Origin of the sequence: Mesorhizobium sp. B2-4-13 (genome assembly GCF_006658535.1) — a bacterium.
Classification (GTDB): Bacteria; Pseudomonadota; Alphaproteobacteria; order Rhizobiales; family Rhizobiaceae; genus Mesorhizobium; species Mesorhizobium australicum.
Genome location: NZ_VFVB01000001.1, coordinates 1 through 111,116 on the forward strand (window position 1 = coordinate 1; position 111,116 = coordinate 111,116).

Genomic DNA, 111,116 nt, shown 5'->3' on the forward strand with positions numbered 1-111,116 from the left:
ATGCCAGATATCTCCACGACAGACATCGTCCTGAAGACCGAGAACCTGACCAAGCGCTATGGCGGCGTGCATGCGCTTGAAGGCGCCAATTTCGAGCTGCGCAAGGGCGAGCATGTCGCCATCATGGGTGACAACGGCGCCGGCAAGTCGACCTTCGTGCGCCAGATCACCGCCGTCGAGCAGCGGACCAGCGGCCAAGTCTGGTTCGATGGCAAGGAAGTGAATTTCGCCGGTCCGATCGAGGCCCGCGAGGCAGGCATCGAGACGGTGTTCCAGAACCTGGCGCTGGCCGACGACCTCGACGTGCCGTCGAACCTGTTCCTCGGCCGTGAAAAGGTGCTGTTCAATCTCGGGCCATTTTCGATCCTCGACCGCAAATACATGCGCAAGGCAACCGAGGCGGCGCTGGTCCGCACCGCGGTCAAGATCCCCAACCTCTCCAACACTATCCGCCATATGTCGGGCGGCCAGCGGCAGTGCGTGGCGATCGCCAGGACGGCGACCTTTGCCTCCAAGCTGATCATCATGGACGAGCCCACGGCGGCCCTCGGCGTGCAGGAGACGGCGCAGGTCGAAAACATCATCCGCACGCTGAAGGACAATGGCGAGCCGCTGATCCTGATCAGCCACAACATGCGCCAGGTGTTCGACCTTTGCGACCGCATCGTGGTGTTCCGGCGCGGCCGCATCGTCGCCAATCTGCGCAAGGAAAATACCGACGGCCAGGACATCGTATCCTATATCACCGGCGCCAAGACCGGCGAGGCGGAACTCGCGGCCTAAGGGCCGGGCTCGGAGGCGATGGTCATCGCCTTCCCGTCGATTTGTCTTGACCGTAAAATCATTCAGCGCCCATGACCGGCGCCCCGCTTCGAACCATCCCCAGAGGAAAATATCCATGACTGTTCGCTTCGCCCTCCTTGGTGCCGGCCGCATCGGCAAGGTCCACGCCCGCGCCGTGGGTTCCAACCCCCAGGCAAAACTGGTCGCCGTGGCCGATGCCTTCGAGAAGGCGGCGAGCGAATTGGCTGTTGCCTATGGCGCCGAGGTGCGCAGCATCGACGAAATCGAGAAGTCCAAGGACATCGACGCGGTCGTCATCTGCACGCCGACCGACACCCATGCCGATTTGATCGAGCGCTTCGCCAAAGCCGGCAAGGCGATCTTCTGCGAGAAGCCGATCGACCTCGACGTCAAGCGGGTCGAGCAGTGCCTGGCCGTTGTCGACAAGGCCAAGGCGACGCTGATGGTTGGCTTCAATAGGCGTTTCGACCCGCATTTCGCCGCCGTGCGCAAGGCGATCGACGATGGCGCCATCGGCACGGTGGAGATGGTCACCATCACCTCGCGCGACCCCGGCGCTCCGCCGCTCGATTATATCAAGCGCTCGGGTGGCATTTTCCGCGACATGACCATCCATGATTTCGACATGGCGCGCTTCCTGCTCGGCGAGGAGCCTGTCGCGGTCAGCGCGCACGCCTCGGTGCTGGTCGACAAGAAAATCGGCGAAGCCGGCGATTTCGACTCGGTCAGCGTCATCCTCGAAACGGCTTCGGGCAAGCAGGCAGTCATCTCCAATTCGCGCCGCGCCACCTATGGCTACGACCAGCGCATCGAGGTGCACGGCTCGAAGGGCATGGTGGCGGCCGAGAACCAGCGGCCGGTGTCGATCGAGCTCGCCAACGAGAAGGGCTATACGCGCCCGCCGCTGCACGACTTCTTCATGACCCGCTACCTCGACGCTTATGCCCTCGAGATCGCCGCCTTCATCGCGGCGGCGACATCAGGCAAGAAGGCGGCGCCGAGCGGCGCTGATGGCCTCGTGGCGCTGAAGCTGGCCGATGCGGCGCTGAAGTCGGCGACCACGGGCAAGACCATTCGTCTCGACAAGTAAGAACCGGACCCAACGCACAGGAGCAGAGCGATGAGCGCATCCGCCGATCGCAATTCGAATACACGCGCCATCGTCACCGGCGGTGCGCAAGGCATGGGATTCGCGGTCGCCGAAGCGCTGGCCGACGAAGGCTGCCGGGCGCTGGCGCTCATCGGCCGCTCGCAGGAGAAGGGCGACAAGGCTGTTGCTCATTTCAGGAAATCAGGCGTCGACGCCATCTTCATCAGCGCCGATGTCTCCAAGGTTGCCGACTGCAAGCGCGCGGTCGCCACCGCGCTCTCGCATTTCGGTACGATCAACGCCCTGGTCAACGCCGCCGCCACCTCGGCGCGCGGCTCGCTGGTCGAGACCTCAGAAGAGCTGTTCGACCAGATCTTCGACACCAATGTGCGCGGCCCGTTTTTTCTGATGCAGGGCGTGGTGGCGCATCTCTTGGAGAAAAAGGCGCCCGGATCGATCGTCAACGTGCTGTCGATGTCGGCGCATACCGGGCAGTCCTTCCTGACGCCCTATTCGACCAGCAAGGGCGCGCTGATGACGCTGACCAAGAACGTCGCCAACGCTTATCGCTTCAACCGCATCCGCTGCAACGCCGTGCTGCCCGGCTGGATGGACACCGAGGGCGAGGACATCGTGCAGAAGAAATGGCACGATGCGCCCGACGACTGGCTGGCGAAGGCCGAAGCCGCGCAGCCGATGGGCCAGTTGGTCAAGCCGGACCAGCTCGCACGGCTGATCAGCTACATGGTCAGCCCGCAATCGGGCGTCATGACCGGATCGCTGGTCGACTACGATCAGAGTGTCGCCGGGTCGTCGCCGGAGTAGGTTCATGCGAGCGATCTGCGTGGCGCACCTTGAATCTATCCTATGTCTGTCTTTTTGAAATCCTGACCGGTGTAGAGCAAAGCCAAATTATATGCCTTGCAACAGGCGTAGGAAAAGCAATCGCCCATATTGAGCTGCGCCGGCGAATCGACACCCTTGCCGTAACTGCGTGCGGCTTCGATGGCGAGCCGCCCGACTTCGGCCGAAATGAGGACCTCGCCGATTCCCAAATCCTGCACGAAACGGTCCACGGCCGCATTCGCCTTTGCGACTGCCGCCGGTTGGATGGGTGAAGGCAGGGGGGTCTTTGAACGCGCCAAGGCCATTGCGGTCTCGAAACGAACGATCGCCGAAATGAAGAAAGGCCCGCCATGGGCGTCCATCCGGGCGGCGAGTTCTCCTGCCGTGGGCTCCGGACGCAACAGAGCGACGACCGCCGAAGCGTCAATGAACAAGCTCATAGCCCCTCTGAAAGCTCGTCCGAATAGGCTCTCATATCGAAGTCAGGATTATCCGCTCCGATTTCGCCAGCCATTCTGACTGCCTCCGCCAAGCGTTCCGATACAGTTTGGACACTGCGGGCGCGCTCAATTTCATGCGTCAGGGCCCGGCGAACCGCCTCGGCTTTGCTCGGCGCCTTTGTGAGGCGCTGCACCTCAAGTACCAGCCGGTCGACTTCCCGGTCCTTCACATAAAGCGGCATTGGAGCATATCCTCTTTAGAATATCCAACATATACCTTCTTACATATTCAAACAAGACGCCAATCAGGTGCGTGACATTCAACGCGAGTTCAGCTATAGCCCACGCATGATCAACCTGACCGCCACGTATTGGTACTTTAGGAGCTCGCTGGCGGCGGGAGGATTGCGCTCGATCTGAAGATTGCAGCAACAAGATCCGAACAGCCGCCAGACCTGGCGGCTTTTTTGTTTCAGCCGGCAGGTTCCCAAACAGGAGCAGAAAGCCGTGTTGACCACCACAGACGACCTCCGGGTCAAGGAACTGAGACTGCTGAGCACGCCGGACGAGGTGATGCGCGAGATACCGCGCTCACTCACGGCGACACGCACCGTTGCCGCCTCGCGCAACGCCATTCACTCCATCCTCACCGGGGCCGACGATCGGCTTGTTGTCATCGTGGGCCCTTGTTCCATCCACGATCCGGTCGCGGCCGTTGATTATGCCAGCCGTCTGGCGGCGCTGCGCGAGGTCCTGGCCGACCGGCTCGAGATCGTCATGCGCGTCTATTTCGAGAAGCCGCGCACCACGGTCGGCTGGAAAGGCCTGATCAACGATCCCGACCTCGACGGCAGCTTCAACATCGACAAGGGGCTGCGGATGGCACGCAACGTGCTTTCCGCCGTCAACAATCTCGGCCTGCCGGCGGCGACCGAATTCCTCGACATGACGACGCCGCAATACATTGCCGACCTCGTCGCCTGGGGCGCCATTGGCGCGCGCACGACCGAGAGCCAGATCCATCGCGAGCTGGCCTCGGGTCTCTCCTGCCCGGTCGGCTTCAAGAACGGCACCGACGGCAATCTCAGGATCGCCGGCGAGGCGGTGAAGTCGGCCGCCCAGCCGCATCATTTCATGGCGGTGACCAAAGGCGGACGCAGCGCCATCGCGGCGACCACCGGCAATGAGGATTGCCATGTCATCCTGCGTGGTGGCGTTCAGCCCAACTACGACGCGGCAAGCGTCGAGGCCGCCTCCGTCGAACTCGTCCGCATCGGTATCGCCCCCCGTCTGATGATCGACGTCAGCCATGCCAACTCAGCCAAGAAGCCGGAGAACCAGCCCAAGGTCGCGGCCGATGTCGCGGGCCAAGTGGCGGCTGGCGACGAGCGCATCATCGGCGTCATGATCGAGAGCAATCTCGTCGCCGGCCGGCAGGATGTCGTGCCCGGCAAGCCACTGGTCTACGGCCAGAGCATCACCGATGGCTGCATCGACTGGGCGACCACGGAGACGGTGCTGCACGGGCTCGCGGGCGCCGTGGAATGGCGCCGGTCGGCGCGCCGCAACTTGCTGGACAGCCGGCAAGGCGCCGCCTGATCTGGGGGAGCATAAGGGCGGCGCTTCCAGTTTCAGTCCAGGACCATGCCGCTCCTAGGCCCCGCAGCGCTCACCTCCTTGCATGTCACCGATCCGCGTGTTACATACTGAACCAAATGGTTCAGTATTCTCCTGCCCGCCTGGATGCCTCGTTCGCCGCGCTTTCGGACGCCACCCGACGCGGCGTTCTGGAGCAGCTCGGCCGTGCGGATGCTTCGATCACGGACTTGGCCCAGAAATTCCATATGACCCTCACGGGCATGAAGAAGCATGTCGGCGTTCTGGAGCAGGCAGGCCTCGTCACGACGCGGAAGGTCGGGCGCGTGCGGACCTGCAAGCTCGGCCTGCGCCGCCTGGAGGAGGAGACGGCATGGATCGAGAGATACCGCCAGCTCTGGGCCGCACGCTTCGACGAGCTGGACAAGGTTGTCGAGGAAATGAAACGGAAGGAGGAAGCCGATGGACGAAACAAGAGCGAATGAGCCCACCCCCATGCAGAACCGCACGACGGTGGAACGGAAGTCCGACCGCGAGCTGGTCGTCACGCGAAGCTTCGACGCGCCGGCCCGCATCGTGTTCGAGGCCTGGACAAAGCCCGAGCTGTTCAAGCAGTGGTGGACGCCGAAATCGATGGGCATGTTCCTGCGTTCCTGCGAGATGGATGTTCGTGTGGGAGGCGGGTACCGCTTGGTGTTCGGGCATGATGACTCGCACCCCGCCGAGTTCTTCGGCAGGTATCTCGAAGTGACACCGCCCTCGCGCCTCGTCTGGACCAATGACGAAGGTGGTGACGGTGGACCCGTGACCACAGTGACCTTCGAGGAAAAAGGCGGCAAGACGCTGCTGGTCATGCACGAGGTCTATCCCTCGAAGGAGGCCCTCGACGCCGCCGGTACCGGGGCGGCGGATGCGATGGCCGAGACGTTCGGGCAGTTGGACGAGCTTCTCGCCACGCTGCGGCACGGCGCCGCCTGATCCGGCAGGCGCCAGAAGGCGGCGGTTCGGTTCAGCCCGAGACTACGCCGCCCTCAGCCCTTCCCATGCGGTGAACACGGAGACCGCGAAGAGCAGCAGCCCGGCCGCCCGGCCGGCAAGGATGGTCACCCGTGGATTGGCGATCAGAAGCTTGCGGCTGCGGCCGGCCGATATTGCGAGCCCGCCATAGACCGCGGCCTGCGTCAGCATGGTCAGCAGGCCCATGATCGTCGCCTGCATCCAGATCGGGCCGTAGTCCGGTTTCAGGAACTGCGGATAGACGGCGAGCACGAAGAGGTAGGCCTTCGGGTTGATCAGGCAGGTCACCAAGCCCTGGCGAAACGCCTTCCATGCCGAGCGGCTGCCGGCGGGGCTCTCGTTGCCGACGGTGATGGAGCTGCGCATCAGCGTGATGCCGATGAAGGCCATGTAGGCGGCGCCCGCTAACAGCAGCGGCTTGAACAGGATCGGCAAGAAATGCATCAGCAGGCCGACGCCGATAGCGCCGTTCAGCGTGTGCACCATGCCGCCGACCATGATGCCGCCGGTCGCGGCAAGACCCCTGTCGCGGCCGCCGGTCAACGCATTGGCAAGCACGAACAGCATGTCCATGCCTGGAACGGCGATGATGCCGAACAGGAGGATAAAGAACAGCCAGAGATTTTCAGCATAGCCCATGTCAGTTGCCTGTTGTCCCGCTCGGCCAGCCTCGGCGGAACCTGTTGATTTTCAAATCGATAGGCAGTCCTATAGGCAGGCCCAACTGACGATGGTGTGTCAGTTGTGATCGGTACCAGGTCAGAAAAATGCGCAAGGCCTCGCGCCTGTTCGAGATCATCCAGATCCTGCGGCTGGCGCGGCAGCCGGTGACGGCGGCAATGATCGCCGGGCAACTGGAAGTGACGATCCGCTCGATCTATCGCGACATCGCGGCGCTGCAGGCGATGCGCGTGCCGATCGAGGGCGGGCGTGGCATCGGCTACATCCTGCGCCCCGGCTTCGACTTGCCGCCGCTGATGTTTTCGATCGAGGAAATGGAGGCGATCGTCCTGTCGCTGGCGCTGCTGGAGCGCACGGGCGACGACGAGCTCAAGCAGGCGGCCAAGCGCGTCGGCGCCAAGATCGCCGGCGCGGTGCCGCCGCCCTTGCGCCAGACGCTCGACGCCAATGCGCTGCACGCCTGGGGCTTCGCCGCGCCCTCCGCAGGTGCGATCGACCTGGCGCTGGTGCGCCGCGCCATACGCGACGAGGAGAAGCTCGAGCTCTCCTACCGCGACGAGCTCGGCCGCGCTTCCGAGCGCCTCATCCGCCCGATCGCTCTGATCTATTACGCCGAGACCGCCAACATCGTCGCCTGGTGCGAGCTGCGCCAGGCGATCCGCAATTTCCGCAGCGACCGCATCGAGGATTGCCAGCCGACCGGCCTAGGCTTCAAGGGCGAAGGCGATCGTTTGCGGCAGGTCTGGGTCAATGGGTGGGAAGTCGATGCAGCGGCCGCCGGCTAAAGCGACCAGCGCAGCGAATCCTACCTTACATCCACCCAGCGCTTCTCCTCGAAGGAGCGCGCCATGGCGTGCACGGTGCGCTCGATCTCCAGTCCTTCGGCGAACTCGATGAGCCGGGCCGGCTTGCCGGCAAGCCGTGTCAGCAATTCATGGCATTCGATGATCTTGAGGTCGTTGAAGCCGAGGCTGTGGCCGGGCGCCGGCACGAAGAGGTCATAGGGTCTGTGCTGCGGCGCCACCAGAATGGTGCGGTAGCCCTGTTCGGTGGGTCGGTCGGACGTCAGGTAGAGCTGGAATTCGTTCATCCGCTCCTGGTCGAACAGGATCGATCCCTTGGACCCGAAGATCTGGATGGCGATGCGGCCCTTGCGGCCCCAGGCCGAGCGGTTGACCTGCAGCGTGCCGGCAATGCCGTTCTCCAGATGCATGAGCACGCTGGCAATGTCGTGGGTCTCCACCGCGCGCCGGCCGCCTGAAGCCAGCTTGCGGTCGGCATAGGGCTTGGCCATGTCGCAGATGACGCTGCCGACGCGGCCGAACAGCGCCGAGACCAGCGACAGCGGATGCACGGCGAAATCGTCGAGCGCGCCATAGCCGGAAGTCGCCTCGTGCTTCCAGAAGAACAGCGCCTCGGGATCGGCCATGAAATCCTCGTCCATTTCGATGCGCAGATGGTTGACCTCGCCGATGATCTTCTCGTCGAGCAGCGCGCCGATGTGACGGATGGCCGGGCTCTGGATGTAGTTGTAGCCAAGCGCGGCGACCTTGCCTGATTTCTCCGCCGCGGCCGCCATCGCCTCGGCTTCGGCAAAGCTCGGCGCCATCGGTTTTTCGCACCACAGATGCTTGCCGGCTTCGAGGACAGCGATGGCCATTTCCGGATGGAACTGGTTCGGCGTTGTCAGCGACACGATATCGACCTCCGGGTCGTTGACGACGGCGCGCCAGTCGCCGGTGGCCTTGGCGAAGCCGAACTCGCCTGCCTTGCGCATGGCGAGCTCCTCATTGACCTCGCCCAGATGGACGAGCCGTGGCTTGGCCGCATCGGGGAAGACGGCCCCGACGGCGCTCCACGCGATGGCGTGGCATTTGCCCATGAAACCCGTGCCGATAAGACCGACGCCAACCATCTTTCGTTCCTCCGCTGCCATAGCTGAGTGGATGAATTAGGCCATTTTTTCCAGGAATGGAATGTCTGCCTCATTTTTTATGGCGTTCTTGCGCAGGCTCGCTATGATGGGGCAGAGAGGGTGTCCAGACAGGCTTGGGCAGAGGGACGATGGACGAACAGGTACCTCGCGACTTCGAGACGCTGCGTGCCACGATTCTGGACCGGCGCGAGAGCCTGCCCAAGCGCATCGCCCAGATCGCCGCCTACGCGCTCGACAATCCCGACGACATCGCCTTTGGTACCGCCGCCAGCATCGCCGCTTCGGCCGGCGTGCAGCCCTCGACCCTGATCCGTTTTGCCCAGCAACTCGGCTTCGACGGTTTTACCAGCCTGCAGCAGGTGTTCCGCGAGCGGCTGCGCGAGCGCAACTCTTCCTATGACGAGCGGCTGCAGGCGCTGCGCGCCAAGGCCGAGGGCGGTGCCGGCCACCGGGCGATCTTCGACGGCTTCATCGCCGCCGCCAGCACCTCCCTCAACGACATTTCCCGCACGCTGGACGATGCGCATCTGGAAGACGCGATTTCGCTGCTGGCGAAGGCGCAGACCATCTATGTCTTGGCCAAGCGACGCTCCTATCCAGTGGCTTCCTACATCGCCTATGCGCTCGGCAAGCTGAAGATCCGCAACCAGCTGATCGAATCGGCCGCCGGCCTGAATGCCGAGATGGTCGGCTTCGCCACACCGGCGGACGCCGTCATCGCCATCAGCTTCTCGCCCTACGCGCCGGCCACGATCGAGGAGGCGCGCGCCATTTCCGAGCAGGGCGTGCCGATCGTCGCCATCACCGACAGCTCGTTCTCGCCGCTCGCCCAGTTCGCCAGGGTCTGGTTCGAGGTTGCCGAGGCGGATTTCGCCGGCTTCCGCTCGCTGTCGGCGACAATGGCGCTGGCCATGGCGCTGACCGTCGGCGTCGGCGAGAAGCGGCGCGACGCGAGCCGTAAGCGCAAGGCTTGATCAGGCGTCCCATCAAGGCAATTTTGCCTAGGGAATGCTCATTCCATATTGACTATGGATTGGAATTATTATTTCATATTGCCGGCGCCACGCAGCCGCTCGCGCGTGTTACCCAAAACAATGTTGTCCATGACGACAAGACCGACGGGAGGTTCCAATGAGCGAAGCCGTGGACGCAAGACAGGCGCCGCTCGATGTCATCACCATCGGCCGCGCGTCCGTCGACCTCTATGGCCAGCAGATCGGCTCGCGGCTGGAGGACATCACCTCCTTCGCCAAGTCTGTCGGCGGCTGCCCGGCCAATATTTCGGTCGGTACGGCAAGGCTCGGGCTGCGCTCGGCTCTGCTGACGCGCGTCGGCGACGAGCAGATGGGCCGCTTCATCCGCGAGCAGCTGAAACGCGAAGGCGTCAACACCGACGGTCTGAAGACCGACAAGGAGCGGTTGACCGCTCTGGTTCTGCTTTCGGTCGAGAGCGAAGGCGTTTCGCCGATGATTTTCTACCGATCCGACTGTGCCGACATGGCGCTGGCCGAAGAGGACATCGATGAGGCGTTTATTGCCTCGGCCCGTTCGATCGTCGTCACCGGCACGCATTTTTCCCGCCCCAATAGCGATGCCGCCCAGCGCAAGGCGATCCGCATCATGAAGGCCAGGGGTGGCAAGGTCGTGTTCGATATCGACTATCGCCCGAATTTGTGGGGCCTTGCCGGCCACGCCGAAGGCTTTGAGCGCTATGTCAAGTCCGACCGCGTCTCGGCCCAGTTGAAGACGGTGCTGCCCGATTGCGACCTCATCGTCGGCACCGAGGAAGAGATCATGATCGCGTCCGGCGCCGACGACTGCCTGAGCGCGCTGAAGACGATCCGCTCCCTGTCCTCGGCCACCATCGTCCTGAAGCGCGGCGCCATGGGCTGCATCGTCTATGACGGACCGATCAGCGACGATCTCGAGGACGGCGTCGTCGGCAAGGGTTTCCCGATCGAGATCTACAATGTGCTCGGCGCCGGTGACGCCTTCATGTCCGGTCTGCTGCGCGGCTGGCTCGGTGGCGAAAGCCTTGCCACGGCGGCGACCTGGGCCAATGCCTGCGGCGCCTTCGCCGTGTCGCGGCTGCTCTGCGCGCCGGAATATCCGACCTTCGAGGAGCTGCGGTTCTTCCTCGAGAACGGCAGCAAGCATCGCGCGCTGCGCAAGGACGAGGCGATCAACCATATCCATTGGGCGACGACACGCCGGCGCGACATCCCCTCGCTGATGGCGCTCGCCTGCGACCACCGTGTGCAGCTCGAGGATGTGGCGGCCAAGACCGGGGCCGATCCGGCGCGCATCCGCGATTTCAAGGTGCTGGCGGTCAAGGCAGCGGCCAAGGTCGCGGCCGGCCGCGACGGCTATGGCATGCTGATCGACGAGAAACATGGCCGCGAGGCGATGTTCGAATTCGCTCGCCACCCCTTTGCCTGGCTCGGACGCCCGGTGGAACTGCCGGGCTCGCGGCCGCTGCGCTTCGAATTCTTGCAGGACATCGGCTCGCAGCTTACCGAATGGCCTGTCGACCACTGCATCAAGTGCCTGTGCTTCTATCATCCCGACGATCCGTCGGAACTGAGGGAAGAACAGCAGCAGAAGCTGCGCGCGCTGTTCGAGGCCGCGCGCAAGGTTGGCCGCGAACTTCTCATCGAGATCATCGCCGGCAAGCACGGCAAGCTCGACGACACGACGATCCCGCGCGCGCTGGAGGAACTCTATGCGCTCGGCATCAAGCCGGACTGGTGGAAGCTCGAACCGCAGGCGTCGAGCGGCGCCTGGGCCAAGATCGAGGCGGTGATCCTGAAGCACGATCCCTGGTGCCGGGGCATTGTGCTGCTTGGCCTGGAGGCGCCGCAGGACGAGTTGGAGGCCGCTTTTGCCGCCACGGCCAACGCGCCCATCGTCAAGGGCTTTGCCGTCGGGCGCACCATCTTCGTCCACGCAGCCGAACAATGGCTGGCCGGCAGGATGTCGGACGACGAGGCTGTCGCCGACATGGCGTCGCGCTTCGAACAGTTGACCGAAGCGTGGCTTGCCGCGCGCGGCCGCAAGGCGGCATAACAAGGCGCAACGGCGTAGGGACTGCGGAGGAAAACACCATGAGCAAGACAATCCGCCTGACGATGGCGCAGGCGCTGACCCGCTTCCTGTCCCGCCAGATGACCGAGATCGACGGGAGAAAAATGCCGATCTTCGGCGGCGTCTGGGCGATCTTCGGCCATGGCAATGTCGCCGGCATCGGCGAGGCGCTCTACCAGGTGCGCGACGAGTTGCCGACCTTCCGCGCCCACAACGAGCAGGCGATGGCGCATGCGGCGATCGCCTATGGCAAGGCCAATTTCCGCCGCCGTTTCATGGCCGCGACCTCTTCGATCGGCCCTGGCGCGATGAACATGGTGACGGCGGCGGCCCTCGCCCACGTAAACAGGTTGCCCGTCCTGTTTTTGCCGGGCGACGTCTTTGCCAACCGCATTCCCGATCCCGTGCTGCAGCAGGCCGAGGATTTTTCCGACGGCACGGCGACGGTCAACGACTGCTTCCGCCCGGTGTCGCGCTATTTCGACCGCATCACCCGGCCGGAGCAGATCATCCCGGCGCTGAGCCGCGCCATGCAGGTGCTGACCGATCCGGCCGAATGCGGCCCGGTGACTTTGTCGCTTTGCCAGGACGTGCAGGCCGAGGCCTATGACTATCCCGAGAGCTTCTTTGCCGAGCGGCTGTGGCGCCAGCGCCGGCCGCGTCCGGACCGTGACGAACTGGCGGCGGCCGTGGCGGCGCTCAAGGGAGCCAGGAAGCCGCTGATCATCGCCGGCGGCGGCGTGCTCTACTCCCAGGCTTCCGACGAACTGGCCAAGTTCGCCCAAGCCGCCGGCATTCCGGTCTGCGAAACGCAAGGCGGCAAGTCCTCGCTGCCGGACGATCACCAACTCAACATGGCAGCGGTCGGTGTTACCGGCACTTCGGCCGCCAACCGGCTGGCGGAAGAGGCCGACGTCGTGCTCGCCATCGGCACGCGGCTGCAGGATTTCACCACCGGCTCGTGGGCGCTGTTCAAGAATTCCGGCAAGACCATCATCGGGCTCAACGTGCAGCCCTTCGATGCCGGCAAGCACCGGGCGCTGCCGCTGGTCGCGGATGCCTGGGAAGGGCTGGCCGAGTTGGCAACCGCGCTGCAAGGCTGGAAGGCGCCCGCCGCCTGGACCGACAATGCGGCCGCCGGCAAGAAGGCCTGGCAGGCCGACGTGGCCAAGGTGACGGCATCGACCAACACTGCTTTCCCCTCGGATGCGCAGGTGATCGGCGCCGTGCAGCGCGCCATGGGCTCAGGCGTGACGCTGCTGCATGCGGCAGGCGGACTTCCCGGCGAACTGCACAAGCTCTGGCAGGCCGGTGCGCCGGGCTCCTACCACGCCGAATATGGCTTCTCGACCATGGGTTACGAGATCGCCGGCGGGCTCGGCACCAAGATGGCCAAGCCCGACGAGGAGGTCGTCGTCATGATCGGCGACGGCTCCTACTTGATGCTCAACTCCGAGATCGCCACCTCGGTGATGCTCGGCCTGAAGCTGACCGTGGTGCTGCTCGATAATAGGGGTTTTGGCTGCATCAACCGGCTGCAGATGGCGACCGGCGGCGCCAACTTCAACAATCTCTTGCAGGACTCGCGCCATGAAATCCTGCCTGACATCGACTTTGCCGCGCATGCGGCGAGCATGGGCGCGATATCAGAGAAAGTGCCGTCGGTTGCCGAGCTGGAAAACGCGCTGCAAAAAGCCAAGAAGAACGACCGCACCACCGTGCTGGTCATCGACACCGATCCGCTGGTTTCGACCGATGCCGGTGGCCATTGGTGGGACGTGGCGGTGCCCGAGGTTTCGGCGCGGCCTCAAGTGAACGCCGCGCGCAAGGCCTATGACGAGAAGCGGCGGATGCAGAGCGTCGGCGATTGACGCCAGCTCCCTTCTCCCCCTCACGATACGGGGAGAAGGTGCCGGCAGGCGGATGAGGGGCGGCGCTAGCGCCAAAAAATTGAACTGTCTAATCCCGGAGTGACGACTTGAAAGCCAAATTGGGCATGTCCCCCATCGCGTGGTGGAACGACGATCTTGCCGAACTGAGCGATGACGTGTCGCTGGAGGAATGTCTGCGCCAGTCGCGCTCTGCCGGCTTCACCGGCATGGAGATGGGCCGGCGCTTTCCCAACGACCCCGCCATCATGCTGCCGATCCTGAAGGCCGCCGACGTGACGCTGTGCGGCGGCTGGTTCTCGGGCACGCTGGTCGATGAGGAGATGGCTGCCAACAAGGACCGCGTCCAGCCGATGATCGACCTGTTCAAAGCGGTCGACGCGCCCTGCATCGTCTATGGAGAGGTCGGCCGCTCGATCCAGGGCGACCGTTCCAAGCCGCTCGCCACCAAGCCGAAGCTTACTGGCGACGAAATGAAGGCCTACGCGCGGCGCCTGACCGAATTCGGCGAATGGTGCGCCGAGCAAGGCATGCCGCTGTCCTATCACCATCACATGGCGGCTGTGGTCGAGACCGAGCCGGAGCTCGATGCCTTCATGCGCCATTCCGGCGAAGGCATCCCACTGCTGCTCGATGCCGGACACCTCGCCTTTGCCGGCGGCGACGTGCTGCGCGCCATCGACAACCACCACAAGCGCATCAGCCACGTCCATGTGAAGGACGTGCGCATGGGCGTGATCGAGAAGCTCGACCGTACGAGGCAGTCCTTCCTCGATGCCGTGGCGCTCGGCGCCTTCACCGTGCCGGGCGACGGTTCCCTCGATTTCGGCGCCATCGTGCAGCGCTTCGCCGACCACGGCTATGAAGGCTGGTTCGTGGTCGAGGCCGAGCAGGACCCGAAGAAGAACCCGCCGCTGAAGATGGCGCAGGTTGGCCACAAGGAGCTGATGCGGGTGATGACATCAGCCGGCTACACGGTGGAGACGCAAGGGTTTCCGAATGCCTGATCGGGTTCTCGCCAGGCCGGGCTTGCTGTAGGCTGGCCAGATGAAAGATTCCGAGCACCCCTTCTTCCGGCCATTGTGGCGGCGTGTCGCCGTCGTCGCGGTCTGCCTCATCTGGTCGGTCATCGAGTTCGCCACCGGCACGCCGTTCTGGGGCGTCATCGCGCTCGGCTTTGCCGGCTACGGCGCCTGGCAATTTTTTTATCTTTATAAGCCGGCCGACGAGACGAAGCCTCCGGCCGATCCGAAGGAATAGGCGGTCCATGGCGCGAGCAGTTTTGTGGATTGGATACTGCGAGCGTAACGGATCGCACACGTCGGCGATTGGCCGAAACGCCCCTCGCTTCGTCATCCTGGGGCGGAGCAAGGAGCTTCGCTCCTGCTCCGCCCCAGGATGACGAAGTTGGAAGGCTAGGATAGGAGAGACAAAATGTCGAAACTGCTCGTCAAAGCCGACAAGGGCCATGGCCGCGTCGCCCATGTGACGCCGAAAAGCGCCGGCTGGACCTATGTCGGTTTCGACCTGCATCGGCTGAAGCCGGGCGAAAGCGCCTCGGGAAAGACGGAAGACCGCGAAGTCTGCCTGGTGTTCGTGACCGGCAAGGGTACCGCGAAAGCCGGCGGCAAGGATCTCGGCCTGCTCGGCGAGCGCATGTCGCCCTTCGATGGCAAGCCGTGGTCGGTCTACGTGCCGCAGGGATCGGACTGGTCGGTGACGGCCGATACCGAGCTGGAACTTGGCGTCTGCTCGGCGCCCGGTCTTGGCGGTGGCCTGCCGGTCCGGGTGATCGGACCGGACGATCTCGGCCAGGAGGTGCGCGGCAAGGGCACCAATACGCGTTACGTCACCAACATCCTGCCGGAAGGCCAGCCGGCCGACTCGTTGCTGGTCGTCGAGGTCATCACGCCCGGCGGTCACACGTCGAGCTACCCGCCGCACAAGCACGACCAGGACAATCTGCCTGCCGAATCCTATCTCGAGGAAACCTACTACCATCGCCTCAACCCGCCGCAGGGCTTTGCCTTCCAGCGCGTCTACACCGATGCCGACAAAAGCGGACATCGCGCGCTGGACGAAGCCATGGCGATCGAGGACGGCGATGTGGTGCTGGTGCCCAAGGGCTATCACCCCTGTGCCGCCTGCCACGGCTATGACCTCTATTATCTCAATGTGATGGCCGGACCGAAGCGGACCTGGAAATTCCACAATGCGCCCGAGCACGAATGGTTGATGAAGGCCTGACCGTCTCGCGTTTCCGGCCGAACTTATTGGTCCAGCTGGGAAAAATCGTCGGCTAAGGACCCTAGGGGTCGATTTGCCTTCTAAAACCCGTCAAAGCTTCGTCAATCCGTCATGGAAATCACCTATGGCAACGGTTCTGACGAGGACTTCCCATGCGTTATGCCATTTATTTCACCCCCCGGCAGGACGAGCCGCTGGCGCGCATCGCCGCCGACTGGCTAGGCCGCGATCCCTTCGGTGCCGCGACCAGGCCGGTTGAGGCCGTTGCCGATCTGTCGGCAGCGGAAGTGGCCTTCCACACGGCCTCGGCACGCCGCTATGGCTTTCACGCGACGCTGAAGGCGCCCTTCCATCTGGCTGCCACGGAGACCGAGACCTCGCTGCGCGCGGCGCTGGATCATTTTGCCGAGGTTACGCCTGTCGTCACGATCCCGCGCCTTATCGTCAGCCAGATCGACAGCTTCTTCGCGCTGGTGCCGGAAGGGCCGCTGCCGCCGCTCAACCGCTTCGCCGACAATGTGGTACGCGATTTCGACCGGTTTCGCGCACCGCTGTCAGAGGCCGAGATCGAGCGGCGCAGCCCGGATTCGCTGAAGCCGGCCGAGTTTCGCAATCTCTGCCAATGGGGCTATCCCTATGTCTTCGAGACCTTCCGCTTCCACATGACCCTGTCCGGCCGGGCCGGCCCACAGGAAAGCCCTCGCCTGCGCGCCGCCATCGACAGCCTTTTCGCCGATGTGTTGCGCCAGCCCGTGCTGGTGGATGCGCTGACATTGTTCGTCGAACCCGAACCCGGCGCGCCATTCATGGTGCTTTCCCAGCACGCGCTCGGACGCCGCCCGGCCCGGAAAATCGCCTGAACGAAACCCGACTGCAAGAACCAAGGACTACCCGCAATGACCGCCGAAACTGTTCTTTCCAACGCCCGCATCGTTCTTGCCGACGAGATCGTCGAAGGCTCACTGGTGCTGCGCGACGGCTTGATCGCCGGCATCGATGCCGGTGCTGCCCGGATCGGCGAGGACATGGGCGGCGACTTCATCATTCCAGGGCTGGTCGAACTCCACACCGACCATCTCGAGGGCCATTATGCGCCGCGGCCGAAAGTGCGCTGGAACCCGATCGCCGCGGTGCTCGCCCATGACGCGCAGGTGGCGACCGCCGGCATCACGACCGTGCTAGATGCCTTGCGCGTCGGCATGGACGAGGACGCCGACCTGACATTGGACGACATTCGCAAGCTGGCCGATGCGATCGAGGACAGCGTCGCGCGGGATCGTCTGCGGGCCGATCACTTCCTGCATCTTCGCTGCGAGGTTTCAGCGCCGGATTGCCTCGACGCATTCGCCAATTTCGACGGTGACGAACGGGTCAAGCTGGCGTCGCTGATGGATCACGCGCCCGGCCAGCGCCAGTTCGTCAACCTTGAAACCTACGCCTACTACTACCAGCGCAAGCTGAAACTCTCGGATCGCGACTTCCAGAAATTCTGCGAGAAGCGGATGGGCGAATCGGAACGCAATTCAGGGCCGAACCGCGTCTTCATCGCCGCCGCCTGCCGGGAGCGCGGCATCGTGCTCGCCAGCCATGACGACGCGACGTCGGCTCATGTCGACGAGGCGGTCGAGCAGGGCGTTCGGGTCGCCGAGTTCCCGACCACCGAGGAAGCGGCGCGGGCCTCGAAGGCCGCCGGGCTCGGCGTGCTGATGGGCGCGCCCAATGTCATGCGCGGCGCCTCGCATTCGGGCAATGTCTCGGCTCGCACCTTGGCCAGCGATGGCCTGCTCGACATTCTTTCGTCCGACTACATTCCCTTCAGCCTGATCCAGTCGGCCTTCTTCCTCGGCGACATGGTGGAAGGCATTTCGCTGCCGCAGGCCGTCGCCATGGTTTCGAAGAACCCGGCGCAGGCCGTCGGCCTCGACGACCGCGGCGTCATCGAGCAGGGCCGTCGCGCCGATCTGGTGCGCGTGCGCGTCGACGATCATGTTCCGGTCGTACGCACCGTCTGGCGGCAGGGGCGCCGGGTGGCATGATGGTGTCGGCTTCGATCGAGCGCGAACTGTCTGCCGAAACCTTTCCGATCCGTCACGGCGTCTTTGTCGCTGTCGTGGGCCCCAGCGGTGCCGGCAAGGACACGGTGATCGGCTATGCCAAGGCGCTCTTTGCCGACGAGACGCAGCTGGAGTTCGTGCGCCGCGTCATCACCAGGCCGAGCGATGCGGCGAGCGAGGACCACGATACGCTGGCCGACGCCGCCTTCGCCGAGGCCGATGCCGACGGCGCTTTCGCCGTCTCCTGGGAAGCGCATGGCCTGCGCTATGGCCTGCCGGCCGATGTCGACTGGTCTGTTTCCAATGGACACGTCGCCGTCGCCAACGTGTCGCGCGCGGTCATTCCCATCTTGCGCGAGCGCTATGCCAATCTGGCCGTCGTCGAGATCACCGCTTCGCCCGAGGTGCTGGCCGAGCGGCTGGCGATGCGCGGCCGCGAGTCGCGCGGCGAGGTGCTGGCAAGGCTGGCGCGCAGCGCCAATATGAGCTTGTCCGGCCCTGGTGTCACGTCGATCGACAACAGCGGTCCGCGCGAAGTGGCCGGCGAGCGTTTCGCCGAAGTGCTGCGCAAGGCCATGGCGTTTTCCGACATGTCGGGCCTGATCTGATCCGGACTTGTTTCACCCGCCTGCTTGCGCTGCCGCTGGAAACGCCCCAGGCTGCTGGCCGCATGGGGTGATTCTGGATTACGCTCCGGGGATTCGCCCCAGGAATCAGGGTCGAGCCAGACAGGAAGCTTCATGCAGACACTGACACCCGTCCTCTCGACAATCGCGGCGGCATTTCTCGCCTCGCTGGTCGAGGTCGTCGAAGCTTTCACCATCGTGCTCGCGGTGGGGGTGACGCGCAGCTGGCGCCCGGCATTGACCGGCGCCGCGCTGGCGCTGGCGGTGCTGGCGGCCCTGGTGCTGGCCTTCGGCCCGCTGCTGGCGCTGGTCCCGATCACCACGCTGCAGTTCGTCGTCGGGGTGCTGCTCATCCTGTTTGGCATGCGCTGGCTGCGAAAAGCCATCCTGCGCAGCGTCGGCGTCATTGCCCTGCATGACGAGGAAGCGGCCTTCGCCAAGGAAACCGCGGCCCTGCACCGGCAGGCCGCCGACCGGCGCGCCGACTACCTCGCCGGGCTGGCCTCGTTCAAGGCGGTGCTGCTCGAGGGTGTCGAGGTGGTGTTCATCGTCATTGCCGTCGGCGCAGCGCATGGGCAGACATTTTACGCCAGCACGGGTGCGCTGGCGGCTTTCATCCTGGTGATGCTTGTCGGCCTGGCCGTCCACCGGCCGCTGGCGCGCGTGCCCGAGAATGCGCTCAAATTCGTGGTCGGGCTGATGCTGACCAGCTTTGGCATCTTCTGGACCGGCGAAGGCATCGGCGCCCATTGGCCGGGCGCCGATCTTGCCTTGCTCGCCATCTTCGCCATCGTCGCGCTGGCGTCCTTCGCCATGGTGCGCTGGCTGCGCGGCATCCTTCCAACGGCAGCCGGAGGGCTCGCCCGATGAACGTCCTTCGTCTCGTTGCCAGGGAGGTCTTCGGCATGTTCGTCGATGACGGCAATCTGGCGCTGCTGTCGCTGGTCCTGGTGGCCGCCGTTACCGCGGCGGTGAAGTTGCTCGCGCTGCCGCCGCTGCTTGGCGGTGGGCTGTTGCTGGTCGGCTGCCTTGCCATCCTGTTGCAAAGCGTTCGCCGCGCCGCACGCCAGAGCGGCAGGTAATTTCAGCCAAGGCCGCACGGCGGATCACCAGAGGGTGGCCGCGAAAGGCACGCCACCCCGTCAGCGCCCAGCACCGGTAAGCTATTTCTGCCGGGACTGACCTATTCCGCGGCGGCGCCGACCGCGCCCTTGCGGGCGGCATCGACCATCCGCCGGCGCGCCCGGAACACACCCCATTGCTGGTCGACCAGCACGCCGATGAGGATGACGCCACCCATCACCGCGAAGTTGAGGGAGGAGGGAATGCCGAGCAGGTTGACGAGGTTCTGCAGTTCCTGCAGCAGCACCGTGCCGAGGATGACGCCGATCAGCGAGCCCTCGCCGCCGCGCAGAGAGAAGCCGCCGAGCACCGCGGCCGCAATGGCGTAGAGCTCGTAGAACTGGCCGTGGCTGGCCGGCGAGATCGAGCGCGTGTACATGGCGAAATAGATCGCCGACAGGGCGGTGAGCACGCCGCAGATGACGTAAGCCGCCATGACGACGCGGCCGGTGCGAATGCCGGAATATTTTGCCGCTTCCTCGTTCTTGCCGATGGCGTAGAGATAGCGCCCGAACACCGAGCGGTGCAGCACCACCCACATGACGATGGCGATGACGATCAGCGCGAAGAAGGAGTTCGGCACGCCCCAGGAGCGGCCGGCGGTCAGGAATTCGAGATCGGGAAAATTCTGCCCGAAGGCGAAACCGGCGGTGCCGTCGGCGGTGTAGAAGCGCGCGACGCCGCGATAGATCAAAAGCCCGCACAAGGTGACGACGAAGGGCTGCAGCTTGAGCCGCGTGATCAGCCAGCCATGCGCCAGGCCGATGATGGCGCCGAGCACCAGGATGAGCACGAAGGCAACAGGCCATCCCATGCCGCGCACGGCGATGAAGTCGATGAACAGCGTGCCCAGCAACGCGACAACGGAGCCGACGGACAGTTCGATGCCGCCGGTGATGATGACGAACGCCTGGCCGATGGAGAGGATGCCGAACAGGCCGATCAGGTTCGAGGTGTTGGCGAGGTTGATCGGCAAGAGGAAGCGCGGATTGATGATGGCGACGATCGCCCCGACCACCAGGATCAGGATCAGCAGGCCGAGATCTTTCTTTGTCATCGTCGTCTCCGCTTACGGCCTGTTCGCCGGTTTGCCCACCGCGAGCAAAAGCACGTTTTCCTGGCTGAACTGATCCTTGTCGAGAATGCCCGAGATCTGGCCCTCATGCATGACGGCGATGCGATCGGAGACGCCGATCACCTCTTCCATGTCGGAAGAGATCATCAGCACGGCGACGCCGGCGTCGGCCAATGCCCGCATCAGCCCGTAGATCTCGGCCTTGGCGCCGATATCGATGCCGCGCGTCGGCTCGTCGAGGATCATCACCTTCGGGTTCATGGCCAGCCATTTGCCGAGCACGACCTTCTGCTGGTTGCCGCCCGACAGCGTGCCGGTGCGCGTCTGCACCGAGGGCGCCTTGATGCCGAGGTTTTTCTTCTGCTTCTCGGCGGTGGCGGTCTCGGCGCTTGCGGAGACCAGCGAGCGCCTGGCATGCGCCGGCAGATTGGGGAGTGAAATATTCTGCGCGATCGATAGGTCGAGCAGGATGCCGGTCAGCTTGCGGTCTTCCGGCACAAGGAAGATGCCTTGCGCGACTGCGTCCGCCGCGCTGGCCAGCGTTAACGGCTTGCCGTTGAGCTCCAGCGTGCCGCCAAGGCTGGCTTCGATGCCGAAGAACACCCGCGCCAGTTCGGTTCGGCCGGAGCCGACAAGGCCGGCAAGGCCGAGGATTTCGCCGCGCCTGACGTCGAGATCGACCGGCCGGCTGGGATAGGTGGGGGTGCGGACGGCCTTGGCCGCAAGCGCAACGGCGCCGGGGGCACGCGCCGCCTCGGAGGCTTTCTCGCGCTCCTTCAGCATGCGGCCGATCATCAGCTTGACCATCTGGTCGTGATTGATGTCGCGCTTGCCGAGCGTCCCGGCCAGCATGCCGTCGCGCAGCACCACGACGCGGTCGGCGACGCGCTCGATCTCGTGCAGGCGGTGCGAGATGAAGATGACGCTGATGCCGTCGGCCTTCAGTGCCTTGATGACGTCGAGCAGCTTGTCGGTCTCGGCCAGCGGCAGGCTCGATGTCGGCTCGTCGAGGATCACCAGCCTCGCCTTGATCGACAGCGCCTTGGCGATCTCGACCATCTGCTGCTGCGCCAGCGACAGATCCGCGACCTGCGTGTCGGCGGAGAAGTTGGCGCCGACGCGCTTCAGCAGCGGCGCCACCATGTCGCGCAGTTTCGCGCGGTCGACCAGTCTCAGCGGTCCGGCGCGCAGCGGCTCGCGGCCGAAGAAGATGTTGGCGGCGACGTCGAGGTTTTCGAAGAGGTTGAGTTCCTGGTGGACGAAGGCGATGCCCGAACCCAGACTCCCCTCCACGCTCAGGCCTTTGTGGGCGGCGCCGTCGACCGTGATGGCACCGCTATCGGGCGTGGTGACGCCGCCGAGGATCTTCATCAGCGTCGATTTGCCGGCGCCATTCTCGCCGACCAGGCCGATGACCTCGCCCGGCCTGACCTCCATGGAAAACCCGTCGAGCGCCACGACGCCCGGATAGGTCTTGCGCACGTTCTCGAGGCTGAGAAACGGGGTGGTCGCCGCGATGGATGTGTCGGAATAATTCATCATGCCTGACAGCAGCCGGTGGGCCGAAATGCCCATTCTGCAGACTGACGACCCCGGCAGGGTTCGTCAATGCGAACAGCCGGCTCAAGCGAAGTTGAGCCGGCTGAACTGCTTCTGGTCTTAGTTTCCAGCCATCGCCTTGAGATTGGCGGCGTAAGCGTCGACGTCATCTTTGCCGATGATCTTGGTCGGGATGATGATCAAATTGCCGGCCGGGATGCCCGACTTGTCACCCTTGAGATAGGCGGCCATCAGCTTCATGCCCTGATAGGCCCATTCGAAGGGCTGCTGCACGACGGTGGCGGCAATGGTGCCTTCCTTGACGCCGCCCAGCGTGATCGAATCGTCGTCGAAGCCGACGACGGTGATCGAGCCAAGCTTGCCGGCATCGCGCAGCGCTTCATAGATGCGTGGCGTGTTGTAGGAGTAGAAGCCGACCATGCAGGTGACGTCGGGGCTGGCGACCAGCGCGTCCTCGACATTCTTCTTGGCACGAGCCTGGTCAATGTCGTCGCCGCGTACGTCGACGAGTTCGATCTTGGTGCCGGCGAGGCCGTCCTTCATGCCCTGGATGCGCTCCTTGGCATTGTCGGCGCCGAGCAAACCGACGAAGCCCAGGCACTTGCCGCCGTCCGGCATCGCCTTCTTGGCGATTTCGGCCGCCTGCTTGCCGGCGTCGACATTGGACGAGCCGATATAGGCGACACGCTTGGTCTGCGGGGCGTCGCTATCGGTGGTGAACAGCGCCGTTTGCGAAGCGATCTTGTTCAGGCCATCCGTCGAGGTCTTGGGATCGACGGCCGAGACCATGATGCCCTTGACGCCGGCGGTCACCAGGTCGTCCATCAGCCGCTGCTGGATGGCGACCGAGGATTGTTCGGGATATTTGAGTTCGAGCGTGTAGTCGGGCAGTTCGCCCTGCGCCTTCTTGACGCCGGCTTCGGCCGCTTTCCAGAAGTCGGAAGCGCCGTTGACGACGAAGGCCAGCGTCGGCTTGTCGTCGGCGCGCGCGATTGCCGTCGCCGTCAGGCCGACAGCCAGGGCCGCGGCGGCCACGGATGCATTGCGTATCAAGGATTTCATGTTCAACCTCCCGTTTTGGTCAGTCGTAGGGCTGACCGGACTTGCTCACTGGATTGTCTTGCACACTAAATTTGTCTTGCTCACCTGAATTGCCGTCTGCGGCGTGGACGCCCTCCTCCTCAAGGGGTTCCCGGCAGTGAAAGAATGGCGTCGTTACCAGCCACGGCCACGGACTTTAGAGACTCATTCCTCGTTCGTAAATAGTCCGATTTGTCTGACATATCACATATCTGAGACATGGTTTGCGGAAGTCATATCCGCCCCCCATCGGGCCATTCACAGACACTTCCATCGCAGCCGGACCAATGGGGGCCGGAGGCGATGGATTGACGGTATAGCGCATCATTGTATTAGTAAACACTATTAGCAAACGACCGTTCCGGTGGCGCTCTGGTGTCACGGCCGAATCGGTTTGCCGACGCGGGGATGGCTGATCCCACGCAGTCCGGGGGCTTTGCGACCTCTGGCTTTTGCGGGGGCTCGAGCCTGTATGGCGGGAATGGCCTAAGGATGATAATAGTTATTAGTTCGGTCGATGCGCATGTGAATCGGAAGCGTCGCCTCATCTTGTCGGCCCGGCGGGCTACAGCTAGACAGGCTGGGAATTTGGGGGCGGCATGAGCGAGACGACGGACCAGGCCATCAGGAAGCGCCGCAAGGCGGCGGCAAAGCCCAAGGGCCGCGTCACCATGACCGACATCGCACGCGCCGCCGGCTGCTCGCAGGCGACGGTTTCCTTCGTGCTCAACAATTCACCTGGCATTCGCCTGTCCCGGCAGACTCGGGAGCGGGTGATCGAGGCGGCGCGCGCGCTTGGCTACAGCGCCCCCGCCTTCTCCGCGCTGAAGCCCGTTGCGGCTTTCGAGGGGGCTTTTGATGGCCCCGCCTTCGACGGACTCGACGGCGTGATCGGCTTCGCCGTCGACCAGCTCGCCACCAGCCCGGAAGCCGTGGTCGCCATCGAGGGCGCGCGCCAGGCCTCGTGGAATGCTGGCAACGTGCTTCTGGTGGCGCAGACCATGGGAGACGCCGTGATGGAGTCGCGCGCCATTTCGGCGCTGACCAGGCGCGGCATTTCGGCATTGATCTACATGACCATCTTCACCCGCGAAATCACGGCGCCCGACTTCCTCTACGGCCTCGACATTCCGGTCATTCTGCTCAACTGCTACACGGCGGACTATGCATTCCCCGCCGTGGTGCCCTCCGAAATCGCCGGCGGCCAGAGCTCGGCGCGACACCTGATCAGCCACGGCCACCGCCGCATCGCCACCATCACGGGCGAACCCTGGATGCAGGCAGCACAGGACCGGCTGAAAGGCTACCGCCGCGCGCTCGCCACCGCCGACATCCCCTTCGACCCCGAACTGGTGGTCGAGGGCGACTGGTCGGCCAGCGCCGGCTACGCCGCGACAGTGAAGCTCTTGGCCCTGAAGGACCGCCCGACCGCCATCTTCTGCCAGAACGACCGCACCGCGATCGGCTGCTACGAAGCCCTGAAGGAAGCCGGCCTGCACATTCCCGCCGACATCTCGGTCGTTGGCTATGACGACGAGGAAATCGCCCGGCATTTGTTCCCGCCGCTGACGACGTCGATCCTTCCGCACATGGCCATGGGCCAATGGGCGATCGAGCAGCTGGAAGCGCCTGCGATAGTGGGGCGGGGGCGATATCCAATCACCAAGCTGGAATGCCCGCTGGTGGAGCGCGAGAGCGTGGCGGCATTCAAGGGTGTCGCATAAAGAGCCGGACTTTTCCTCCCGCACTCGGAGGCAGGCGTCCGCCGTGCGCTCCCCTGCCTTGGCTTCATCCTGATAGAGGTCTAGCCTGCGCCCGCAGCCAAGGGAGGCGCATATGACGTCGAGTTTCACCGTTCATGACGCGTCCGGCTATGAGCAACTCATGGGCCGCTGGAGCCGAAAGCTCGCGCCCAGCTTCATCGGTTTCGCCGGGTTCGCCCCTGGCGAAAAGATCCTCGACGTCGGCTGCGGCACCGGCAGCCTGACGTTCGAACTGGCGAAATCCGCCGACCTCGCGGCGATCGCGGCCATCGACTTTTCGCCTGTTTTCGTCGAGGCCGCAAAGCGACGCAACACCGATCCGCGCATCGAGATATCGCAGGCCGACGCCACCGCCTTGCCGTTCGCCGACCATGCGTTCGACCGCGCGCTGGCGCTGCTGGTGCTTCACTTCGTGCCGGAAGCCGGCAAGGCGGTTGCCGAAATGCGCCGGGTGACGCGGCCGGGCGGCGTGGTCGCGGCCGTGGTGTGGGACCATCTCGGCGGCATGGCGGGCATGCGCATGATGATCGACACGGTCGCCGCGCTCAGCGAGAGCGGGCGCCAGCTGCGCGGCCGCTATTGCTTCCAGCCGATGATGCAGCCCGGCGAAATGAAGCGGACCTTCATCGAGCAGGGGCTGGCCGACGTGACCGAAACCGAGCTGATGATCCGTATGGATTACCAGGACTTCGCCGATTACTGGACGCCGATTTCAGCCGGCGAGGGCTCGCTCGGCAAATACGTGACAACGCTGCAGGCAGCCGAGCGCGAGCGCACCGAGGCTGCCGTCCGCGATGCCTATCAGGCCGGGCGACCGGACGGCCCGAGGTCGTTCGCCAATGTCGCCTGGGCGTGCAGGGGCGTGGCGCCCTGACCGCCCAGGCGGCGAAGCGCCTTTGAACCGCGATCAGGCCTGCCGAGCAACCAGATCGGCATAGCGCTGCAGGTAAAGCGGCCAGCCCTGATCGCCGGCGACGCTGTCGCGCACACCTTCCCAGCCCTGGCCATGGCGCTCCAGGTTGCGGTGCTCGATCTCGACGCGGGTACGCCCAGCCGTTTCGGCGGTGAACCGCACTTCCCACTCGCTGGTCTTGGCCGGATCGGTCTCGATGCGCCATTGCGGGCTGATGTCCCAGCTCAGGAGCACGCGGTTGGGGGGCTCATAGGCCAGCACGCGCGCCCAGCGGCACTCGCTGCCGTCGACGCCGCGGTCATAGACGTGGCCGCCGACGCGAGGCTCGAACACCGTCTCGGCGATCTGGGCTGCAAGCAGGTTATGCTCGGGCGGTTTGAAACTGCCGAAATCCTCGGTGAAGACCTTGAAGGCGCGCTCGATCGGCGCCTCGACGACGACGGATTGTTTCACGGAGGCGATGGGGATCTGGGTGTTCATGGTCACTCCTCTGGTGGGGTCTCGACGGCCAGCTTGTAGGCCGCGAGCGTCTTGCTCCAGAACCGGTCGAGCCAGGCGCGCATCTGGCCCAGCCCGTGCGGATCGATGTGGTAGACGTTGCTGGCGCCCTTCGGCTCCGCGCGCACCAGCCGCGAGTCGCGAAGCACCTTGAGATGCTGCGACACCGCGGACTGCGACACGCTGACCTGCCGCGTGACCTCCGCCACCGAGCGCGGACGCTCCGCGATCAGCTCGAAAATCTGCCTTCGGGTCGGATCGCCCAGGGCGGCAAGCTGTGCGCTATCAACAGTCATGACTTATGATTAGTGCAGGCTGATGATTGAGTCAAGTGACGGTGCCAGCGGCCAGGTGGCGGCGGGGAAATTTCTAACGAGATAGAGGTTACACTTCATTACGGTGGAAGGAGTTGCGCCAAGGTGGAAATCCGCCAAGGCATGAGACTGGCCGCGCCGTCTATCCCTTGCGTTCTTCAAGGCTGTTGCCGCCATCGACCACCAGCAAGGCGCCGTTGATATAGCTGGCGCTCTCGGAAGCCAGGAACACGACCGCCGCCGCGACCTCGTCGGGCCGGCCGGCGCGGCCCGGCGGCGCATGCAGGGCCGCCATCCGCTCCGCCTCGCTCGACGCGCCGGTTTCGATCCAGCCGGGCGCGACGGCATTGGCGGTGACCCCGTGGCGCGCCGCTTCCAGCGCCAATGTCCGGGTCAGGCCGACCATGCCGGCCTTCGCCGCGGAATAGGCGGCGGTGCCCTGGTAGGAGACCAGCGGCCCGGTCACCGACGCGACGTTGACGATGCGCCCATACCCCGTTTCGACCATCGCCGGCAGAAACGCCCTGGTGACGAGAAACGCGGTCTTCAGGCTGGTCTCGATGCCCCGGTCCCACTCGGCCTCGCTCATCGCCAGGAACGTCTTGTCCACGGACGGCGACGCCAGCGATCCCATGCCGGCATTGTTGACCAGGATAGCGACAGCGCCGACCTCGGCCCGCAGCCGCTCCACCTCCGTCGCGATGGTAAGATCGGCGACTGCAGCCGTGGCATCGACGCCATCGCCGCGAAGCTCGCCAGCGCGCTCCAGCACCCGCGCGCTGGCGCCGGTCAGGAAAACCGCATGCCCGGCCCGGCCAAACTGCCGCGCAATGGCAAAGCCGATGCCGTCAGCCGCGCCGGCGCCGGTGATCAGGACACGCCTGGTGGTGGTTGTGGCCAAGTCTGGCTCCAAGAGGTGGGGCGCTGACGCGCTATGACACGCGGTGGGCGGCTATGAAGGCGTCAATAGGCCCAAACATCCTCGGCTGTTCAGCTTTGATTTTCTCATCGCTCCATTCCCACCAGCGGATAGCGAGCAAACTCGCTATCTGGTCGTCGGCAAACCTGTTTCGGATGAACCTGGCGGGATTGCCCGCGACGATCGCGTAGGGCGCCACGTCCTTCGTGACTATCGAGCCGGCACCGACAACAGCTCCGCCTCCAATCGTGATGCCGGGCATGATAATTGCGCGAAATCCGATCCATACGTCGTTGCCGATGTCTGTCGGTCCGCCGACCGACAAATGACCGTTCGCGTCTTCTCGCGTGGAAAACTCGAATGGGGAGGTCGACACAAGGTTCGTGGGGTGATTTGCGCGGCAAAAAAACATGACCTCGGGCGCGACAGAACAGAATGCTCCTATCCTCAGAGGTGAGGTCTCATCACAGCAAAAAACACTGCTGGGACGCACGCCATATGTGCTTCGTCCAACCGATACATGCTGCGGAAGCACAACCTCTGGCCGCCTAAGGCCGAGTTTTATTCTAAGTTTCCTCGCAAAGCCCATTGAAAATCCAACATTAGTCGACTGGATTTGGATTGGCCCTGTCTATCGACCTGGTTCGGCTTTCGCAACGCCTTCAGCAGAGGTCCGCGACGACGGCATCGCCGCGGCCGCAGCGATGGCCTGCTTCCTGTTCAGATGCATTCAGGAACAAGGAACACATCCCCTTGCCAGTCAAACGGCCTCGGACACTTCTCATGGTCCTCCACGTTCCCCAAAGCATATTCGAGATGAATTAGCCGAAACTAATCTCCGTCCCTTGCGCTCTTGCCGTCTCGTCTACGTGGGCAGGGTGGCGCTTGGCAGGATTCAGAAAATTCCAGTGTCGGCGGTGTCTCGGCGCCGGGAAGGTATTCGACTGCGGAAAATGGTTGGCCTCGAACGGCACTTGTTGCCCGCATGGGGCTCACCGACCGGGCTGCAAAGGTTCTACTGTCAGATGCCCGGCATGTCGCGGCAGCGGTCTGCAGGGCCCGGAACTTACACCTCCAACAGATCGGTAGGACTGCGGCGAGGGAAGGGCGGCAGCCTGATTCATAGTTCACCATTAACATAAGTGATTTCCCCAAAGCAGCCTTCGGTCTTCCCTTAGCGGCGGGCAGAGCGGGGGCGCATCGGGGAGCGCAAAATGATAGCATTCGTTGGCCGAGCCGGAGGAAGTTTCGAAGCCGCAATGATCGTAGTCATGGTCTTGGCTGCAGTCGGAATAATCCTAATCATCACGACAGAGATTTTCTGAGGCGGTCGGTCAGCGGGCTCGTCTCTCCTCTCGGCAATCGAGCAGCTTCGCTTGGCGCAGCTTTTCTTCGCCCTTCAGGAACTTCACACGCCCGACGAGGCGGGCCTTGAGACATTCGGCTTGTCATTCTTGAGGCCCTTCGGGGCTTGACCGCCAGGCCGAAACGTCGTGCTTCATTCTACGTGCCGGAGCAACTCTCGGCCGAGGCGCTTGCCCACCACCCATGGCGCATATCCCGCCCTCTTCGGCCGCCGGAACTAAAAGCGACATGGGAGATTTCCGGAGACAAGACCGGAGCAACCATCATGCTGATCGGAGACTTCGACACCCAAACTGTGAAGCACAGCGCGTTGTACCGAGACGCCAAGCTCGCAATGCTCACGCACCAGGTGCTCTATCGTATGGAGCTTACAGGAACCGCGGCTGGCGGAGTCGAGCACGCGCTGGCGGAGTTTGCTCAAGCCACCCAGGCCGCCTTCGATGCTTCAAGCGGCTCGCTCGCAGCTTTCCTTCATTTGGAACCCAATCAGACCTTGGGAATGTAAACAGCACCTGGCTTGTCGGCGGGCCGGTATAACAGCTCCGGCTTTCTGGATCGCGTGGTGCTCCTTAAGCACTGCTTGTGGAAACTTGTCTTGGGACAAGCGAGCCTCACCCCGTCTGCCATCACCAACTCGGCTGACAGCCAGAAGGCGCTGCCAATACATTGCAGAAGTACAAGCAGCGAAGGGAAGTCGGCTGCGTTTGCCCGAACTCGGCTTCGTCAGACTGTTCCCAACCGGGACAGAGGAACGCCCGCCACCTTTCGGCAGCGGGCTCCTGCGATAGCGGTGCCGTCAGCCGGACGTGCTTGGCCGAATGATGATAGCGGAAGGTCCCGGACCTGCCGTGACCTTGGATAGCCGCTGGCATTTAATGAGAACGGGAGGTTCGTATGTCTTCTTCATCCTTGCTCCTTGGTGCAGACCTGACTTGCCAGTCGCTGTGGGCCCGCCTCACTGGCGGCGAAGCGGGCCCGGCCAGGTCTTGCGAGACCTGACCAGCAGCGAGGGAAGCTGCCGTCATTCGAACCAGCCGAGGAACAGCAGGTTCCCGAATGTTGCATAAAAAGGGCGCCGCCGGAGCCAGCGCCAGGTCACATGGAAAGGGCAATCGGAGTAAGTGGCCGGCTCCCGAACCTTGGCATCAAACAGGTCGAGGATCATATCTGGCTGGCCAGCTTCATGGACTATGATTGGGATATTTCGATGATGAGACATGCAGGCTCGACCACTTCGAGGCCAAAAGTGTTACCCATGTCTCCGGTATAAACCGTAACCTATGTGTCCGGAACGGACCCGGCTTGAGATGGCGCACCCGACAGGATTCGAACCTGTGACCTCTGCCTTCGGAGGGCAGCGCTCTATCCAGCTGAGCTACGGGTGCTTTCAGGGCGAAGAGCCCGGAAAACGAACCAGCCGGCAAACCGGCAAGTCACGGCTTCTTAGCGGAAGCGGGCGCGGGCTTCAACGGGCAATTGGCGGCGTTGCGAACTTGGCTTGATGCGTCTGGGCCTCGCGTACGGCATCCTGCTCTTCGCAGGCTCAGGGCGTTCGAAGCTCGAAAGGCCAAGCAGTTGGCTTTTCGTCCGCTACACGGACCACTCCTCACCCCTTCACTGCTCTACCGGGCTCTTCACCGGCCGCCGCCCGCGCACCGCCCGCTTTGCCTTCTTGGCGCTCGCCAGCTCATGCATGGCATCGAGCTGCATCTGCTGCATCTCGGCCAGCCGCGTCCATTGCCGCGAGATGAGGTAGTCGAGCTTTTCGTGCAGGTGGCGGACTTCCAGTTCGGCCTTGAGGTTGACGCGGTAGTCGTTGAAGGAGCGCAGCCGATCCTTGGCCTCCGTCCGTCTCTGGCTCATCATGATGATCGGCGCCTGGACGGCGGCGATGCAGGAGAGCAGCAGGTTGAGCAGGATGAAGGGGTAGGGGTCGAAGGCGCCCGCCATGCCCGCGATCAGGTTGATGCCGATCCACACCAGGAGCACACTGGCGAACGAGATCAGGAACCACCAGCTGCCGCCGAAGGCGGCCATGTTGTCGGAAACGCGGTCGGCGAAGGAGCGGTGCTCCTCGAATTCTTCTTCGCTGTTCTCCGAGATCGTGTCCTGCCGGGCGATCGATTCCACCACCTGGCGGTCGAGCTCGGAGAATTCGCCGTGCTCCTGCTGTAAGAGCTCCTCCATGTAGCGCATGCGGTAGCGGCCGAGCTCCTCGCGGCTGATGCGCGCGCCCTTGGGCAGGTCGGGGTGGTCCGAATGAATGCGGTCGGCGAGGCTCGGGCGCAGCGTGTCGATGCGCACAAGGTCGCGCTTGCGGAATTTGCGGCCCGAGATCGCCGACGGCTTTTTCTTCGGCTTCAGCCGCGATGCGCCGGGGCCTGACGGTTCGGAGTCCGGCACTTCGGGCGTGTCGAAATGCTCGTCGGAAACCTCGTGCAAATCCTCTTGCGTGGTCGGCGCCTCGAAATACTCGCCGCCGCTGTCGTTCTCATTGTCGGCCGACTTCTGCTCGGATGCCTTGGGAACGGTGCTCATGATGGGCTCCTGCGCTGTAAGTTAGGATACGCTGAGGCGACGGCGCTTATCCACTGTCGGATTTCGCAGCCTATGCCACGTCTTCCGCACGATTGCGTGACAGTCGCAAGATGGTAGCCGGCTGTGAGGTTTTTACAGTGACCAAGGCACGACTTGGGTCGGCGTCCGCCCAAGGGCGGACCGTGTCTTCACCGTTCATCGGACAAAAAGCCAGGCAAGTGGCTTTTTGTCCGCTGCGCGGATCACGCCTCACTTCACTGCTGTTCGGCGAACATCAGCCTGGTCTTGGTGTCGGCCATGGTGGGCGACAGGCTGCGCTGGATCAGCGCTTCGACATGGTCGTTGCGCTGGCGGGCACTGTCGGCGCCCATCACCACCACGATCAGCTGGCGGCCGTCGGCATCGTAGGAGGTGACGATGTTGAAGCCGGAAGCCCTGATATAGCCTGTCTTGATGCCGTTCACGCCGCGCACGCGGCCGAGCATGTCATTATGGCCGCGCACCAGCCGGCCGCGAAACATGAAGTCGCTTTCGGAGAAATAATGGAAGTGCTGCGGGAAGCGCCGCTGCAGCGACATGCCGAGCACCGCCATGTCGTGGGCGGTCGTCATCTGGCCGTCGTCGGGCAGGCCCGATGCGTTGCGGAAGGTGGTGCTGCTCATGCCGAGCTGGCGCGCCTTGGATGTCATCATGGCGGCGAACTGGTCTTCAGAGCCGCCGAGATATTCGCCCACCGCCACCGCCACGTCATTGGCCGATTTGACGACGATGGCGCGGATGGCGGAATCGACATCGATCGTCTCCCCACGCCGGAAACGCATCTTGGTCGGCGGCTGCGAGGCGGCGTGGTCGGATACCGGGATTTGCGTTTCCTTGGTGACGCGGCCGGTCTCCATCGCCTCGAACAGAAGATAGAGCGTCATCATCTTGGTCAGCGAGGCCGGATAGCGCTGCGCCGTCGAATTGACCTCGAACAGCTGCTTGCCGCTCTTTCCGTCGACGACGATGGCCGCGTATTTCTGCGGCGGCGCCGGCACGGCCAGAACGCTGTCGGGCGGAGCCGTGGTCGAGCAGCCGGCGATCAGGGCTGCCAGGGCCAGGACAGCCAGGATTTTCTGGAAGAGCGGAAAGAGACGCGGCAAGGACAAGGGCTGGACTGTTCTGGCGATGCTGTTGCTGAGATAAGGCGAAGCTAACGTAACGCGGCGGGTGCGTCCATTTGGTTAATGCCGGTTAGCCCCGGGAATGTCGAGTGCCGGCGCGACCTGTTTCCCCACCCGCCAAAGCGGGGAAGAGGAACCAGGCCTTGCCACCGCCCCGAAATCGCCCGTTTCCTGTCTTTCCTTGCCAAAGCAGCGTTTCCCGTGGGAAGGAGCGTGGCATCTGGCGGCAGGGGGGCTCGCAAAATGGCTGACATTGGGGCTGGCGCCGCGCCGTCATTGATCAGGGCGTCGCTCAGCCGCACCGGCAAATGGGCCGGCAGCATCGCCTTCATCGGCGGCGCCGTTTCCGACATCCTCAACCCGCTGGCGCCGTTCGCCGCCTATATCGCGCTGGCTGCCTCGATCGCGGCCGTCGTGATCGCCATTGCCATCGTGCTCAGGCTCGTGCTGGCGGCCAAGGCACTGCCGGCGCTGGTGTTCGCCACCAGTGCGGCGGCGGTTGCCGGCGGCGTCTACGCCGTGCAGAAGGAGACCAATTCGCAGAACGGCATCATCGCCAGCCTGGTGCCGGCGATCGCGCAACTGCAGCAGTCGATGGGCATCGTCGCCGAAAAGGTGGCCAGGATCGAGCAGACGGTCACGCAAACCCAGAAGACCGTCGAAGAGGTCAAGAAATCGACCGACACGGTTGCCCAGAAAACCGATCAGATCGCCTCCGCCCAGCAGCAGCAAGCGGCCCAAGGCGCCGCGACGCAAAGGACCGTCGAAGCGGTCAAGCAAACCACCGAGACACTCGTGGGCGGCCAGCAGCAGCAAGTGGCCCAGGCCGAAAAGCTTCAGGCGACGACTGAGCAGATCGCCGCCTCGATCGACACGATAGCCAAGGGGTTTGCCACCTTGGCCGCGCAAGGCGGCGCCATCGCCGAGCCGAAGCGGCCGGACGAGTTCTACCACAATGCCCGCGTCTACGAGCTCTCGGGCGACATGCTCAACGCGCGGCGCTCCTACCTCGCCTTTGCCGGCTTCGATGTCGACGCCATCGACCCCTATACGCGCTTTGCCACACTTCTGCGGGTCCAGGATGGCAAGGCCGGCGCCCGCGAGGTGTTCGGCCAGCTCGCGGAGAAAGCCAAGGCGCCATCGATCAAGCTCGTCCACCTGCTGCAGTTCGACGATACGCAGCGGCTCGACAAGCTCAACGCCTTCATCGCCGCCAATCCGGACTATGCGCCGGCCTATTTCCTGTTGGCGCAGGAGTTCTCGGAGGATCGGCTCGGCAGCCAGACGCTGGCCGATAAGCGCAGCGAAGCCCAGGCGCTGACCAAGTTCGTCTCTTACGAGAAGGATGGCGGACTGCTGGGATATTTCGTCGACCAGACCCAGCTTGCCGACTGGCTGGACCGCGGCCGCGGCCGGCTGGCGGCCCTTGGCGACGTGCTCGACCCCGCCCGCTTCGCGCCGTCGCTGACGCCGATGCGTTCCAACCAGGGCTGGTCGATGACCATTTCGCTGCCCGAGCCGGCGACCGCGATATCCTGGCGTCTGGGCGGCAGCGGTCCCTTCACCGACACCGGCCTGCTGGCGCTCAACGACCAGCGAACCGGCAAGCCGATGCCCAATCCGAGCTTCGAATTGCCCGACAGCACGGCGCAGACCACGATCGCGATCAAATACCTCGACATCAGGGGGCGCGAGGCCGGCCCGTTTGACATAAGCTTCGACCCGGATGCCGCCCTGCAACAGGGCAACAAGCAGATCCTCGACCAGTTCTGGACCTCTTGGATCGCCTTCGACGCCAGCGGCAATCATGGATTGGTCTATTTCACGCAGATGCTGTCCTACCGCTGCGCCATCAAGGAAGTGCATTACAGCCTGAATGGTGCCGCGCTCGACAAGACCCTTCCCATGCCGCCCTGCAATGCCAGGGACCCCTACGCCATCCCCGATGATTTCCAGCCCTATTTCAAGGTCGCCGAAAGCGTGACCTCGATCTCGGTGCAGGTGACCTATACCGACGGGACGAAATCGCCGGTGCGGGACTACAAGCGGCAATAGGGCTGGCATTTTCCGACGAAGCGAGCGCAAAACCGATGCAAAATACGCGCCCGCGCGCTTGCGCGGTGCGCCGAACGGGTTCTTCTTGGCACCCGTCGGATTCGGGTGAGAGAGCCATGGATACAGTCACGATCAACGCCAAGGGCATTTCGGTTTCGCTCGACCTCACGGTCGGCCACATCGCCGACATGATCATCGAGAGCGGCGCGCGCCGGTTGAAGCCGCTGCACCGCGCACCCTGGGTCGACGCGGGCGAGACGCTGCCTCCAGACCTGCCGCGAGGCACCGTCAGGCTCTCCGGCGACTTTCTGTGCGCGCCGTTTTCGCGCAGCGATGTCGAGCAGGCGCCGCTGCATGGCTGGCCGGCCAACAGCGCCTGGGATGTGGTCGACAGCGGCGCCACGGATGGTGGCTGGCGCGCGGTCTTCCGGCTGCGCCACAAGGTGATGGGCGCCAGCGTCGACAAGATTTTCACGCTGCTCGACAACCATCCTTTTCTCTACCAGGAACATGTGTTTTCCGGCGGGTCCGGCGCGATCTCGGTCGCCCATCACCCGATGACGGCAATGAAAGGCGGCGGCAGGCTGGCTTTCTCGCCGAAGCGGTTTGCCGCCACGCCAGCCGACCCGCTGGAGCCGGACCCCGTGCGCGGCCGCTTCATGCTGGCCTACCCCGGTCGGTCGTCGGACCTCGGGCATTTCCCTGCTGCCGGCGGCGGCACGCTCGATCTGGCGGATTACCGCATGGATGACCGGCGCGAGGATTTCCTCACCCTGGTCGAGGCCGACCATGGCGGGCCGGGCTGGACCGCGCTGGCGCGCCAGGCCGAGGACGATTTGGTGCTGGTGCTGAAGAACCCGGCCGAACTGCCTGTTACCATGCTCTGGTTCAGCAATGGCGGGCGCGACTACGCGCCGTGGAGCGGCCGCCATCTCGGCGTGCTCGGCATCGAGGATGGGCGCACCGCGGTCGGCCACGCCGCCTCGCTTGGCGACAACTGGCTGAAGCGCGAGGGCGTGGCGACCGCGTTCGCGCTCGGCCAGGATCGCGGCGTCTCGTTCCGCCATGTCATCGGTGCGTTGCCCCTGTCGGGTGGCGAGCCTCCGCGCGCGATCACCACGGCGGGTGGCCGCCTGCGGTTGGCTGGCGCCGCGGTATCGGAGGTCCCGTTCGATAGCGAATTTCTGCGTATCGGCCAGCCAGCGGCATGCTGAAGACAAAGCCGTAACGGACTAATCGCAGTCGCCACTGCTGACTCCACAACCGGTCGCTCTAAATCGTGCAAATCGCGGTTTGAAATTTCAAGCGACCGCCGACAAGATGCGTCCAAATCCGCGGAAGGAGCCGAAAAATGTCCGAAATCGCCCACCTCGCCGCCACCATCTTCAAGCGCGCCGGCAAGGCAAATCGCTTCATCGTCGCCATTGCCGGGCCGCCGGGTGCCGGCAAGTCGACACTGTCGGCAAGCCTGCATGACCTTTTGCCGGGAGGCGCGGTGGAGGTCGTGCCCATGGACGGCTTCCACTATGACGACATCGTGCTCGAGCGGCGCGGTCTGCGGGCGCGAAAGGGCGCGCCCGACACGTTCGACTTTGGCGGCTTCGAGACGCTTTTGAAGCGCATCCGCGCCGGCGAGGCCGAGATTGCCATTCCGGTGTTCGACCGCGGCATGGAATTGTCGCGCGCCGCCGCGGCGATTGTCGGCGCCGAGACCAAGTTCATCCTGGTGGAAGGCAATTACCTGCTGCTCGACGAGGAGCCGTGGTTGCGCCTGGCGCCGCTGTTCGATTTCTCGATCTTCGTCGACGTGCCGCGCAACGAGCTCGAACGCCGCCTGATGGAACGCTGGCACGAGCATGGACGTTCCGAGGCGGATGCGCGCGCCTGGATCGCCTCCAACGACATGCCCAACATCGAACGCGTGCTTGCGCGGCGCCGGGCGGCCGACCTGGTCTTTGGTCAACCCGGTTAATTTTCAGTATTTTTCGGCGGGAACCTTAAGACTTACAACGCGTTATCCCGATCAGGCAATCATGCCAGAAGAGGGATTCCGTCCGATGGCAGCAAACACAAAAAAGCCCGCCAGGGGCAAGTCAGCACAACCGAGAGTGCCGCGGTCGACGGCCGGGGCTGGCCCGGCGATCGCCCAGCGCTCCAAGGATGCGAAGGCCTTCGGCAAGGCGGCGCCGAAAAAAGTCGTGCCAGGGTCGAAAGCGACCGTGCCGAAAGCGGCCGCCAAGCCCGCCCAGGCGAAGAAGCCGGCCCCAGCCGGCGGCTCGAAAGCAGGCGGCGGCTCGAAGGTTCGCACCGCGGCCAATGTCGCCGCTGGCGCGGTCGTGGCCACGGCGCGTGGCGTGGCATCCCTTGCCGCCTCCGTGGTCGGCAGGGGCGGACCCAAGGCGAAAGCAAAGTAGGCCGCTCTTCCCGTGGGCTGACGGGTTCAGCCTCGCGCCGGAATGGTCAGGCCTTTCTGCACCGCCGGCCGCGCCAGGCCTCGCTCCAGCCAGGCTGCCAGATTGGCGAAATCGTCGAAGCCGACCAGATCGCGGGCTTCGTAGAAGCCGATCAGGTTGCGCACCCAGCCGAGCAGCGAGATGTCGGCGATGGTGTAGTCATTGTCCATGATCCACTTGCGGCCCTTCAGCCTGACGTCGAGAACGCCGAGCAGGCGGCGCGATTCGTCGCGGTAGCGCTCCAGCGGCCGCTTGTCGGCGATCTCGCGGCCGGCGAATTTGTGGAAGAACCCGACCTGGCCGAACATCGGCCCAATCGCCGCCATCTGGAAGAAGACCCACTGGATCGTCTCGTAGCGCCGCGCCGCGTCGACAGGCATGAGCAGGCCGGTCTTTTCCGCCAGGTAGAGCAGGATCGCACCGGATTCGAACAGGCCGATCGGCGCACCGTCCGGTCCGTCGGGATCGATGATCGCCGGGATCTTGCCGTTGGGATTGAGCGACAGGAATTCCGGGGTCCAGCTCTCGTTCTTGCCGATGTTGATCAGGTGCGGCTCATAGGGCAGGCCGATTTCCTCCAGCGCGATCGAGATCTTCACGCCGTTCGGCGTCGTTGCCGAGTAGAGCTGGATCTGGTCCGGATGCTTGGCCGGCCAGCGGCTTGCGATCGGAAAGGCGGACAGGTCGGCCATCGGGAACTCCTGAGCGGGGGGATGCGCACCAAGCGGTGCGATATTGGCGGGTCGGCCAAGAATTAGGGCTGCGGCGAGGCCGGATCAATATGGCGGCGCCGCTTTCACCACGCACGGACAGTCACCCAATTCGGACCGCGCGAACGGTGGTGACCGCGCGGCCAGGTGGTGACCGCCCGGCCGGTGGTAACCGCCCGGGGTCAGATTGCCTTGAAGGCCAGCACGGCATTGGTGCCGCCAAAGGCAAAGCCATTGCTGATGGCGGCGCGCACCTTGCGCTCGCGCGCGACATTCGGCGTGACGTCGAGATCGCAGTCGGGATCGGCCTCGCGGTAATTCGCCGTTGGCGGCACAACGCCTTCGCGGATCGCCATGACGCAGGCGATCATCTCCAGCCCGCCCGAGGCGCCGAGGCAATGCGCGTGCATCGACTTGGTCGAGGAAACGGATAGCGCGCGCGCATGGTCGCCGAAGACGCGCTTGATGGCGAGGGTTTCGATCTGGTCGTTGGCCTTGGTGCCGGTGCCGTGTGCGTTTAGGTAGTCGATATCCTCTGGATTGAGCCCGGCATCCGCCAGGCAGAAGCGCATCGCCGCTTCCGGCCCCTCGACGGTCGGCGCGACGATATCGGAGGCATCGGCTGAAAGGCCGGCGCCGGCGATTTCAGCCAAAATGGTGGCGCCGCGTGCCATCGCATGGTCGTAGCTTTCCAGAACCGCCATGCCGGCGCCTTCGCCCAGCACCAGCCCCTGGCGGTCGGCCGAGAACGGCCTGCATGTGTCGGGCGAGAGCACACGCAGCGCCTCCCAGCCCTTCAGCACGCCCCACACCAGCGGCGCATCGGTGCCGCCGGCCACCATCACGTCGGCGCGGCCGAGCCTGATCTGGTCGACCGCCGATGCGATGGCATGATTGGCCGACGAACAGGCCGAAGTGACGCCGAACACCGGTCCGCGCAAGCCCAAATGCATGCTGACCTGACCGGCGGCGGCGCCGGGCATCACTCTCGGAACGGTGAAGATGCCGGCGCGATTCTTGCCCTCGATCAGGATGGCGCGATAATTCTCCTCGACGGTCTCGAAGCCGCAGACGCCAACACCGACAATGGTTCCCATCCGATAGGTGTTGTCCGCATGCGGGATCAATCCGGACTGCCGCATGGCTTCTTTCGCCGCGAGCACCGCCAGCAGGCTGAAGCGATCCATCGACACCAGTTGCTTACGCTCGATGCCGTGATCCGGCAGGGCTTTGATCTCGCAGCCGGTCTTGACCTTCAGGTCGTGCAGGAAGGGATTGTCGATCGGGCCAATCGCCGACCGACCGGCCCGCATCTCGGCCCAGATTGCCTGCGCATCGGTGCCCAAACCGCACAGTCCACCGATGCCGGTAATGACGACGCGCTTCAGCATTCGGTCAGGCTTTTTTCGCGATCAGCGCACGAACGGCCTCGACCATGTCGCCGACGTTCTTCAGATTGCTCCAGGCATCGACCGTGTTCATCTCGATCTCGATGCCATATTGCTCCTCGAGGTCGAAGATGATCTCGGTCAGCTCCAGCGAATGGATGCCGAGCGCCGTCAATTCGGTTGTGGTGGTGATTTCCTCACCGCCCGGCTCGGCATGGGCCTTGATCTTCTCGATGATGTCCGCTGCCAGCTGGTCAGCCATTCGGTTTCTTCCCCACTGTGTCGTTTCCGACGCCAACTGAACGGCGCCTTCTTGTCCTCGATATCAGGCCGCGATCTTCGCCTTATCCCTCCGCCAAGCGTCGCCTGACCGTACCAAGGTGGTTCCCTCTATAGAAACGGAAACGCCATCAAGCAACAAGCTATATGTCGACAAAAGCGCCACAGTGCTTAACCTGACGGCGTGGATACGATCGAAAATACCAAGTTTTCAGGTCAGCTGGCCCAGCGCGCGGCGGGCAAGGCGCGGCTAGGTTGCGCCAGCATTGACGGCCGCACGCGGCTGCGGCGCCTCTATCAGGACGGCTCCGCCAAGATAAGGCTGCCGTATGTTTCGGCCGGCCCGCTGGAGGCCGTCCTGATCAACACCGCCGGCGGGCTGACCGGCGGCGACCGCCTCGGCTGGGATGTCGATGTCGGCCCGCATGCCAGCGCGGGGATAACGACCCAGGCCTGCGAAAAAGTCTATCGCGCCGCATCGGACCATGCCGAAGTCCGGGTCAGGCTGACCGTCGGAGAGAACGGCAGCATCGCCTGGCTGCCGCAGGAAACCATCGTCTTCGATCGCGCCGCGTTTGTCCGTACGTTGGACGTCGAGCTTGCCGCGGGGGCCGAGGCGCTGGTGCTGGAAGCGGCCGTCTTCGGCCGCCTGGCCATGGGCGAACGTGCCACACAGGGCACTTTTCGCGACCGCTGGCGTATCCGCAGGGAAGGAACCCTCATCCACGCCGAGGATTTCCGCATCGGACCTGATATCGCCGACATCATGGCCCGTCCGGCGATAGCAAATGGCGCGATCGCCGTGGCTACGCTGCTGCTGGTGTCGCCGCGCGCGGAAGCCCTGCTCGACCAGGCCAGGGAGATCATTGGCGACCGGGGTGGCGCCAGCGTCTGGACCGTGAAGACATCTGGCAAGCTTCTTGCGAGGCTTTACGCCGAGGACGGCTACCAGCTGCGCCAGCGGCTGGTCCCGCTCGTCGGATTGCTCAACGGAAAAGCGGGGCTGCCCAAATTATGGTCACTGTGACTGTGCCCGCATCATTTCAGGAAGACGCATGAACCTGACGCCAAGGGAAAAGGACAAGCTGCTGATCGCCATGGCGGCGATCGTGGCGCGCAAGCGGCTGGAGCGCGGCGTCAAGCTCAATCATCCGGAAGCGATCGCGCTGATCACCGATTTCGTCGTCGAGGGCGCCCGCGATGGTCGCCCGGTGGCCGAGTTGATGGAGGCCGGCGCCCATGTCGTCAGCCGCGCTCAGGTGATGGAAGGCATCGCCGAGATGATCCATGACGTACAGGTGGAAGCGACCTTTCCCGACGGCACCAAGCTGGTGACCGTGCACGAACCGATCCGGTGAGGAGACAGACATGCTTGAACTGCGCCCGAACTGTGAATGCTGTGACAAGGATCTGCCGCCGGAAGCGACGGATGCGCGGATCTGCACCTTCGAGTGCACCTTCTGCACCGGCTGCGTCGAAAACGTGCTTGGCGGCGTCTGCCCGAACTGCGGCGGCAATTTTACGGCCCGGCCGATCCGCCCCGCCGCGATGCTGAAGAAATATCCGGCTTCGACCAAACGCGTGCTCAAGGCCGAGGGCTGCGGCCCCCGCAAGGCCGCGTGACACCGCAAAACGAAAGGCAAGTAAAATGATCCCTGTCAAACGCCTGTGCCTCTCGGCGATCCTGCTCGTGGCCGCGGCGATGCCTGCCTACGCCCATGTCGGTATCGGCACGACCTCCTCCGCCATGGCCGGCTTCACGCATCCGCTGTCGGGCCTCGACCACATGACGGTGATGCTCGCCGTCGGTCTGTGGGCAGCCCTCAAGGGCGGCAAGGCGATCTGGGTCTGGCCGGCGGCGTTCGTCGGTGTCATGCTGGGTGGCGCGGCCCTGGGCATGGCCCATGTGCCGCTGCCCTTCGTCGAGCCGGGTATACTGGCCTCCGTCGTGGCGCTCGGCCTGCTGGTGGCGCTGGCGGTCGATCTGCCTGTTTCGGCCGGTGTCGCCATCATCGGCCTGTTCGCGCTGTTGCACGGCCATGCCCATGGCACGGACGTGCCGGAAAATGCCGGCGGCCTCGAATATATGGCCGGTTTTGCCGTCGCCACCGTGCTGCTCCATGCGATCGGCATCGCCGTCGGGCTTGGCCTCGGCATGAGGTCCCGCGGCGTGGCCCGCGTCATGGGCGCCGCCTGCGCGGCGATCGGCATCGGCCTCGCCTTCGGCGTCGTGTGAGGACCCATGATCCCAGGCGAAATCATCCCCGTTCAAGGCGACATCGAGCTCAACAAGGGTCTGCCGACCGTCATCCTGAAAGTGGCCAACAGTGGGGACCGACCGGTCCAGGTCGGCAGCCACTATCATTTCTACGAAACCAATGAGGCGCTGAAATTCGATCGTGAACGGGCGCGCGGCATGCGCCTCGACATCGCCGCCGGCACCGCAACGCGCTTCGAGCCGGGGCAGGAACGGGACGTCACGCTGGTGCCGCTTGGCGGCAAGCGTGAAATCCATGGCTTCCAGCAGAAGGTGATGGGCAAGCTGTGAGGGCTTCTTATGCGTGGCCGGCAAGGCCAGCGCGCGCAAGCGCTGCGTGGGGCTCAGCCCGAGGGCTTGGCGGCCGCATAGATGACGATCTTTCCCGGATCGTCGAACTCCACGGCGAGAACGTCCTGTGCAAGGACGCGCCGCGAATCGAGGGCATTGAAAAGCAGGGCGTTGGCCTCGATCTCCTTGCGCAGCTCAGTGACATCGTCCTGATGCTGCCGAACCTTGTTCTCGATGGCTGGCGGCGGGCCGCCTTCGCTGCGCGCCGCGTCGGTGAGGAACACGATATCGACCTTGTCGAGCTTGGACGTCTTGCGCACCGTGCTGATGTTTTCGCGCGTGCGGTCGATCGCCGAACTGACTTTTCCGATTTCAGCGGTCGTCTTGGCCTCTTCCTGGTTAACTTGCGATCCGACGATGCGGTCGACGGTCTCGGGACTTTCCAGGCCCTGCGCGTTGAGCGCCGCCCGCGGGACACTCGCCGCCAGAAACGCAGCCGCGGCAATGACATGCAACCATCGCGCATGGCATCGGGGATCGGGCAGGGTGGTGAGGGTCATCGTTCGCTTTCGCAGTTTGCTTCAAGGCCTTTGAAACGAAACGTCCCCAGCCCTGTCACGGTTCCCTCTCCGGTTCGGTGGGCGGACCGGATACCGGCCCGCCGCGCCGGTTCGTCAGCTGGCTTTCTTGGTGATCAGGGTCAGCGCGCCGTTCGGCTCCATGCTGGCCGCGACCACCTGGGCCGACGTCATGCCCTTGGCCTGGAGGGCGGATTTCACCTTGGGGGTGGCATCGATCGAACTGCGCAATTTCTGCAGGCCGGCATCGCCACGCTGGGCAATGACCTGGTTGACCTGCGTCTGGGTGTCCTTCGGCAACTCGCTGATGTCGATCACGTTGACGCTCTGGATCGCCGGCGCGGCCTGCTGACCGCCGGGCGCGGCTGGAGCCGGCGTAGTCGGGGCGGGCTGTTGCGCGGGCTGCTGCTGGGCGCTGGCGGCACCCGCCAGCATCAGGCTGGCGGCGGCTGCAAGAATTATCGCTTTGCGCATGGATTTTCCTTCCATCGATTTGGCAAACGGTCGTTTTGGGGTGACCCTTCCACCTCAACCGCCAAATGGGTCCGGAAGGTGTCGCCCAGCGGGTCATTGCGTGACCATTGGAGGGCGGCAATGTGCAGCCCGGCTTCACCAACACCGCATTTCGGGAGCAACCGCTGATGGCCAGACTAACGCGTGCCGCCTACGCCCAGATGTATGGCCCGACGGTCGGCGACAAGGTGCGGCTTGCCGACACCGAACTCTTCATCGAGGTCGAGAAGGATTTCACCATCCATGGCGAGGAGGTGAAATTCGGCGGCGGCAAGGTCATTCGCGACGGCATGGGTCAGAGCCAGGTTTCCCGTGCCCAAGGTGCGGTCGACACCGTCATCACCAATGCGCTGGTGATCGATGCCAGCGCCGGCATTTTCAAGGCCGATATAGGTTTAAGGGATGGCCGCATCGCGGCCATCGGCAAGGCCGGCAATCCGGACACGCAGGACGGCGTCACCATCATCATCGGCCCCGGCACGGAAATCATCGCCGGCGAGGGCAAGATCCTGACCCCGGGCGGCTTCGACGCGCATATCCACTTCATCTGCCCGCAGCAGATCGAGGAAGCGCTTATGTCGGGCATCACCACCATGCTCGGCGGCGGGACCGGTCCGGCGCATGGCACGCTGGCAACGACCTGCACACCGGGGCCGTGGCACATGGCACGCATGATCCAGTCCTTCGACGCCTTCCCGATGAATATCGGCCTGTCGGGCAAGGGCAATGCCTCGCTGCCGGCCGCGCTCGAGGAGATGGTGCTGGGCGGCGCCTGCTCGCTCAAGCTGCACGAGGACTGGGGCACGACGCCGGCGGCGATCGACTGCTGCCTGTCGGTGGCCGACGATTACGATGTCCAGGTGATGATCCACACCGACACGCTCAACGAGAGCGGCTTTGTCGAGAACACGGTGGCGGCGATCAAGGGCCGCACCATCCATGCCTTCCACACCGAGGGCGCCGGTGGCGGCCATGCGCCTGATATCATCAAGGTCTGCGGCCTGCCCAACGTCATCCCGTCCTCGACAAACCCGACGCGGCCCTACACAGTCAACACGCTCGCCGAGCATCTCGACATGCTGATGGTCTGCCACCACCTGTCGCCGTCGATCCCCGAGGACATCGCCTTTGCCGAAAGCCGCATCCGCAAGGAGACCATCGCGGCCGAGGACATCCTGCACGACATCGGCGCCTTCTCGATCATCTCGTCGGACAGCCAGGCCATGGGCCGGGTCGGCGAGGTGGCGATCCGCACCTGGCAGACGGCCGACAAGATGAAGCGTCAGCGCGGGTCATTGCCTCAGGAGACGGGCGACAACGACAATTTCCGCGTCCGCCGCTACATCGCCAAATACACCATCAATCCGGCCATCGCGCACGGCCTGTCGAAGGACATCGGCTCGATCGCGGTCGGCAAACGCGCCGATCTGGTGCTGTGGAACCCGGCCTTCTTCGGCGTCAAGCCGGACATGGTGCTGATCGGCGGCATGATCGCGGCCGCCCCGATGGGCGACCCCAACGCCTCGATCCCGACGCCGCAGCCGATGCACTACCGGCCGATGTTCGGCGCCTATGGCAAAGCCCGGACCAATTCGTCGGTGACCTTCGTTTCGAAGGCCGCGCTCGAGTCCGGTTTGCACGGCCGGCTCGGCGTCGACAAGCAGTTCGTCGCCGTCGAAAACACGCGCGGCGGCATCGGCAAGCACTCGATGGTGCTCAACGACGCCACGCCGCATATCGAGGTCGATCCGGAAACCTACGAAGTTCGCGCCGATGGCGAACTCTTGACCTGCGAGCCAGCGACCGTGCTGCCGATGGCGCAAAGGTACTTTCTGTTTTGAGACGTTCCGCTGAAATTCATGAATGGGCAATGAACTGCCATGAAAGCGCATGCGCTTCGTCAACTGCGGCAGCGGAATGTTGCGCCGAAGGGTTCGGATAAGGGTCTACCTTTTCCGTCTGGCTTGGAAATTACGTGCTTTGAGAGCAATATCACTTAAATGAACAAGATTTATCGAAAACAGCAATTGACGCCCTATGAGGCCGATTATGCTCAGTGGTGCGCCGAGCAAGGCGCGCTGTTGCGCGAAGGTCGCCTCTCAGACCTCGATCGCGATAACCTGGCGGAGGAGATCGAGAGCTTGGGGCGGAGCGACAAAAGAGAAATTGCGAGTAGACTTGGCACCTTGCTCCTGCATTTGCTCGAATGGGAATTTCAGGCCGAAAGGCGCAAAGCTGGATGGTTGCTGACCATCCGCGAGCAGCGATTTCAGATCGAAGATCTGCTCGATGAAAGCCCTAGCTTGAAAGCCTATCCGGGACGGCGGCTCGGACGAGAATTCAAAATAGCGAGATTGAAGGCGGCGGACGAGACCGGCCTGAGGGAGGGCAATTTCCCCGCGGACTGTCCGTATTCGATCAGGGAAATTCTCGACCATGACTATTTTCCCGGCACGCCGTGGTCATCGGATCAGCTTATTCGCGAATAGCACCACGTGGTCCGCTAGAGCTTTTTCATAGCATCGAGAGCATTATTAGCTATCTATGGACCAGCAAATAGCCTCCGCCCACGACATTTTCCCGCATATTCGCATCGTCATGGGCATGGTGATCGGGCTTGGCGTCGCGCGCCTGCTGTCGGGGGTGGCGCGCATTGTCCAGCATCCCGGCCAATACCGGCTCTACACGGTGCATCTGGCCTGGGTCGCCTCGGTGCTGTTGATGCTGGTGCATTTCTGGTGGTGGGAGTTCGGCCTCTACACCATCGAAACATGGACCTTCGGCAAGTACCTGTTCATCATTTTCTACGCGATCACCCTGTTCCTGCTCTGCGCGCTGCTGTTTCCGGATTCGATGCTGGACTACACCAGCTACGAGGATTTCTTCTATTCGCGCCGCGCCTGGTTCTTCGGCCTGCTGGCGGCGACCTACCTGCTCGACGTGGTCGACACTTTGCTGAAGGGGCCTGAGCATTTCGCCCGCTTCGGCAGCGAGTATCTGTTCCGCACGCCGGTCTTCGTCGTGCTGTGCGTCGTCGCGATCCTGGTGCGCGACCGCCGGTTCCACATCGCCTTCGTCGCGGCGGCGCTGATCTACCAGATATCGTTCATCCTGCGGCTCTTCGACACGATCGTATGACGGCCGCGGATGCACTAGGCTGCTCGGGAAAGGCAGGGTTCAACGATGTACAAGGCCGTCGGATCGCGCGGATCCCGGGTCAGTCGCGTCCTCTGGATGCTGGAGGAACTCGGCCAGCCCTATGAGTTCGTCGAGGTCAAGCTGCGCTCGCCCGAAGCCTATGCGCTCAATCCGTCGGGCAAGGTGCCGATCCTCATAGACGGTGAATTGACGGTGACGGATTCGGCGGCGATCTGCGTCTATCTCGCCGACAAGCACGCCGATAAAGGTATGGGCGCCAATCCCGGTCTCGCTGGCCGCGCCGAAATGGATTCCTGGATGCATTTTGCCCAGAGCGAGTTCGAGGCGCCGCTGTGGAGCAAATTGCGCCACCGTTTCCTCCTGCCCAGGGAAGTGCGGGTCGATGTCGGTCCTGCCGCGGCCTTTGACTTCGCCACGGAGGTCAAGGCGCTGGAGCGCCGGCTCGGCGACAAGCCGTTCGCGCTCGGCGACCGGTTTTCCGCCGTCGACGTGCTGCTCGGCGACATGGGCGGCTGGGCGCGTGCCGGCCGTTTCCCGATCGACTCCGAGCGCGTCAATAGCTATTTCGATCGCGTTCTGGCGCGGCCAGCCCGGACCCGGGCGCAAGCCAATGCACCGGTCCGAAAATCGGAATCGATTTTTGGAAAGCACGATGCATAGATTCAAACATGTTAGAGCATCCTTTGCGCGTCCAAGGGGACGCGCGGCGCTCTGATGGAGGTTCCATGAAATGAAGCTCAACCTCAACACCGACTTCACCAAATTCCCGCGCGCCGTCTCCGTATTGCCCGCCGGCGCGGCCGCGACCACCGCGCCGTCCGGCCGTGCCGTTCTCGCCCATGACGAGCGGCATCTGCGCCGTCGCGCCATCGAACTTGCCGACGGCGGCAAGGTGCTGGTCGACCTGCCCGAGCCTGTTGCCCTGAACGATGGCGACCGCCTGGTGCTGGAGGATGGCGGCCATGTCGAGATCATCGCGGCGCCCGAAGAGGTCTATGACATCCGCGCCCGCGACGCCGTGCATCTCGCCGAACTCGCTTGGCATATCGGCAACCGCCATCTCGCCGCCGGCATCGAGGCGCACCGTATTCTCATCCTGCGCGACCACGTCATCAAGGCGATGCTGGAAGGGCTCGGCGCCACGGTGCGCGACGTCTCCGAGCCGTTCAAGCCGGTGCGCGGCGCCTATTCCGGCGGGTATGATCGCGGCCATGCGCATGCCCACAGCCATAGCGAAGCGCATGCGCACAGCCACGCGCATTCGCACGATCACCACCATGATCATGACTGACCAGCCGTCCGGCATCGCCCTGCTGCGGCTGATGGCATGGCTGTCGCCGGCCTTTCCGGTCGGCGGCTTTGCCTACAGCCATGGCCTCGAGCACGCGGTGCATGATGGGCTGGTGACCGATGCCGGCGGCCTTGCCGGCTGGCTGGAGACGCTGGTCGAGATGGGCTCGGGCTGGAACGATGCCGTGCTGTTCGCCGAAAGCTGGCGCCGCGCCCGTGAAGGTGGCGATCTGGCCGAGGTTGTCGCACTGGCCGAGGCACTGGCCGGCTCGCGCGAACGCCACGCCGAGACCATGCTGCAAGGCGCGGCCTTCCTCAAAGCAGCCGCCGCCTGGCCCACTGCCGTGCTGGAGCGCTTGCCGGCGCAATGCGCCTATTGCGTGGCCGTCGGAGCCGTGGCCGGCGGCAATGGCATTGCGCTGCACGACGCGCTGTCCGCCTTCCTGCAAGCCTTCTTCTCCAACCTCGTCCAGGCCGCGATCCGGCTCGGCATGATCGGCCAGAACGAGGCGACGACGCTGCTCGCGGGTTTCGAGCCGCTGGCGCTCTCGACCGCTGCTCGCGCGTCCCGCTCGACACTGGACGATCTCGGCGGCTGCGCCTTCGTCTCCGACGTCATGGCCATGAAGCACGAAACCCAGTATTCGCGATTGTTCCGCTCATGATCCTCCTCACCTTCGTCCTCTCCTGCGTCCTGCTGCTGATCACGGCACTGCATGTCTACTGGGGCATAGGCGGCGTCTGGCCGGGCAGGGACGCGGCGTCCTGCGCCCACGCTGTCGTCGGCTTTCGCGACGTCGACGAAATGCCGACGCCGTTCGCCAGTTTCGCCGTTGCCGCCTGCCTCGGCCTGGCAACGCTGTGGCCGCTGGCGCTCATCGGCTTCTTTGCCTCGCCCTTCCCGAGGGAAGGCCCTCGCTGCCACGTCGATGTTGATCGGGCTGGTGTTCCTTGGGCGCGGCATCGCCGGCTTCACGCCCTGGTGGCGCCGGCTGGCGCCGCAACAGCCTTTCGCGCGGCTCGATGTCCGCTACTATTCGCCGCTCTGCCTGTTGATCGGGCTCGGCTTCGCAGTCCTTGCCATCACGGAGTTTCCGACATGACACAACCCAACGGCCCCCTTCGTATCGGCATTGGCGGCCCCGTCGGTTCCGGCAAGACGACGCTCACCGAAAAACTCTGCAAGGCGCTGCGCGACGAGTTCTCCATCGCCGTCGTCACCAACGACATCTACACAAGGGAAGATGCCATGATGCTGGCCCGGCTGCAGGCGCTGCCGGAGGAGCGCATCGTCGGCGTCGAGACCGGCGGCTGCCCGCACACCGCCATCCGTGAGGATGCCTCGATCAATCTGCAGGCGATCGCCGAGCTCAACCGCAAATTTCCCGACCTCGACATCATCTTCATCGAATCCGGTGGCGACAACCTTGCCGCCACCTTCTCGCCGGACCTTGCGGATCTCACGCTGTACGTCATCTCGGTCTGCCAGGGCGAAGAAATCCCGCGCAAAGGCGGCCCGGCGATCACGCGGTCCGATTTCCTGGTCATCAACAAAAGCGATCTTGCGCCCTATGTGAACGTCAATCTCGACGTCATGGAGAGCGACGCCGGCCGCATGCGCGGCAAGCGGCCGTTCGGCTTCACCGATCTTTCGCGCGGCAAGGGCCTGCGGGAGGTAATCGATTTCATCATCGAGCACGGCGGACTGCGAACCGTTGGCGCCGCAAGCACCGCGGCATAACTGGCCTTCTGCACCAAGCGAAAGCGGTTGCGGGCACCAGCGGCGCGCGGCATTCTGGGCCAAACCGGAGGATATTTTCGATGAGCATCGCCCGCCTGCAGAAGGAAACGCTCACCAACCTGCCCTTCTACGAAGAGCGCGTCGATCTCGCCTGCGCCTTCCGCTGGACGGCGCGGCTCAACATGCATGAGGCGGTGGCCAACCATTTCTCGCTGGCGGTCAACGACGACGGCACCAAGTTCCTGATGAACCCGAACCAGGTGCATTTCTCGCGCATCAAGGCCAGCGACCTGATCGAGATCGACGCCAACGACCCCGAGACGCTTTCCGGGCCGAATGCACCCGACCCCACGGCATGGGGCCTGCACGGCGCCGTCCATCGCAACGTGCCGCACGCGCGCTGCGTCATGCACGTCCATTCGATCCACGCCACCGTGCTGGCCTCGCTTGCCGACTCGACGCTGCCGCCGATCGACCAGAATTCGGCGATGTTCTTCAACCGTCACGTCGTCGACGCCCATTATGGCGGACTGGCCTTCGAGGAAGAGGGCGAGCGCTGCTCGCAGCTTCTCGCCGACCCCAAGGTCAAGGTGATGGTGATGGGCAACCATGGCGTGCTGGTCATCGGCGACACCGTCGCCGACGCCTTCAACCGCATGTTCTATTTCGAGCGTGCCGCCGAGACCTACATCAAGGCCCTGTGGACGGGCCGGCCGCTGCGCACCCTGTCCGACGCGATCGCCGAGAAGGCGGCGAGCGAGATGGACAACTATCCCGGCCAGGCCGAACGTCATCTCGCCGAGTTGAAGGCGATCCTCGACGAGCAGGAGGCGGTGTACCGGAACTGAACGCTACAGTCCGAGCTGAGCCCGCAATTCCCCGGCGCTGTTGATGACAATGGCGCCGGGCGGTCCTTCCATCGGCTTTTCAGGCCAGAAGATCGTCTTCATTCCCGCCGCCAGGCCCGCCATGGCGCCCGGCCAGCTGTCGTCGACCGCGACGGCGTGCGCGGGATCGACGTCTGCCAGATAGGCGGCGCGAAGGAAGGGCTCCGCGTGCGGCTTGCCTTCCCGCACATCGTTGCGGCTGATCGTCTTCATGCCGGGGTAGGTCAGCCCGACCATATGCAGATTGGCGTCGACGATCAGCCGATCCGAGTTTGAGACCACCGCCTGCTGCACGCCGAGCGCGCGCAACTCCTTGAAGATCTCGATGGCGCCTGGGCGCGGCTTCAGCCCCTCGACCAGCGGCAGGTAATGCTCATATTTGTGAACGATCCATTCGTCGAAGGGCAGTTGCAGCCCGAACTCGTCGCGCATCATTTCGTAGACCGGCCAGGCGGCGACGCCGAGCACGCGTTCGTGCAGATCGGCCGGCGGCTTGAGGCCGGCATTGCGCATCGCTGCGATGAGGGCTGCCTCATGCAGCGGTTCGCTGTCGACCAGCGTCCCGTCCATGTCCCAGAAAACCGCCTTCGGTGTCATGCAGCGCTCCTTTTTTCGATCCCTTAAAGGGTTTGCGCCGCGAGATAAACCTTTGGCGGCCATTGAACATGCCTTCAGATGGAGAAACGGACCCGCAGCGCTTTCTCCGATAGGATATCGGCGGAGAAATCACCGCTGCTTCGGCGCAAGCATTTGCTCTTTAGATTGACAATTGCGCAGGCGGTCATTCCCTGCGAAACTGATACGATCGCCTGATGATCGGCGGTTTCGGGAGGCAGGACGTGAATACCCGGCAGGATGGCGGCAGCAACAGGCTGGACGACGCGGCGCGCGCCGGCTGGCTCTATTATGTTGCCGGCAACACACAGGACCAGATCGCCGCCACGCTCGGCATATCGAGGCAAACGGCGCAGCGTCTGGTGTCGCTGGCAGTGTCGGAAGGCCTGATCAAGGTCCGCGTCGATCATCCGATCGCCAACTGCCTTGATCTCGCTGCACGGCTGAAATCGCGCTTCGCGCTCGACCTGGTCGAGGTGGTGCCGAGCGACCCCAATTCATCCTCCACGACCATCGGCATCGCCGAAGCGGCGGCCGCCGAGATCGAGCGGCGGCTGCGGTCGCTGACGCCGATCGTCATGGGCATCGGCACCGGACGGACGCTGAAGGCGGCGATCGAACAATTGCCGCCGATGGAATGCCCGCAGCACAAGGTGGTGTCCTTGACCGGCAACATCTCGCCGGACGGGTCCGCTGCCTTCTACAACGTCATCTTCACCATGGCGGACAGGGTCAAGGCGCGGTCCTTCCCGATGCCGCTGCCGGTCATCGCCTCTTCGCCGCAGGAGCGCGAGATGCTGCTCAACCAGCCGATGATCCAGCCGACACTGGTGCTTGCGGCGGAGGCCGACGTCACCTTCATCGGTATCGGCGACCTCGGCCCGAAGGCGCCGCTCTACGAGGATGGCTTCATTTCCGAAAGCGAACTGAAAGCCTTGCAGAAGGCCGGCGGCGTCGCTGAAATCGTTGGCTGGGTGTTCGATCGCGAGGGCCGCATGATCGACGGCATCACCAATGACCGGGTGTCGTCGGCGGCGCTGCCGTCGCGCGAGAAGTCGCTGGTGATCGCGCTCGCCATGGGCGAGCGCAAGCTGCCCGGCATCCTGGCGGCGGTCAACCGACGGCTGGTCAACGGGCTCATCACCGACGAGCGGACGGCAGCCGCCCTGCTGGCCAGTATCTGACGGCTTCGCGATAAAGCCAGCAAGGCTATTGGTGCCTGCCGAAAGGGTCGTTGCCATCGAGGAAACCGAGGTCGCGCTGCAGATGCGGCGACAGGTCCCTGACGTCGAGATGCGCCCTTTTTCGGGTCGCGAACCAGCCGAATCCGTCCGCAAGCCACGAAATCCAGCGATGATCGGGGGCGGGAGTGCATTTTTGCTGCGCCATGGTCATGATCGTCAACCTTCGTTATCCTAAACCCGAATGACGGGTTGAGGATGAATGTCGGCCTTGCCGGCCGCTTTTGCCAATCGAACGTCGATAACGACCCATAAGGAGGCTTTATGCCTGATCTCAGCGCGCCGCAGGTTTCGCAGGTGCCGCCGTTACAGGCGATCCGGGTGTTCGAGGCGGTGGCGCGGCATCTTTCCTTCACCAGGGCCGCTGGCGAGCTCGCCATGACGCAAGCGGCGGTCAGCTATCAGATCAAGGTGCTGGAGGAGCGCGTCGGCGCTCCGCTGTTCCTGCGCCGGCCGCGGCAGATCGAACTGACCGAAGCCGGCCAGCGCCTGGCGCCGGCGGTCAGCGAGGCCTTTGCCATTCTTAGCCAGGCCTATGCCGCCGCGCGCGGCGGGGCGGACGGGTTGTTGTGCGTCACCACGGTGCTGACTTTTGCCTCGAACTGGCTGGCGCACCATCTGGGCGCATTCCAGATCGCGCATCCCTCGCTTGCCGTGCGGCTCGACACGTCGAGCCGGCTGACGGATTTCGCCCGCGAGGATGTCGACCTCGCCATTCGTTCTGGCGGCGGCAAATGGCCGGGGCTGGAAGCCCACAAGCTGCTCGATGCCGATTTCACGCCCATGCTGAGCCCGAAGCTCGCTGCGAGCATCGGCGGCATCAACGAACCGGCCGACCTGCTCAAGCTGCCGATCCTCGATCCCAGCGATATCTGGTGGACGCAATGGTTCGAGGCCGCCGGCGTGCACAGCCACGACATTGCCAGGCGGCCCGGCAGCAGCATGGGCGCGCAGGCCTATGAAGCCAACGCGGCCATATCGGGCCATGGCGTGGCGATCCTGACCCGGGCGCTGTTCAAGGCCGAACTCGCCGACGGCCGGCTGATCCAGCCATTCGACCTGGTCGGCGACGACGGGCACGCCTACTGGCTGGTCTACCCCGAGGCGCGCCGCAACGTGCCCAAGATCCGCGCCTTCCGCGACTGGCTGCTGGCCGAGATCGCCTGCTGACCGGCACATAAGCTGACGTCGGACCGGGGCAACAAACGACATCCCGTTCGAGAGGCTTTGGCCCCGCCGCCTGGACTCCAGACGGCGGCAACCCGAGCCCTGTCGCCGAACCTCCGCCCCATTCGCCGGCCGTGTGCTGCGCTGCAGCATCGAATCCGGCTTGACATAATTAAGACTAAGTGAGTAATTGCTCACAACCAAGGCAAATGCTCAACTTGGTTTATGGGAGGAATTTGATGAAACTTCGCACGCTCACCCTGGGCTTGTTGTCGGCCAGCACGCTTGCGTTCGCCGCACACGCCGAATCCATCACCATCGCCACCGTCAACAATGGCGATATGGTCCGCATGCAGAAGCTGACCGACGACTTCACCAAGGCTAACCCGGACATCCAGCTCAACTGGGTCACGCTCGAAGAGAACGTGCTGCGCGAGCGCGTCACCACCGACATCGCCACCAAGGGTGGCCAGTATGACGTGATGACCATCGGCACCTACGAGGTTCCGATCTGGGCCAAGCAGAGCTGGCTCCTGCCGCTCGACAAGCTCGGCGACGACTATGACGCCAAGGACATCATCCCGGCCATCGCCGGCGGCCTTTCGGTCGATGGCAAGCTCTATGCCGCGCCCTTCTACGGCGAGAGCTCCTTCGTCATGTACCGCAAGGACCTGATGGAGAAGGCTGGGCTGAAAATGCCCGACGCCCCGACCTGGGATTTCATCAAGCAGGCGGCCGACAAGATGACCGACCGCGCCAATGGCGTGAACGGCGTGTGCCTGCGCGGCAAGGCCGGCTGGGGCGAGAACATGGCTTTCCTGACCGCCATGTCGAACTCCTTCGGCGCCCGCTGGTTCGACGAGAACTGGAAGCCGCAGTTCGACCAGCCGGAATGGAAGAAGACGCTGCAGTTCTATGTCGACCTGATGAAGGCCGACGGTCCCGAGGGCGCCTCGTCCAACGGCTTCAACGAGAACCTGGCGCTCTTCCAGCAGGGCAAGTGCGGCATGTGGATCGACGCCACCGTCGCCGCCTCCTTCGTCTCCGACCCGAAGAACTCTACCGTCGCCGACAAGGTCGGCTATGCCCTGGCGCCCGACAATGGCCTAGGCAAGCGGGGCAACTGGCTGTGGGCGTGGTCGCTGGCGATCCCGGCCGGCACGCAGAAGGCCGACGCCGCCGAGAAGTTCGTGTCCTGGGCGACCAGCAAGCACTATGCCGAGCTCGTCGCGTCGAAGGAAGGCTGGGCAAACGTGCCTCCGGGCACGCGTTCCTCGCTCTACGCCAATCCCGAGTACCAGAAGGCGGCTCCGTTCGCCAAGATGACCCTGGACTCCATCAATGCCGCCGACCCGACGCATCCGACCGTCAAGCCGGTGCCTTATGTCGGCGTGCAGTTTGTCGCCATCCCTGAATTCCAGGGCCTTGGCACCACCGTCGGCCAGCTCTTCTCGGCGGCTCTTGCCGGCCAGTCGAGCGTCGACGATGCGCTGAAGCAGGCCCAGGACGCCTCCACCGCGGCGATGACCGAGGGCGGCTACATCAAGTAAGGCTCCTCCCGGTGCCGAACGCCGGTCACCTCCTCGACCGGCACCGGCCGCCCGAAACCCAGTTCGGGCGGCCGCCTTTCCAGAGCCTGTGAAAATTCAGCCTGATCCTTGAAGGGTGACCGTCATGGCTACTCAGCAGACCCGTTCGCTTGCCCGATTCATGATGGCGCCTTCCGTGGTGCTGCTGTTCGTCTGGATGATCGTGCCGCTGGTCATCACGATCTGGTTCTCCTTCCAGCAGTACAATCCGCTCAACCCAATGCGCGACGGGTTCGTCGGCTTATCCAACTACGCGCTGTTCTATTCCAATCCGGCCTTCCTGCAGTCGATCCTCAACACGCTTGTCCTGGTGGTCAGCGTGCTGCTGATCACGGTGATCGGCGGCATCCTGCTGGCGCTGCTCATCGATCAGCCGATGTGGGGACAAGGGATCGTGCGCATCCTCGTCATTTCGCCGTTCTTCGTCATGCCGCCGGTGGCCGCATTGGTGTGGAAGAACATGATCATGCACCCGCAATATGGCGTGTTCGCCGACATAGCGCGCTTCTTCGGAGCACAGCCGATCGACTGGTTCGGCCAGCATCCGATGACGGCGATCATCATCATCGTCGCCTGGCAATGGCTGCCATTCGCGACATTGATCCTCCTGACCGCGCTGCAGTCGCTCGACGGCGAGCAGAAGGAAGCCGCCGAGATGGACGGCGCCGGCTTCATCAGCCGCTTCATCTATCTGACGCTGCCGCACATGTCGCGGGCGATTACCGTCGTCATCCTGATCCAGACGATCTTCCTGCTCTCGGTCTATGCCGAGATCCTGGTCACCACCAATGGCGGCCCTGGTTACGCCTCCACCAACCTGCCCTTCCTCGTCTACCAGAAGGCGTTGCTGGAATTCAAAATCGGCCAGGCATCCGCGGGCGGTGTGATCGCCGTCATTCTCGCCAACATCGTCGCCTTCTTCGCCATGCGCGCCGTCGGCAAGAACCTGGACAAGTAAGGGAGGATACGATGGCACGCTCAGTCACCACCCAGCACAAGACAATCGCGACAATTGCCGCCTGGACCGTCGCGCTGCTGATCTTCTTTCCGATCCTCTATACGATCATCACCTCGTTCAAGTCGGAACAGGAGGCAATCCAGGGCTTCAACCTGATCCCATCCGGGACTTTCGAGAGCTATGCCGAGGTCCAGGCGCAGAGCGGCTACTTCAAGTTCTTCCTGAACTCGGTGCTGCTGTCCGTCGGCTCGACCATCCTGGCGCTGTTGGTCGCCATTCCGGCGGCATGGTCGATGGCGTTTTCGCCGACCAAGCGGACCAAGGACATATTGATGTGGATGCTGTCCACCAAGATGATGCCGGCGGTCGCCGTGCTGTTCCCGATCTACCTGATCTTCCGCAATCTCGGCCTGCTCGACTCGCGCATCGGCCTGATGATCATGCTGATGCTGATCAACCTGCCGATCGTGGTGTGGATGCTCTACACCTACTTCCGCGAAATCCCGGGCGAAATCCTGGAAGCCTCGCGTATGGACGGCGCATCCTTGTGGGGTGAAATCTGGTACGTGCTGACGCCGATGGCGGTGCCGGGCATTGCCTCGACCATGCTGCTCAACATCATCCTGGCCTGGAACGAGGCGTTCTGGACGATCCGGCTGACCACCACGGAAGCCGCCCCGCTCACCGCCTTCATCAGCTCCTTCTCCAGCCCGCAAGGCCTGTTCTGGGCCAAGCTTTCGGCCGCCTCGACCCTGGCCATCGCGCCGATCCTGATCATGGGCTGGTTCAGCCAGAAGCAGCTGGTGCGCGGCCTGACATTTGGCGCGGTGAAGTGACGGAAATTGCCTGAAGCAATCGGCGAAAAACAGCCCTCGGGGAGGAAACCATGGGAAACATCACGCTCAAGAACGTCTCCAAGTCCTTTGGTTCGACGTCCATCATCCCCGGCCTCGACCTGGTGATCGAAAACGGCGAGTTCGTCGTCTTCGTCGGCCCGTCGGGTTGCGGCAAGTCCACGCTGCTCAGGCTGATCGCCGGTCTTGAGGACACCAGCGGCGGCACCATCAACATCGATGGCCGCGACGTCACCGGCGAGGCGCCGGCCAAGCGCAAGCTTGCCATGGTGTTCCAGTCCTATGCGCTCTACCCGCATATGACGGTGGCCAAGAACATCGCCTTCCCGCTGAAGATGGCGGGCGAGGACCAGGCGACCATCGACAGGAAGGTGAAGGACGCGGCGCGCGTGCTCAACCTCACCAATTACCTCGAACGCCGCCCCGGCCAGCTCTCCGGCGGCCAGCGCCAGCGCGTCGCCATCGGCCGCGCCATTGTGCGCCAGCCCTCGGCCTTCCTGTTCGACGAACCGCTGTCCAACCTCGACGCGGCACTGCGCGGCACCATGCGGCTGGAGATCAGCGAACTGCACCACCAGCTGAAAACCACGATGATCTACGTCACCCACGATCAGGTCGAGGCGATGACCATGGCTGACAAGATCGTCGTGCTCAACGCCGGCAATATCGAGCAGGTTGGCTCGCCGATGGAACTCTACAAGACGCCGAAGAACCTGTTCGTCGCCGGCTTCATCGGCTCGCCCAAGATGAACCTGATCGAAGGCGCGCCGGCTGGCAAATACACCGCCAAGACCATCGGCATCCGGCCCGAACATATGCAGATATCGACCACGGCGGGCGACTGGAAGGCGACGGTCGGCGTGGCCGAGCATCTGGGCTCCGACACGTTCCTGCACGTTCAAGCCGACGGCGTCGGGCCGCTGACGGTGCGCGCCGACGGCGAACTGGCGGTCCGCCATGGCGACACGATCTATCTCACCCCTGACAAGGCCAAGCTGCATCGCTTCGGCGCTGACGGCAAGGCGATGGCCCAGTGAGGGTGGGCCAGTGAGGATGGGCCGGTGAGGATGGGACAGTGAGGCTGCAAGGCAAATCGGCGCTGATCACGGGATCGGCGCGAGGCATCGGCAGGGCTTTCGCCGAAGCCTATCTGCGCGAGGGCGCCACTGTCGCGATTGCCGATATCAACCTTGAAGCCGCGCAGAAGACGGCCGCCGCGATCGGCGACAACGCCTATGCCGTGAAACTCGACGTCACCGACCAGGCATCCATCGATGCGGCGGTGAAGGCGGTGGAGGACAAGGCGGGCGGTCTCGACATCCTGATCAACAACGCCGCTTTGTTCGACCTGGCCCCGATCGTGGAGATATCTCGGGCGAGCTATGAAAAGCTTTTCTCCGTCAATGTCGCGGGCACGCTGTTCATGCTGCAGGCAGCCGCCCGGTCGATGATCGCGCGGGGCAAGGGCGGCAGGATCATCAACATGGCAAGCCAGGCCGGGCGTCGCGGCGAGCCGCTGGTCGCGGTCTATTGCGCCACCAAGGCCGCGGTCATCTCGCTGACCCAGTCGGCCGGGCTCGATCTGATCAAGCACCGCATCAACGTAAACGGCATCGCGCCCGGCGTCGTCGACAGCGACATGTGGGACGAGGTCGATGCCTTGTTCGCCAAATACGAGAACCGGCCGAAGGGCGAGAAAAAGCGGCTGGTCGGCGAAGGCGTGCCTTACGGCCGCATGGGCAAGCCGGAAGACCTCACCGGCATGGCCGTGTTCCTCGCCAGTGACGAGGCCGAATACATCGTCGCCCAGACCTACAATGTCGATGGCGGCCAATGGATGAGTTGAAAAGAACGATTTGAGGGGGACGGCGCCTCTTTCTTTCCTCCGGAGAAGGCGCCGCGGGGGCGGGTGAGGGGCCGCATGCTGGAACACCAGGTGCGGCCCCTCATCCTCGCCCTCCCGAAGGAGGCGAAACAGTCGGGCTGCAAATCGGCCAAAGGGTAAAGCAGATGACCGTGAAACTTTCGTCCTCGAGCCTCGTCAGGCTTCCGCCCAAGGTCGCAGGTCCGAACTATGACCGCTCGGCGCTGAAAGCCGGCATCGTGCATTTCGGTGTCGGCAATTTTCACCGCTCGCACCAGGCCGTCTATCTCGACGACCTGTTCGGTCAGGGCATCGGTCATGATTGGGCGCTGGTCGGCGCCGGCGTGTTCGACGGCGAGAAGATCGGCCGCGGCAAGCTTGAAGAGCAGGATTGGCTGACCACAGTGGTCGAGCAGGACGAGGGCCATATGAGCGCCCGCGTCACCGGCGCGATGATCGATTTCCTGATGCCGGGAGATGCCGCCGCCATCATCGATCGGCTGGCCGATCCGGCGATCAGGATCGTTTCGCTGACCATCACCGAAGGCGGCTATTTCATCGACCCGGCCTCCGGCGTCTTCAACCCGACCCATCCCGACATCGTCGCCGACGCGCAGCCGGGCGCCACACCGAAGACTGTGTTCGGCATTATCCTGGCCGGGCTGGTGCGACGCCGCCAGGATGGTATCGTGCCGTTCACCGTGATGTCCTGCGACAACATTCCCCACAACGGCCATGTCACGTCGGATGGTGTTATCGGCCTTGCCCGCCTGATCGACGAGGATCTGGCGAGCTGGGTCAGCGAGACGGTCGCCTTCCCGAACGCCATGGTCGACCGCATCACGCCGGCCACCAGCGACCGCGAGCGCAAGATCCTCGCCGACGATTTTGGCATCGAGGACAACTGGCCGGTGTTCTGCGAGCCGTTCCGGCAATGGGTGCTGGAAGACCATTTCACCGATGGCCGCCCGGCGCTGGAAAAGGTCGGCGTGCAGTTCGTCAAGGACGTCGCCCCTTATGAACTGATGAAGATCCGCATCCTAAATGGCGGCCACGCCACCATCGCCTATCCGGCCGGGCTGATGGACATCCACTTCGTGCATGAAGCGATGCAGGAGCCGCTGGTGCGCGGATTCCTCGACAAGCTCGAGCACGACGAGATCATCCCGACGGTGCCGCCGGTGCCGGACACGGTGCTGGAAGACTATTACCAGCTCATCGAGAAGCGCTTCTCCAATCCCAAGATCGGCGACACGGTGCGCCGGCTCTGCCTCGACGGGTCCAATCGCCAGCCGAAATTCATCATCCCGACCATCGCCGACCGGCTGAAGGCCGGCAAAGGCGTTGCCGGACTGGCGCTGGAATCGGCCCTTTGGTGCCGCTACTGCTTCGGCACGACGGACAGCGGCGCCGTCATCGAGCCCAACGACCCGAGCTGGGACCGGCTGAAGGCAACGGCAAAGGCGGCAAAGGACGCGCCCGCCGCGTGGCTTGCGATGGACGATATCTATGGCGACGTCGGCCGCGCCGCCGCCTTCGTCGAGGCCTTCGCCCACGCGCTCAACGTGCTCTGGGCCAATGGCACGCGCGCCACGCTGACGCGCTACCTCGCCGGCAAGCTCTGAGAGCCAGCCGGCATCATGACGCCTGAACTGGTCATCTTCGACTGCGACGGCGTGCTGGTCGATAGCGAGGCGCTCTCCGTCTCGGCGCTGCTCGGCATGATCGAACTTGCCGGCGGCAGTCTTGGCGAGGACGCTGCCTACGAGCATTTCCTCGGCAAGAGCATGAAAAGCGTGCGCGAGATCCTCAGCCGCGACTTCGGCCTGGAGATCACCGACCAGCATCTCACCGCCATGCGCGTCGACCTCATGCGAAAGTTCCGCGAGGAGCTGATGCCGATCCCCGGCGTCAAGGAGATGCTGCCGAAGCTCGGCCTGCCGTACTGCGTCGCCTCTTCCGGCACGCTAGAACGCATTCGTTACGCGCTCGACATCACCGGTCTGCTGACGCTGATGGAGCCGCATCTGTTCAGCGCGGCCATGGTTGCCAAGGGAAAGCCGGCGCCCGACCTTTTCCTCCACGCCGCCGCCACCATGCGAGCCCATCCGCGCAGGTGTCTCGTCATCGAGGACAGCCCGGCCGGTGTCGCCGCCGCACGCGCGGCAGGCATGCGCGTCCTTGCCTTTACCGGCGGCGCGCACGCTGGCAATCCGGCATTGAAAGCGCGGCTTGCGTCGACCGAACCGGACTTTATATTCGCTGACATGCTGCAATTGCCCGATCTGATTGCAGGCCTGGGAGCGAGAGTTAGAGCATCTTGACGAAACAGTTTGTCTGCGCGGTCGATGTCGGCACCGGGAGCGCTCGCGCGGGCATTCTCGACGCCAGTGGCACCTTGCTCGGCCGTGCCGAGCGGCCGATCGGCATGAACCAGCCGAAGCCGGATCATGCCGAGCACGATTCGCGCGATATCTGGTCCGCCGTCTGCACCGCCGTGCGTGCCGCGCGGGAAAAGGCCGGCGTCGCCGCCGGGGATATCGCCGGCATCTCCTTCGATGCCACCTGTTCTCTGGTCGTGCGGGACAGGCAAGGCGGCCAGCTCAGTGTGTCGACCACCGGCGACAAGCGCTGGGACACCATTGTCTGGCTCGATCACCGCGCCATCGCCGAAGCCGACGAATGCACGGCGAGCGGCCACGAGGTGCTGAATTATATCGGCGGCGTCATGTCGCCCGAGATGGCGACGCCGAAGCTGATGTGGCTGAAGCGTAATCTACCGAAGACATGGAATGAAGCCGGCTACCTGTTCGACTTGGCCGATTTCCTGACCTGGCAGGCAACGGGCTCGCTGGCCCGCTCGCAATGCACACTGACAGCGAAATGGACTTATCTGGCGCACCAGGACAGCGCATGGCAGCGCGATTTCTTCGAACTCGTCGGCCTCGACGATCTTTTTGACCATGGCAATCTGCCCGAAAAGGCAAGCCCGGTTGGCGCCGATATCGGTCCGTTGACGGCGCAGGCAGCGGCGGAACTCGGCTTGACCGAAAACTGCCGCGTCGGCGCAGGCGTCATCGATGCCTATGCCGGGGCGCTTGGCGTGCTCGGCGGTTTTGCCGGCGACGACCAGAATATCGGCCGCCATCTGGCGCTGATCGCCGGCACGTCCTCCTGCGTCATGGCGATGTCGCCCGACCCGCAGCCTTTCGCCGGCGTCTGGGGCCCTTACTACGGCGCCGCGCTGCCGAAGCTGTGGCTATCGGAAGGCGGCCAGTCGGCGACCGGGGCGCTGCTCGACCACATCATCCGCTGGCACGGCGCCGGCGGCGAGCCGAACGCGGCCATGCATGCCAGGATTGCCGGGCGCGTCGCCGAACTGCGCGCCGCCGAGGGCGAGAACCTTGCCGCGCGGCTGCATGTGCTGCCGGATTTCCACGGCAACCGCTCGCCGCTGGCCGACCCGCACGCCGTCGGCGTCGTCAGCGGTTTGACGCTGGATTCGTCGTTCGACAGCCTGTGCAAGCTCTACTGGCGCACCGCCGTCGGCATCGCGCTCGGCGTGCGCCATGTGCTGGAGGCGCTGAATGAGAACGGCTACCTGATCGACACGCTGCACGTCACCGGCGGCCACACCAAGAACCCGCTTCTGATGGAGCTCTATGCCGACGCCACCGGCTGTACGGTGGTCGAGCCGCTGGCCGACGAGGCGGTTCTGCTCGGCACCGGCATGGTGGCGGCGACCGCTGCCGGGCTGTTCCCCGATCTCAACGCCGCCTGCCTTGCCATGCAGCAGGGCGGCAAGGCACGCGCCGCCAACCCGGCGGCCGGCCCCCGCTTCGATCGCGACTACCGTATTTTTCTGGAAATGCACCGGCAGCGGCAGGTGCTCGACGCCATCCGGTAGGTCTCAGCGCTCTATTGCTTGCGCAGGGACGCGCCCGATGTCGCGTCGAACAGGTGGATCGCTTCCTCCTCGAACGTATAGCGGACGGGCGCATGCAGCACCGGGCATTCGCGTGCCGGAACCAGTGCGCTGATCTCCTTGCCGCCGGAGCCGAAGGTCACCAGCGCGTCATTGCCATGGAATTCGATGAGATCGGCAGTGCCTTGCAATATGCCGACGGCGCCGGCGCCGGCCGTCTTCAGGTCCGGCGGGCGGATGCCCAGCACGGCGCGATCGCCCGGCTGGAGATGAAAACCCGCCCCGTCTATCGAAAGCACCGTTCCGGCGCCGGTCAGCGTCCAGCCGTTGCCGGCGCGGGCGACCGTCACATCGGCAAAATTCATGTTCGGCGTGCCGATGAAGCCGGCCACGAAAATATTGCCCGGCCGCCGGTAGATTTCCGCCGGCGAGCCGATCTGCTCGATGACGCCGTCCTTGAGCAGCACGATGCGGTCGGCAAGCGTCATCGCCTCCAGCTGGTCATGGGTGACATAGACGGTGGTGGTCTTCAGCGACTGGTGCAGCCGCGCGATCTCGACGCGCATGTGGTTGCGCAATTTGGCGTCGAGATTGGACAACGGCTCGTCGAACAGGAACACCTTGGGCGTCTTGATCATGGCCCGGGCGATCGCCACGCGCTGCTGCTGGCCGCCGGAAAGTTCGGCCGGTTTGCGGCCGAGATAGGGGTCGAGCCCCAGCGTCCCCGACACCGCTTCGACCCGCTTGCGGATCTCGGCCGCCGGCACCTTCTGGCGCCGCAGCCCGAAGGCGATGTTGTCGAAGATCGTCATGTGCGGATAGAGCGCGTAGTTCTGGAACACCATGGCGATGCCGCGATCCCCCGGATCGAGGTCGTTGACCACCTTGCCGCCGATCGAGACCTCGCCGCCGCTGATGTCCTCCAGACCCGCCAGCATCCTGAGTAAGGTCGACTTGCCGCAGCCGGACGGGCCGAGGAAGACGACGAATTCGTGCTCTTCAATGCTGAGGTTGAGATCGCGGATGACCGTGGTGGCGCCATAGGCCTTGTCGACATGGGAGCAAACGATCGCGGACATGGTCAGCCCTTTTCGCCTGTAAGCAGGATCTGCAGCTTGACGTCCTGCGGGTTGCCTTCGGCGGCTCGTTCGAACGCCTTGATGCTGTCGGCGAAATCATAGGTGCCGGTGATCAGCGGCTTGAGATCGACCTTGCCGGAGGCAATGAGCTGCAGGGCGCGGTCGAAAATGTTGGCATAGCGGAACACCGTCTCGATGCGCACTTCCTTCGAGATCGCCGCCGGTACGTTGAGGGCCACCGGCTCCACCGGCAGCCCGACCAGCACCACCGCGCCACCTGGCCGCACAACATCGAACAGGTCGGCGAAGGCCTTGGGGCTCCCGCTCGCCTCGAAGACGATGTCGGCGCCCCAATTGTCGGTCGCGGCCGCGACGGCGTCGACCAGCGACTGTTCGCCGATATTGACCGGCACGATGCCGGCATATTGCGCTGCGATCTTCAGCTTGGGCGCGGAAAAGTCGGAAATCAGCACTTTCGAACAGCCGCCGGCAAGGGCGGCAAGCGCGATCATGATGCCGATCGGGCCGCAGCCGACGACGACGGCGACATCGCCCGGAACGATGCGGGCACGGCTTGCCGCCTGCATGCCGATGGCGAAGGGCTCGACCATGGCGCCCTCGGCGAAGGAGACATTGTCGGGCAGCCTGTAGGTGAAAGCCGCCGGGTGCACGGCAAAGGGAGCAAGAATGCCGTGCACCGGCGGCGTCGCCCAGAAAGTGACGTCCGGGTCGACATTGTAGATCCCGAGTTTTGTCGCGCGCGACGACAGGTTCGGCACGCCGGGCTCCATGCAGACGCGGTCGCCGACCTTCAGACTCCTGACATTGGCGCCGACCTCGACGATTGTGCCGGCGGCTTCGTGGCCGAGCACCATCGGCGCCCGCACGACATAGCTGCCGATGGCGCCATGCGTATAATAGTGCACGTCGCTGCCGCAGACGCCGACCGTGTGGATGGCGATCCTGACGTCGTCGGGTCCGACATCGAGCGGCAACGCGATCTCGCGCAGCGACAGTTCGCCTTTTTTCTCAAGTACCAAAGCCCGCATCGGTTCGTCCTCACTTCAAGTCTTTTTTTGCCGGAAAACGGAATTCAGGAAACCGCTGAGAACGCCGAGGAAAAGCAGCGGCGGCAGCGACAGGAGCACGACCGAGGCGTTCAAAATCCCCCACGGCACGTTCATGCCTTGCTGGGAGAGTTCGGAGGCGACGATCGGCAAGGTCTTGGCATTGGAACTCGACAGCATCAGCGCGATCAGGAACTCGTTCCAGACCAGCACGAAGCTGAAGGCAATCGCGCCGATCAGCGAACGGGCAGCCACGGGCAGCGCGATCCGCCAGAACACCGCGTAAGCGCCGTACCCGTCAACGAAGGCGGCTTCCTCGATTTCCTTCGGCACGGCCTGGAAGGCTGGAATGGCCAGCCACATGATCACCGAGATGGTGAGCAGGGAATAGGTGACGATCAAAGCCGGCAAAGTGTCGTAGAGGCCGAGCTGCAGCCAGATCACCATCAGCGGGATCGCCACCGCCACCGGCGGCAGGAAACGCAGCGACAGCACGAAGAACTGGATATCGCCGGCCCAGCGGTTGGGATAGCGCGCCACCGCGTAGGCCGCGGGCAGGCCAAGCACGACGCCGATCAGCACGGCCGTGCCGCAGGCGACGACCGAATTGTAGAGGCCGGTGATGACGCTGTCGCGGCCAAGGATATAGCTGATATTGGCTAGCGTCGGCGTGAACACGAGGCGGGGAACGCGGGTGATGATGTCGACGCTGTTCTTCAGCGAATTGAGCGCCGTCCACAGCAGCGGGAATACGGCGAGGAAGCCGGCGAAGGCCAGGATGGCTCTGGCGATGACGCGGCCGGGCCTCATGCCTGCACCCGCTTCCACAGCATCGTGAAGGTGATGACGGTGGCGATCATCATCAGCACGGCCATCGCCGAGGCGTAGGAGACCTTGCCGGACTCGATGAAGCCTTGCGAGAAGGCGTACATGTCGAGCGTTTCGGTTGCCACGCCGGGGCCGCCGCGGGTCATCACGTAGATCAGGTCGAAGGAGCGCAGCGACTCGATCATCTTGACGAACATCAGGCTGATCAGCGGCGCCTTCAGCATCGGCAAGGTGACGTAGGCGTGGATCTGCCAGCGCCGGGCGTGGTCGAGTCGGGCCGCCTCGATCGGCTGCGGCGGCAACGTCTCCAGCAGCTTGAGCACGATGACGGCGAAGAACAGGCCCCACTGCCAGACATCGACCGAGGCGACGGCGAACAGCGCCGTCGAAGGCTTGGACAGCGGATCAAAGATCAGCCCGCCGGTGAGCAGCCGGTAGGGGTAGGTGGCGATGCCGTAGAGTGGATGATAGGCGAACTTCCAGACGAAGGCCGCCGAGACGCGCGGCAGCAGCACCGGGATGATGAACAGCAGGCAGTAGAGATTGCGCAGGCGCGGCGAGGCGGCCTCGAACATCAGCACGCCGAGCCCGATCGCCACCACCATCGTTGCCACGACGGTGACCACCTCCCACTTCACCGACACCCAGACGGCGTTGAGGAAGCGGCGGTCGGAGAATAGATCAAAGAAGTTCGAGAACCAGACCCAGGAATAGGCCGTCGAGCTCAGCTCGCGGTTCTGCAGGGCGATGATGATCGCGTAGAGCGTCGGCACCATCGACAGGATCAGCAGAATGACCAGCGTCGGCACGACAAAGGTGACCGGCAGGGATGAACGTCGAGGCATTGGTCTCAGGCCTTGCTGTGTCTCTGATATCTGGACATGACGGGCAGGCCCTCCTGCGACGCACAGGTTCCGGCGGTCCCGAGACTGCCGCGAACCGCGCGCCGCAAGAGGGAGGGACCTACTTCTTCACCAGCTCATTGGCATAGGCCTCGAGCTCGTTGAGGCTGCCCTTGACGTCGGTGCGCGTGCCGGCGATCAATTCCTCGAGGATGATGCCCCAGCGGTCGCCGAGATCCGGCCAGCGTGGATCCTGCCAGAAGTTTACCGCCGTCACCTTGCCTGTTTCGGCAAGCGCCTGGCCGAGATCGGCGCCGTAGATATCGGCGAACTCCTTGCTGGACAGGATGCTGGTGCGGTTCAGCTCACCGAACTGGTGGGCGTCGAGCCGGCGCTTCTCGTTTTCCTTCGACGTTGCCCAGGCGATGAACAGGCCGGCGCATGTCTTCGAAGCGTCGTCGGCATTGGCCTTCGCCGCGATGGCGAGGCCATGGCCGTAACCGCCGCCGGGAAGTGGCGAGGGCGGCGGCAGGAAGCCGATCTTGCCGACCACTTGCGAGGTTTTCGGATCGACCGCCATGCCCGAAAGCGGCGTCGATTCGACGAGGATCGCGACCTGGCCCGACAGGAAGGCGCCGGTCGATTCGTCCCAGCTGCCGGTCTGCGTGCCGGGTGCCGAATCCTTGAACAGCTTCAAATAGGTCTCGGTTGCCTTGACCGCGGCCTCGGAATTGAAGGCCGGCTTGTCGCCGTCGAACCACTTGCCGCCATAGGCCTTGAAGAACGGCATCCAGCGCCAGACATTGGCGCCCGAGCCGCGTGCGCCGCGCAACGCGATGCCATACATGCCCTTGTCGGCATTGGTCAGCTTCGGCACGTCGGCGATCAGCTCGTCCAGCGTCTTGGGCGGCTGGATGCCGGCGGCCTCCAGCACGTCCTTGCGGTAGACCATCAGGTCGCCGCCGCCGGTTAGCGGCGCGAACCAGACCTTGCCGTCATAGGTGGCGACCTTCTGGCGGCCCGGGTCGAAGTCGGCATAGTCGTAGTCAGCCGGGTAAAAATCGGTGAGCGGCACGATCCACTTCGACGAGGCGAAAAGCGCCACATTCGCTTCATCGACATAGTAGACGTTGTAGTTGCCGACTGTGGACGCGTCCGCGCGCGACTTGGCGCGGCGATCGTTCTCATTGAGATAATCGATCTTGAAGCTCGCGCCGGAGAGCTTCTCGAACTCGGCCTTTGAGTCCTCCAGAAGCGTCAGGCCGTCGCGTGGCTGCGCCAGCACCTTGACCGGTGCCGAACAGACCGGCGCCTGCGCCAGGGCTAGGGTTGAAACGGTAGCGGAAAGCACGAAAGCTGCGCCAAGGCTGGCAGCGAGCCGAACTGGTTTCATGATCTTTTTCTCCTCCAGGAATACGTCGCAGGAAACGCAGGTCATCGGGTTGCGCGATCCTCACCATCGCCCGGACGACATGCCACCCGTCGCCAAAATGCGCAGTTGCGATGGGCCAAGCTAGAAGCCCCGTTGCAGCAGACCTGTACTTTTATGCATTGTGCAGCGCAAAAAACGGCACCCACATAGGGGACGCGTCACACGAGTATCGATCTGGTCCAAAAGGGTGATTCAGGATGCGCTTATGCGCGCATCGCCAGACGCTGCCGCGACAGCTTGCGATAGGATGACGGCGTCATCTTGTGCTTGCGCAGGAACGCGCGGTTGAAGTTGGAGATGTTCATGTAGCCGACCTGGAAACAGATGTCGGTGATCGGCACATCGGTATCAGCCAGGAGCTTGCACGCCTGCCACAGCCTGAGCTTGGCAAGATGGTCGCTGAAGGAATTGCCGGTGTTCTTCTGGAAGAACCGCGAGAAGGTGCTTTCGCTCATGCCGGCCAGCTCGGCCACGTCAGGCAGCTTCAGATCCTCCGCGAAATGCTGGAACAGATAGGTCAGCGTGCGCTGGATGATGTCGAGCGAGGCGGCATCGAGAACCGGCTGGAAGTTCGGTGACGACAACAGCTCATACTCATCGGTCCGGGCCAGCAGGTCGACCAGTTCGAGGAACAGGCAGAACCGGGCCAGCCCATGCACCGTACCCATCCGCTCCATCAGCGCGGCGCCTTCAAGCGCGGTCCCGCCGTGGAAGACCATGCCGCGCAGCGACCGTTCCAGGAACGGCTCCAGTTCGCGCAATTCCGGCAGCATGTCAGCCGATCCTCGCAGCCGCTCGGCATCGAATTGCAGCACGATGTCGCGACCCTCGATCAATTCGCCTGGCTGCACCGCGGTGACCCAGTCATGCGGCAGGCCGCCACCGACGATGGTGAGGTAGCCCGGCCCGAACTCGCCAATATGGTCGCCGACCAGGACCACGCCGGAGGATTTCCGCAGCAGGTGGATCTCGTATTCCGGATGGAAGTTCCAGACGTTGCGCTCCCAGGGATAGTCGTCCAGCCGCCACAGGAAACTGTCGCTCGCCTCGGTGACGATATGCTCGAAGGAAGGCGCCGTGCGCGGGATCGCCGCCGTGTTCTTTCTGCGTCTGAACGCCATCCTGCCTCCCATATTCGCCCGCCGCCGACGTTTTAATCCGGAGCAGCCCGGGCCGGCAAGGGAACGAGGCGACGCCTCCCGGCAATGGCGCTGGCTCAATCTGTTCTCGCGCCCCTCCCTTGCCTTCATGTCGCATTTCGTTCAAGAGACGGCGCAAACGCGCGAAACCGAAGGTTTTGCCGTTTGCAATGCGGCTTCCGGCTCTTTGCCGACGCGCCGCAACCTTGAAAGAGCAGGACAATGTCCGCGATCGAAGCCGGCGCTCGCGCGCCGGAAAATCTTTGGCGTCAGGAAATCAGGGCGACGCTGGCGCTGGCCTGGCCGATGGTGCTGACCAATCTCGGCCAGACGGCGATGACCGCCACTGACGTCATGATGATGGGCCGCCTCGGCGCGGACACGCTGGCCAGCGGCGCGCTCGGCGCCAACCTGTATTTCATGCCGCTGATCTTCGGCCTCGGCCTGATGCTGGCGACCTCGCCGATGATCGCCACCGAGCTTGGCCGCCGCCGCTATTCCGTACGTGACCTGCGCCGCACCGTGCGCCAGGGCCTGTGGTTGGCGATCCTGATCTCGGTCCCGATCTGGCTCGTGCTGTGGCACGGCGAGGCCATCCTGCTGGCCATGGGCCAAGAGCCGGCGCTGGCGCGCCAGGCCGGCATTTACCTGCGCTGGCTGGAGTGGGCGGTGCTGCCCTTCTACGGCTACATCGTGCTGCGCTCGTTCATCTCGGCGCTGGAGCGGCCGGGCTGGGCGCTGGTCATCGTCTTCGTCGCCGTGGCCTTCAACGTGTTCGCCAACTGGGTGTTCATGTTCGGCAATCTCGGTGTTCCGGCCATGGGCATCGCCGGCTCGGGCCTTGCGACCTCGCTGTCCTCAACGCTGATGTTCGCCGGCATGGCTGTCGTGGTGATGTGGGAGAAAAAATTCCGGCGCTATCACCTGTTCGGCCGCTTCTGGCGATCCGACTGGCCGCGCTTCAAGGGCCTGCTGCGGCTCGGCCTGCCGATCGCCGGCATCCTTGCCTTCGAGGTGACGATCTTCAATGCCGCCGCCCTGCTGATGGGCCTGATCGACGCGGATTCGCTGGCCGCGCACGCCATCGCCATCCAGATCGCCTCGATTTCCTTCATGGTGCCGCTCGGCCTCAACCAAGCGGTGACGGTGCGGGTCGGGCTCGCCCACGGCGCCGGCAATCCCGAAGGTGTGTCGCGTGCCGGCTGGACCGCCTTCGTCATCGGCGTTTCTTTCATGGCGCTGATGGGGCTGGTGATGGTGCTTTGGCCGCATCTCCTGATCAGCGCCTTCATCGACCTTGGCAATCCCGCCAATGCCAGGGTGATCGCGCTAGCCGGTTCGTTCCTGGTTTTCGCCGCCCTGTTCCAGGTCTTCGACGGCGCGCAGGCGGTTGCCGCCGGCATGCTGCGCGGCCTGCACGACACCAAGGTCCCGATGATCTATGCCGCGATCGGCTATTGGGGCGTCGGCCTGCCGCTCGGCGTGCTGCTCGCCTTCCATTTCGGCTTCCACGGCGTCGGCATCTGGATCGGCCTGTCTTCGGGGCTGGCCGTGGTGGCAGCGCTGCTTCTTGCCCGCTGGCTGCGCCGCGACCGCATCGTGCCGTCAGGCGCGTTCGGACATTGAACCCGGTGGCCGGTTGCCAGCCTTCCGGCATGTCCTAACATTGCCGCCCATTAAAACGACGCCTTCAGACCGGACCACGGACGCCCGCTAAGAGAAGGCCCTGGCATAAGATATTGAACGGTTCCCAAGCGGCAAACGTTTCCACCAAGAGACAAATGACCGAGGAGAATTATCATGAAGGCAATTGTGGTGACGGACCAGGCTGCGGGAACGGCCGGGATGAAGCTGGTGGAGCGGCCTGAGCCGCAGCCAGCGATAAACGATGTCGTCGTTCAGGTTCATGCTTCGGGATTCGTCCCGACCGAGCTGGCATGGCCCTCAACCTGGACCGACCGCCGCGGCCTTGACCGAACACCGTCGATCCTTGGGCACGAGCTGGCCGGAGTTGTCATCGCACTCGGGTACGGCACAACGGGACTGTCGGTAGGTCAGAGAGTATTCGGCCTCGCCGACTGGCATCGCGACGGCACGCTCGCGGAGTATGTAGCCATGGAAGCACGCAACCTCGCGCCGCTGCCGGGCGACGTCGACTTCACGGTGGGCGCAAGCCTGCCGATCTCGGGTCTCACCGCGTGGCAGGGACTCTTCCAGCATGGCCGCCTTCAGGCGGGGCAGAGCGTCCTCGCGCACGGTGCGGCCGGCGCGGTCGGGTCGATGGTGACGCAACTTGCACGAGAGGCGGGCGCCTACGTCATCGGCACCGGACGCGCCGCCGACCGTCAGACGGTGCTCGACTTTGGGGCGAATGAGTTCGTCGACCTCGAGAACGACGCCCTCGAAGACGTGGGCGAAGTCGCTCTCGTGTTCGATGTGATCGGCGGGGAAATCGGGAAGCGCTCCGCCGGCCTGATTCGAGCCGGAGGAACACTGGTGTCCGTCGTCGGATCGACAGAGGCGCGGCCTGCCGACGGCCTGGCGGTTGACTTCGTTGTCGAGTCCGATCGTGCCCAACTGAGCGAGATCGTCCAGCGGGTGCGGGACGGACGACTGCGGACGAACATCGGCAACGTTTCGACCCTCAACGATGCCGTCGCCGCCTTCAACCCTACCGGGCGACGCACTGGGAAGACGATCATCCGCGTTCGTCCGTGAGGATTTGGAAACGGCGAGGGGCAAGGGTCCTCTTCGGTCGAAAGCTGAGCATCCAACAGATCAAATGACCTTCAAGAGGCGTTCGAACGCTAGGCACCGGGAGTTTGCGGCCGCCGTCGATGTTGGCCAGCGCAACATGCTCTCGGCTCAGCGAGCCGCCGCTCGTTGTTCGAGCCGCCGCGCATACTGCGTCAGCGGGAAGCACATGGCGAAGAAGATCAGCGCCACCAGCCCATAGACCTTGAACGGCTCGAAGGTGGCGTTGTTGATGGCGTTGGAGGTCCGCACCAGCTCCTCGAAGCCGATGATCGAGGTCAGCGCGGTCGACTTGATCAACTGCACCAGGAAACCGACCGTCGGCGCGCGGGTGATCGCGAACGCCTGCGGCAGGATGATCAGCCTGAGCCCCTGCAGATAGTGCAGGCCGAGGCTGGCGCCGGCATCCCATTGGCCCAATGGCAGCGCATCGACGCCAGAGCGCCAGATTTCGGCCAGATAGGCGCTGGCGAAGAAGGTGAGGCCGAGCACCGCCGCCGTCCACGGCTCGATGCGCAGGCCAAGCATGGGCAGGCCGAAGAACATCAGGAACAGCTGCATCAAGAGCGGCGTCCCCTGAAACAAGGCGATGTAGCCGGAGGCAACGCGCCGGCTCCATTTATTCTTGGCGATCCTCAGGAACAGCACCGCCATTCCGACCAGCGCGCCGCCGACAAACGCGGCCAGCGACAAAAGCACCGTCCAGCGGGCGGCAAGCAGAAGGTTGCGCACGATGTCCCACAACGTGAACTCGATCATGACACGCCAGCTCCGAGCGCGCGGCGGCCGCCTGCAACCAGCAGCCGCCGCAAGGCCATCGACATCAAGAGATAGACCAGCGTGACGACGAAATACGTCTCGAAAGAACGGAAAGTGCGCGCCTGCAGCATGTCGGCCTCATAGGTCAGCTCGCGCACCGCGATCTGCGACACCACGGCTGATTCCAGCATCATGATGACGATCTGGCTGGTCAGCGCGGGATAGATGATCTTGAGCGCCTGTGGCAGCACGATCTTGATGAACACCTGCCGTGGCCTCAGCCCGAGCGCCAGGGCCGCTTCCGTCTGCCCGTGCGGCACCGCGTCAAGGCCGGCGCCGACGATCTCGATCGTGTAGGCGGCCATGTTGAGCGTCATCGCCAGCATGGCGGCCAGGATCGGATCGAGCCTGATGCCGAGACTCGGCAGGCCGAAGAAGATAAAGAAGAGCTGCACCAGGAACGGCGTGTTGCGCATCACTTCGACATACCAGCCAATGGCCCTGCGCAGCAGCGCGGGGCCGCTTCGCCGCCCGGCGGCACCGAGGATGCTGAGCAGCGTGCCCGCAAGCGTGGTGACGGCGATCAAAAGGATCGTCGTCGCCGCGCCGTGCGCGATGTCGCCCACGGCACCTGGAAGCCAGCCGAAGGCCACGGCAACTCAATCCTTGAGGTTGTCGGGATTGAGCGGCGTCTTCAGCCAGGCCTTCGAGCTTTCGTCCAGCTTGCCGTCGGCCAGCATCTTGGCAATGGCGTCGTTGACCGCCTTCTTGAGGGCATCCTCATGCTTGTTGAGGCCGATATGCGAAGGCGAGGTCAGAAGCTGAAACTTCTGCTCCGGCTTCAGCGCATCCTGCTTGGCCAGCACCTGCGCGCCGACATCGTTGCCGACGACCATCAATTGGGTCTGGCCTGAGATGAAGGCCTGGATCACCGAATTGTAGTTGTCGAAACGCTTGATGTCCGCCGAGGCCGGTGCTGCTTCGGTGAGCGAGGTGTCTTCCAGCGTGCCGCGATTGACGGCGATCGACTTGCCGGCAAGATCTTCCTTGCCTTTGACTGGCATTGCCGCCGGACCGATCACCGCGATGTAATAGGGCGCGTAAGCAGCGGCGAAGTCGATGACCTGCTCGCGCTCTTTCGAGTAGCCGACGCTCATCAGGATGTCGACGCGATGGTCGTTCAAATAGGGGATGCGGTTCTGGCCGGTGACGGCAACGGTGTTGAGCTTCACCTTGAGCGTGTCGGCGATGTACTGCGCCACATCCATGTCATAGCCCTTGAGGCTCATGTCGGCACTGGCCGAGGAGAAAGGCGGGAAGTCGGCGAAGACGCCGACATTAATGGTGCCGGCCTTGGTGATGTCGACCAGCGCGTCGGCATTGGCGGCTTGCGTGGCGAAGCCGGCTAACCCCACGAGCAGAACGGCGGCGATGGATGATTTGCGGTGGATTGTCATTGTCATTCCCCTTCTGGAAGCTTTTGATTGTTTGGGTCGGCCGCCGGCTCCAGTGCGGCGGCCGCCTTTCTCTGTCAGGCCCCCTTGCCTGATACTGCCGGGCTGAACACCATCAGGCTCAGGATCTCGAACAGCACCTGCGCGCCGGCGTGCGCCGTGTTGGTGGTGGCGTCATATTGCGGCGCCACCTCGACGACATCGCCACCGACAATGTTGAGACCCTTGAGGCCGCGCAGCAGTTCGAGCACTTCGCGCGTCGTCAGCCCGCCGACTTCCGGCGTGCCGGTGCCCGGTGCGAAGGCGGGATCGACGCTGTCGATGTCGAAGGACACATAGGTCGGGCCGTCACCGACTATTCTGCGCGCCTTCTCGATGATGGCGGGAATGCCGAGACCGGTCACTTCCTCGGCATGGACCACGGTCATCCCGGACTCGTAGGTGAATTCCCACAGATATTCGGCCGAGCCGCGGATGCCGATCTGGATGGTGCGCGTCGGATCGAGCACGCCGTCCAGCACCGCGTTGCGGAACGGGCCCCCATGGTGGAATTTGGTCAGGTCGAACAGGCCGCTGGTGTCGCAATGGGCGTCGATGTGGATCAGGCCGACCGGCGCCTTCTTGCCGACCGCCTTCAGGATCGGGTGGGTGATCGAATGGTCGCCGCCGACCGACAACGGGATGACCCCGGCGTCGACGATCTGGTTGATGCGCCGCTCGATATCCTCATGGCTGGTCTCCAGCCGGTAGCGGCTCTGGAACGGAACGTCGCCGATGTCGGCGACCCTGAGTTCATGCGTGGGCGCGCATTCCAGCACATGATTGTAGGGGCCGATGCGCTCGATCGCCCGCAAGGCGCGCGGCCCGAAGCGCGAGCCCGGCCGGTTGGTGACGCCGAGATCCATCGGCACGCCTGTTATCGCCACCTGCAGGTCGCCGAAGTCCGGATTGTCCGCTGCGATTTCGCGGTAGGGCGCGGCAAGGAAGGTCGGGATGCCGGAATAGGGCGCCAGCCGCGTGCCGCTCTTGGAAAAGATCTTGTCGGCGACCTTGCGAAATTTCGGGTCGAACATCTCGCCGCCATGGCTCTCGCCATATTTGCGACGCAGCGCATCGAGCTTGCCGCGATCGTATCCCATATCCGCTCCTCCTCGGCTGACGCAGTAGTGCCGGCGGTGACCTCGGGCGAACCGACCGTCATCCGGCCGGGCCGTTGTCCGGCTGGCAGTCTGCAGATTTCACGTCTTGATGTTGTTCCGGATCAAAGTGTCCGGCAGCCGCTTTGAAAAAGCAATTGATATTGTTAGGGTGTTTCCTGTGAGAAAATCTCACAATAAAGCCGAGCATCCATGGCCAAGCGCCTGCCACCTCTCAACCCGCTGCGCGCCTTCGAGGCCACGGCCCGCCATGCCTCGCTGACCAAGGCGGCGAGCGAACTGAATGTCACGCACGGCGCCATCAGCCATCAGATCAAGGCGCTGGAGCAATCGCTTGGCGTCAAGCTGTTCGAGCGCGTCGGCCAGCGGGTCAAGCTGACCCCGCACGGCGCCGAACTTTTGCCGGCGGTATCGGTCGCCTTCGACGGTATCGCCGCCGCCACCCAACGGCTGACGCGGCCGGCAAGCAGCGGCGCGCTGTCGGTGTCCTGCGTGCCTGCGTTGCTGCTCTTGTGGATGACGCCGAGGCTGGGCAGCTTCACCGCGCAATATCCCGACATCCAGCTGAAGCTCATTCCCTCCAACGATCCCAGGGATATCCGGGCGCCGCATATCGATGTCTGCGTGCATTATGGCGATGGCAGCTGGGCCGATTGCTGGATGCGCAAATGGTCGGGGCTGGAGCTGTTCCCGGTGGTCAGCCCGACGCTGATCAACAACCGGCCGATCCGCAATGTTCGCGACCTCGCCGACCATGTCTTGCTGCATGGCGACGATGGCCGCGAGTGGCACACCTGGCTGGCCGCCGCCGACGCGCTGGACCTGGAGCGCGGCCGTCGCCATCATCTCGGCGATGCACGCATGACGGCGGAAGCCGCCGTCCATGGCCACGGCGTGGCGCTGGGCGACTCGGTGACGGCAAGCGCCCTGCTGGCCAGGGGCATGCTGGTCGCGCCGTTCAGTCTGTCAGTGCCGGCGGTCGACGATTTCTATGTCGTTTGCCGCAACGAAATGCGGGGGACGCCGATCGTGCAGGTGTTCATCGACTGGCTGTTTGCCGAGAAGGCCGGGGATGACGGCCGCGCCGACGCCCCGGTTGCGGGCCGCCTCGTCACCCGCCGCAAACGTCCCGCGCTCAAGGTGATGGGCGGCAAACCCACATAGCCGCATGCAGGGCTTTCTTTTTGTCGGGCCAGCCTGAAAGCGGGCAGCGTTTTTGCCAATTCGATGCTATGAGGCCTGTCGCGATTGTGGGTGGCAGGCAGCGAAGGCGGCAGCAAGCATGGCAAAGACCGATATTGCGCGGCGTGTCTATAACCACACCTGGAAGCTCGACCCGATCGTGCGCAGCCTGCTCGACACCGACTTCTACAAGCTTTTGATGCTGCAGATGATCTGGGGCATGTACCCCAAGGTCGACACCACCTTCTCGCTGATCAATCGGACGACTTCGGTCCGCCTCGCCGACGAGATCGATGAAGGCGAGCTGCGCGAACAGCTCGACCATGCCCGCACCTTGCGCTTCTCCAAGAAGGAAATGATCTGGCTGGCCGGCAACAATTTCTACGGCCGCAAGCAGATTTTCGAGCCGGAATTCCTCGCCTGGCTGGAAGGCTTCCGGCTGCCCGACTATGAGCTTTCCAAGCGTGACGGCCAGTACGAGCTCTCCTTCTCCGGCCCCTGGATGTACACCACGCTTTGGGAGATCCCCGCGCTCGCCATCATCAATGAATTGCGTTCGCGTGCCGCTTTGCGATCGTTCGGGCCTTTTACGCTCGACGTGCTCTATGCCCGCGCCAAGGCCAAGATGTGGGCCAAGACCGAACGGCTGAAGGCGCTGCCCGGCATCCGCATCTCGGATTTCGGTACCCGCCGGCGCCATTCCTTCCTGTGGCAGCGCTGGTGCGTCGAGGCGCTCAAGGAAGGCATCGGCGAGGCTTTCACCGGCACCTCCAACGTGCTGCTGGCCATGGACAATGATCTCGAAGCGCTGGGCACCAACGCGCATGAACTGCCGATGGTGTTTGCCGCCCTTGCCAATTCGGAAAAAGAGCTGAAGCAGTCGCCCTACAAGGTGTTGCAGGACTGGCAGCGCTACTATGGCGGCAATCTCTTGATCGTGCTGCCCGATGCCTTCGGTACCGCCTCGTTCCTGCGCGACGCGCCGGACTGGGTCGCCGACTGGACCGGCTTCCGCCCCGACAGCGCGCCGCCGATCGAAGGTGGCGAAAAAATCATCGACTGGTGGCGCGAGAAGGGCAAGGACCCCAGGCAGAAGCTGCTGATCTTCTCCGACGGGCTTGAGGTCGAGACCATCGAGGAGACCTACCGTCATTTCAAGGGCAAGGTGCGCATGTCCTTCGGCTGGGGCACCAACCTGACCAACGACTTCGAAGGCTGCGCGCCGACCGAGACCAACAGCCTCGACGCCATATCGTTGGTCTGCAAGGTCACCGAGGCCAATGGCCGGCCGGCGGTCAAGCTTTCCGACAACCCGGCCAAGGCGACCGGCGATCTCAAGGAGATCGAGCGGTATTTGAGGATATTTGGGCAGAAGGATCGCGTGGAGCAACTGGTCAAGGTTTGAGGGTGGTCGGGCTCTTGGACAGTTCGAGTTCTGTCGTAGAACGCCTCCGTCTGCCGTTCGCCTTATGGTTCTCGGCCTTGTGGCTCGTCTCCCCCACTCTCGCCTTCGCCCACGCCTCCGACCGCGGCCACGTCCTGCTCCTTCCTACCGGCTATTATCTCGCCGGCGGCGCTTTCGCCGTGGCCGCCAGTTTCCTTGTCTTGGCATTGCTGCCGTCCGACACCCTCGACCGTTTCTGGCGCCGACGCCTGCCGCTATTCGCCTTCGGCGACAGCGTCCGCGCAGCCATCAGCCTGGCATCCTTTGCCGGCTTTGCAATTCTCCTCGCCGCCGGCTTCATCGGCAGCCGCGACCCGCTCTCCAACCCGCTGCCACTGGTGGTGTGGACGCTGCTATGGGCCGGCCTGACACTGCTGCAAGGCGTGTTCGGCGATATCTGGTCGTGGCTCAACCCCTGGTCCGGCCCGTGGCGGCTACTGTCGCGGCTGACCGGCGGAAGCGATGACGGGTTCAGGCAACTTCCGCAATGGCTCGGCTGCTGGCCGGCTGTCATGCTGTTTTTTGCCTTCGCCTGGTTCGAACTCGTCTATCCCGCTCCCGACGATCCGGCGCGGCTGGCCTTTGCCGCCGGCCTCTACTGGCTGTTCACCCTGCTGGCCATGCTGGTGTTCGGTTACGAAAAATGGAGCCGCAGCGGTGAATTCCTCGGCATCTTCTTTTCGGTGGTGGCGCGCTTCGCGCCGATCAAGCGCGGCGACAAAGGCCGTCTTGCGCTGTGCTGGCCGGGCGCCAAACTGCTCCGGGCCCAGCCGCTGCCCGCCAGCGGCATCGCCTTCCTGCTGCTCGCTTTGTCCTCGGTCTCCTTCGACGGCCTGTCGAAGACCTTCTCCTGGCTCGGCCTGTTCGGCATCAATCCGCTCGAGTTTCCGGGCCGCACGGCCGTGATCGGCAGCGGCACGCTTGGGCTCGTTATGACATTCGTGCTGCTCGCGGCGGTGTTCCTGCTTGCCGTCGTCCTCGGCCAGCGTCTTGCCCGCGGCGGCCAGCCTTTCGCCCAGGCAGCCGGCATGCTGGTGTGGTCGATCGTGCCGATCGCGCTCGCCTACCATGTCGCGCATTATCTGACGGCGCTGCTGGTCGACGGCCAATATGCGCTGGCCTCCCTGTCCGATCCCTTCGCGCTTGGCTGGAACCTGTTCGGCACCGCCGACATGCAGGTCGAGGCCGGCATCGTCGCCGGCGCGGTGTCGGCATGGTGGCTGTGGAATGTCCAGGCGGGCGCCATCATCCTTGGCCATGTGCTCGCCGTCCTCGTCGCGCACGGCTTTGCCTGGCGCCTGCATCCCCAGCCTGCCCGCGCCGCGCTCAGTCAGTTTCCGCTCACCGTGTTGATGATCGCCTACACCATTTTCGGTCTCTGGCTGCTTGCCACGCCGACAGTCGGATGAGACAAGCCATCTCCTGTGAGCCATGCCCCGAAGGAAAGCTCGCTTGCCAGGCCAAGCCTTTGGTGATTTAGTTTGTATACATGCAATTTTGCATCCTCTTGCCGAGGATGTTCGAGCCGCCTTATCGTTGGTCAAAACACAAAAACAGGGGAACGAACGTGACTGACAAGAACGGATTTTTCGATCTCTCCAAAACCACACTCACCCGCCGTACCACGCTGAAGGGCCTCGCCGCCGGCGCTGGCCTCGCCATGGCGCCCGGCTTCGTCCGCTACTCCCAGGCACAGAGTTCGGCGCCGATCAAGATCGGCTTCCAGTCGCACCGCACCGGCATTGGCGCCGCCTATGGCCGCTGGTACGAGAAGACGACCGCCGCTGCGATCAAGGCGATCAATGCCGCCGGCGGCATCAATGGCCGTCAGGTCGAGGTGATCATCGAGGATGACGGCACCGATCCCGGCCGCGGCGCCGAAGTGATCGGCAAGTTCGCCACCCAGCACAAGACCGACATCGTCTTCGGTACGCTGTTCTCGCATGTCGTCATCGGATCGGCGCCTGCCGCCGGCGAAAACAAGATGCCCTACTTCGTCGTCAGCGAAGGTCACCATGTCGCCTCGACCAAGCTCAACCGCTATGTCTTCCAGCCCGGCATCACCGACGTGAAGAGCCAGATCCAGTCGATGGCGCCATGGATCGCGGCCAATGCCGGCAAGAAGGTGACGCAGATATTCCCCGATTTCGCCTTCGGCTACGACCATCGCGACTACCTGCCGCCGGCGCTGAAGGCGCAAGGCGCCGAGGTGATCGCGCAGATCGCCATTCCGCCGACGGAATCGTCCTTCACCAAATACTTCCCGCAAATCCCGCCCGAGACCGAGGTGATCTACCACGTCATGGTCGGCCCGGCGGTGCTCACCTTCGTCAAGGAACTCGGCGAGTTCTACGGTTCCAACCGGCCGCAACTCTTCGGCTTCATCGATTCGCTGGAAGCCGTGGACATCAACAGCCCCGGCCTCGAATTCCTCGACGGCAGCCATTTCTGGGAAGGCTCGCCGCGCTACGCCCAGCCCGACGACACCGAAGCGCAGAAGGCCTATCGGGCCGCTGTCGGCATCGACGACAATGGCGCCGCCGTCGGCGACGCCAAGGATGTCTCCACCGCCGCGCACATGTTCGGCTGCTGGGAAACGCTCTACGTCGTCAAGAAGGCGATGGAAGACGCCGGCTACGAAGGGCCGGAAGACCGCGCCAAGCTGGTCGAGGCGACCGAGGCGCTGAAGGAATTCGCCGAAGGCCCGGAGCATCCGCAGGGGCCAAAAACCTTCAATGGCAAGATCCACCAGTGCTTTGGCATCCAGAACATCTCCAAGGTCGAGGGCGGCAAGCTGAAGGTCGTGCACAAGACCAAGATCGAGGACGGGCTTTACGAGGCCGAAGGGGATTACACGACGCAGGCGCTGTGAACTCATTCCAGCAGCCAACGTGAGCGCCAAGGCACCCCCCTCTGTCCTGCCGGACATCTCCCCCGCAAGATGGCCGGCAGGCCAGAGGGGGGTGCCTCGCGCATCCCTCTGTGGCTAACCCATGCACTTCGGACCCCACCTTCTCCTCGCAACCCTTGAAGGCCTCGTCACCTCGGCCGTGCTGGCGCTGACGGCGCTGGGTCTGTCGCTGGTGTTCGGCGTCATGCGTGTCGTCAACGTCGCCCATGGCGAGTTCTTCATGCTGGGCGCCGTGCTTGCCTGGGCGATCACATCGGCAATTGGCGGCCATCCGGCTCTTGGCTTCCTGGCGGCGCTGGTGATCGCGCCGCTGATCGTCGGCGCCATCGCGCTGGTCGCCGAACGGCTGGTGCTGAGCCGGCTCAACTACAATCCGGAAGCCACCATCGTCGCCACCATCGGCATGCTCTACATCATCCAGCAGCTGGCGCTGACCTTCTATGGCCCCGAAGCGCGGCCCGTGGAGCCGCCGTTCAGCTATCGCATCCTTCTGCCGTGGTTCGGCTATTCCGGCTACAAGCTGTCTATCATCGCCGCATCCGCTCTTCTGCTGATCGCGACATGGCTGGTGCTGACGCGCACCAGGATCGGCCTCATCATGCGTGCCACGCAGTATGACAGCGAGACGGCGCAGGCCTTCGGCATCCCGGTCGGCCGCGTCTATGGCGGCGTTTTCGCGCTCGGCGCCATGCTGGCGGCGATCGCCGCGGTGCTGATCGTGCCGATCAGCCAGGCGCACTATCTGATGGGGCAGGATCCGCTGCTCTTGTCCTTCATCGTCGTCATCATCGGCGGCCTCGGCTCGTTGCGCGGCACGGTCGTCGCCGCCGTGCTGATCGGCCTCTCCGACGGCATCATTTCGATGTTCTTCTCGCCGACGCTGGCCAAGATCATCGCCACGCTGCTGGTCGCCATGGTGCTGGTGTTCCGGCCGCAAGGCCTGTTCGGGACGGCATCGCGATGAGCGAAGCTTCGCCGGCAAAGGCCTATGCGCTGCATCTCGGCGTGATTGCCCTGCTCTTCATGCTGAGCTTCCTCTTGCCGGACTATTACCACGGCCTGCTCGCCCGCATCATGGTGCTGGCGGTCTTCGCCATGGGCTACAACATGCTGTTCGGCTATGTCGGCCTGCTCAGCCTTGGCCATGCGATGTTCTTCGGCGCCGGGCTTTACGGCGCCGGCCTTGCCGTCATCCAGCTCGGCTGGAGCGTGCCTCTGGCGTTCCTCGCCGGCATTGCCTGCGGCGCGGCGTTGGCGCTGGTGATCGGCCTCCTGGCGCTGCGCACCACGGGCGTGGCCTTCATGATCGTCACCATGATGTTCGCGCAGGTGTTTTATCTGGCCATCCTCTATTTCGCGGCCTGGACCGGCGGCGATCAGGGTCAGGTCGTGCCGCAGCCGGCGCGTGTCCTCAATCTCGGCGCCACCTCGCTCGATCTCACCAACCCGACCGTACGCTACATGACGGCGCTCGGCTTGTTTTCGCTCGTGCTGCTGATCACGCTTGCCGTCGTCCGGTCCAGATACGGTCGCGTGCTGATCGCGATCCGGGAGAATGAGGAACGCACGAAGATGCTGGGCTACGACACCTTCTCCAACAAGCTTGCCGCCATTATCGTCTCCGGCACGATCTGCGCGGCGTCCGGCGCCGCCTACGCGCTGCTGTTCGGCTATGTCGGGTCGAGTTTCGCCTCGGTACAGTATTCGATCCTGCCGCTGCTGTGGGTGCTGCTCGGCGGTGCGGCCACAACGCTTGGACCACTGATCGGCACGCTGTTCATGTACTATGTCATCGACGTCACCAGCGGCTACACGTCGGCCTACCTGCTGATCGTCGGCATGGCACTCATTCTGCTGGTGCTGTTTTTCCCGAAAGGCATTCTCGGCACCATCCGCCGGCGCTGGCTTGGATGGCTGCCATGACGCCGCTGCTGACCACCAAGGGCCTGTCGCGCAGCTTCGGCGGCCTGCGTGCGGTCGACAATGTCGACTTCACCCTGATGCCGGGCGAGATCCGCGCCGTCATCGGTCCGAACGGCGCCGGCAAGACAACCTTCGTCAGTCTGATCAGCGGCCGCATCCAGCCGTCTTCGGGAGCGATCGTCTTCGACGGTGCCGACATCACCGGCCTGCCGACCTATGCCAGGGTCCGCCGGGGCATCGCCTACACCTTCCAGATCACCAGCGTCTTTGCCAATCTCAGCGTCTATGACAATGTCGCGCTGCCGGTGCAGCTCACGCTCAGCGATCGCCGCTCGAAGGCTGAGCTGCGTGCCGGCGTCATCTCTGCGCTTGAACGTACAGGGCTGGCCGACCGCACCCATATGCCGGCCGGGCAATTGTCCTACGGCCATCAACGATTGCTCGAAGTGGCGATGGGCCTGGCGCTGAAACCGCGCCTGCTGATCCTCGACGAGCCGACGCAGGGGCTCGCCGACAGCGAGATCGACAATTTCATCGCGCTGGTGCGCGACATCGCCAAAGGCGCGACCGTGCTGCTGATCGAGCACAACATGCCGGTCGTGATGCAGCTTGCCGACCGCATCACCGTCTTCAACGCCGGCAGGATCCTGGCCGAGGGCACACCCGAAGCCATCCGCGAGAACGCGGCGGTTCAGGAAGCCTATCTGGGAACGGCACCATGACTGAGGCGAGCAAGCCCGAATCGCTGACGATTTCCGGGCTCGATTGCTTCTATGGCGAGGTCCAGGTGCTCTATGGGCTCGACCTGGTGCTGAACAAGGGAGAGGTGCTGTGCCTGTTCGGCCGCAACGGCGCCGGCAAGACGACGACGCTGAAGGCGATCATGGGCCTGGTTCCGGCGCGTGCCGGCTCGATCAGGCTCGCAGGGCAGGAATTGACCGGCCTGCCAGCGCATGAAGTGCCGAAGGCTGGTGTCGCCTACGTGCCGCAGGGCAGGCGGCTGTTCGCCGAGATGACGGTGGCCGAAAACATCGAGATCGGGCTGATGGCGCGCGGCAAGGGCAAGGCGACGCGCGAGAACGTTCTCGACCTCTTCCCGCTGCTGCGCCAGCGGCTACGGCAGCGCTCGGGCACCTTGTCCGGGGGCGAGCAGCAGATGCTGGCCATGGCGCGCGCGCTTTGCCTTGAGCCGCAGGTGCTGTTGCTCGACGAGCCGACCGAAGGGTTGATGCCGTCGATGATCGCCAAGATCCGCGAGACGGTGTCGAAGCTGCGCGAGATGGAGGTCTCCACCATCCTGGTCGAGCAGCGGGTCGATGCCGTGCTGTCGGTCGCCGATCGTGTCTGCTTTATTGAAAACGGCCGCAACCGCGAGACGGTCGATGTCGAGGCCCTGCGCGTCGACCCGTCCGCGGTCCGGCGCTATGTCGGCGTGGGTTGATCAACCGAAAAACAGAAAACCCGCGACCAAGAAGGTCGGGACCAGCACCAGCCCGGACCACAGCATGTACCCAAAGAAGCCCGGCATCTTGACGCCGCGATGCCTGGCAATGGCATAGACCATGAAGTTGGGCGCGTTGCCGATATAGGTGTTGGCGCCCATGAACACGGCGCCGGCCGAGATCGCGGCAAGTGTCGAGGCGAACTCCGTCATCAGGTGGCGGGGATCGCCGCCCGCCAGCTCGAAAAACACCAGATAGGTCGGTGCATTGTCGAGGAAGGACGACAATGCACCGGTCAGCCAGAAATAGGCGAGGTCGTTGGGCGTGCCTTGCGCCGACGTGACGAGCGCCACCAGCGGCGCCAGCGCACCGTTGTGGCCGGCCCTCAAAATGGCGACGACCGGGACGATGCAGATGAAGATGCCGGCGAACAATTTGGCCACTTCCGCGATCGGACCCCAGTTGAAGCCGTTCGCCTCGCGGTGGCTCTTGTAGGAGAGCGGAAGCGATAGCAGGGCCAGCGCGAGGATGATCACGTCGCGGACCAGGTTCTGCAGTTCGAGACCGACGCCGAACACGGAAAAACTCACGCCCGGCTTCCACGCCGCCGACAGCAGGATGGCGCCGATCACACCGGCCAGCAGCGGGAGGTTGGCCAGGCCGCGCAGGCGCACGTTCGTATCGGGTGTCGGATCCTTGATCTTCGGTGCGCCAGCCTCGCGCCGGTGCAGGATGAGGTCGATCGCCAGGAACGCCGCCAGCACGACGAGGCCAACGAACAGCGTCTCCCGGTAGAGGTTGGTGGTCGTCCAGAAGAAATCGACGCCGCGCAGGAAGCCGACGAACAGCGGGGGGTCGCCGAGCGGCGTAAGCGAGCCGCCGATGTTGGACACCAGGAAAATGAAGAAGATGACGACATGGGCATTGAAAGGCCTGTTGTCGTTGGCGCGCAGGATCGGCCGGATCAGGATCATCGAGGCGCCGGTCGTGCCGATCACCGAGGCCAGCAGCGCCCCGACGATCAGCAGCCCGGCATTGACCAGCGGCGTGCCGTGGATGTTGCCGGCAAGCAGGATGCCGCCTGAAATCGTGTAGAGCGCAAACAGCAGGACAATGAACGACATGTATTCGGTGAGCAGCGCGTGCAGCACCGCCTCGGTCGCCGCGGGAGCACCGAAGGCAATCGCGAGCGGCACGATCACGAGCGCCGCCCACAAGGCCGCGATCTTGCCGTAGTGATGTTCCCAGACATGGTGGAACAGCAGCGGACCGGTCGCGATCGACAACAGCAGCCCGGCAAATGGCAGCGCCCACCACAGCGACATCGCGCCGCCAGGCAGGCCGTGCTCTTCGGCCGCGAAGGCCTGTGCTGGAAACTGCATCGCGACGATGATCGCCCCGCCCGCCCCGGTCGCTATCGGCAAGTATCCCCTTCTACCCCCCACGAGTCAGCCCGAAGTGTGATCTTCGAGCGTCACGCCGGCATCGCGCATCTTCGCCAGCATTGTCTCGAGGGATCCGTTGAGATCGATGCCACGGCAGGCATCGAGCCTGACCGTGGTTCTAAACCCTTGTTTGACCGCATCCAGCGCCGAGAAGGCGACGCAGAAATCGGTCGCCAGGCCGACCAGGGTCAGTGTGTCGATGCCGCGCTCCCGCAGATAGCCGGCGAGCCCCGTGGGCGTCGCGTGATCATTCTCGAAGAAGGCGGAATAGCTGTCGATGGCGGAGCGAAAGCCTTTGCGGATGAGGAGTTCGGCCTTGGTCCAGGCAAGTCCGGAATGGAAATCCGAGCCGAGACTGCCCTGTATGCAGTGGTCCGGCCACAGCGTCTGCGGACCATAGGGCATCTCGATCGTCGAATAGGGCTGCGACCCAGGGTGGCTGGAGGCGAAGCTGGAATGGCCGGCGGGGTGCCAGTCCTGTGTCAGCACGACATGGTCTGTTCGCCGGATCATGTCGTTGACCAGCGGCACGATCTCGTCGCCGCCGGCAACGGCCAGCGCGCCGCCCGGGCAAAAGTCGTTCTGCAGGTCGATGACAACGAGCGCTTCGTCGGCCATGGGCTTCCTTCCTGTCAGGCTGGGGTCGGGCTCCGAACGAGGCACCCGGCGAAAGAAAAAGCCGCTGGCGCGACTGAGGAGAAACTTGACCAGATGAGGGGCCGCGTCAACCTCCAGCGGCATAACAAATGCGTGGCGATGCCAGCCGGCGCAAACTCTGGCTTTGACAATTTCCGCCGTCTTGATATCATTTGCATACGAATGAATTTGCCGGTCGAAGCCGGTAAAGACTTTCCCTAGGCAAGCGCCTCGGGAGGGCCAGTTTCGGGCAAAGCCCATTTTATCGGGAAGGCCCACCTTATCGGGAAGGCCCACCTTATTGGGAAGGAAAGCGTGATCCGTTACGCGAAACCCACCACGGTCGACGAGGCCCTCGCGCTGCTTAGCGGGCGCGCTTGGCGTATCCTTGCCGGCGGTACGGATTTCTATCCGGCGCAGGGCAGCAAACCGTTTCGTGACAATGTCCTCGACATCAACGGCCTGACAGCGCTGCGCGGCATCGCCGAGACCGGCAGCCACTGGATCATCGGCGCGCGCACGACATGGACCGACATCATCCGCCATCCCTTGCCGCCGGCCTTTGATGCGTTGAAACAGGCCGCGCGGGAAGTGGGTTCACCACAAATCCAGAACGTCGCCTCGGTCGCCGGCAATCTCTGCAACGCCTCGCCGGCCGCCGACGGTGTGCCGGGGCTGCTGGTCCTTGATGCCGAGGTCGAGCTGCGCTCGGCGACGGCGACGCGCCGTCTGCCCTTGGCGGCGTTCATCCTCGGCAACCGCCGTACGGCCTTGCGGCCTGGCGAGATGCTGACGGCCATCCACGTGCCGAAACCCGCCGGCACATCGGCCTTCATCAAGCTCGGGGCGCGGCGCTATCTCGTTATTTCCATTGCCATGGTGGCGGTGCGTCTGGTTGCCGAGAATGGCACTGTCGCGCAGGCGGCCGTCGCCGTCGGCTCGTGTTCGGCCGTGGCGAGGCGGCTTGCCGGTGTCGAGGCGGCGCTGCGCGGGCTTCCCTTGGACGCCGGGCTTGTTGCCGCGGTCCGGTCGGCGCCGATGGCTGAGCTGCAGCCGATCGCCGATGTGCGCGGCAGCGCTGAATACAGGCTCGACGCGGTGCGCGAGATCGTTGCGCGCGCCGCGCTTGAGGCCGCGGGCAAGCCCACGGACGACAAGGTGGCCGCATGAGCATGGATCGCGCCGATATCGCCTTCGCGGTCAATGGCGCCGCCGTCTCGGTCAACGTGCCACCGCTGCGCCGGCTGTCCTTGGTGCTGCGTGACGAATTGCGGCTGACGGGTACAAAGGTCGGCTGCGACGCCGGCGACTGCGGCGCCTGCACGGTGCTGGTCGACGGCGACCCCGTCTGCGCCTGCCTGATGTCGGCGGCCTCCGCTTCCGGCACTATGGTGACGACGGTCGAGGGCCTCGCCAATGGGCGCCTGTCGGCGCTGCAAGCCTCGTTTCTGGCGCATGGCGCCGCGCAATGCGGCATCTGCACGCCGGCGCTGCTGGTCGCGGCTTCAGCGCTGCTGGATACGAAACCCAGGCCGACCGAGACCGAGGTGCAGGATGCGTTGGGCGGCATTCTCTGCCGCTGCACCGGCTACCGCAAGATCATCACCGCGGTGATGGAGGCTTCCCTCCAGACCGCGAGCCTGGACTTCCGTCTGCCTCGGTCCGGCCAGGCCATCGGCGCGTCGCCGGTCAGGCTCGACGGTGTGCCAAAGGTGACCGGTGCCGAGAAATTCGGCGGCGATTCCTTTCCGGCCGATGCGCTTGCGGTGCTGGTGATCCGCTCGCCGCATCATCATGCCGGCTTCGCCTTCGGCGACATCGATGGCTGGGCAAGCAGCCATCCCGGTATCACGGGTGTTTTCACGGCAGCCGATATCCCGGGAAAAAACTGTTTCGGCGTTATCGGCCCGTTCGCCGACCAGCCGGCGTTGGCCGAGGGCTTTGCCCGGCTTCGCGGCGAGGCTGTCGCGCTGGTCGCCGGCGAACGCGAGGCGATCCTCGATCTCGATCTGTCGGATTTCCCCGTCCGCTGGACCGAACTGCCGCATGTTCTCCAGCCCGGCGATGCGCAGGCCGAAGGTGCGGCGCTGATCCATGAAAACCGCCCGGCCAATTTGCTGACCAAGGGCTTCGTCGAACGCGGCGATCCCGAGTCGGCACTTGCCGATGCGGCGTTCACCGCGAGCGATGCGATCGACACCTCCTATGTCGAGCACGCCTATATCGAGCCGGAAGCCGGCTATGCATATCTCGACGGCGACACGCTCGTCGTCGTCGCCTGTACGCAGGCGCCTTACATGGATCGTGACGACACGGCGAAAGTGCTCGGCCTTGCCGTCGACAAGGTGCGCATCGTGCCGACCGCGACCGGCGGTGGCTTTGGCTCCAAGCTCGACGTTTCCCTGCAGCCGCTGATCGGCCTTGTCGCGCTGAAGACCGGGCGGCCCGCGGCCCTTGCCTACACCCGCAACGAATCCATGATGTCGACCACCAAGCGCCATCCGGCGCGGATGAAGGCCACCGTCGGCGCAGATGCCGAGGGCCATGTCACAGGCATGATCTTCGAAGGCGATTTCAACACCGGAGCCTATGCGAGCTGGGGACCGACGGTTGCCAACCGCGTGCCGGTGCATGCCTCCGGTCCTTATTTCACGCCGAATTACCGCGCCGAGGGCCGCGCCATCCACACAAATGGGCCGATTGCCGGTGCCTTCCGTGGCTTCGGCGTGCCGCAGGCGACGATCATGCAAGAGACGCTCTATGACGAGCTCGCCGGCAAGCTCGGTATCGATCGGCTTGATTTTCGCCTGAAGAATTGCCTTCGGAACGGATCCGAAACGGTTACCGGGCAGCTCCTGGAGTCCGGCGTCGGCATCGCCGAATGCCTCGAAGCGTTGCGGCCGCATTGGGCGCGGGCGACGGCCGATGCCGACGCTTTCAACAGCGCCAACCTGGACAGGAAACGCGGCGTCGGTGTCGCTTCGTGCTGGTATGGCTGCGGCAACACCTCGCTGCCCAATCCGTCGACCATCCGGGTCGGCATCGCGGCTGACGGCGCGGTCATCCTGCATCAGGGCGCGGTCGATATCGGCCAAGGGTCCAACACCGTCATCACGCAGATCTGCGCCGACGCGCTCGGCCTGCCGCTGGAAAAATTCCGGCTGAAGAGCGCCGATACGGCGATCAGTCCCGATGCTGGGAAGACCTCGGCCTCGCGCCAGACCTTCGTCACCGGCAAGGCGGCCGAGAAGGCAGGACGCGCCCTGCGCGAGAAGATCCTGCGCTTTGCCAATGTCTCGGACAAGGCTTCGCTTGAACTGGATGGCCCGGCGATCGTCATCCGCGAAGGCGAGGCGACACGAAGCATCGATCTTGCCGCGCTCGGCGTGGATACGGACGGCTTCGTCTTCCGTGCCGAGGAGACCTACGACCCGCCAACGCTGCCGCTCGATGCCAAGGGCCAGGGCAAACCCTATGCGGTCTATGGCTATGGCGCGCAGATCGCCGAACTTGAGGTCGACCTCAGGCTCGGCACGGTCACGCTGATCAGGATCATCGCCGCGCACGACGTCGGCAAGGCGATCAACCCGCTGCTGGTCGAGGGCCAGATCGAGGGCGGTATCGCGCAAGGCATCGGCATGGCACTGATGGAAGAATACATCCCCGGCCGCACCGAGAATTTGCATGACTATCTCATCCCGACCATCGGCGACGTGCCGCCGATCGAGACCATCCTTGTCGAGGTGCCCGATCCCGAAGGGCCGTTCGGCGCCAAGGGCCTGGGCGAGCACGTGCTGATCCCGACGGCGCCGGCGATCCTCAATGCCATTCGTCACGCCACCGGCGTGCTGGTCACCAAGGTGCCGGCAACGCCAAGCCGCATCCTGGCGGCCATCCGCGAGAAGGAGGCACGCGCATGAGCGAGCTTGCCGAGCGTTTCGAAACCCATGATCCCGGCGAGAAGCTGGTGGCGGAAAAGATCCGCTGCGATGCCTGTCCCGTCATGTGCTACATCGCTGACGGACGCACCGGAGCCTGCGACCGCTATGGCAATATCGCGGGCCGCATCGTGCGCATGGACCCGCTGACCATCCTCGACCATGCGGCCGAGACCGGGGCCGCCATTGTCCCCTTTGTCGCCGAGGGCGAGCAGTGGGATGGCGAACTCATCAACACCGGCCGCCGCTTCGTCACCGCAATCGGCGCCGGCACAACCTATCCCGACTACAAGCCCGCTCCCTTCATCGTCAGCCAGAAAGTGGAAGGCGTCGATCTCGTCACCGTGGTGACCGAAGGCATCTTCTCCTATTGCGGCGTCAAGGTGAAGATAGATACCGACCGTCATATCGGACCCGAAACAGCTGTTGTGCGGGCTGAGGGCGAAGCCATCGGCCATGTCACGACGGGAGAATATGGCTCGCAGATGCTGTCGCTGGGCGGCGTGCATCATCTGACCGGCGGCTCCAAGGCGGAAGGCCGCGCCACCTGCGATGCGCTGCTCAACCTGTGCAACCGCAAACCGGTGGAACTCACCATCGACGGCGGCGCCACGGTCATTGTCGAAGCCGGCAAACCACCCGTCATCGACGGCAAGCAGGAACATCGCATGCGCGTCGGCTGCGGCTCGGCCACCATCGGCATGTTCGCCACGCAATGGCGCGGGCTGGTCGACGAGGTGGTGGTGGTCGACGACCACATTACCGGCGTCGTTTCCGAACACCAGGCCGGCAAGGTGCTGGGCTGGCAGGATACCGGTATCAAGATCGTCGGCCGCCGCTCGACGCCGGGCCGCTATTTCAAGGTCTCCGAGCCCGGCCTCGGCTGGGGTGGCACCAGCATTTCAGATCCGCTGTCGATCCTCGGCGAATGGAACGCCAAGAAGGGCGCGCGGCCGGGCCTGTCGCTGCTGATGGTTTCGACCACCGGCGAGCAGTTCGCCTATTACGAGCTCGACGACGACTTGAAACCGGTCGAAAAACCGTTTCCGGAGCGGCTGCAAAAATCGGTCAACCTGATCGAGGACAATTGCGAGCCGGCTTTGTGCACCGTGCTGTTCATCGGCGGCGCCGGCGGCTCACTGCGTGCCGGCGTCACCGAAAACCCGGTCAATCTCACCCGTTCCGTGCAAGGCCTGAAAACCTACGTCACGGTCGGCGGCGCGCCGGTCTATGTCTGGCCGGGCGGCGGCATCACGCTGATGGTCGATGTCACCAGGGTTCCGCCAGGCGCCTTCGGCTACGTGCCGACGCCAGCGCTGGTGGCGCCGATCGAGTTCACGCTGCGTCGCGACGACTATGTCAGGCTTGGCGGCTACGAGGCTGAAATCCGCAGCGTCGCGGATATTGTCGCCAAGGGCGGCGAGTACCTCAATCCCCGACGCGGCACGGGTGCCCCGGCCAGCAATCCATGGCCGCCGCTGGTGCAGTTGCGCCGCGCGGGCTCGGATGAGGCCGGCTGATGGAAGGCCCGCAAGCGCATTGGCTGCAGGATGGCAAGCGGCTGCATCTCAACCATGGGCCGATCGACCTGATCGTCGAGGCCTTCGGCGAGGCTGACGAGTGTCGCGCCGCCTATGCCCAAGCCGTCGCGCGCTTCCAGACGATCCTGATCGAGTTGGTCGAGGAGCTTCCCGAACTGCGCCTCCCGGCATTTTTCTTGGCGCCGCGAACCTTCACCGGCCCGACGGCGCGCCGCATGGAAGCAGCCGTCATGCCCCTGGCGGAATGCTTCATCACGCCGATGGCCGCCGTCGCCGGATCGGTAGCCGACGAAATGCTTGCCGCGCTGCTTGCCGGCCGCAAGCTCGACCGCGCCTATGTCAACAATGGCGGCGACAGCGCCCTCCATCTCGACAAGGCCACGTCGATTGGCTTGGCGGTCGCCGGGACCGGCAACGGCATGGCCGACCGGATCACGATCCGCGCGCAAGATGGGGTGCGTGGTGTCGCAACCAGCGGCTGGCGTGGCCGCTCCTTCTCGCTTGGCATTGCCGATGCCGTCACCGTGCTCGCGCGCACCGGCGCCGAGGCAGATGCGGCGGCGACGCTTATCGCCAACGCCGTCGACCTGCCCGGCAATCCCGCCATCAGGCGCACTCCCGCAAGCGACCTGTCGCCCGACAGCGATCTTGGCGCACGGCTGGTGACACAAGGCGTCGGCACGCTTGCCTCTGGCGAGGTGGCGCGGGCGCTGGACAATGGCCTCGCCGTCGCCGAAGATTTTCGGCGGCGCGGCCTGATTGCCGCATCGGCGCTGTTTCTTGGTGGGGAGGCCCGTATCAGCGGCTCCGTTGCACTCGGCCCGCCCAACAAGCATGAACCGGAGGAAGTTGCCCATGCCTGAGTTTCCGATCCGCAAGATCGCGGTGCTGAGCGAAGAGATTTTTCACGACGGCGGACCGGTCGCGGCGGTGCCGCGCCGGCGTGCCGCCGCCATGGCGGTGGTCAAGAACCCTTTCGCCGGGCGCTATGTCGAGGAGCTGCAGAGCGCCATGGACGATCTGAAGCCGCTCGGCCTGCTGCTTGCCGACCGGCTGATCGCGGCGCTCGGCGGCGACGTGAAACAGATCGACGGCTACGGCAAGGGCGCCATTGTCGGCAGCGCAGGCGAGCTGGAACACGGCGCGCTGTGGCATGTACCCGGCGGTTACGCGATGCGCGAGCGGCTGGGCGATGCCAAGGCGATCGTGCCCTCGGCCAAGAAGGTCGGCGCCTTCGGATCAAAGCTCGACGTACCGCTCGGCCACATCAACGCCGCCTATGTGCGCAGCCATTTCGACGCCATGGAGGTCGGCATCAGCGACGGCCCCCGTCCTGACGAGATCCTGTTCTGCCTCGCCATGACCTGTGGCCCGCGCATCCACAACCGCATGGGTGGCCTCGCTGCGGATGACATAAAAGCCTGGGACGGGCTGCGGTGAGCGGCGAGGACAACCTGCTCAAGCTGGTCGAGGCCGAAGAGGCCGACGATCACGACTACCTCCTGCAGGAACAGGTCGGCTTCATCCTGCGCAAGGCGCACCAGCGCCATGTCTCGATCTTCGCCGCCCGTATCGCCGATCTGACGCCGCCGCAATTCGCCGCACTGGCCAAGCTGCGCGATGTCGGCGAGACCTCGCAGAACCAGCTTGGCACGTTGATCGCCATGGATGCCGCGACGGTGAAGGGCGTCATCGACCGGCTGAAGGCGCGTGGCCTGGTCGAGCTGTCCCGGCATGAGGTCGACAAAAGGCGGCTGCTGGTCAATCTGACGGCCGAGGGTCGCGACGCGATCGAGCGGCTGATCCCGCTTGCCCGGGAAATCACACAGGAAACGCTGGCGCCGCTCACGAACAAGGAAATCGCCACCTTCATGAAGCTGCTGGCGAAGCTGGCGTAGAGCGGCGGCGGCGAAGTCCTTTCCTCTCCCCCGATCGACGGGGGAGAGGAAGGTGCCAAGCTGTCCCTCGGACGAAGAACCTGGACCTTGGGCCGGCGCTTATCTCCGGCGAAAACTCACAGGCCGTTGTCTTTCAGCACCTGGGCGGCGTTTTCCTTGGTGATCTTCTGCGTCGGCAAGGTGATGGTCTTTTCCACCTTCTCGCCGTTGAGGAACTTGATCGCCTGGCGCAAGCCTTCCGCGCCTGGGGTCACATAGGTGAAGGTCGCCGTCAGCTCGCCCTTGTTCACCATCTGCACGCCTTCGTTGGGCAGGCCGTCGATGCCGATGAACTTGATGTCCTTCTCGCGGCCGACGTCCTTGGCGGCCAGATAGGCACCGTAGGCCATCGGGTCGTTGTGGCCGTAGACGAGATCGATCTTCTCGTTGGTCTTCAGCGCGTTGGCCATCAGATTGTAGGCTTGGTCCTGCTTCCAGTCGCCCGACTGCTGGTCGAGCAAATATTTGATGCCCGGTTCCTTGTCGGTGAATTCATGGAAGCCGTCATGGCGGTCATGCGCCGGCTGGGTGCCCATGCCGCCCCAGATCTCGACGACATTGCCCGCTGCCTTGCCCTTGCCGCCGAGCAGTTCGACGGCGTATTCGCCGGCCGCGCGGCCGATCAGCTTGTTGTCGCCGCCGACGAACTGCGTGTAGTCCTTGGTGTCGACATTGCGGTCGAGCACGAAGACCGGGATCTTGGCGTCGATCGCCTGCTGCACGACGCCGGTCAGGCCGGCGGATTCTTTCGGCGAGACCAGCAGCGCGTCGACTTCCTGGCGGATCAGGTTCTCGACGTCGGCGACCTGTTTCTCCGTCTTGTCCTCGCCGTCGGTGATGATCAGCTCGACCTCCGGATGCTTGGCGGCCTCGGCAATGATGTCCTTGTTGAACTGGGCGCGCCAGGGCTCGATGGTGGTCACCTGCGAGAAGCCGATCTTCCACTTCTTGTCCTGGGCGAAAGCATGGCCGGTGGAGAGCAGTGCCGTGGTGGTCAGCAATGCCGCGCCGAGTGCGGCAAGCTTCAGCATGTCACGTCGTTTCATTTCTTGTTTCCTCCGAGATTGAGAGACGGTGTCTCTTGCGACGGCCGTTTTGCGGCGGCCGTTTCCTTGTGCGCCGCCCCGGGCAGGCGCAGATAGGCCATGAGATCGCCGGCATTGCGCTCCTGCACGAGCACGGTGCCGATGATGATCATCCCCTTCAGCACCAGCTGAAGGTTCGAATTTATGTTGTGGAGCTGCAATATGTTGGACAGCAGCCCGAAGATCAGCACGCCGCAGAAGGTGCCTGTCAGGCTGCCGCGCCCGCCCATCAGGCTGGTGCCGCCGATGACCACGGCCGCGATGGCGTCGAGTTCCAGCCCGGCGCCGGCATCCGGCTTGCCTTGCCGGTACTGCGCCACGTAGAGCACCGCGGCGATTCCGGCGAGCAGGCCTGATATGGCATAGGTGGCGATCTTGACGCGGCCGGCGGCGATGCCAGAGAGCCTGGCCGCCTCCTCGTTGCCGCCGATCGCATAGACATAGCGGCCGAACGGCGTGAAGCGCAGCACCGCGCCATAGATGACGATAGCGCCGAGGAAGAACAGGCCGGGCATCGGGATGACGCCGAACACCAGCGAGCGCAGCAGCTCGAAATCGGCGGTTGCGTTGGAACCGGTATAGACCGGCAGCACGGCATTATTCTGGCCGGCGGTGAGCCGGGCGATGCCGAGCGCCGTCACCATCATCGCCAGCGTGACGATGAACGGCTGCAGCCGCCCGCCAACGATGATGAAACCGTTGATGGCGCCGAACAGCAGGCCGACGCAGGGCGCCACCAGCAGCACGCCGAGAACGCCGAATTTGGGCTCGATCTGCGGCAGCAGGTACCACAGCGAAAGACAGCACAGGATGACGCCGACGGTTGCCGGCGTGACCAGCCCGCGAACGGTGTCCAGCCTGACATCGCGAACGGCGGCATCCGCGCGGGCGCGCGACTTCTCCACATTGAGGAAGATGAAGCGCGTGACGACGAAGCCGAGGCACAGCGCGACCAGCGCGACGGTCGGCACGCCCAGCACGACACCGGGCGTCACGCCCGGAACCGTCAGCAGCATGGCGCACACCACCGAGCAGATGGCCATCAGCGAACCGACGGAAAGGTCGATGCCGCCGGTGATGATCACCGCGGTCATGCCGGTGGCGATCAGCCCGGTGGTCGACACCTGGCGCAGCACGTCGAGCAGATTGCCGTAGGACAGAAAGATGTTGTTGCCCTTGGAACTCACCGGCGAACCCAGCACGCCGATCAGGAAGATGGCGATCAGGCCCCAGTAGAGCTTGGTGCGGGACAGGAGTTTCAGTGCGGTCATGCGGCGGGTCTCGATAGGGTCCGGCGCGGTGCAGCGAGGCGCATGATGGCCTCCTCGCTCGCCGCGTCGCGCGAAAGGATGCCTGTCTGGCGGCCGTCGGCCATCACCAGGATGCGGTCGGAAAGATGCAGCAATTCCGGCAGCTCGGAGCTGATGACGGCGATGGCCAGGCCATCGCGCGCCAGCCGGAAGATGAGGTCGTAGATTTCGCGCTTGGCGCCGACATCGATGCCGCGTGTCGGCTCGTCGAGCAACAGCACCCTCGGCCTGGTCGCCAGCCACTTGCCGATGACGACCTTCTGCTGGTTGCCGCCCGACAGCGTGCCGGCGGGCTGGTCGATGTCGCGGCAGCGTATGCCGAGCGCCTTGACCGCCTGCCGCGCCAGCCCCTGCTCTCCGGCCAGCGAGCGGATGCCGAAGCGCGCCAGCGCGCCGACCAGCGGCAGCGCCACATTGTCCGATATCGAGGCCTGCAGGTGCAGGCCTTGCGTCTTGCGGTCCTCGGTCACCAGCGCGATGCCAAGGCGTCTTGCATCGCGCGGCGAGCGGATATCCACCGGCTGGCCGTCGAGCAGGATCTCGCCGCCGGCACGGCCATCGCTCGAGCCGAAGATCGCTTCCATGATCTCGGTGCGGCCTGAGCCCAGCAACCCGCCAATGCCGAGGATTTCTCCGGCGGCCAGATCGAAGCTGACGCCGCCGACCACCTGCCGCCAGCCCTGGCGGTCGGGCTTCGACAGCGACAGGTCGCTGACCGAAAGCACGGTCCTGCCGCCGGGATCCCGCTCACCTTGGGAGGATGCGAGCAGGTCCCGTCCGACCATCGCCGAAATGATGGCGTTTTCGTCGAGTTCGGCCATCGGCCGCGTCAGCACATGGCGTCCGTCACGGAAGACGGTGACGCGACCGGCCAGATGCATCACCTCGTCGATGCGGTGCGAAATGTAGACGATGGCGACGCCGCTATCGGCAAGCTGGCCGATGATGCGGAACAACCGCTGGCATTCGGCCGGCGACAGGGCCGAGGTCGGCTCGTCCATGATCAGGATGCGCGCCGACATCGACAGCGCCTTGGCGATCTCGACCAGTTGCTGTTCGCCGACACGCAAGGCGCCGACGCGAGCGTCCGGATCGAGTTCGATGCCGAGCCGCTGCAGGAGGGCGCTTGCCGCGCGGCTGCTCGCCTTGCGGTCGACGATCAGCCCGGCGATCAGCTTTTCACGGCCAAGAAAGATGTTGTCGGCGACGCTGAGCTCCGGCACCAGGTTGAGTTCCTGGTGGATGATGGCGATGCCGGCATCCTCGGCGTCGCGCACGCCGGCGAAGCCGACCGGCCGGCCATCGACGCTGACCGTGCCTTCATAGCCGGTATAGACGCCGGAGAGGATCTTCATCAGCGTCGATTTGCCGGCGCCGTTCTCGCCCATCAGGGCATGGACCTCGCCGCGTCGCAGTTCGAAGCCGACATCGACGAGCGCGGCGATGCCGCCAAAGCTCTTGGAAATGTGCTCGGCGCTCAGAACGATGTCCGGCCGATCCGATGCCGCATTGCGTGTCGAAGAAGGGGAACTGCTCTCTTGCATGACAATGGCGGCCTCCCTTCCGCCGTCGTCAACTCCAGGCAAACGCTAATCTAAACGTTTCGATAGTGTCAAGCCGATATCAGGTGCCAGAAGTTTGATGCATTTCGATTCTTGCTTAAAAAGACAGGATTCCGTAGGTATTGGCGGCAGAGGGGTGACGAAACGTTTCGAAAATGACAGCGTCAGGGCGAAAAAAACAGCGCAGATCCACCGCGCCCACCATGCTTCACGTGGCGGAGGCCGCGCGTGTCTCGGTCGCCACCGTGTCGGCGCTGATTAACGGCACGGCGACCGTCAGCCCGGAACTCAGCCAGCGTATCGAACAGGCAATCCGCGATATCGGCTACAAGCGCAACGCCATCGCCCGCAGCCTGAAGATGGGCACGACCCGCACCATCGGGCTGACCGTCCCGCACATCACCAACCCGTTCTTCACCGCCGTCGTTTCGGTGATCCAGCAGGCCTTCGACCGCGCCGGCTATGCCGTCATGCTGTGCTGCACCGACGAGGATTTGAACACCCAGGACGACCAGATCAGGCTGCTGCTCGACCGCATGGTCGACGGGCTGATCGTGGCGCGCGTCGGTGACGGCGCGATCCTCGAGCGGATCGTCGTCGACGCCAATGTGCCGGTCGTGTTGCTGGACCGTCTGTGCGAGGGCGTGGACACCGACGCCGTGGTTCTCGACAACGAGCGCGCGGTGTTCGACGCCATCAGCTATCTGATCAATCTCGGCCATCGGCGGATCGGCTACATTACCGGCACCTCGGATATTTCACCCATGCATGACCGGATGACCGGATATTGCGAGGCGCTCCAGGCCGCCGGCTTGCCGATGGCCGAGGAACTGGTTCGTTCCGGTAATTTCCATGAGATCGACGGCTACAACGCAACCATGCAGCTGCTGTCGCTGCATGACCGGCCAAGCGCCATCTTCTCGGCCAACAACCCGATGGTGATCGGCACGATGAAAGCGATCCGCGACATCGGCCTGTCCTGTCCGGAGGACATTTCGGTAGCCTGCTTCGACGATTTTCCCTGGTCCGACGTGTTCCAGCCGCAACTGACGACGGTGGCGCAGCCGGTGCAGGCGATCGGCGAACAGGCGGCCAATCTGCTGCTCGACCGTCTCGCGGGCAACAGGGATGCGCCGCCGCGCAAGCTCGTCCTCAAGGGCCGTTTGATGATCCGCAATTCATGCCGCCCGCTGGGGACAGTGGTGCAGAGCGTGAGCGCCTGAGCATGCCGAAAGTGTGAAGCGGTTTTCGGGCAATTCCCGGGATTTGATCAGGGCGTGAAGACCCCGGAACACAGTTCCTGCAGCTTCGAAAAGACGCCTTTGCCGCCGGTGATAATCTGTGTCCCTCTCTGCAGCACTGTCTTCGGATCCGCCTTCAGCACAGTGCCGCCGGCCTCCTCGATCAGCAGCATGCCGGCGAGGCAGTCCCAAGGGTTCATGTGTTCCTCCACATAGCCAAGCAGCCGGCCCGAGGCGACATAGGCAAGCATCAGCGCGCCTGACGCGTTGCGGAAGAAGACGCCGCCCTCGGCCAGGATCTTCTTGATCAGCACGGCGATGTTCTCGGCTTCGGCCCGGTTTGAGAAGCCGGTGCCCACCGAGCCTTCTTGCAAGCTGGTGGCCGCACTCGTTTTGATCGGCCTGCCGTTGACGAAGGCACCGCCGCCCAGCCTGCCATGGAAGGTCTCGCCGGTCGACGGCTCGTGGATGACGCCGACGATCGTCTCGCCATCCCTTGCGCAGGCGATCACCACGCACCAGGCCGGAATGCCGCGTACGAAATTGGCGGTGCCGTCGATGGGGTCTATGATCCAGGCATGGCCGGTCGAGCCGGCGACCGAGGCGTGCTCCTCGCCGATGATGCCGTCTTGCGGATAGTCGGCGGCGATTGCAGCGCGGATGAACAGCTCGACCTCGCGGTCGGCCTGCGAGACCAGGTCCTGATGGCCCTTGCTCTCGATGGTCAGGCTGTCGAGATCGCGGAAATATCTCAGGCCGAGTTCGCCGCCGCGCCGCGCCAGGTCGATGGCAAACTGCTCGCGTCTATCGAGATCATGGGGCAAGGCAGGGCTCGCTGTTGCGAAGGATACCCCGCACTTAGCAGAGCATCGACGTCGGCAAAAGCTCCAGGCCGCCTGTTTCAGGCCGCTTGCGACAACGATCTGTGCGCCTCGGCCAAAATCTCGAAGGAGCGCACGCGGGCGGCGTGGTCCGATATCTGCGCCGTGACCATCAGCTCGTCGGCGCCGGTGCGTCGCACGAACGCATCGATGCCTTGCCGGACTGTTTCCGGTGAGCCGACGACGGCGCAGGACAGCGCCTGGCTGAGCATGGACTTGGCCATAGGGTCGAGATCCCGGTCATAGTTCTCGACCGGGGGCGGCAATTTTCCGGGCCTGCCGGTGCGCAGATTGACGAAGGCCTGCTGCAGCGAAGTAAACAGCAGCCGCGCCTCTGCGTCGGTGGGTGCCGCGAAGACGTTGAGGCCGAGCATGACATGCGGCTTTTCGAGCTGCTCCGACGGCTGGAAGCGCGAGCGGTAGATGTCAAGCGCATGATCGAGTTCCGCCGGCGCGAAATGCGAGGCGAAGGCGTAGGGCAGGCCGAGCATGGCGGCGAGCTGCGCGCCGTAGAGGCTCGACCCGAGAATCCAGATCGGCACCGTCTGGCCCTCGCCGGGCACGGCACGCAGACGCTGGCCTTCCTCGGCCGGCAGGAAATAGCCCATCAGCTCGACGACATCCTGCGGGAAATTGTCGGCGCCGGCCTCGAGATTGCGGCGCAGCGCGCGCGCCGTGTTCATGTCGGTGCCGGGAGCGCGACCGAGGCCAAGGTCGATGCGGCCGGGAAACAGGGCGGCGAGCGTGCCGAATTGCTCGGCGATCACCAGCGGCGCATGGTTGGGCAGCATGATGCCGCCGGCGCCGACACGAATGGTTTTGGTGCCGCCGGCGACATGGGCGATGACGACCGATGTGGCCGCGCTGGCGATGCCCGGCATGTTGTGATGTTCGGCCAGCCAGTAGCGCTTGTAGCCGAGCCGCTCGGCGTGGCGGGCGAGATCGAGCGAATTTGCGAGCGATTGCGAGGCATCGCTGCCTTCGACGATCGGCGACAAGTCGAGAACGGAAAGTTCGGTCATATACTGGTCTCCACGATCTTCTTCTCGCGCACCTGGGCCTCGAAGGCCTTGCGGTCGGGAATGGTGATGCCGAGCTGGCCTTCCAGCGTGTCGGCAAGTTCGGCGGCGGTGGCGATCTGCTTCTGCTCGGTGCGGCCATCGACGTGATGGATCGATAGGCGATCGCCGCGCAGCGCATAGCGCCGGTCGGGTGCGGCGCGGGCCGCTATGACGGAAGTGAGGAAATGCGATGCCGGGTTGTTCGACAGGAAGTAATTGGCGACGGAATAGTCGACCTCATAGTGCGGCTGCAGGTCGAAGCGATATAGCGAGCGCCAGTCGCCGCCGATCAAGGCCTGCAGGAAATGATCGCCGGCCTCGACGATGCGAAATGTCTCGTGCGGCGTTTTTTGTTCCCGGCCGGGCTTCAGCAGCAGCGGCGCCGTAAGCGTCAGGCCGCCGAATCCGACGTCGGCGATATAGGTGTGGCCGTCAAGCTCGACGCGCAAAAGCATGTGGCTACGCGCCGTGATGGCGTCCTCGCTCTGCCCCCAAAGCACACGCGCGGCAAGGCCGCCGACCTTGAAGCCGAGCGCCTTCAGCGCGTGCATGAAGAGGAGATTGTGCTCGAAGCAATAGCCGCCACGCCCACCAAGGACGATCTTGCCCTGCAGCGAGGCGATATCCAATCGGACCGGGCGTCCCAGAAACGGATCCATATTCTCGAACGGGATCGCCTGCGGATGCAGGAAATGGAGCGTCTTCAGCGTGTCGAGCGAAGCGTGCCCGGAACCGGCATGGCCGATCCGGGCGAAATAGGCGTCGAGGTCGAAGGGAACGTCATTCATTGGGAAGGGCACCGGGCACTGATCGGCCGGATATAAGCATTCGATCCCGCCGTCGCAAACCGTGCGCCGGTTATCCGGCTGCCGCGGCGTCCTGCTCGTCGGCTTCGTCCTCAACGACCGCCGTGTGTTGGGCGGCGAGAAAATTGCCGACATGGCTAAGGCTCTCGAAATGATCGCAGAACACCTTGACGACGACCAGCAGCGGCACCGCCATCAGGGCGCCGACGAAGCCCCACAGCCATGACCAGAACGCGATGGCGATGAAGATCGCCACGGCGTTGATCTCGAGCCGCCGCCCGACCACCATCGGCGTCACGAACTGGCCTTCGATGATGTCGCACAAAACCAGGAAGGCAGGCGCCAACAGGGCATAGGCGATCGTGTCGAAGGTGATGAGCGCGATGACGGTGACCAGGACAAGCGTGATCATGGCCCCGACATAGGGTAGGAAATTGAGCAGGGCGGCCGCCGCGCCCCAGACCAAGGGATTGGGCATGCCGAGCGCCCACAGGCCGAGGCCGATGACCGTGCCGAGGCCGGTGTTGATGATGGTGACGGTGAGCAGATAATGCGAGATTTCCCGCTCGACGTCGTAGACGACGCGCAGCGCCCGCTTCTTTTCGGTGAGGCTGGCGAAGGACTGGATGATCTTCTCGTAGAACATCGTGCCCGAGGCGAGCAGGAACAGCGACAGCACGAAGATGATGGTCAGGCTTGTCCCAGCCGACAGGATGTTGCTCGCCGCCGACGAGAAGAAGCCGGACTGCGCTACCGCGACCTTTTGCACACCCGGTTCCTGCGATGTCTCGGTCAGCCCTTCGATCTGGTGCGCGATGTCCATGATCCTCTCGAGCGGCCGTCGCAACTGCGCCAATCGCTCGGTCAGCTGCTGGCCGATGGACGATGTGTTGTTGATGAGATCGATGACAGGCCCACTGAGCACATAGCCGGCGCTTGCGAAGACGAAGATCGACACAAGCACCAGAAGCGTCGCCGAAACCACTTCGGGAATGCCGCGCTTGCGCAGCAGCCGCACGATTGGGGTCAGCGTCAGCGCCAGCAGGAAGGCTAGGATGACCGGCATGAAAAAAGCGCGCGCGAAATAGAGCGCATAGACGGTCATGAACAGGAAGATACCGATGAGCAACGAGCGCATGAGACGCGTATCGGCACGCGCCGCCACTCGCGATTCTTCGGCTTCGGCAACGCCTGCGCCCAAAGCGGTGGGTTCGGCCTTCATCGCGATCCCCTCGGCGGGCACATCACAACTGATGCAATCCGCAGACGGAAACGCCAGCGCGGCTTCAAGGTTCCGTTAGCCGGCACTGACGGCGTGGCCGCCTTCGAGCGGCGGCGCCGTCAATATAGCTCAAACCGACGGCTCGGCTGCGAGCGTTCCACGATTACATGCCGTGTAATTGAGTCCGGGCAGGCGGCGGGCCTAGTACGGGAGCAGGCCTTCGCAGCCCAAGGGCTCGCAAGGCTGGCGCGGCGAGGATGTCGCCGGCACGATTACGCCCACCCCTGAAAGAGGACATCACGATGCAAAGATTTACCCTTCAAACAACCGAGTCGGCGCCGGAGAAATCCAGGCCCGCGTTGAAGGCGCTTGAGGAGAAGTTTGGCTTTCTTCCGAACGTCATGGCGACGATGGCCAACAATCCGGTTCTCCTCAATGGTTTCGTCAGCAGCTTCGGCAGTTTCCACGGCGGAAGCTTCGACGAGATCGAAAAGCAGGTGCTGCTGCTGACCAACGCGGTCACCATCAAATGCCCCTGGACCGTCGCCGCGCATTCGACATTCGCTATCGAGGATGGGATTGCGGAAAGCGAAGTCAAGGCGATCCGGGATGGCAGGTTGCCGACGGACCCAAAATATGCGGCACTCTCGGCCCTGACGAGGGCGCTGATCGAAAACAAGGGAAACGTGAGTGACGCGGACATCGATGCGTTTGCTTCGGCGGGCTATTCGAAAGCCCAGATCCTGGAAGTGGTAACCGGCGTCGGCGTCTCCACCATGGCGGCAACCACCACCAACATGGCCGGCACGCCGATCGAAGAGCGCTTCCAGCCGCAGGCATGGTCTCCCGCCGCCGCGATTGCCGCCTGACCCGATCGACGGCGCATGGATCTTCTGGTGCCATGCGCCGTCGCTGCGTGATTGCATCGCGTGTATCGTTCGAGGGACTGCGAGGACAGCGGGCATGAAGACCAACTCCAGAACGGCCATGACACCCGACCTGGGCACGCTCTTGCGTTACTGGCGCGATGTGCGTGGCAGAAGCCAGCTTGATCTATCCCTCGATACGGGCATTTCGCAAAGGCAGATCAGTTTCATCGAAAGCGGACGCAGCGTTCCCGGCCGTGAGACCTTGATGGCGATCGCGGGGGCGCTCGATGTCCCTTTGCGCGAGCGTAATGCCCTGCTTTTGGCGGCGGGCTACGCGCCGATGTTTTCCGAAGGCGCCTGGAACTCCATGGAAATGAAGAGCGTCACCGACGCCCTGACGCGCATCATGCGCCAGCATGAACCCTATCCGGCGCTGGTCATGGACCGGTACTGGAATGTGCTGATGACCAACGAAGCCGCACCGCTCTTCTTCGGCTGTTTCCTCGACATGGCCGCGCGCGAAGGGCCGCGCAACATGCTCCACCTCATGTTCGATCCCAAAGGCATGCGCCCGTTCGTCGCCAATTGGCCCGACGTGGCGCGGAGCCTGTTCGAGCGGGTCTATCGCGAATCCATCGGCCGCGTCGTCGACGAAAAGACCAGGGAGTTGCTGGCGGCGCTGCTCGCCTACCCGGACGTGAACAGCGATTGGAAAAATCCGGTGGCGATCGGCTTCATGCCGGTCATTCCGCTTGGCTTCATCAAGGACGGTCGCCGCCTGGACTACTTTTCGATGGTCACCACGGTCGGCACTCCCCAAACCGTCGCCGCCCAGGAACTGCGCATCGAGTGCCTGTTCCCAGCCGACGAGGCGACCGAAATCCATCATGCCGCGATGATGGATGCGGCCCTACACCGGGCAACGCGATAAGCATGCTCATCCAGGGCTCATGGAATGAGGCTCGCGGGCCTCCTTAAGTTCACGCGACAGGCGCCGCCACGGTCGGCGCGGATTTCGCGGTTTCCTTGCGTACGATCGGCGCCACCTTGGTGCCGTAGAGCTCGATCGCCTTCATGATCTTGGCGTGCGGCATGGTGCCGATCGCCATCTGCAGCAGGAAGCGGTCATTACCGAACACCCTGTGCTGGGTCACGATCTTTTCCGCCACCTGCTCCGGATTGCCGACGAACAGCGCGCCGTCGGGACCACGCGACTGGTCGAAATGCGCACGCGATGTCGGACCCCAGCCGCGCTCACGGCCGATGCGGTTCATCACCTCGGCCTGGGGGCCGTAGAAGTCGTCCGCCGCCTGCTCGGTCGTGTCGGCGATGAAGCCATGCACGTTGATGCTGGTCGCCAACCCCGTCGGATCGCCGCCAGCGCGCTTGGCAGCCTCACGGTAGAGGTCGAACAGCGGCGCGAAGCGCGCCGGTTCGCCGCCGATGATGGCAAGCGCCAGCGGCAGGCCGAGCGCGCCCGCCCGAGCGGCCGATTGCGGCGTTCCGCCAATGGCGATCCAGACCGGCAGCCTGTCCTGGAAGGGCCTGGGATAGACGCCGCGATCGTTGATCGGCGCGCGCAGCCTACCCGACCAGGTAACCTTCACCTGATCGCGGATGGCCAGCAGCAGGTCGAGCTTTTCGGCGAACAGCTCGTCATAGTCTTCGAGGTTGTAGCCGAATAGCGGGAAGGATTCGATGAACGAACCTCGCCCAGCCATGATCTCGGCGCGGCCGCCCGACAGAAGGTCGAGCGTGGAAAACTGCTGGAAAACGCGCACCGGATCGTCGGAGGACAATACCGTCACCGCACTGGTCAGCTTGATGCGCTTCGAACGCTCCGCCGCCGCGGCCAAAGCCACGACCGGTGCCGAGGCGGCATAGTCCGGCCGGTGGTGTTCGCCGAGGCCGAAGACGTCGAGCCCGACCTGGTCGGCAAGTTCGATCTCCTCGATCAGGTTGCGCAGCCGCTCATGCGGACCGATGGCGCCGGGACCCGGCACAGGGCTCACATCGGCAAAAGTGTAGAGGCCGAGTTCCATTTGGATGTCATCCCAGTGTGTTGATTGTTGCGCTAGGGTCGGATGATTTTAGCTCTGTTCGACCTGAAATCTGAATCCGACCCTAAATCGAAGAGATAGATAGAGCATGATATCGTCCGAAAACCGCTTTCCCCTTTTCGGCATCATGCTCCAGAGGTAGCGACGCGTCCGTCGCGCCGCCAGAGGCTGGCTGGTGAACAGTGCATGTCGATTTCGGCGGAAAATGCGTCTCCCGGGTGCAACATCCCGGAATTTCATGGCTGGCATGCCGTTTTGGCGCTTGAACTCCCGGTTTTCGCGCGTATGTAAGCGTCGCGAATAGACTTCAAGGAAGTGGACTTGGCTATCTACAGGGAAAAAGACATTTTCGAGCGGCGCAATGCCGCGACCGAGGCAAAGAAGGCGCTTCTGGAGCGCTTCAAGTCAAAGCCGGCAGCAGACGATCCCGCGGTGCTGGCACGACAGGCCGAACGCAAGGCGATCCTTGCGGCTCGTGAGATCCGCGAGGCCGAGAAGGCCAAGCTGAAGCAGGAAAAGCTGGCACGCGAGGCGATTGAGAAAGCCGAGCGTGAGGCAGCAGCCGAAGCTGCGCGCATTGCCGCCGAAGAGGCAGCGCAAGCGGATGCCAAGCTTCGGGAAGCTGAAGAGAACGAGCGTATCGCTCGTTTGCTTGCCGATGAAGCAGAGCGCAAGGCAAAGCGCGACGCACGCTATGCGGCACGCAAGCAGCGCACCGGCAGGACACCGCCCGGCTTTACGGGTCGCTAACAGCGCACTCGCCTCGATGGATGATGAATGAGGGACGCGCCAAGGCGCGGCCCTTTTTCGCGTTTGTCGGTGTTGCCCACGGGAAGCCTCCCTGCATTCAGGGATGTCGATTCATGGATGTCAGCTCGGTCGATAGCGTCAGCGGTGGACAGGCCATTCAGGCCGCGAATTTCAGCCCCATGATCCCGCTGACGATCAACGCGATGCAGCCGAGCCTGATCGCCGTCGCGGGCTCGCCCAGCAGCCAGACGCCGAGCAGCGCCGTGCCGACGGTGCCGATACCGGTCCACACCGCATAGGCTGTGCCGACAGGCAGGGTTTTCAGCGCCAGGCCAAGCAAGGTCAAACTGACGATCATCGACGCGACCGTGAGCACGGTCGGAACAAGCCTGGTGAAGCCGTCGGTGTATTTGAGCCCGATCGCCCAGCCGATTTCGAACAGGCCGGCGAAGAACAGAAGAATCCATGGCATCGGAACGCTCCATCCAGAACATCCGGCCGAAAGGTCTTCGGATGCTCAATCAAACAATGGGCGGGCCGTCCCAACCGGATTTCGGGAAATGCGAGGTCGTCCCCGCATCGTCGATATAGGGTGTCTGAACGCCCAATCAACAATTCGCCGGCGGCATGTCGGACGCCGCCGGTGAAATCCATGCACGCTCTGCGATATCTACTTTTCCTTGATCCTCGTCGCCTTGACCGGCGGCGCCTTCAGGGCCGGAGCGGCTACAGGCTTCTTGGCGTCTTTCTTTGGTTTGCGGGCTTCCTTGCCTGCCTTCATCGCACCTTTAGCCATGATTCGTTCCTCCAGTTGCGGGAAACGAAGTGAAACAAGACAAACGCCAGACTGCAAGAGGCGAGTGCCTGCTGCCGGCGCCGGCAGGCCGCTTTCAACCGGTTTCTAATTTGCTCGTAAACCCCGGCAGTCCATGCCATGCTTGTCTTCGCACTGCAGCATCGACCCGTGCACCGCGGGTGATCGTCAGGCAGGCCGGTCAGGACGACAATGCGGATCCATATCGGCTGCGAGATGAGCTTCGACTTTCCGCAGGAAACGCCGCTCATCGCAATGCTCAATGTCCACTATTCCCGCGCCTCCGATCTTGAGCGCCCGGATTTCCTGACCTCCAACCCGCCAGTGCCGATTGAGAGTTATCGCGACAGTTTCGGCAACTGGTGCAACCGGCTCGTCGCCCCGCCCGGGCGTTTCACTTTCGGTACGGATGCGGTGATCCGCGACTCCGGCACATTCGAGATGAGCGAGTTGATGGCGTGGCAGCATGAGGTGCGCGACCTGCCGGCTGAAACGCTGCTGTTCCTGCTGCCCAGCCGCTTTTGCGAAAGCGACCTCTTGGCAAGCGAGGCATGGCGGCTGTTCGGCCATATGCCATCAGGCATCCCGCGCGTGCAGGCGGTGTGCGATTTCGTCCACAACCACATCGTCTTCGACTACGGCAACGCACGGGTGACGCGCACCGCCGCGGAAGCCTGGCGCGAACGGAGCGGCGTGTGCCGCGATTTCGCGCATCTTGCCGTCACGTTTTGCCGGGCACTCAATATCCCGACGCGCTACTGCACAGGCTACATCAGCGACATCGGCATGCCGAAGCCTTGGGCGAGCATGGATTTCTGCGCCTGGATGGAGGTTTATCTCGGCGGCCGCTGGCACGCTTTCGATCCGCGCAACAACGCGCCACGCATCGGCCGCATCCTGATCGCCTCCGGCCGCGACGCGGCGGATGTGCCGCTAACCCATATCTTCGGGCCAGGGTTGCTTGCGGGCTTCAAAGTGTGGACCGACGAGATCCAGGAATAGCCGGCCTTCCCGCCAGCAGGTTTCGAACACATTGAACGACCCGACGATTGGCGCGTTGTGATGGCTGTGCAACTCCGCGGCAGAGCCGCTACACCGTCTCGAAGAGGATAGAACCTGCATGGCTGGACACGGCGGCTCCAGAACGGTCATCTACGCGGCGCTCGCCGGCAATCTCGCCATAGCGCTGACCAAGTTCGCCGCCGCCTTTTTCACCGGCAGTTCGGCCATGCTGTCGGAAGGCGTCCATTCGCTGGTCGATACAGGCAATGGCGGCCTGCTGCTCTACGGCATGCACCGGGCGGCACGCCCCGCGGACAGCTCGCACCCGCTCGGCCATGGCCGTGAACTCTATTTCTGGAGCTTTATCGTCGCCCTTCTGGTCTTCGCGCTGGGCGCTGGCGTGTCGTTCTACGAAGGCATCATCCATATCATGGCGCCGGAGCCGGTCGCCAACGCCAGAATGAACTACATCGTTCTCGGCCTGTCCTTCCTTTTCGAAGGCAGCTCCTGGCTGGTGGCGCTGAAGGAATTCCGCAAGCAGAAGGGCAAGCAGGGCTGGCTGCAAGCCGTGCAGTCGAGCAAGGACCCGAGCGTCTACACGGTGCTGTTCGAAGACAGTGCAGCCCTTCTCGGCCTGGCCGTCGCCTTTGCCGGCATATTGGCGGCGGAGATTTTCAACATGCCCGAACTCGACGGCGCCGCCTCGATCGGCATCTCACTCATCCTCGGCACGACCGCAATCTTCCTGGCGCGTGAAAGCAAGGGCCTGCTCATCGGCGAGCCGGCCTCACCCGAGGTGCAGAGGAAGGTGCTGGCGATCGTCCAGCAGGATCCGGCGGTGCAGCGGGCGAACGGCGTGCTGACGGTGCATATGGGCCCGGAAGAAATCGTTGCCGGCCTGAGCATCGAATTCGAGGACCATTTGTCGGCGCCGGAGATCGAGGCCTGTGTCGAGCGCATCGAGGCGCGGTTGAAGAAGGAGATGCCTGAGATCACGCGGCTGTTCGTCAAGCCGCAGACGTCAGGCACCTGGGAAAAGCGGCGCAAGTTGATCGAATCCGCACCCGGATAGAATTCGAGTACGAACTTTTGCGACACCGCGGTCCACTTTTCGGGATTCTGGCCTCTGGACCAGAGCCCCGCCGTTGCCTCGTGTCTCCGTGCCGCTAAAATCAGCCGATCGATGTTGGAGGAATGACGATGAAGATCGACGGCGGCTGCCATTGTGGCGCCATCACCTATGAGGCGGAGGTCGACCCGGAGAAGACCTCGATCTGCCACTGTACCGATTGCCAGCAGCTGACCGGTACGGCATTTCGCGTCTCGGTGCGGGTGCCCGAAGAGGATTATCGGATCACCAAGGGCAGACCGAAGGTCTACATCAAGACCGGGTCCAGCGGCGCCAAGCGCGCCCAAGGTTTCTGCGGCGAGTGCGGCTCGCATCTCTACGCGACATCGGTGGACGACGGACCGAAGGTCTACGGCGTCCGCGTCGGTACGGCGCGGCAGCGCGAGGAACTCGTGCCGAGGCGGCAGTTCTGGCACCGGTCAGCGCTGCACTGGCTTCCGGAATTCGAGGGTATGACGACGGTCGAAGAGCAGTAGCGTTCAGTCGTCGCCTTCGACGACCCTCAATCTCAGCTGCCCGGTCTTTGAATCGGCAGCGCGCGGTGCGGCCTCCACCTTGGCAGGGGCGCCGCCGCGCGGGGCGTCGGGCTCGCCTTCTCCGAATTCCAGCGCCTCGATCTTCTGGCCACGCTTGGTCACTTTCGAGGTCGAGACGAGTATGTCTTCGATGTCCTTGGCCGACTGGCCGAAATGGCCCTGCAATTTGCGCACCCGCTCGTCGACACGCTGGACGTCTTCCATCAGCCTGATGACTTCGCCCTGGATCAGATGCGCCTGCTCGCGCATGCGCGCATCCTTGAGGATCGCCTGGATGACCTGGATCGACAGCATCAAGAGCGAAGGCGAGACGATGATGACGCGGGCACGGTGCGCCTTCTGGACAACCGCTTCGAAATTCTCGTGGATTTCGGCGAACACCGATTCCGACGGCACGAACATGAAGGCGGTGTCCTGCGTTTCACCCTGCAGCAGGTATTTTTCCGAAATGTCGCGGACATGGACCTCGATATCGCGGCGGAAGGCCTGGGCCGCGACCTTCTGCAGGTCGGCGTTATCGGCGGCCCGGATGGCATTCCACGCTTCCAGGGGAAATTTGGCATCGATGGCAAGCGACGGCGCGCCGTTCGGCATTTTCACCAGGCAGTCCGGCCGGCTGCCGTTCGACAGCGTCGCCTGGAATTCGTAGGCGCCGTGCGGCAGGCCGTCGGCGACGATCGCCTCCATGCGCGACTGGCCGAAGGCGCCGCGCGTCTGCTTGTTGGAGAGGATCGCCTGCAGCTGCACGACCTGGCCGGCCAGCGACTGGATGTTGCCTTGCGCGGTGTCGATGACCGCCAGCCGCTCCTGCAGTTTCGCCAGGCTCTCATGCGTGGACTTGGTCTGCTCGGTCATGGTCTGGCCGATGCGGCCGGTCATGGCGTCGAGCCGCTGGCCGATCGACTGCGTCAATTCGGCTTGGCGGGCGCCGAACACTTCGGCGATGGCGCCCATGCGGCCCTGCATCTCGGCCTGGGATTGCAGAATGCCGGCCATCCGCGCCTCGGCGTCGCGGGCATGGTCGGCGGCTTCCGCTGCGGCGACCGCGCGCGCCTTGGCCGAGCGCCACAGCGCGATGACGAGCGCCACGAACAAGCCGAGAAACAGCAATGTGGCGACGGCCAAGACGTGGCCGAGCGTGATAGTCGAGGCGCCGAGCCGTGCGGCGGGCTCCGAAAGGATGGTGCTCAGATCATTCATGTGGACAGCATAGCCGATTCGGCGGTCTGGCACAGATCAAAACGTGAACGAGGCGCAGGCGCACCGGTTGACGCCTTTCTATTGAGGTCTTAGGTGAAACGCCATGCCGATCAAGCCGCTTATCATTCTTCCCGATCCCATCCTGCGCCAGGTCTCCAAGCCGGTGGAGCGCGTCGACGCGCCGGTACGCAAACTGGCCGACGATATGCTGGCAACCATGTATGACGCACCCGGCATCGGGTTG

At 64.0% G+C, this 111,116-nt stretch carries 115 protein-coding genes, 1 tRNA gene and 2 pseudogenes (1 of these 118 running past the window's edge); 73 read left to right on the forward strand and 45 right to left on the reverse strand.

Annotated elements, in window-relative coordinates; all coding sequences use genetic code 11:
• From FJ936_RS00005 to FJ936_RS00015, 3 genes are all read left to right on the forward strand, one after another.
• Positions 1-783, forward strand: coding sequence for an ATP-binding cassette domain-containing protein (locus tag FJ936_RS00005; protein ID WP_015314568.1), 783 nt, complete (start codon positions 1-3; stop codon positions 781-783).
• Between the two features lie 115 nt (positions 784-898).
• Positions 899-1,894, forward strand: coding sequence for an inositol 2-dehydrogenase (gene iolG, locus FJ936_RS00010; protein ID WP_140791873.1), 996 nt, complete (start codon positions 899-901; stop codon positions 1,892-1,894).
• A 30-nt stretch (positions 1,895-1,924) separates the two neighbouring features.
• Entirely contained in the window at positions 1,925-2,719 is a 795-nt protein-coding gene (locus FJ936_RS00015; protein ID WP_141905961.1) for an SDR family oxidoreductase, read from the forward strand.
• A gap of 35 nt (positions 2,720-2,754) precedes the next feature.
• Here FJ936_RS00015 and FJ936_RS00020 read toward each other — a convergent pair whose 3' ends face one another.
• Together FJ936_RS00020 and FJ936_RS00025 are read right to left on the reverse strand one after the other, a co-directional pair.
• On the reverse strand, positions 2,755-3,174 hold the full coding sequence (locus FJ936_RS00020; protein ID WP_051041323.1) for a type II toxin-antitoxin system VapC family toxin: 420 nt from the start codon (positions 3,172-3,174) through the stop codon (positions 2,755-2,757).
• A gap of 2 nt (positions 3,175-3,176) precedes the next feature.
• Positions 3,177-3,422, reverse strand: a complete 246-nt coding sequence (locus FJ936_RS00025) for a type II toxin-antitoxin system VapB family antitoxin (RefSeq protein WP_140711829.1) — start codon at positions 3,420-3,422, stop codon at positions 3,177-3,179.
• A 265-nt stretch (positions 3,423-3,687) separates the two neighbouring features.
• Between FJ936_RS00025 and FJ936_RS00030 the strand changes: the two genes are divergently transcribed.
• The 3 genes from FJ936_RS00030 (at position 3,688) to FJ936_RS00040 (ending at position 5,754) form a co-directional block, all read left to right on the forward strand.
• A complete protein-coding gene (locus tag FJ936_RS00030) occupies positions 3,688-4,779 on the forward strand; it encodes a 3-deoxy-7-phosphoheptulonate synthase (RefSeq protein WP_140791871.1) in 1,092 nt (363 codons plus the stop codon).
• A 116-nt stretch (positions 4,780-4,895) separates the two neighbouring features.
• Positions 4,896-5,261, forward strand: a complete 366-nt coding sequence (locus FJ936_RS00035) for a metalloregulator ArsR/SmtB family transcription factor (protein ID WP_140615371.1) — start codon at positions 4,896-4,898, stop codon at positions 5,259-5,261.
• Positions 5,239-5,754 carry an SRPBCC family protein gene (locus FJ936_RS00040; protein ID WP_140824246.1) on the forward strand — a complete coding sequence of 172 codons (516 nt, stop codon included), beginning with the start codon at positions 5,239-5,241 and terminating at the stop codon, positions 5,752-5,754. The genes FJ936_RS00035 and FJ936_RS00040 overlap by 23 nt, the downstream gene beginning before the upstream one ends.
• A 42-nt stretch (positions 5,755-5,796) precedes the next feature.
• Here FJ936_RS00040 and FJ936_RS00045 read toward each other — a convergent pair whose 3' ends face one another.
• Complete coding sequence (locus FJ936_RS00045; protein ID WP_015314560.1) at positions 5,797-6,432, reverse strand: LysE family translocator; 636 nt, start codon at positions 6,430-6,432, stop codon at positions 5,797-5,799.
• 128 nt (positions 6,433-6,560) lie between these two features.
• Here FJ936_RS00045 and FJ936_RS00050 point away from each other — a divergent pair, with 128 nt between their 5' ends.
• The gene (locus FJ936_RS00050; RefSeq protein WP_140791867.1) at positions 6,561-7,259 is read left to right on the forward strand and encodes a YafY family protein; all 699 of its coding nucleotides are present in this window, start codon (positions 6,561-6,563) and stop codon (positions 7,257-7,259) included.
• Positions 7,260-7,279: 20 nt separating this feature from the next.
• Here the strand turns inward: FJ936_RS00050 and FJ936_RS00055 are convergent, their stop codons facing one another.
• Positions 7,280-8,389, reverse strand: a complete 1,110-nt coding sequence (locus FJ936_RS00055) for a Gfo/Idh/MocA family oxidoreductase (RefSeq protein WP_140791866.1) — start codon at positions 8,387-8,389, stop codon at positions 7,280-7,282.
• Positions 8,390-8,538: 149 nt separating this feature from the next.
• On the opposite strand from FJ936_RS00055, the gene FJ936_RS00060 reads away from it, so the two are divergent.
• The 11 genes from FJ936_RS00060 to FJ936_RS00110 all read left to right on the forward strand — a co-directional run bounded on the left by FJ936_RS00060 (position 8,539) and on the right by FJ936_RS00110 (position 19,392).
• Positions 8,539-9,384, forward strand: a complete 846-nt coding sequence (locus FJ936_RS00060; RefSeq protein ID WP_015314557.1) for a MurR/RpiR family transcriptional regulator — start codon at positions 8,539-8,541, stop codon at positions 9,382-9,384.
• Between the two features lie 157 nt (positions 9,385-9,541).
• Positions 9,542-11,476, forward strand: a complete 1,935-nt coding sequence (gene iolC, locus FJ936_RS00065; protein ID WP_140791864.1) for a 5-dehydro-2-deoxygluconokinase — start codon at positions 9,542-9,544, stop codon at positions 11,474-11,476.
• A gap of 38 nt (positions 11,477-11,514) precedes the next feature.
• Complete coding sequence (gene iolD, locus FJ936_RS00070) at positions 11,515-13,365, forward strand: 3D-(3,5/4)-trihydroxycyclohexane-1,2-dione acylhydrolase (decyclizing) (RefSeq protein ID WP_140791863.1); 1,851 nt, start codon at positions 11,515-11,517, stop codon at positions 13,363-13,365.
• Between the two features lie 107 nt (positions 13,366-13,472).
• The gene (iolE, locus tag FJ936_RS00075) at positions 13,473-14,390 is read left to right on the forward strand and encodes a myo-inosose-2 dehydratase (RefSeq protein ID WP_140791861.1); all 918 of its coding nucleotides are present in this window, start codon (positions 13,473-13,475) and stop codon (positions 14,388-14,390) included.
• A 40-nt stretch (positions 14,391-14,430) separates the two neighbouring features.
• Positions 14,431-14,643: a DUF3329 domain-containing protein gene (locus FJ936_RS00080; RefSeq protein WP_015314553.1), complete on the forward strand. Its 213-nt coding sequence runs from the start codon at positions 14,431-14,433 to the stop codon at positions 14,641-14,643.
• A 174-nt stretch (positions 14,644-14,817) separates the two neighbouring features.
• Positions 14,818-15,630 (forward strand): 5-deoxy-glucuronate isomerase, encoded by an 813-nt coding sequence (iolB, locus tag FJ936_RS00085; RefSeq protein ID WP_140791859.1) that lies wholly within the window; start codon positions 14,818-14,820, stop codon positions 15,628-15,630.
• 152 nt (positions 15,631-15,782) lie between these two features.
• Positions 15,783-16,490 carry a DUF1045 domain-containing protein gene (locus tag FJ936_RS00090; RefSeq protein WP_141905962.1) on the forward strand — a complete coding sequence of 236 codons (708 nt, stop codon included), beginning with the start codon at positions 15,783-15,785 and terminating at the stop codon, positions 16,488-16,490.
• A gap of 36 nt (positions 16,491-16,526) precedes the next feature.
• Positions 16,527-17,666 (forward strand): alpha-D-ribose 1-methylphosphonate 5-triphosphate diphosphatase, encoded by a 1,140-nt coding sequence (locus tag FJ936_RS00095; protein ID WP_141905963.1) that lies wholly within the window; start codon positions 16,527-16,529, stop codon positions 17,664-17,666.
• Complete coding sequence (phnN, locus tag FJ936_RS00100) at positions 17,663-18,292, forward strand: phosphonate metabolism protein/1,5-bisphosphokinase (PRPP-forming) PhnN (protein ID WP_181763077.1); 630 nt, start codon at positions 17,663-17,665, stop codon at positions 18,290-18,292. Before FJ936_RS00095 ends, phnN begins: the two co-directional genes overlap by 4 nt.
• 132 nt (positions 18,293-18,424) lie before the next feature.
• Positions 18,425-19,180 (forward strand): COG4280 domain-containing protein, encoded by a 756-nt coding sequence (locus FJ936_RS00105; RefSeq protein WP_141905964.1) that lies wholly within the window; start codon positions 18,425-18,427, stop codon positions 19,178-19,180.
• The gene (locus FJ936_RS00110; RefSeq protein ID WP_140615349.1) at positions 19,177-19,392 is read left to right on the forward strand and encodes a hypothetical protein; all 216 of its coding nucleotides are present in this window, start codon (positions 19,177-19,179) and stop codon (positions 19,390-19,392) included. The genes FJ936_RS00105 and FJ936_RS00110 overlap by 4 nt, the downstream gene beginning before the upstream one ends.
• A 101-nt stretch (positions 19,393-19,493) precedes the next feature.
• On the opposite strand, the gene FJ936_RS00115 is transcribed toward FJ936_RS00110, so the two are convergent.
• From FJ936_RS00115 to FJ936_RS00125, 3 genes are all read right to left on the reverse strand, one after another.
• Positions 19,494-20,489 carry an ABC transporter permease gene (locus tag FJ936_RS00115; RefSeq protein WP_015314546.1) on the reverse strand — a complete coding sequence of 332 codons (996 nt, stop codon included), beginning with the start codon at positions 20,487-20,489 and terminating at the stop codon, positions 19,494-19,496.
• Between the two features lie 12 nt (positions 20,490-20,501).
• Positions 20,502-22,046, reverse strand: a complete 1,545-nt coding sequence (locus tag FJ936_RS00120) for a sugar ABC transporter ATP-binding protein (protein ID WP_015314545.1) — start codon at positions 22,044-22,046, stop codon at positions 20,502-20,504.
• Between the two features lie 120 nt (positions 22,047-22,166).
• Positions 22,167-23,129, reverse strand: a complete 963-nt coding sequence (locus FJ936_RS00125; RefSeq protein WP_141905965.1) for a sugar-binding protein — start codon at positions 23,127-23,129, stop codon at positions 22,167-22,169.
• Positions 23,130-23,746: 617 nt separating this feature from the next.
• On the opposite strand from FJ936_RS00125, the gene FJ936_RS00130 reads away from it, so the two are divergent.
• Positions 23,747-24,871, forward strand: coding sequence for a LacI family DNA-binding transcriptional regulator (locus tag FJ936_RS00130; protein ID WP_181763078.1), 1,125 nt, complete (start codon positions 23,747-23,749; stop codon positions 24,869-24,871).
• Positions 24,872-24,983: 112 nt separating this feature from the next.
• Positions 24,984-25,784 (forward strand): class I SAM-dependent methyltransferase, encoded by an 801-nt coding sequence (locus FJ936_RS00135; protein WP_141905966.1) that lies wholly within the window; start codon positions 24,984-24,986, stop codon positions 25,782-25,784.
• Between the two features lie 33 nt (positions 25,785-25,817).
• Here FJ936_RS00135 and FJ936_RS00140 read toward each other — a convergent pair whose 3' ends face one another.
• The 4 genes and pseudogenes from FJ936_RS00140 to FJ936_RS30755 form a co-directional block, all read right to left on the reverse strand.
• A complete protein-coding gene (locus FJ936_RS00140) occupies positions 25,818-26,303 on the reverse strand; it encodes an SRPBCC family protein (protein WP_015314541.1) in 486 nt (161 codons plus the stop codon).
• Positions 26,304-26,305: 2 nt separating this feature from the next.
• The gene (locus FJ936_RS00145; protein WP_015314540.1) at positions 26,306-26,617 is read right to left on the reverse strand and encodes a metalloregulator ArsR/SmtB family transcription factor; all 312 of its coding nucleotides are present in this window, start codon (positions 26,615-26,617) and stop codon (positions 26,306-26,308) included.
• A 160-nt stretch (positions 26,618-26,777) separates the two neighbouring features.
• Positions 26,778-27,536, reverse strand: coding sequence for an SDR family NAD(P)-dependent oxidoreductase (locus tag FJ936_RS00150; protein WP_141905967.1), 759 nt, complete (start codon positions 27,534-27,536; stop codon positions 26,778-26,780).
• A gap of 31 nt (positions 27,537-27,567) precedes the next feature.
• A pseudogene (locus FJ936_RS30755) lies at positions 27,568-27,891 on the reverse strand (DapH/DapD/GlmU-related protein); the annotation flags it as partial.
• A gap of 1,293 nt (positions 27,892-29,184) precedes the next feature.
• Here FJ936_RS30755 and FJ936_RS00165 point away from each other — a divergent pair.
• On the forward strand, positions 29,185-29,424 hold the full coding sequence (locus tag FJ936_RS00165; RefSeq protein WP_141905969.1) for a hypothetical protein: 240 nt from the start codon (positions 29,185-29,187) through the stop codon (positions 29,422-29,424).
• Between the two features lie 516 nt (positions 29,425-29,940).
• Here FJ936_RS00165 and FJ936_RS30405 read toward each other — a convergent pair.
• From FJ936_RS30405 to FJ936_RS00190, 4 genes are all read right to left on the reverse strand, one after another.
• Entirely contained in the window at positions 29,941-30,084 is a 144-nt protein-coding gene (locus FJ936_RS30405; protein ID WP_181763080.1) for a hypothetical protein, read from the reverse strand.
• Positions 30,085-30,227: 143 nt separating this feature from the next.
• Positions 30,228-30,304: transfer RNA gene (locus FJ936_RS00180), tRNA-Arg, on the reverse strand.
• Positions 30,305-30,533: 229 nt separating this feature from the next.
• On the reverse strand, positions 30,534-31,457 hold the full coding sequence (locus FJ936_RS00185; RefSeq protein ID WP_015314520.1) for a DUF1003 domain-containing protein: 924 nt from the start codon (positions 31,455-31,457) through the stop codon (positions 30,534-30,536).
• A 254-nt stretch (positions 31,458-31,711) separates the two neighbouring features.
• Positions 31,712-32,605, reverse strand: coding sequence for a D-alanyl-D-alanine carboxypeptidase family protein (locus tag FJ936_RS00190; protein ID WP_141905971.1), 894 nt, complete (start codon positions 32,603-32,605; stop codon positions 31,712-31,714).
• 258 nt (positions 32,606-32,863) lie between these two features.
• Between FJ936_RS00190 and FJ936_RS00195 the strand changes: the two genes are divergently transcribed.
• The 4 genes from FJ936_RS00195 (at position 32,864) to FJ936_RS00210 (ending at position 37,089) form a co-directional block, all read left to right on the forward strand.
• Complete coding sequence (locus FJ936_RS00195; protein ID WP_181763081.1) at positions 32,864-34,675, forward strand: methyl-accepting chemotaxis protein; 1,812 nt, start codon at positions 32,864-32,866, stop codon at positions 34,673-34,675.
• 116 nt (positions 34,676-34,791) lie between these two features.
• Positions 34,792-35,889 (forward strand): hypothetical protein, encoded by a 1,098-nt coding sequence (locus tag FJ936_RS00200; RefSeq protein WP_141905972.1) that lies wholly within the window; start codon positions 34,792-34,794, stop codon positions 35,887-35,889.
• A 137-nt stretch (positions 35,890-36,026) separates the two neighbouring features.
• Positions 36,027-36,647, forward strand: a complete 621-nt coding sequence (locus FJ936_RS00205; protein ID WP_141905973.1) for a nucleoside triphosphate hydrolase — start codon at positions 36,027-36,029, stop codon at positions 36,645-36,647.
• Between the two features lie 85 nt (positions 36,648-36,732).
• Entirely contained in the window at positions 36,733-37,089 is a 357-nt protein-coding gene (locus tag FJ936_RS00210) for a hypothetical protein (RefSeq protein WP_141905974.1), read from the forward strand.
• A gap of 26 nt (positions 37,090-37,115) precedes the next feature.
• Here FJ936_RS00210 and FJ936_RS00215 read toward each other — a convergent pair whose 3' ends face one another.
• The 3 genes from FJ936_RS00215 to FJ936_RS00225 form a co-directional block, all read right to left on the reverse strand.
• Positions 37,116-37,820: a glutathione S-transferase N-terminal domain-containing protein gene (locus FJ936_RS00215; protein ID WP_140615337.1), complete on the reverse strand. Its 705-nt coding sequence runs from the start codon at positions 37,818-37,820 to the stop codon at positions 37,116-37,118.
• A 200-nt stretch (positions 37,821-38,020) separates the two neighbouring features.
• Complete coding sequence (locus tag FJ936_RS00220; protein ID WP_141905975.1) at positions 38,021-39,229, reverse strand: beta-ketoacyl-[acyl-carrier-protein] synthase family protein; 1,209 nt, start codon at positions 39,227-39,229, stop codon at positions 38,021-38,023.
• Positions 39,230-39,233: 4 nt separating this feature from the next.
• On the reverse strand, positions 39,234-39,488 hold the full coding sequence (locus FJ936_RS00225; protein ID WP_015314512.1) for an acyl carrier protein: 255 nt from the start codon (positions 39,486-39,488) through the stop codon (positions 39,234-39,236).
• Between the two features lie 201 nt (positions 39,489-39,689).
• On the opposite strand from FJ936_RS00225, the gene FJ936_RS00230 reads away from it, so the two are divergent.
• The 5 genes from FJ936_RS00230 to FJ936_RS00250 are packed head-to-tail and all read left to right on the forward strand — an operon-like array spanning position 39,690 to position 42,053.
• Positions 39,690-40,532, forward strand: coding sequence for an urease accessory protein UreD (locus tag FJ936_RS00230; RefSeq protein WP_140719293.1), 843 nt, complete (start codon positions 39,690-39,692; stop codon positions 40,530-40,532).
• Between the two features lie 28 nt (positions 40,533-40,560).
• On the forward strand, positions 40,561-40,863 hold the full coding sequence (locus FJ936_RS00235) for an urease subunit gamma (protein WP_015314510.1): 303 nt from the start codon (positions 40,561-40,563) through the stop codon (positions 40,861-40,863).
• A 10-nt stretch (positions 40,864-40,873) separates the two neighbouring features.
• Positions 40,874-41,128 carry a DUF1272 domain-containing protein gene (locus tag FJ936_RS00240; RefSeq protein ID WP_140615333.1) on the forward strand — a complete coding sequence of 85 codons (255 nt, stop codon included), beginning with the start codon at positions 40,874-40,876 and terminating at the stop codon, positions 41,126-41,128.
• 25 nt (positions 41,129-41,153) lie between these two features.
• Positions 41,154-41,741: a HupE/UreJ family protein gene (locus FJ936_RS00245; RefSeq protein ID WP_141905976.1), complete on the forward strand. Its 588-nt coding sequence runs from the start codon at positions 41,154-41,156 to the stop codon at positions 41,739-41,741.
• 6 nt (positions 41,742-41,747) lie between these two features.
• A complete protein-coding gene (locus tag FJ936_RS00250; RefSeq protein ID WP_015314507.1) occupies positions 41,748-42,053 on the forward strand; it encodes an urease subunit beta in 306 nt (101 codons plus the stop codon).
• Positions 42,054-42,106: 53 nt separating this feature from the next.
• Here the strand turns inward: FJ936_RS00250 and FJ936_RS00255 are convergent, their stop codons facing one another.
• Positions 42,107-42,613: a hypothetical protein gene (locus FJ936_RS00255; RefSeq protein WP_140660195.1), complete on the reverse strand. Its 507-nt coding sequence runs from the start codon at positions 42,611-42,613 to the stop codon at positions 42,107-42,109.
• 114 nt (positions 42,614-42,727) lie between these two features.
• Complete coding sequence (locus tag FJ936_RS00260) at positions 42,728-43,105, reverse strand: hypothetical protein (RefSeq protein WP_140615327.1); 378 nt, start codon at positions 43,103-43,105, stop codon at positions 42,728-42,730.
• Between the two features lie 164 nt (positions 43,106-43,269).
• On the opposite strand from FJ936_RS00260, the gene ureC reads away from it, so the two are divergent.
• From ureC to FJ936_RS00305, 9 genes and pseudogenes are all read left to right on the forward strand, one after another.
• The gene (ureC, locus tag FJ936_RS00265) at positions 43,270-44,985 is read left to right on the forward strand and encodes an urease subunit alpha (protein WP_167331134.1); all 1,716 of its coding nucleotides are present in this window, start codon (positions 43,270-43,272) and stop codon (positions 44,983-44,985) included.
• Between the two features lie 159 nt (positions 44,986-45,144).
• Entirely contained in the window at positions 45,145-45,633 is a 489-nt protein-coding gene (locus FJ936_RS00270) for a DUF29 domain-containing protein (RefSeq protein ID WP_141905977.1), read from the forward strand.
• 55 nt (positions 45,634-45,688) lie between these two features.
• Positions 45,689-46,282, forward strand: a complete 594-nt coding sequence (locus FJ936_RS00275; protein WP_140660192.1) for a hypothetical protein — start codon at positions 45,689-45,691, stop codon at positions 46,280-46,282.
• 45 nt (positions 46,283-46,327) lie between these two features.
• A complete protein-coding gene (locus tag FJ936_RS00280; RefSeq protein ID WP_141905978.1) occupies positions 46,328-46,963 on the forward strand; it encodes a glutathione S-transferase family protein in 636 nt (211 codons plus the stop codon).
• A gap of 70 nt (positions 46,964-47,033) precedes the next feature.
• Positions 47,034-47,594 carry an urease accessory protein UreE gene (ureE, locus tag FJ936_RS00285; RefSeq protein ID WP_141905979.1) on the forward strand — a complete coding sequence of 187 codons (561 nt, stop codon included), beginning with the start codon at positions 47,034-47,036 and terminating at the stop codon, positions 47,592-47,594.
• Positions 47,587-48,258 (forward strand): urease accessory protein UreF, encoded by a 672-nt coding sequence (locus FJ936_RS00290; protein ID WP_181763089.1) that lies wholly within the window; start codon positions 47,587-47,589, stop codon positions 48,256-48,258. Before ureE ends, FJ936_RS00290 begins: the two co-directional genes overlap by 8 nt.
• Positions 48,255-48,696 (forward strand): annotated as a pseudogene (locus tag FJ936_RS31230) (DUF3995 domain-containing protein). The gene FJ936_RS00290 and the pseudogene FJ936_RS31230 overlap by 4 nt, the downstream one beginning before the upstream one ends.
• Positions 48,693-49,334 carry an urease accessory protein UreG gene (ureG, locus tag FJ936_RS00300; protein ID WP_140824230.1) on the forward strand — a complete coding sequence of 214 codons (642 nt, stop codon included), beginning with the start codon at positions 48,693-48,695 and terminating at the stop codon, positions 49,332-49,334. Before FJ936_RS31230 ends, ureG begins: the two are co-directional and overlap by 4 nt.
• An 80-nt stretch (positions 49,335-49,414) precedes the next feature.
• The gene (locus FJ936_RS00305) at positions 49,415-50,182 is read left to right on the forward strand and encodes a class II aldolase and adducin N-terminal domain-containing protein (protein WP_141905980.1); all 768 of its coding nucleotides are present in this window, start codon (positions 49,415-49,417) and stop codon (positions 50,180-50,182) included.
• Positions 50,183-50,185: 3 nt separating this feature from the next.
• Here FJ936_RS00305 and FJ936_RS00310 read toward each other — a convergent pair whose 3' ends face one another.
• Complete coding sequence (locus tag FJ936_RS00310; RefSeq protein WP_141905981.1) at positions 50,186-50,818, reverse strand: HAD family phosphatase; 633 nt, start codon at positions 50,816-50,818, stop codon at positions 50,186-50,188.
• Between the two features lie 242 nt (positions 50,819-51,060).
• On the opposite strand from FJ936_RS00310, the gene FJ936_RS00315 reads away from it, so the two are divergent.
• Positions 51,061-52,020 (forward strand): sugar-binding transcriptional regulator, encoded by a 960-nt coding sequence (locus FJ936_RS00315; RefSeq protein ID WP_141905982.1) that lies wholly within the window; start codon positions 51,061-51,063, stop codon positions 52,018-52,020.
• Positions 52,021-52,045: 25 nt separating this feature from the next.
• Here FJ936_RS00315 and FJ936_RS00320 read toward each other — a convergent pair whose 3' ends face one another.
• Complete coding sequence (locus FJ936_RS00320; RefSeq protein WP_015314493.1) at positions 52,046-52,231, reverse strand: hypothetical protein; 186 nt, start codon at positions 52,229-52,231, stop codon at positions 52,046-52,048.
• Between the two features lie 110 nt (positions 52,232-52,341).
• Here FJ936_RS00320 and gcvA (FJ936_RS00325) point away from each other — a divergent pair, with 110 nt between their 5' ends.
• The 9 genes from gcvA (FJ936_RS00325) (at position 52,342) to FJ936_RS00365 (ending at position 62,416) form a co-directional block, all read left to right on the forward strand.
• Positions 52,342-53,247 carry a transcriptional regulator GcvA gene (gene gcvA, locus FJ936_RS00325; protein ID WP_141905983.1) on the forward strand — a complete coding sequence of 302 codons (906 nt, stop codon included), beginning with the start codon at positions 52,342-52,344 and terminating at the stop codon, positions 53,245-53,247.
• 236 nt (positions 53,248-53,483) lie between these two features.
• Complete coding sequence (locus FJ936_RS00330; RefSeq protein ID WP_015314491.1) at positions 53,484-54,794, forward strand: sugar ABC transporter substrate-binding protein; 1,311 nt, start codon at positions 53,484-53,486, stop codon at positions 54,792-54,794.
• Between the two features lie 124 nt (positions 54,795-54,918).
• On the forward strand, positions 54,919-55,791 hold the full coding sequence (locus FJ936_RS00335; RefSeq protein WP_015314490.1) for a sugar ABC transporter permease: 873 nt from the start codon (positions 54,919-54,921) through the stop codon (positions 55,789-55,791).
• Between the two features lie 11 nt (positions 55,792-55,802).
• Positions 55,803-56,627, forward strand: coding sequence for a carbohydrate ABC transporter permease (locus FJ936_RS00340; protein WP_015314489.1), 825 nt, complete (start codon positions 55,803-55,805; stop codon positions 56,625-56,627).
• A 50-nt stretch (positions 56,628-56,677) separates the two neighbouring features.
• Positions 56,678-57,682 (forward strand): ABC transporter ATP-binding protein, encoded by a 1,005-nt coding sequence (locus tag FJ936_RS00345; protein ID WP_015314488.1) that lies wholly within the window; start codon positions 56,678-56,680, stop codon positions 57,680-57,682.
• Positions 57,683-57,720: 38 nt separating this feature from the next.
• Entirely contained in the window at positions 57,721-58,491 is a 771-nt protein-coding gene (locus tag FJ936_RS00350) for an L-iditol 2-dehydrogenase (RefSeq protein WP_141905984.1), read from the forward strand.
• A gap of 164 nt (positions 58,492-58,655) precedes the next feature.
• Positions 58,656-60,134 (forward strand): mannitol dehydrogenase family protein, encoded by a 1,479-nt coding sequence (locus tag FJ936_RS00355; protein WP_141905985.1) that lies wholly within the window; start codon positions 58,656-58,658, stop codon positions 60,132-60,134.
• A 15-nt stretch (positions 60,135-60,149) separates the two neighbouring features.
• Positions 60,150-60,833, forward strand: a complete 684-nt coding sequence (locus FJ936_RS00360; protein ID WP_141905986.1) for an HAD-IA family hydrolase — start codon at positions 60,150-60,152, stop codon at positions 60,831-60,833.
• Positions 60,830-62,416 (forward strand): FGGY-family carbohydrate kinase, encoded by a 1,587-nt coding sequence (locus FJ936_RS00365; RefSeq protein WP_141905987.1) that lies wholly within the window; start codon positions 60,830-60,832, stop codon positions 62,414-62,416. The genes FJ936_RS00360 and FJ936_RS00365 overlap by 4 nt, the downstream gene beginning before the upstream one ends.
• Positions 62,417-62,427: 11 nt before the next feature.
• On the opposite strand, the gene ugpC is transcribed toward FJ936_RS00365, so the two are convergent.
• The 6 genes from ugpC to FJ936_RS00395 form a co-directional block, all read right to left on the reverse strand.
• The gene (gene ugpC, locus FJ936_RS00370; protein WP_141905988.1) at positions 62,428-63,513 is read right to left on the reverse strand and encodes a sn-glycerol-3-phosphate ABC transporter ATP-binding protein UgpC; all 1,086 of its coding nucleotides are present in this window, start codon (positions 63,511-63,513) and stop codon (positions 62,428-62,430) included.
• A gap of 2 nt (positions 63,514-63,515) precedes the next feature.
• Positions 63,516-64,562 carry an NAD(P)-dependent alcohol dehydrogenase gene (locus tag FJ936_RS00375; protein WP_141905989.1) on the reverse strand — a complete coding sequence of 349 codons (1,047 nt, stop codon included), beginning with the start codon at positions 64,560-64,562 and terminating at the stop codon, positions 63,516-63,518.
• A gap of 15 nt (positions 64,563-64,577) precedes the next feature.
• Positions 64,578-65,390 carry a carbohydrate ABC transporter permease gene (locus tag FJ936_RS00380; protein ID WP_141905990.1) on the reverse strand — a complete coding sequence of 271 codons (813 nt, stop codon included), beginning with the start codon at positions 65,388-65,390 and terminating at the stop codon, positions 64,578-64,580.
• The gene (locus tag FJ936_RS00385; protein ID WP_141905991.1) at positions 65,387-66,253 is read right to left on the reverse strand and encodes a sugar ABC transporter permease; all 867 of its coding nucleotides are present in this window, start codon (positions 66,251-66,253) and stop codon (positions 65,387-65,389) included. The genes FJ936_RS00380 and FJ936_RS00385 overlap by 4 nt, the downstream gene beginning before the upstream one ends.
• A gap of 118 nt (positions 66,254-66,371) precedes the next feature.
• Complete coding sequence (locus FJ936_RS00390) at positions 66,372-67,643, reverse strand: extracellular solute-binding protein (protein ID WP_140790002.1); 1,272 nt, start codon at positions 67,641-67,643, stop codon at positions 66,372-66,374.
• A 242-nt stretch (positions 67,644-67,885) separates the two neighbouring features.
• Positions 67,886-68,803: an AraC family transcriptional regulator gene (locus FJ936_RS00395; protein WP_015314478.1), complete on the reverse strand. Its 918-nt coding sequence runs from the start codon at positions 68,801-68,803 to the stop codon at positions 67,886-67,888.
• Positions 68,804-69,043: 240 nt separating this feature from the next.
• On the opposite strand from FJ936_RS00395, the gene FJ936_RS00400 reads away from it, so the two are divergent.
• Both FJ936_RS00400 and FJ936_RS00405 read left to right on the forward strand, forming a co-directional pair.
• A complete protein-coding gene (locus FJ936_RS00400; RefSeq protein ID WP_140824222.1) occupies positions 69,044-70,447 on the forward strand; it encodes an MATE family efflux transporter in 1,404 nt (467 codons plus the stop codon).
• A gap of 174 nt (positions 70,448-70,621) precedes the next feature.
• Entirely contained in the window at positions 70,622-71,539 is a 918-nt protein-coding gene (locus FJ936_RS00405) for an NADP-dependent oxidoreductase (protein WP_015314476.1), read from the forward strand.
• A gap of 147 nt (positions 71,540-71,686) precedes the next feature.
• On the opposite strand, the gene FJ936_RS00410 is transcribed toward FJ936_RS00405, so the two are convergent.
• From FJ936_RS00410 to speB, 4 genes are all read right to left on the reverse strand, one after another.
• A complete protein-coding gene (locus FJ936_RS00410) occupies positions 71,687-72,334 on the reverse strand; it encodes an amino acid ABC transporter permease (protein WP_141905992.1) in 648 nt (215 codons plus the stop codon).
• Positions 72,331-72,987: an amino acid ABC transporter permease gene (locus tag FJ936_RS00415; protein WP_140615284.1), complete on the reverse strand. Its 657-nt coding sequence runs from the start codon at positions 72,985-72,987 to the stop codon at positions 72,331-72,333. Before FJ936_RS00415 ends, FJ936_RS00410 begins: the two co-directional genes overlap by 4 nt.
• Before the next feature lie 6 nt (positions 72,988-72,993).
• A complete protein-coding gene (locus tag FJ936_RS00420) occupies positions 72,994-73,797 on the reverse strand; it encodes a transporter substrate-binding domain-containing protein (RefSeq protein ID WP_181763082.1) in 804 nt (267 codons plus the stop codon).
• Between the two features lie 68 nt (positions 73,798-73,865).
• Positions 73,866-74,927, reverse strand: coding sequence for an agmatinase (gene speB, locus FJ936_RS00425; protein ID WP_140711757.1), 1,062 nt, complete (start codon positions 74,925-74,927; stop codon positions 73,866-73,868).
• 210 nt (positions 74,928-75,137) lie between these two features.
• Between speB and gcvA (FJ936_RS00430) the strand changes: the two genes are divergently transcribed.
• From gcvA (FJ936_RS00430) to FJ936_RS00465, 8 genes are all read left to right on the forward strand, one after another.
• Complete coding sequence (gene gcvA / locus FJ936_RS00430; RefSeq protein ID WP_140789987.1) at positions 75,138-76,109, forward strand: transcriptional regulator GcvA; 972 nt, start codon at positions 75,138-75,140, stop codon at positions 76,107-76,109.
• A 118-nt stretch (positions 76,110-76,227) separates the two neighbouring features.
• Positions 76,228-77,532, forward strand: a complete 1,305-nt coding sequence (gene pncB / locus FJ936_RS00435) for a nicotinate phosphoribosyltransferase (protein ID WP_140711753.1) — start codon at positions 76,228-76,230, stop codon at positions 77,530-77,532.
• A gap of 77 nt (positions 77,533-77,609) precedes the next feature.
• A complete protein-coding gene (locus FJ936_RS00440) occupies positions 77,610-78,980 on the forward strand; it encodes a hypothetical protein (protein WP_246680389.1) in 1,371 nt (456 codons plus the stop codon).
• A gap of 158 nt (positions 78,981-79,138) precedes the next feature.
• Entirely contained in the window at positions 79,139-80,443 is a 1,305-nt protein-coding gene (locus FJ936_RS00445) for an ABC transporter substrate-binding protein (protein ID WP_140789983.1), read from the forward strand.
• Positions 80,444-80,564: 121 nt separating this feature from the next.
• Complete coding sequence (locus tag FJ936_RS00450; RefSeq protein ID WP_140615272.1) at positions 80,565-81,446, forward strand: branched-chain amino acid ABC transporter permease; 882 nt, start codon at positions 80,565-80,567, stop codon at positions 81,444-81,446.
• Positions 81,443-82,405, forward strand: a complete 963-nt coding sequence (locus FJ936_RS00455; protein ID WP_140711747.1) for a branched-chain amino acid ABC transporter permease — start codon at positions 81,443-81,445, stop codon at positions 82,403-82,405. The genes FJ936_RS00450 and FJ936_RS00455 overlap by 4 nt, the downstream gene beginning before the upstream one ends.
• Positions 82,402-83,127, forward strand: coding sequence for an ABC transporter ATP-binding protein (locus tag FJ936_RS00460; RefSeq protein WP_140789980.1), 726 nt, complete (start codon positions 82,402-82,404; stop codon positions 83,125-83,127). The genes FJ936_RS00455 and FJ936_RS00460 overlap by 4 nt, the downstream gene beginning before the upstream one ends.
• On the forward strand, positions 83,124-83,846 hold the full coding sequence (locus FJ936_RS00465; RefSeq protein ID WP_140789978.1) for an ABC transporter ATP-binding protein: 723 nt from the start codon (positions 83,124-83,126) through the stop codon (positions 83,844-83,846). The genes FJ936_RS00460 and FJ936_RS00465 overlap by 4 nt, the downstream gene beginning before the upstream one ends.
• On the opposite strand, the gene FJ936_RS00470 is transcribed toward FJ936_RS00465, so the two are convergent.
• Complete coding sequence (locus tag FJ936_RS00470) at positions 83,847-85,229, reverse strand: sodium:proton antiporter (RefSeq protein ID WP_181171245.1); 1,383 nt, start codon at positions 85,227-85,229, stop codon at positions 83,847-83,849.
• A 66-nt stretch (positions 85,230-85,295) separates the two neighbouring features.
• Positions 85,296-85,910 carry a bifunctional nicotinamidase/pyrazinamidase gene (pncA, locus tag FJ936_RS00475; RefSeq protein ID WP_140789974.1) on the reverse strand — a complete coding sequence of 205 codons (615 nt, stop codon included), beginning with the start codon at positions 85,908-85,910 and terminating at the stop codon, positions 85,296-85,298.
• 333 nt (positions 85,911-86,243) lie between these two features.
• On the opposite strand from pncA, the gene FJ936_RS00480 reads away from it, so the two are divergent.
• The 6 genes from FJ936_RS00480 to FJ936_RS00505 are packed head-to-tail and all read left to right on the forward strand — an operon-like array spanning position 86,244 to position 93,305.
• A complete protein-coding gene (locus tag FJ936_RS00480; protein WP_140789972.1) occupies positions 86,244-87,098 on the forward strand; it encodes a xanthine dehydrogenase family protein subunit M in 855 nt (284 codons plus the stop codon).
• Entirely contained in the window at positions 87,095-89,848 is a 2,754-nt protein-coding gene (locus FJ936_RS00485; protein WP_140789970.1) for a molybdopterin-dependent oxidoreductase, read from the forward strand. The genes FJ936_RS00480 and FJ936_RS00485 overlap by 4 nt, the downstream gene beginning before the upstream one ends.
• On the forward strand, positions 89,845-91,386 hold the full coding sequence (locus FJ936_RS00490; protein WP_140789968.1) for a 6-hydroxynicotinate reductase: 1,542 nt from the start codon (positions 89,845-89,847) through the stop codon (positions 91,384-91,386). The genes FJ936_RS00485 and FJ936_RS00490 overlap by 4 nt, the downstream gene beginning before the upstream one ends.
• Positions 91,386-92,270 carry a hypothetical protein gene (locus FJ936_RS00495; RefSeq protein ID WP_015314458.1) on the forward strand — a complete coding sequence of 295 codons (885 nt, stop codon included), beginning with the start codon at positions 91,386-91,388 and terminating at the stop codon, positions 92,268-92,270. The genes FJ936_RS00490 and FJ936_RS00495 overlap by 1 nt, the downstream gene beginning before the upstream one ends.
• The gene (locus tag FJ936_RS00500; RefSeq protein WP_140660161.1) at positions 92,263-92,847 is read left to right on the forward strand and encodes an amino acid synthesis family protein; all 585 of its coding nucleotides are present in this window, start codon (positions 92,263-92,265) and stop codon (positions 92,845-92,847) included. The genes FJ936_RS00495 and FJ936_RS00500 overlap by 8 nt, the downstream gene beginning before the upstream one ends.
• On the forward strand, positions 92,844-93,305 hold the full coding sequence (locus FJ936_RS00505; RefSeq protein ID WP_023781829.1) for a MarR family transcriptional regulator: 462 nt from the start codon (positions 92,844-92,846) through the stop codon (positions 93,303-93,305). The genes FJ936_RS00500 and FJ936_RS00505 overlap by 4 nt, the downstream gene beginning before the upstream one ends.
• A 116-nt stretch (positions 93,306-93,421) precedes the next feature.
• Here the strand turns inward: FJ936_RS00505 and FJ936_RS00510 are convergent, their stop codons facing one another.
• The 3 genes from FJ936_RS00510 to FJ936_RS00520 are packed head-to-tail and all read right to left on the reverse strand — an operon-like array spanning position 93,422 to position 97,283.
• Positions 93,422-94,390: a substrate-binding domain-containing protein gene (locus tag FJ936_RS00510; protein ID WP_015314453.1), complete on the reverse strand. Its 969-nt coding sequence runs from the start codon at positions 94,388-94,390 to the stop codon at positions 93,422-93,424.
• Positions 94,387-95,700 (reverse strand): ABC transporter permease, encoded by a 1,314-nt coding sequence (locus FJ936_RS00515; protein ID WP_140789966.1) that lies wholly within the window; start codon positions 95,698-95,700, stop codon positions 94,387-94,389. The genes FJ936_RS00510 and FJ936_RS00515 overlap by 4 nt, the downstream gene beginning before the upstream one ends.
• Complete coding sequence (locus FJ936_RS00520) at positions 95,697-97,283, reverse strand: sugar ABC transporter ATP-binding protein (RefSeq protein ID WP_140789964.1); 1,587 nt, start codon at positions 97,281-97,283, stop codon at positions 95,697-95,699. Before FJ936_RS00520 ends, FJ936_RS00515 begins: the two co-directional genes overlap by 4 nt.
• 221 nt (positions 97,284-97,504) lie before the next feature.
• Here FJ936_RS00520 and FJ936_RS00525 point away from each other — a divergent pair, with 221 nt between their 5' ends.
• Positions 97,505-98,524: a LacI family DNA-binding transcriptional regulator gene (locus FJ936_RS00525; protein ID WP_140789962.1), complete on the forward strand. Its 1,020-nt coding sequence runs from the start codon at positions 97,505-97,507 to the stop codon at positions 98,522-98,524.
• Between the two features lie 47 nt (positions 98,525-98,571).
• On the opposite strand, the gene FJ936_RS00530 is transcribed toward FJ936_RS00525, so the two are convergent.
• From FJ936_RS00530 to FJ936_RS00545, 4 genes are all read right to left on the reverse strand, one after another.
• On the reverse strand, positions 98,572-99,366 hold the full coding sequence (locus tag FJ936_RS00530) for an inositol monophosphatase family protein (protein ID WP_140789960.1): 795 nt from the start codon (positions 99,364-99,366) through the stop codon (positions 98,572-98,574).
• Positions 99,367-99,443: 77 nt separating this feature from the next.
• Positions 99,444-100,445 (reverse strand): LLM class flavin-dependent oxidoreductase, encoded by a 1,002-nt coding sequence (locus FJ936_RS00535; RefSeq protein WP_140719225.1) that lies wholly within the window; start codon positions 100,443-100,445, stop codon positions 99,444-99,446.
• On the reverse strand, positions 100,442-101,272 hold the full coding sequence (locus FJ936_RS00540; RefSeq protein ID WP_141905995.1) for an arylamine N-acetyltransferase: 831 nt from the start codon (positions 101,270-101,272) through the stop codon (positions 100,442-100,444). Before FJ936_RS00540 ends, FJ936_RS00535 begins: the two co-directional genes overlap by 4 nt.
• 70 nt (positions 101,273-101,342) lie before the next feature.
• The gene (locus tag FJ936_RS00545; RefSeq protein WP_015314446.1) at positions 101,343-102,512 is read right to left on the reverse strand and encodes an AI-2E family transporter; all 1,170 of its coding nucleotides are present in this window, start codon (positions 102,510-102,512) and stop codon (positions 101,343-101,345) included.
• A gap of 302 nt (positions 102,513-102,814) precedes the next feature.
• Here FJ936_RS00545 and FJ936_RS00550 point away from each other — a divergent pair, with 302 nt between their 5' ends.
• Positions 102,815-103,381 (forward strand): carboxymuconolactone decarboxylase family protein, encoded by a 567-nt coding sequence (locus FJ936_RS00550; RefSeq protein ID WP_140789958.1) that lies wholly within the window; start codon positions 102,815-102,817, stop codon positions 103,379-103,381.
• A 94-nt stretch (positions 103,382-103,475) separates the two neighbouring features.
• Entirely contained in the window at positions 103,476-104,312 is an 837-nt protein-coding gene (locus FJ936_RS00555; RefSeq protein WP_140789956.1) for a helix-turn-helix transcriptional regulator, read from the forward strand.
• Positions 104,313-104,361: 49 nt separating this feature from the next.
• On the opposite strand, the gene FJ936_RS00560 is transcribed toward FJ936_RS00555, so the two are convergent.
• Complete coding sequence (locus FJ936_RS00560; protein WP_015314445.1) at positions 104,362-105,423, reverse strand: LLM class flavin-dependent oxidoreductase; 1,062 nt, start codon at positions 105,421-105,423, stop codon at positions 104,362-104,364.
• Positions 105,424-105,762: 339 nt separating this feature from the next.
• Between FJ936_RS00560 and FJ936_RS00565 the strand changes: the two genes are divergently transcribed.
• Positions 105,763-106,191, forward strand: a complete 429-nt coding sequence (locus FJ936_RS00565) for a DUF6481 family protein (RefSeq protein WP_015314444.1) — start codon at positions 105,763-105,765, stop codon at positions 106,189-106,191.
• A 157-nt stretch (positions 106,192-106,348) separates the two neighbouring features.
• Here the strand turns inward: FJ936_RS00565 and sugE are convergent, their stop codons facing one another.
• Together sugE and FJ936_RS31135 are read right to left on the reverse strand one after the other, a co-directional pair.
• Positions 106,349-106,663: a quaternary ammonium compound efflux SMR transporter SugE gene (gene sugE / locus FJ936_RS00570; protein WP_140789954.1), complete on the reverse strand. Its 315-nt coding sequence runs from the start codon at positions 106,661-106,663 to the stop codon at positions 106,349-106,351.
• Positions 106,664-106,861: 198 nt separating this feature from the next.
• Entirely contained in the window at positions 106,862-106,987 is a 126-nt protein-coding gene (locus FJ936_RS31135) for a hypothetical protein (RefSeq protein ID WP_015314442.1), read from the reverse strand.
• A 210-nt stretch (positions 106,988-107,197) separates the two neighbouring features.
• Here FJ936_RS31135 and FJ936_RS00580 point away from each other — a divergent pair, with 210 nt between their 5' ends.
• The 3 genes from FJ936_RS00580 (at position 107,198) to FJ936_RS00590 (ending at position 109,612) form a co-directional block, all read left to right on the forward strand.
• Positions 107,198-108,007, forward strand: a complete 810-nt coding sequence (locus tag FJ936_RS00580; RefSeq protein WP_140789952.1) for a transglutaminase family protein — start codon at positions 107,198-107,200, stop codon at positions 108,005-108,007.
• Positions 108,008-108,125: 118 nt separating this feature from the next.
• Complete coding sequence (locus FJ936_RS00585; RefSeq protein ID WP_140789950.1) at positions 108,126-109,079, forward strand: cation diffusion facilitator family transporter; 954 nt, start codon at positions 108,126-108,128, stop codon at positions 109,077-109,079.
• 128 nt (positions 109,080-109,207) lie between these two features.
• Positions 109,208-109,612 (forward strand): GFA family protein, encoded by a 405-nt coding sequence (locus FJ936_RS00590; RefSeq protein WP_140789948.1) that lies wholly within the window; start codon positions 109,208-109,210, stop codon positions 109,610-109,612.
• A gap of 3 nt (positions 109,613-109,615) precedes the next feature.
• Here the strand turns inward: FJ936_RS00590 and FJ936_RS00595 are convergent, their stop codons facing one another.
• On the reverse strand, positions 109,616-110,872 hold the full coding sequence (locus tag FJ936_RS00595) for a DNA recombination protein RmuC (RefSeq protein WP_140789946.1): 1,257 nt from the start codon (positions 110,870-110,872) through the stop codon (positions 109,616-109,618).
• Between the two features lie 103 nt (positions 110,873-110,975).
• Between FJ936_RS00595 and def the strand changes: the two genes are divergently transcribed.
• Positions 110,976-111,116, forward strand: partial view of a peptide deformylase gene (gene def, locus FJ936_RS00600; protein ID WP_141905996.1) — the beginning only. Its footprint extends 390 nt past the window's final position; the window shows 141 of its 531 coding nt (coding positions 1-141); the start codon lies at positions 110,976-110,978; its stop codon lies beyond the right edge, outside the window.

Coding starts and splice junctions, on each gene's coding strand:
- FJ936_RS00005 (WP_015314568.1), top strand. CDS start 1: ATGCCAGATATCTCCACGACAGACATCGTCCTGAAGACCGAGAACCTG.
- iolG (WP_140791873.1), top strand. CDS start 899: ATGACTGTTCGCTTCGCCCTCCTTGGTGCCGGCCGCATCGGCAAGGTC.
- FJ936_RS00015 (WP_141905961.1), top strand. CDS start 1,925: ATGAGCGCATCCGCCGATCGCAATTCGAATACACGCGCCATCGTCACC.
- FJ936_RS00025 (WP_140711829.1), bottom strand. CDS start 3,422: ATGCCGCTTTATGTGAAGGACCGGGAAGTCGACCGGCTGGTACTTGAG.
- FJ936_RS00035 (WP_140615371.1), top strand. CDS start 4,896: ATGGTTCAGTATTCTCCTGCCCGCCTGGATGCCTCGTTCGCCGCGCTT.
- FJ936_RS00040 (WP_140824246.1), top strand. CDS start 5,239: ATGGACGAAACAAGAGCGAATGAGCCCACCCCCATGCAGAACCGCACG.
- FJ936_RS00045 (WP_015314560.1), bottom strand. CDS start 6,432: ATGGGCTATGCTGAAAATCTCTGGCTGTTCTTTATCCTCCTGTTCGGC.
- FJ936_RS00050 (WP_140791867.1), top strand. CDS start 6,561: ATGCGCAAGGCCTCGCGCCTGTTCGAGATCATCCAGATCCTGCGGCTG.
- FJ936_RS00055 (WP_140791866.1), bottom strand. CDS start 8,389: ATGGTTGGCGTCGGTCTTATCGGCACGGGTTTCATGGGCAAATGCCAC.
- FJ936_RS00060 (WP_015314557.1), top strand. CDS start 8,539: ATGGACGAACAGGTACCTCGCGACTTCGAGACGCTGCGTGCCACGATT.
- iolC (WP_140791864.1), top strand. CDS start 9,542: ATGAGCGAAGCCGTGGACGCAAGACAGGCGCCGCTCGATGTCATCACC.
- iolD (WP_140791863.1), top strand. CDS start 11,515: ATGAGCAAGACAATCCGCCTGACGATGGCGCAGGCGCTGACCCGCTTC.
- FJ936_RS00080 (WP_015314553.1), top strand. CDS start 14,431: ATGAAAGATTCCGAGCACCCCTTCTTCCGGCCATTGTGGCGGCGTGTC.
- iolB (WP_140791859.1), top strand. CDS start 14,818: ATGTCGAAACTGCTCGTCAAAGCCGACAAGGGCCATGGCCGCGTCGCC.
- FJ936_RS00090 (WP_141905962.1), top strand. CDS start 15,783: ATGCGTTATGCCATTTATTTCACCCCCCGGCAGGACGAGCCGCTGGCG.
- FJ936_RS00095 (WP_141905963.1), top strand. CDS start 16,527: ATGACCGCCGAAACTGTTCTTTCCAACGCCCGCATCGTTCTTGCCGAC.
- phnN (WP_181763077.1), top strand. CDS start 17,663: ATGATGGTGTCGGCTTCGATCGAGCGCGAACTGTCTGCCGAAACCTTT.
- FJ936_RS00105 (WP_141905964.1), top strand. CDS start 18,425: ATGCAGACACTGACACCCGTCCTCTCGACAATCGCGGCGGCATTTCTC.
- FJ936_RS00110 (WP_140615349.1), top strand. CDS start 19,177: ATGAACGTCCTTCGTCTCGTTGCCAGGGAGGTCTTCGGCATGTTCGTC.
- FJ936_RS00115 (WP_015314546.1), bottom strand. CDS start 20,489: ATGACAAAGAAAGATCTCGGCCTGCTGATCCTGATCCTGGTGGTCGGG.
- FJ936_RS00120 (WP_015314545.1), bottom strand. CDS start 22,046: ATGAATTATTCCGACACATCCATCGCGGCGACCACCCCGTTTCTCAGC.
- FJ936_RS00125 (WP_141905965.1), bottom strand. CDS start 23,129: ATGAAATCCTTGATACGCAATGCATCCGTGGCCGCCGCGGCCCTGGCT.
- FJ936_RS00130 (WP_181763078.1), top strand. CDS start 23,747: ATGAGCGAGACGACGGACCAGGCCATCAGGAAGCGCCGCAAGGCGGCG.
- FJ936_RS00135 (WP_141905966.1), top strand. CDS start 24,984: ATGACGTCGAGTTTCACCGTTCATGACGCGTCCGGCTATGAGCAACTC.
- FJ936_RS00140 (WP_015314541.1), bottom strand. CDS start 26,303: ATGAACACCCAGATCCCCATCGCCTCCGTGAAACAATCCGTCGTCGTC.
- FJ936_RS00145 (WP_015314540.1), bottom strand. CDS start 26,617: ATGACTGTTGATAGCGCACAGCTTGCCGCCCTGGGCGATCCGACCCGA.
- FJ936_RS00165 (WP_141905969.1), top strand. CDS start 29,185: ATGCTGATCGGAGACTTCGACACCCAAACTGTGAAGCACAGCGCGTTG.
- FJ936_RS30405 (WP_181763080.1), bottom strand. CDS start 30,084: ATGATCCTCGACCTGTTTGATGCCAAGGTTCGGGAGCCGGCCACTTAC.
- FJ936_RS00185 (WP_015314520.1), bottom strand. CDS start 31,457: ATGAGCACCGTTCCCAAGGCATCCGAGCAGAAGTCGGCCGACAATGAG.
- FJ936_RS00195 (WP_181763081.1), top strand. CDS start 32,864: ATGGCTGACATTGGGGCTGGCGCCGCGCCGTCATTGATCAGGGCGTCG.
- FJ936_RS00200 (WP_141905972.1), top strand. CDS start 34,792: ATGGATACAGTCACGATCAACGCCAAGGGCATTTCGGTTTCGCTCGAC.
- FJ936_RS00205 (WP_141905973.1), top strand. CDS start 36,027: ATGTCCGAAATCGCCCACCTCGCCGCCACCATCTTCAAGCGCGCCGGC.
- FJ936_RS00210 (WP_141905974.1), top strand. CDS start 36,733: ATGGCAGCAAACACAAAAAAGCCCGCCAGGGGCAAGTCAGCACAACCG.
- FJ936_RS00215 (WP_140615337.1), bottom strand. CDS start 37,820: ATGGCCGACCTGTCCGCCTTTCCGATCGCAAGCCGCTGGCCGGCCAAG.
- FJ936_RS00220 (WP_141905975.1), bottom strand. CDS start 39,229: ATGCTGAAGCGCGTCGTCATTACCGGCATCGGTGGACTGTGCGGTTTG.
- FJ936_RS00225 (WP_015314512.1), bottom strand. CDS start 39,488: ATGGCTGACCAGCTGGCAGCGGACATCATCGAGAAGATCAAGGCCCAT.
- FJ936_RS00235 (WP_015314510.1), top strand. CDS start 40,561: ATGAACCTGACGCCAAGGGAAAAGGACAAGCTGCTGATCGCCATGGCG.
- FJ936_RS00240 (WP_140615333.1), top strand. CDS start 40,874: ATGCTTGAACTGCGCCCGAACTGTGAATGCTGTGACAAGGATCTGCCG.
- FJ936_RS00245 (WP_141905976.1), top strand. CDS start 41,154: ATGATCCCTGTCAAACGCCTGTGCCTCTCGGCGATCCTGCTCGTGGCC.
- FJ936_RS00250 (WP_015314507.1), top strand. CDS start 41,748: ATGATCCCAGGCGAAATCATCCCCGTTCAAGGCGACATCGAGCTCAAC.
- FJ936_RS00255 (WP_140660195.1), bottom strand. CDS start 42,613: ATGACCCTCACCACCCTGCCCGATCCCCGATGCCATGCGCGATGGTTG.
- FJ936_RS00260 (WP_140615327.1), bottom strand. CDS start 43,105: ATGCGCAAAGCGATAATTCTTGCAGCCGCCGCCAGCCTGATGCTGGCG.
- FJ936_RS00270 (WP_141905977.1), top strand. CDS start 45,145: ATGAACAAGATTTATCGAAAACAGCAATTGACGCCCTATGAGGCCGAT.
- FJ936_RS00275 (WP_140660192.1), top strand. CDS start 45,689: ATGGACCAGCAAATAGCCTCCGCCCACGACATTTTCCCGCATATTCGC.
- FJ936_RS00280 (WP_141905978.1), top strand. CDS start 46,328: ATGTACAAGGCCGTCGGATCGCGCGGATCCCGGGTCAGTCGCGTCCTC.
- ureE (WP_141905979.1), top strand. CDS start 47,034: ATGAAGCTCAACCTCAACACCGACTTCACCAAATTCCCGCGCGCCGTC.
- FJ936_RS00290 (WP_181763089.1), top strand. CDS start 47,587: ATGACTGACCAGCCGTCCGGCATCGCCCTGCTGCGGCTGATGGCATGG.
- ureG (WP_140824230.1), top strand. CDS start 48,693: ATGACACAACCCAACGGCCCCCTTCGTATCGGCATTGGCGGCCCCGTC.
- FJ936_RS00305 (WP_141905980.1), top strand. CDS start 49,415: ATGAGCATCGCCCGCCTGCAGAAGGAAACGCTCACCAACCTGCCCTTC.
- FJ936_RS00310 (WP_141905981.1), bottom strand. CDS start 50,818: ATGACACCGAAGGCGGTTTTCTGGGACATGGACGGGACGCTGGTCGAC.
- FJ936_RS00320 (WP_015314493.1), bottom strand. CDS start 52,231: ATGACCATGGCGCAGCAAAAATGCACTCCCGCCCCCGATCATCGCTGG.
- gcvA (WP_141905983.1), top strand. CDS start 52,342: ATGCCTGATCTCAGCGCGCCGCAGGTTTCGCAGGTGCCGCCGTTACAG.
- FJ936_RS00330 (WP_015314491.1), top strand. CDS start 53,484: ATGAAACTTCGCACGCTCACCCTGGGCTTGTTGTCGGCCAGCACGCTT.
- FJ936_RS00335 (WP_015314490.1), top strand. CDS start 54,919: ATGGCTACTCAGCAGACCCGTTCGCTTGCCCGATTCATGATGGCGCCT.
- FJ936_RS00340 (WP_015314489.1), top strand. CDS start 55,803: ATGGCACGCTCAGTCACCACCCAGCACAAGACAATCGCGACAATTGCC.
- FJ936_RS00345 (WP_015314488.1), top strand. CDS start 56,678: ATGGGAAACATCACGCTCAAGAACGTCTCCAAGTCCTTTGGTTCGACG.
- FJ936_RS00355 (WP_141905985.1), top strand. CDS start 58,656: ATGACCGTGAAACTTTCGTCCTCGAGCCTCGTCAGGCTTCCGCCCAAG.
- FJ936_RS00360 (WP_141905986.1), top strand. CDS start 60,150: ATGACGCCTGAACTGGTCATCTTCGACTGCGACGGCGTGCTGGTCGAT.
- ugpC (WP_141905988.1), bottom strand. CDS start 63,513: ATGTCCGCGATCGTTTGCTCCCATGTCGACAAGGCCTATGGCGCCACC.
- FJ936_RS00375 (WP_141905989.1), bottom strand. CDS start 64,562: ATGCGGGCTTTGGTACTTGAGAAAAAAGGCGAACTGTCGCTGCGCGAG.
- FJ936_RS00380 (WP_141905990.1), bottom strand. CDS start 65,390: ATGAGGCCCGGCCGCGTCATCGCCAGAGCCATCCTGGCCTTCGCCGGC.
- FJ936_RS00385 (WP_141905991.1), bottom strand. CDS start 66,253: ATGCCTCGACGTTCATCCCTGCCGGTCACCTTTGTCGTGCCGACGCTG.
- FJ936_RS00390 (WP_140790002.1), bottom strand. CDS start 67,643: ATGAAACCAGTTCGGCTCGCTGCCAGCCTTGGCGCAGCTTTCGTGCTT.
- FJ936_RS00395 (WP_015314478.1), bottom strand. CDS start 68,803: ATGGCGTTCAGACGCAGAAAGAACACGGCGGCGATCCCGCGCACGGCG.
- FJ936_RS00400 (WP_140824222.1), top strand. CDS start 69,044: ATGTCCGCGATCGAAGCCGGCGCTCGCGCGCCGGAAAATCTTTGGCGT.
- FJ936_RS00405 (WP_015314476.1), top strand. CDS start 70,622: ATGAAGGCAATTGTGGTGACGGACCAGGCTGCGGGAACGGCCGGGATG.
- FJ936_RS00410 (WP_141905992.1), bottom strand. CDS start 72,334: ATGATCGAGTTCACGTTGTGGGACATCGTGCGCAACCTTCTGCTTGCC.
- FJ936_RS00420 (WP_181763082.1), bottom strand. CDS start 73,797: ATGACAATGACAATCCACCGCAAATCATCCATCGCCGCCGTTCTGCTC.
- speB (WP_140711757.1), bottom strand. CDS start 74,927: ATGGGATACGATCGCGGCAAGCTCGATGCGCTGCGTCGCAAATATGGC.
- gcvA (WP_140789987.1), top strand. CDS start 75,138: ATGGCCAAGCGCCTGCCACCTCTCAACCCGCTGCGCGCCTTCGAGGCC.
- pncB (WP_140711753.1), top strand. CDS start 76,228: ATGGCAAAGACCGATATTGCGCGGCGTGTCTATAACCACACCTGGAAG.
- FJ936_RS00450 (WP_140615272.1), top strand. CDS start 80,565: ATGCACTTCGGACCCCACCTTCTCCTCGCAACCCTTGAAGGCCTCGTC.
- FJ936_RS00455 (WP_140711747.1), top strand. CDS start 81,443: ATGAGCGAAGCTTCGCCGGCAAAGGCCTATGCGCTGCATCTCGGCGTG.
- FJ936_RS00460 (WP_140789980.1), top strand. CDS start 82,402: ATGACGCCGCTGCTGACCACCAAGGGCCTGTCGCGCAGCTTCGGCGGC.
- FJ936_RS00465 (WP_140789978.1), top strand. CDS start 83,124: ATGACTGAGGCGAGCAAGCCCGAATCGCTGACGATTTCCGGGCTCGAT.
- FJ936_RS00470 (WP_181171245.1), bottom strand. CDS start 85,229: ATGCAGTTTCCAGCACAGGCCTTCGCGGCCGAAGAGCACGGCCTGCCT.
- pncA (WP_140789974.1), bottom strand. CDS start 85,910: ATGGCCGACGAAGCGCTCGTTGTCATCGACCTGCAGAACGACTTTTGC.
- FJ936_RS00485 (WP_140789970.1), top strand. CDS start 87,095: ATGAGCATGGATCGCGCCGATATCGCCTTCGCGGTCAATGGCGCCGCC.
- FJ936_RS00490 (WP_140789968.1), top strand. CDS start 89,845: ATGAGCGAGCTTGCCGAGCGTTTCGAAACCCATGATCCCGGCGAGAAG.
- FJ936_RS00495 (WP_015314458.1), top strand. CDS start 91,386: ATGGAAGGCCCGCAAGCGCATTGGCTGCAGGATGGCAAGCGGCTGCAT.
- FJ936_RS00500 (WP_140660161.1), top strand. CDS start 92,263: ATGCCTGAGTTTCCGATCCGCAAGATCGCGGTGCTGAGCGAAGAGATT.
- FJ936_RS00510 (WP_015314453.1), bottom strand. CDS start 94,390: ATGAAACGACGTGACATGCTGAAGCTTGCCGCACTCGGCGCGGCATTG.
- FJ936_RS00515 (WP_140789966.1), bottom strand. CDS start 95,700: ATGACCGCACTGAAACTCCTGTCCCGCACCAAGCTCTACTGGGGCCTG.
- FJ936_RS00520 (WP_140789964.1), bottom strand. CDS start 97,283: ATGCAAGAGAGCAGTTCCCCTTCTTCGACACGCAATGCGGCATCGGAT.
- FJ936_RS00525 (WP_140789962.1), top strand. CDS start 97,505: ATGCTTCACGTGGCGGAGGCCGCGCGTGTCTCGGTCGCCACCGTGTCG.
- FJ936_RS00535 (WP_140719225.1), bottom strand. CDS start 100,445: ATGACCGAACTTTCCGTTCTCGACTTGTCGCCGATCGTCGAAGGCAGC.
- FJ936_RS00540 (WP_141905995.1), bottom strand. CDS start 101,272: ATGAATGACGTTCCCTTCGACCTCGACGCCTATTTCGCCCGGATCGGC.
- FJ936_RS00545 (WP_015314446.1), bottom strand. CDS start 102,512: ATGAAGGCCGAACCCACCGCTTTGGGCGCAGGCGTTGCCGAAGCCGAA.
- FJ936_RS00550 (WP_140789958.1), top strand. CDS start 102,815: ATGCAAAGATTTACCCTTCAAACAACCGAGTCGGCGCCGGAGAAATCC.
- FJ936_RS00555 (WP_140789956.1), top strand. CDS start 103,476: ATGAAGACCAACTCCAGAACGGCCATGACACCCGACCTGGGCACGCTC.
- FJ936_RS00560 (WP_015314445.1), bottom strand. CDS start 105,423: ATGGAACTCGGCCTCTACACTTTTGCCGATGTGAGCCCTGTGCCGGGT.
- sugE (WP_140789954.1), bottom strand. CDS start 106,663: ATGCCATGGATTCTTCTGTTCTTCGCCGGCCTGTTCGAAATCGGCTGG.
- FJ936_RS31135 (WP_015314442.1), bottom strand. CDS start 106,987: ATGGCTAAAGGTGCGATGAAGGCAGGCAAGGAAGCCCGCAAACCAAAG.
- FJ936_RS00580 (WP_140789952.1), top strand. CDS start 107,198: ATGCGGATCCATATCGGCTGCGAGATGAGCTTCGACTTTCCGCAGGAA.
- FJ936_RS00585 (WP_140789950.1), top strand. CDS start 108,126: ATGGCTGGACACGGCGGCTCCAGAACGGTCATCTACGCGGCGCTCGCC.
- FJ936_RS00590 (WP_140789948.1), top strand. CDS start 109,208: ATGAAGATCGACGGCGGCTGCCATTGTGGCGCCATCACCTATGAGGCG.
- FJ936_RS00595 (WP_140789946.1), bottom strand. CDS start 110,872: ATGAATGATCTGAGCACCATCCTTTCGGAGCCCGCCGCACGGCTCGGC.